Here is an 84,645-nt window from a genome sequence, read left to right as displayed (position 1 = left end):
TCGACGCCAGCCTCGCCGGCATGGGCGCCGGGGCCGGCAACGCGCCGCTGGAAGTGTTCATCGCCGCCGCCGAACGCCTGGGCTGGAACCACGGCACCGACCTCTACACCTTGATGGACGCAGCGGACGACATCGTGCGCCCGTTGCAGGATCGGCCGGTGCGGGTCGACCGCGAGTCCCTGGCGCTGGGGTATGCCGGGGTCTATTCGAGCTTCCTGCGCCATGCCGAAATCGCTGCGGCCAAGTACGGTTTGAAGACCGTGGACATCCTCGTCGAGCTGGGCAAACGCCGGATGGTCGGCGGCCAGGAAGACATGATCGTCGACGTCGCGCTGGACCTGCTCAAACGCTGAACCGTGCATCCCCCCGTCCGGTCGCCCACGCAGCGGCCGGACGGTTTTGCTGTGCCCATTACAACAATAAAACGGGTATTTCCCATGACATCGCTAAACGTGCTGACACCGTTGTACATGGCGCGGACCATCGGTCTGTGCTTCCTCGTCGCCCTGATGGAAGGCCTCGACCTGCAAGCCTCGGGCATCGCCGCCCAAGGCATGGCGGCAGCGTTCCAACTGGACAAACTACACATGGGCTGGGTCTTCAGCGCCGGCATTTTCGGCCTGCTGCCCGGAGCGTTTCTCGGCGGTTTGCTGGCTGATCGCATCGGCCGCAAACGGGTGTTGATGGCCTCGGTGGCCCTATTCGGATTGTTCTCGCTGGTCACGACCATGGCCTGGGACTTCAACAGCCTGCTGGTTGCGCGCTGCCTCACAGGCGTCGGCCTGGGCGCGGCATTGCCTAACCTGATCGCGCTGACCAGTGAAGTGGCTGGCCCACGCCTGCGTGGCAGCGCCGTGAGCCTGATGTATTGCGGCGTGCCCCTGGGCGCGGCGCTGGCGGCCAGCATTGGCATCGCGCAACTGGCCGGCGGCTGGCAAGTGGTGTTCTACGTCGGCGGTATCGTGCCGCTGCTGATCGTGCCGCTGCTGGGGGTTTATCTGCCGGAATCCGCGGCGTTTCGCAGCGTGCGCGACGCCGCGCCGATCAGTGTGGCCAGCGGGCTGTTCCGCGGGGGCGCGGCATGGCCGACCGTGATGATCTGGGTCAGCTACTTCTTTACGCTCATGGTGGTTTACATCCTGATCAACTGGCTGCCGAGCCTGTTGGTCGGCCAAGGCTTCAGCGGTTCTCAGGCCAGCTGGGTGATGCTCGCGCTGCAATTTGGCGCGGCGGCCGGCACGTTGTTGCTGGGCTGGGTCATGGATCGCCTGCCGGCCTGGGCGTTGTCGGCGCTGATTTACCTCGGCATCCTCGCGTCACTGACTGCGCTGGGCATGGCCACCCAATGGCACAGCATGCTGGCGGCCGGCTTCGTCGCCGGGTTCTTCGCCACGGGCGGGCAATGTGTGCTGTATGCCTTGGCCCCGCATTTCTATCGTCCGTCAATTCGCGCCACGGGCGTCGGCAGCGCCGTCGCCATTGGCCGGTTGGGTGCGATGAGCGGCCCGTTGGTGGCCGGCAAGATGCTCGCACTGGGCACGGGCACCACGGGCGTGATGATGGCCTCGGCACCCGGCATTGTCATCGCCGCGCTGGCGATGTTTTACCTGTCGCTGCGCCGCAACCGCTGCCCGGCTGACTGAGCGCCAATCCGTACTCGCCTTCCGCGCCACGATGGCGCGGGGCTTACCCCTACAACAATAAAAGTGAACACTGCCATGCTCAGGAACTTCTTTCGGGGCGTCAGCGCCTGCACCTGCGTTTTTTTCGTAGACCAGGCCTGCGCCGCCGGTTTTGTCGACGACAGCCAGGCCGATCTGGTGATACGCAACTATTACTTCGATCGCAATTACGTGAACGCCACGCCGCAGGCGGCTGCCCGCGAATGGGCGCAGGGCTTCATTCTCAACATGCGCTCGGGCTATACCGAAGGGCCTGTCGGCTTCGGCCTGGACGCCCAGGGTTTGCTGGGCGCACGTCTGGACTCCTCGCCCGCACGCACGGGCACCGGCCTGCTACCGTACAACCACCAGACCCGTGAACCGGCCAGCGAATATTCGGAGCTGGGCCTGACCGCCAAGGCCCGGGCCTCGAAGAGCGAGTTGCAACTGGGGACCATCAGCACGTTTCTGCCAATCGCCTTCGCCAGCCCTACCCGCCTGCTGCCGCAGACCTTCCGCGGCACGTACCTCAAGTCCCAGGAGATCGACAACCTGACCCTGCACGTCGGCTGGCTCGACCGCATCAACCTGCGCGACTCCACCCACTACCAGAAAATGTCGGTAGCCTCGCCCAACGGCCGCTTCAATGGCGCCGCCGAATCCGACCGTTTTACCTTCCTCGGCGGCGACTATGCCTGGTCGCCGCAACTGACGCTCAAGTACTACCACGCCGAACTGGCTGACCTTTATCGCAAGGATTTCTACGGTTTCGTCGACAATCGCCCGATGGGCCCCGGCCGCCTGAAAAGCGACGTGCGCCTGTTCGTCACCGGTGAAAACGGTGCCGCCAAGGCCGGCCCCGTGGACAATCGCAACGCCGCCCTGATGCTGACGTACAGCCTGGGCGCGCACAAATTCGGCGCCGGCTACATGCAACTGACCGGCAAGACCGCCATGCCTTACCTGTTCGGCACCGAGCCGTTGGTCATCACCGAAGGCACGCTGAGCTCGGAGTTCCTCAACCCCAAGGAGCGCAGTTGGCAGGTGCGCTATGACTACAACTTTGCCGCGCTGGGCTTGCCCGGGCTCAATGGCATGCTGCGTTACGTCAGCGGCGACAACATTGAGTTACCCAAACTGGGCGGCAGCAACCTGAAGGAAAGCGAAAAAGATATCGAACTGAACTATGTGCTTCAGAGCACACCCCTTAAAGGCCTGAATCTGCGCGTGCGCAACGCATGGTACCGTAATGATTTCGCCGCCCAGGCCAGCCATCGGGACGACAATGAGCTACGGGTGAATGTCGATTACACCTGGAAGCTATGGTGAATGACCGCCCAGTGATTCACCTGGGCTGGGCGGATCGTTCAAATGTGGCCGTCGCATAGGCCTTCTGGAGCAACACAAACCCGGCCTCGGGCCGGGTTACCCCGCGTCGCGGCCAGGTGCTCATCTGGGCGCCCCAACCTGTTCCTTTCTAATAGCCAAACACTGACTTTGTTTCCAGGTACTCCTCAAACCCGAACACCCCCCATTCCCGCCCGTTTCCGGACTGTTTGTAGCCGCCAAAAGGCGCGTCCTGGTCGGCCTTGCAACCATTGAGATGGACCATGCCGGTACGCAACTGTCGAGCGATAGCCCTGGCGCGTTCGCGGTCCGACGAGGTGACGTACCCCGACAGCCCGTACACGCTGTCGTTGGCGATCCGCACCGCCTGCTCCTCGCTGTCATACGGAATGATCGCCAGGACCGGGCCGAACACTTCTTCGCGAGCGATGCTCATGTGCGGCTCGACATCGGCAAAAATCGTCGGTTTGACGTAGAACCCTGTCGTCACGCCGTCTGGGCGCCCTGTTCCACCGGCCACCAGCAACGCGCCTTCGCACAGCGCCTGCTCGATCAACTGCTGGACCCGATTGAACTGCATGACGTTGGCCACCGGCCCGATGGCCGTGGCAGGCCGGCTATCATCGAAACACACCTGGGCCGCCACCTCGCAGGCGATTGCGACCGCCTGGGCATGCAACGCCCGCGGCACCAGCATGCGGGTCGGTGCATTGCACGACTGGCCGCTGTTGCGCATGCAACCCAACACCCCATGGCGCACCGCGCTGGGCAGATCGGCATCGTCGAGCAGGATATTGGCCGACTTGCCGCCCAGTTCCTGGGCGACTCGCTTGACCGTATCCGCCGCCGCCTTGGCCACTGCGATACCCGCCCGCGTCGAGCCGGTGAACGAGATCATGTCGATATCGGCATGCTGCGACAGCGCCGTGCCGACACCCGGACCGTCGCCATTGACCACGTTGAACACCCCCTGGGGCACGCCGGCCTCGTGCAGAATCTCGGCAAAAATCAGCGCCGACAGCGGCGCGCGCTCACTGGGCTTGAGCACCACCGTGCAGCCGACGGCCAGCGCCGGGGCGACTTTGCAGGTGAGCTGGTTGAGCGGCCAATTCCAGGGGGTGATCAGGCCACACACGCCAATCGGCTCACGCATCACCCGCGAGCTTCCCAGCATTGTTTCGAACGGGTAGCGCTTCAACACCTCCAGGGCCCGCACCAGATGGCCCAGCCCCGCCGGTACATGGGCCGTTCTGGCGAGTGACAGCGGCGCGCCCATTTCCTGATGCACCGCAAGAGCCAACGCCTCACTGCGCCGCTGATAGCCGTCGATGATCCTCTCGAGCAGTTCGATACGCTGCTCGGGCGTGGTCGCGGAGAAACTCGCGAATGCCGCTTTGGCCGCCGCCACCGCACGGTTCACGTCGCGTTCGTTGCCCAGGATGATCCGCGCAACCACCTGCTCGCTGGACGGATCGATCACGGCTTCGATCACCTGGCTATCGGGCCTGACCCAGGCCCCGTCGATGTAAAAATCCAATAGATCCGTCATAACCGCTCCTCGACTCAATCACGCAACCTGGCATAACGCTTCGCGCAAGGTTTCGAATACCTGCGCGATGTGTTCCGGGGAAATAATCAGCGGCGGCGAGATCACGATGGTGTCACCCGAGCCCCGTACCAGCACGCCGTGATCGAAACACCACTGCGCCACTTGCGCGCCCCTGACACCCGGCGCGGCTGGCAACGCTTGCAGCTCGACAGCACACAGCAAGCCAATCGCGCGGACATCCACCACCGGCCCGACGCCTTTGAGCGACAACGCGGCCGCTTGCCAGAGATCGCTGACCGCCAGCACGTGCTGGTTGATCCCCAATTCCTCATGCACCCGCAGCGTCGCCAGGCCGGCCGCGCAGGCCAGCGGATGGGCGGAATAGGTGTAGCCGTGCATCAATTCGATAGCGTTCTCCGGGCCGGCCATAAAGGCTTCATAGACCCGCCCGCTGACGAGCACGCCGCCCATCGGCACCGCGCCGTTGGTGAGGCCCTTGGCGGTGGTGATCAGGTCCGGAGTGACGCCGAACGCCTGCGCGGCGAAGCTTGCGCCGACACGACCGAACCCGGTGATCACTTCGTCGAAGATCAGCAGCACGCCGTGCCGAGTACAGATGTCGCGCAGCCGCTGCAAATACCCCTGTGGCGGCGGATAGACACCGCCGGAACCGGTGACCGGCTCGACGATCACCGCCGCCACCGTGCTCGGGTCTTGCACTTCCAACAGCTGCGTCAGCGCATCGGCGTATTCGACGCCAGTGGCCGGTTGGCCCGCGGTAAAGCGCATGCTCGCGTCATACGGCAAGGGCAGGTGCGAGACCTCCCCCAGCAATGGCCCGAAATCGCGCTTCTGACGCCCCAGCCCAGACACCGAAAGGCCGCCGAACCCCATGCCGTGGTAGCCCTTGGCACGCCCGATGAACTTGGTCCTGCGGCAATCGCCACGCGCCTGATGGTAGGCCCGGGCAATCTTCAGCGCGGTGTCGACCGCTTCGGAACCGGAGTTGGTGAAGAACACCTGCTCGATGCCGGCCGGGGCAATGGCGATCAAGCGCTCAGCCATTTCCAGCGCGTGGGGATGGCTCATTTTGAATGAGGATACGAAGTCCAGGCGCCCGGCCGATTCGCGAATCGCCTCGACAATTCGGGCCTGGCCGTGGCCGGCATTCACACACCACAGACCGGCCATGGCATCCAGAATGCGGCGGCCATCGGTGGTGGTGTAATGCATGCCCTCGGCGCTGGCGAACATCATCGGCTGCTTTTGAAACTGGCGCATCGGTGTGAACGGCGCCCAAAACGCCGAGGCGGCCTGGGACGTAGGGGTGTTGCCGGAAAGATCGCTCATGGGCGCTCCTTGATGATCGGTGATGAAAAAACCTCAATCCGCACAGCACAACGCAGATCGGTTGTAGGCACCGGCAAGCCGGCGCCTACGGCAGTGCATGGCATCGACGCCTACCAGAGCGCCAGGGTGTAGCCCAGGATCAGGCGGTTTTCGTTGGTGTCACGGGTGTAGTTGCTTTTCGCACTCGCGTTCTGCCAACGCAGCGAGACGTTTTTCAGGCGCCCGCTCTGCACCACATAGCCGAGGCTGAAGTCGCGTTCCCACTCGCGGCCCTCGCCCTGGAAGCCTTTGACTTTGGCGTTGTCACCATTGGCATAGCGCGTCGAAAACAGAAGCCCGGGCACCCCCAGCGCGGCGAAGTCGTAGTCATAGCGGGCATGCCAGGTGCGCTCCCCGGTCTGGGAGAAGTTACTCAATTGGTATTCGGTGAACAGGTAGGTGTTAGTGCCGTCGACGTAAGTGAACGGCGTCGTGCCGTATTGCGCCTGATAGCCGCCACTGAGGCTGTGGCCCTCCAGGCTGTAGCCGATGCGCGTGCTCAGCGCCTGGTTATCCACCTTGCCCGCCAACCCCGCGCCATCCTGGCTGGCATCAAAGTAACGGATGTCGGTTTTCACCGTCCCGGGCCCGAGGCCGAAGCTGTTTTTCAGGCCCAGGTATTGCTGTTTGTACAGGCCATCAAGTTGCGCCCACTGGTAGCTGGCCAAGGTGCTCGCGCCGAGCTTGTAATCCGCGCCGGCGTAACGAAACCGGTCACTTTTGGCCGAACTTTTGTAGGCCCCGGACTGGCTGGTCAGGCCCATGTCCTCGTAGTCGGTCGAGTCACGCTGCTTGACCTTGTCCAACTGGCCGAGACTGATCGTCAGCCCGCTGAGGTCTTTGGAGGTCAACGCGGTACCGCTGAAGCTTTGCGGGAACAAGCGACTGAGGTTGGGTTGCAATGTCGGCAGGTCCGGGACCATATAGCCGACCCGCAACTCGCTCTGGGCAAAGCGCGCCTTGCCGGTCACGCCAAACTTGGAATACTCGTCGTGCGCGCGCCGGGCGTAGCTGGGTTTGCCCGGTTCTGGCTCACTGTTGCGCGACAGCAGGCCTGAACCGGAACGGTCGGGGCTCGAGTCGAGTTTCAAGCCGAGCATGCCGACGGCGTCGAGGCCAAAACCGACGGTGCCTTCGGTGAAACCAGACTGCAGGTTAAGCAGAAAGCCCTGCGCCCATTCCGCGCGCTGGGACTGGCCCGTGCCTTCGCGGTAGTCGCGGTTGAAGTAGTAGTTTTTCAGTTCCAGTGACGCACGACTGTCCTTGATAAAATCCGCCTGAGCGAACGCAGGCAGTAAACCGGCGCCGATCAGACCTGCTCCGGTGACGACATGGGTGATGGTGTTTTTCATGGTGCTGGCTCCTGGCAGTACGGGGGTTGGGTGATGTTTTTGTTTTCTTCGGGCATGGCGTTGCCCGTCACGTCAATCGGCGATTGACGCGAGGCGGGACAGCGTTCAGGTCCTGGGTGAAGCAATGCCTAGCGCGTGCGGATGCGATAGCCTCCGCCAGCCAGTCGTTCCAGCGGGCTGGCGGCAGCCAACAACTGCTGGGTGTAAGGGTGTTGCGGCGTGTCGAAAATCGCGTCGCGGTCGCCGATCTCGACCACTTCGCCCTGGTTCATCACGGCAACGCGATGGGCGATACGCTCTACCGCCGCCAGGTCATGGGAAATGAACAGGCAGGCAAAGCCGTACTGTTTCTGCAAGCGTTCGAACAGCTCCAGAATCTGTTTCTGAATGGTCATGTCCAGCGCCGAAATCGGCTCGTCGGCAATCACCAACTGCGGACGTCGCACCAGTGCCCGCCCGATTGCCACGCGCTGACGCTGCCCACCGGATAATTGGTGGGCAAAGCGTTCGACGAAATGTTCGGCAAGCCCGACATCCACCAGCGTTTCGGCGACACGCTGCCGACGTTGCGCGGGGCTCATGCCCGGCTCGTGGCGCAGGGGTTCAGCCAGAATCTGGCCAATTTTCATGCGCGGATCGAGGGAGGAATACGGGTCCTGGAAAATCATCTGGCACTGCAACCGGTGTACGCGGTTCGCGGCCTTGAGGATGTCCACGCCCTTGAAGCGGATAGCCCCGGCGCAGGGGTTGACCAACCCCACCACCGCCCGCCCCAAGGTAGTCTTGCCAGACCCGCTGCCGCCAACCAGGGCCAGGGTTTCGCCAGGCGCGATGCTCAGGTCCACCCCATGCACCACGCGTTTTGGAAGGCTTTTGCCCCAGAACGAACGCGGCCCCGGGTGCTCGATGCACACACCTCGGACTTCGAGCAACGGCCCGTTGGCGGGCGGCAATGGCGCCAGCACGCCGCGGCTGGGCAAGGCCTCCAGCAACTGACGGGTGTAGTCGGCGCGCGGTGCCAGCAGAATGTCCTGGATGCCGCCCTGCTCGACCGCTTTGCCGTTGCGCATGACCACTACCTTGTGGGCATAACGCGCAACCAGCGACAAGTCATGGCTGATGAACAGAATCGCCGTGCCCTGCTCGCGGGTCAGCTCCAGCATCAGCTCGATGACGTCCAACTGCGCCAGACAGTCCAGGGCCGTGGTTGGCTCATCGGCGATCAACAACGCAGGACGCAGCAGCATCACCGAGGCCAGCATGATGCGCTGGCGCATACCGCCGGAAAACTGGTGCGGGTATGACGCCAGGCAACGCTCGGCGTCCTTGATGCCGATGCGTTGCAGCATCTGCAGGCAACGCCGACGGATTTCGGCCGCGTCCAGGTCGGTGTGCAGCTTGAGGGCCTCACTCATTTGCCGGCCGATGGTCAACGATGGGTTGAGCGAGACCATCGGCTCCTGGAAGACCATGCCGATCTGCGCGCCACGCACCCGCCGCATCGCGGGAGCGTCGCGGCTGTCGAGCGCTACGCCTTTGAACTCGATACGTCCGCCACACACCTGCATCGGCGCCGGCAGCAAGCCAATCGCTGCGCGTGCGGCCATGGTTTTGCCGCTGCCCGACTCGCCCACCAGGGCGACGATTTCGCCCGGGGCCATTGTGAAGCTCAGGTCGTCGACGGCCAGTTGGCCTTGCACGCCCGCACGGATTTTCAGGTGCTGCACAGACAGCAAGGCAGTAGGAACAGTCATGATCATTTCCTCATGCGCGGGTCGAGACGATCGCGCAGGGCATCGCCGAACAGGTTGATGGCAAGCAGTGCCAGGCTGATGAAGAGGCCGGGGAAGATCCCGAGCCAGGCAGCCGATGCGATATAAGGCCGGCTGGCCGCCAACATGCTGCCCCAAGTGGCCGCCGGTGGCGGTACACCCAGCCCGAGGAAGCTCAAGGCGCTTTCCGAGAGCAAGGCCCAACCGAACATGCTGGTGGCCAACACACACAACGGTGCCAGGCAATTGGGCGCAATGTGCCGCAGCATGGTGTAGAACTCGGAGTTGCCGATCACCCGCGAGGCTTCGACAAACTCCAGTTCGCGCAGCGACAACACACTGCCGCGCACCACCCGCACCACCGACGGCGTATAGGCGATCCCCAAGGCCAGAACGATGCCGTACTGGCTGGCGCCGATGATCGCCATGATCCCCAGGGCCATGAGGATCCCGGGGAATGCCAGCAAGGCGTCGTTGAGCATCATCAGCACCCGGTCGGTCCAGCCGCGCAGGTAACCGGCCAGCATGCCGATCAGCGTTCCGGCCACCACTGCGAAACTCACCGACAGCAGGCTGATCCACAGGCTGGTGCGCGCCCCCATCATCATCCGGCTCAAGGCATCGCGACCGAACTCATCGGTGCCCAGCCAGTGCGCCGCACTCGGCGCCTGGAACCGCGCGAGCAAGTCCAGGCGCAACGGCTCGTAGGGCGTCCAGACCAGGCCGAGCAAGGCCATGCCGATCAGGACCAGTAACAAGCCCCCGCCGATCAGGGCGTTGAGTGGCGGGTAACGCCAGGCGCGTCGGGCCGGCGCCGCGACACTCCGCGCCGGCTCAGCTGGCAGCGTTCGCTTGGCACTCATAACTTCACCCTCGGGTCGAAGAGCGGATACAGCAGGTCGACACACAGGTTGACGAGCACGTAGATACAGGTAATCAGCAGCAAGCAGCCCTGCAACACCGGATAGTCCCGGGCGAAGATCGAGTCCACCATCAGGCGCCCGACACCCGGCAATGTGAACACCGTTTCCAGCACCGCAATGCCGCCGAGCAGGTTGCCCAGGATCAAGCCCACCAACGTCCAGGTGGGCGCAAAGGCGTTGCGCAAGGCATGGCGCCACAGCACCGCACCTTCGGACAAGCCTTTGGCGCGGGCATGGGCGATATAGTCCAGGCGCAGCACTTCAATCGTGCTGGCCCTGGCCATGCGGGCGATGGCGCCAAACTCCACCAGGGTCAGGGTGACAATCGGCAGCACCAGATAGGTGATCGCCTTGAGCGGATCATCCGCAAACATCACGTAACCCACCACCGGCAGCCAGCCCAGCTTGATCCCGAAGGCGTACAGCAGCAGCAGGCCGAGCCAGAAGCTGGGAATCGACAACAACAACGTCGCGCCGGCCACCAGCCCCAGGTCCATCGCGCTGTTCTGCTTCCAGGCGGCAAATAGGCCCACCGGCACGGCAATCAGCGTGGCCAACGCAACCGCTACCAGTACAATCGTCGCGCTGACACTGAAGCGCTCGAGCAACAGCGGCAATACAGCTTGTCGCGTGCTGATGGAGAACCCCAAGTCACCGCTGAGCACTGACTTTATCCAGATCAGGTATTGGGTCACCACCGAGTGATCCAGCCCCAGCGAACTGCGCATTTGTGCCAGGCTCTGGGCATCCGCCATGTCGCCCAGCATCAACAATGCAGGGTCACCGGGGATGAAGCGGATCAGTGCAAACACCATCACCGATATCAGCAACAGGGTGGGCACAGCCATCCCCAGCCGATGCAATATGAATCGAAACATGGGAACGCCCTACTTTGATGTTGCCGCCAGCGACACGCCCCACAGGCGCGGTTTAGAGATCGGCCAGGAGCGATAGCCCTCGATGCCGGCTTTTACGACACCGATACTGGTGCCGTTGTAAATCATCACCATTGGCACATCGGCCAGCATCAGCGTGTGCAATTGATCGAACAGCGCTTGACGCTTTGGCGCGACGGACTCGCTCTGGGCTTCACGCAACAACACCAGCGCCTTGGGGTTGTCCCAGACTTTGCGCGGTTCCTTGTCTTTGTTCCCCGTCACCGACTCATAGCTCAGCGCCGCGTCAAAGCGTGGCGAATACGAGAACGCCATCATCTGGAAGTTGCCGCTCTGATAACGCTCCAGTTGGGCGCCCCACTCCAGGGTTTCGAGCACGATATTCACCCCGACAGCCTGGAGCATTGCCTGGCTCAAGACGCCCATGTCGAACATCTGCGGGTAGCGCTTGTTGACGATCAGCTTGATCGGCTGGCCGTGGTAACCCGCCGCTTTGAGCAGGCGCCGGGCCTCGTCGAGGTCGTAGGGGTAACCCGTATGCGCCGTCGCGTCGTAATACGCGCTGGTGGTCGGAATGATCGAGTTGTTGACGGTGGACAGGCCATTGGAAAGCGTTGCGACCATCTGCGAATAGTCCAGCGACAGCGCCACGGCGCGGCGAATACGCACGTCGCCGAGCAACGGGTCACGGGTCTGGAACAGCAGCCCGCCGAGCGTCATCACCGGGCTGGTGCGTACCTGCATGCCGGGGACATTTTTCAACTCCGCCTCATCCATTGCGGTCACGTCCGGCAGTACGTCGACACCGCCGGAAAGCAGTGCGGCCTTGGCCGAGGCGGCGTCCGGGATGACCACAAACCGCACGCGGTCAACGAACGCTTGCTTGTTCCCGGTAAAGCCGTCTGGCTTCGCTTCGGCGCGCGGGGTGTAGTCCTTGAAGCGGTTCAACTCGACGTACTGGCCTTGCTTCCACTGACCGAGGGTGAACGGACCGGTGCCAATCGGCGCGATCCAGGTGCCATCGGCCGCGACCGAATCGGGATGCACAATGCCGCTGCCGCCACAGTCGGGCCGGGACATGGTCGCCAGCAGCACGCCGTTGGGCTTATCGATGCGGAACACCACCTTGAGCGGTTCCGGAACCGAGATGTCGAGGATTTTCGAGACCCCGCGCCCATCAAACTCCGGCAGGCAGCGCCATTGGGTTTTCGGGTCGAGGTAGTGCTGCCAGGTCCACTTCACGTCCTCGGCGGTCAGGGGCTTGCCGTTCTGGAACTTGACGCCTTCACGCAGGGTGAAGGTATAGGTGAGCCCGTCGTCCGAGATCGTGACGTCTTTAGCCAGCATCGGCCCGACTGACGCATCTTCGCGGTAGGCCACCAAACCTTCGACGATGTGCATGATGAACGCATCGGAGTTTTCATCGCGATTGACCCCAGGTTCAGTGCTGCGGATATCACCGTTGAAGCCAACCTTGATCAGGCTCGGTTCGCCGGCTTGCAGAGTAAGGGCGGCAAGGCACAGGCTGAGGGTCGGCACGCCGAAATACAGGGCTTTTTTGACGTAGTGATGCATGGGAGAAAGACTCCTTGAACAAAATTTTCCGGTCGATGGACTAAGCCATGGGCAGGGCCGGGAGCGGAATGGGTAGGTCGTGATTATTTTTATAGCAACCGATCGCGCGTACTTTTGTCAGATACCAACGCAATCATCAGGGACGTCAATTACGCCCCTTGCACCTCTTTACAGCGGTATCGATCAACGCCGGCCGCGACGAACTCGCAGCACCTCGGCGAAAAAGTCCTGGGCGGCCGGCATCGCCTTGATCCCCTGATGAGCCACATTGGGCAGCACATCGAAACGCACCTTGACCCCCTGAGCCTCGAAACTCGCCTTGAGTGCCGCCAGCCGTTCAGGCCGCGTGCAACCGGCGCTATTGGCGCCGGGCATGTAATGTTTGCCGCCTTCGCGGTGAGTGATTTCCCAGGTTTCGAGGTCGGCCTCGCCCACCACCATATGAATCGGCACCTGGCGCAGGGCGTCGAGGTCCAGTGGCTTGGCAAACCGGGTCTCGAAGTCGCGCACACCGACCCACCAATTCTGCTTGGGGTCCAGCAAGGTCACCGAGCCTGGCGCACCGATCGAGGCGGCCCACAGCTTCTCGGGGTGCAGGTAACAAAACCGGTGGCTGAACTGTCCGCCACCGGAGTAACCAAACAGGGCGAACGTATCGAAGCGGCGGTTGTACTTCTGGCCGACGCTGGCGACCATGTCCAGCAGGACTTGGTCGTAACGGATATCGCCTTCCACCAATTGCTTGTAACCGTCGCCGTTGCCATCTCCCAGCACCCCCACCGGAAACAGTGGCGACAGAATCACACAATCGTTCCAACGACCAAATTCGGCGAAGCCATTGCGGTAGATTTCCATGGCCCGGGTTGAGCCGTGCAACGACACCACGAGGTCGACCGGGCGCTCAGGGTCCTCAATCGAGGCGGGTACATACAGCGTGTAGGCAAAACGGCTATCGGCAGTGTGCGAGTACACCGTCGTGGCGCCGAGGTGATAAACACTCTTGGCGGCTTGGCTCGCCACTGCATCGGCGGCGGGATTGATTGCTTCATTCGACTGGCTTTTCATAGGGTCATCGCTGCTTCCAGAACAGCGTCCAGTATTCTGCCGCGCCAGACGAAAGAAAATCTAAATTACCTTTATCCAACATAAACAAACCCTTTACCATCCCTGGCACTGAACCCGTCGGAAACACCCAATGAGTACCATCCGTTTTCTGAAAACCTTCATTGCCGTCGCGCAATACGGCAGTTTTGCTGCCGCAGCAGATCGAGTGTCCCTGACCAATGCCGCCGTCGGGCAACAAATGCGTGCGCTCGAGGATGAGATCCGGCGCCCTCTGTTCGATCGCAGCCAGCGTCAGGTCAAGCTCAACCGTGAAGGCCTGCTGTTGCTGCCCAAAGCCAAGAAGCTGGTCGACGATTACGCGGCCATGGTCGCCGGCGACGATACTGACCTCACGATGGAAGGCGATGTGACGATCGGCGGGATCACCTCGGCAATGGGCTTGCTCGCCAACTGCCTGGTCAGGCTCAAGGAGGTTTATCCCAAGGTGTCCGTCACCCTGGTGACCGCGCGCTCGGACGAACTGGCGCACCGGGTTCTCACCGGAGAACTGGATGCCGCGCTCTTGATCGAGGCCACACGCCAGGACTTCAAAGGCTTGAGCTGGACAAGGTTGTACGAAGAACCGTTGGTGTTGTTGGTCAGCGCAACCCACTCGCAGGGCACCGACGATGCCATTGAACTGCTCAGGACACAGCCGTTCATTCGCTATGACAGAACCACCGCCGTGGGCCGAAAAGTGGAGCGCTTTTTCCGACGGGAAGCGATCGAGCCCATGCAGATCCTTGAACTGAACTCAATCATCGGCATCGCGGAACTAGTCCGACAACGCGTCGGCATCGCGATTATTCCGCTGCTCAGAAACTTCGACTGGCAACACGACCCACAGCTGCGTGTCCTGGCGTTACCGGGTGCGGTGGAGCAGCGAACGGTCGGCATCCTCGAACAAGGCAGCAAAAGCCATATCACCGGTGAAGTGCGCAACTTTCTGATGGCGACAAACACCGAGTGAGCCTGCGCCCAGGGCCCTGCAAACGCTCCGCGCCGTCACGCCGGCGTTGTCCAGCGTGAGCGGCGAGGTGCTCGGGCCGCACGGCGTGGCAGCCAGGCAAGCGCGCATTATGGATCCAGTAAATAAAAACTGATCGATAATCGCCCAAATAAATCTCGGCATTGCCGAACCACAGGTTGACTCCAAGTGACGCACTTCATTTAATGGATCCATTAAATAAGAACAATCACTCGCCTGGAGAGTCACCATGTACCCCAAGAACACGTGGTATGTCGCCTGCACCCCCGATGAAATCGCGCAAAAGCCGCTGGGTCGGCAGATATGCGGGGAAAAAATGGTGTTTTATCGCGGGCTGGAAGGCGCCGTCGTGGCTGTCGAGGACTTCTGTCCGCACCGCGGCGCGCCGCTCTCGTTGGGCTATGTGGAGAACGGCAAGCTGGTCTGCGGCTACCATGGCCTGGTCATGGGGGACGATGGCAAGACCGTCGAAATGCCCGGGCAGCGGGTGCGCGGGTTTCCCTGTAACAAGACCTTCGCCGCGGTGGAACGCTACGGTTTCATCTGGGTGTGGCCCGGCGATCAGGCCCTGGCCGACCCGGCGTTGATCCACCACTTGGAATGGGCCGTGAGCGACCAGTGGGCCTATGGCGGCGGTCTGTTTGACATCCAGTGCGACTACCGCCTGATGATCGACAACCTGATGGACCTGACCCACGAAACCTACGTCCACGCCTCCAGCATCGGCCAGAAGGAAATCGACGAAGCGCCGCCTGTGACCACGGTCGAAGGCGATGAAGTCGTCACCGCCCGCCACATGGAAAACATCATGGCCCCGCCGTTCTGGCGCATGGCCCTGCGTGGCAATAACCTCGCCGATGACGTGCCGGTGGACCGCTGGCAGATCTGCCGCTTCACCCCGCCCAGCCATGTACTGATCGAAGTCGGCGTGGCCCACGCCGGCAAGGGCGGCTACCACGCCGCGCCCGAGCACAAGGCCGCGAGCATCGTGGTGGACTTCATCACCCCGCAAACCGAGACATCGATCTGGTACTTCTGGGGCATGGCGCGCAACTTCAACCCTCAGGACCAGGCACTGACCGCCAGCATTCGCGAAGGCCAGGGCAAGATTTTCAGCGAAGACCTGGAGATGCTTGAACGCCAGCAACAGAACCTGCTGGCCCACCCGACGCGCAATCTGCTCAAGCTCAATATCGATGCCGGTGGCGTGCAGTCACGCAAGGTCCTCGAACGGCTGATCGCCAAGGAGCGCGCCCCCGCGCCGCAACTGATCACCACGACCCGCGCCTGAACCGCGCGCTAACGCTACGAGGACTGAACATGATCGATGTGGTGGTGGTATCCCGCAACAACGAAGCCCAGGACATTTGCAGCTTTGAATTGGCCCGCGTCGATGGCCAGGCGCTGCCGGCCTTCAGCGCTGGCGCGCATATCGACGTGTACCTGCCCGACGGCGTGGTCCGTCAATATTCCCTGTGCAATCACCCGGAAGAACGGCATCGCTACCTGATCGGCGTGCTCAACGACCCGGCCTCCCGTGGCGGCTCCCGTTGCCTGCACGAACACATACAGAAGGGCGCCCGCCTGCAGATCAGCGAACCGCGCAACCTGTTCCCGCTGGCGCACGAAGCCCGACGCAGTCTGCTGTTCGCCGGCGGCATCGGCATCACCCCGATCCTGTGCATGGCCGAGCGCCTGGCCCATGTCGGAGCTGACTTCGAACTGCATTATTGCGCCCGCGCCAGTGAACGCGCCGCCTTTGTGCAACGCCTCAAGGACTCATCGTTCGCCGAACGCGTGTTCCTGCATTTCGACGAGCAGCCCCATACGGCAATGAACACCGCCCAGGTGCTGGCGGCGCCCGACGCCAACGTCCACCTGTATGTGTGCGGCCCCGGCGGTTTCATGCAGCATGTGCTCGACAGCGCTCGGGCCCAGGGCTGGCAGGAGGAATGCCTGCACCGCGAATACTTCGCTGCGGCGCCGCTGGACAGCAGCCTCGACGCAGGGTTTTCGGTGAAGCTCGCCAGCAGCGGCCAGGTCTTCGACGTACCCGCCGACCGGAGCGTGGTCCAGGTCCTGGAAAGCCACGGTATCGAGATTGCCGTGTCGTGCGAACAAGGGATTTGCGGAACCTGCCTGACCCGCGTGCTCGAAGGCATACCGGAGCACCGCGACCTGTTCCTCACCGAGCAGGAACAAGCGCTGAACGACCAGTTCACCCCCTGCTGCTCGCGCGCGAAAACCCCGCTGCTGGTGCTCGATCTCTGAAAGGCGTCACGCCGTGGGCAAAATGACCTTCATCCGCGCGTTGGCGGTCGCGGAACCGAAGATCTCGGCATAGCGCAAGGTCGCGTTGGCGTGTTCGCGCATGATCGCTTCGGCCCGCGCGCCCTGGCGATTGACCAGGGCATCGAAGACCGAGTGATGTTGCATGTGGGCATAGTTGAAACGCCGGTATTCGCGGACCATGTCGTCGCGATCCACCGCCAGCGCGGTGACCGATGCGAACGGCAGGTGATCATTGCGTGCCAGTGCGTCGGCGATCGCCGGGTTGTGGCTGCCTTCAACGATGACGCGGTGAAAGCGCATGTTCAGGTCGTGATAGACCTCAAGGTCGTCCTCGGTCACGTACCCTTTGTCGAACAGTTGATCGCCTTCCACCAGGCAGCGCTCGAGGGTGGCACGCGCCACGTCGGACAACCCGCGCTCGGCGGTTTGACGCGCAGCCAGGCCCTCGAGCACGCCACGCACTTCGACGGCGCCGGCAATGTCGTCCGGGCTGACCGAACGCACCTGATACCCACGCCCGCCAAACGGCACCAGCAGCCCTTCCTGCTCAAGGGTACGGAACGCCATACGCACGGGCATGCGTGACACACCGAACAGTTGCGCCGTGGGAATCTCCATCAGCCGCTCGCCCGCCGCCAACTCGCCGCTGGCGATCATCTTGCGCAGTGCAACCAGCACCAATTGACCGGGTTTACTCATCCAGGCAACTTCCAGAAAACGTGGGTCGCCATAGTACCGCTAGTAGTACCGCAAGTAGTACCGTAAGCATCCGCCCTCCGTCAGACGAACGCCAACGCCGCGCGTGCCGCGTCTATCGCGCCCAGGTGCTGCGCCAACCGGGACGGCAGGTAATCGAAAAAGAACCCGGCGCTTTGCAGCTTGGCGGCGCGCAACGGATCGTCCTCGGGCAATGCCCGGGAAACCCGAGCGGCCCGCGCCCATGCCAGGGCCAGCAGGGCCACGCCGCATAACTGGAGAAAGTCCGGCGCGGCCCGATAGGGGTACTCGCTGTCTTCCAGCGCCCGTTCACGTATGGCCTCGACCACACGGGCCAGCGCGTCACACAGGCTGCCCAGCGCGTCGGCGAAACCTGCACACGCGGCGCATTGGCCGCCCTGCCCGGCCTCGGTGCGCAGCACTGCCAGCAGCAAGTCGAAGGCTCGCCCCTCATCGCCCAGCACCTTGCGCAGCAGCAGGTCATTGGCCTGGATCTCGTTGCTGCCCTCATAGATCATCGCAATGCGACTGTCGCGCAGCGTTTGCTCGATGGCGAACTCGGCGACGTAGCCGTAACCGCCGAAGACCTGCAAGGCATTGCTCGCCTGACGGAAACCCTGCTCGGTGAAAAACGCCTTGATGATCGGCGTCAGCAACTGCGCCAGTTGACCGGCGCACGCTCGTGCTTGCGGGTCCGGGTCATGCTCGGCCTGATCGAGCAAATGCGCGGCCCAATAACCGATGGCCCGCATCCCCTCGCTGGCCGTGCGCAACTCCAGCAACACGCGGCGCATCGCCGGGTGATAACGGATAGGGTCAGCCGCTTGGGCCGATGCCCCTTGCGGCCTCGACGGCGCACGCATTTGCACGCGCTCGGCGGCGTATTGCGCAGCGTTCTGCCAAGCCGCCTCGACATGCCCCAGGCCTTGCAGGCCGACATGCAGGCGCGCCGAGTTCATCATCACGAACATCGCCGCCAGGCCGCGGTTGGCGTCGCCGATCAGCCAGCCTAGGGCGCCGTCGAACACCAGCGAGCACGTGGCGCTGCCCTTGATGCCCATCTTGTGTTCAATGCCGTCGCAATGCACAGCGTTGGCCTGGCCGTCGTCCAGTCGCTTGGGCACCAGGAACAGTGAAAGGCCGCGACTGCCCGGCGGCGCATCGGGTAGGCGCGCCAGTACCAGGTGCAGGATATTGGGCGTGAGGTCGTGCTCGCCGCCGGAGATAAACAACTTGTTGCCCTGCAGGCGATAACGGCCATCGCCCTCGGGGGTCGCGCGACAGCGCAGCAACCCGACATCGCTGCCGGCCTGGGGTTCGGTCAGGCACATGGTGGGCAAGGCATGCCCACTGATGATCTCGGGCAAGTAACGCGCCTGCAACCAGGGCGCGGCGTGGGTCTTGAGGCAGAGGTAGGCGCCGTGGGCGATCCCGGTGTACATGGCCCACGCGTGGTTGCAGGCGTAGAGCATCTCTTGCAGCGCCGCGTCGAGCAGTTGCGGCAACCCCTGGCCGCCCTGCCCTTCAGCGCACGCCAAGGCCGGCCAGCCACCGTCGACATAGGCGCGATAGGCCTCGGCGAAACCGTCCGGCGTGCTGACCTGGCCGGCGTTCCAGCGACAGCCTTGACGATCGCCGCTACTGTTCAGGGGCGCCAGCACCCCCTGGCTGAAGCGCGCCGCTTCCTCCAACACTTGAACGGCGAGAGACATGTCCAACGCTTCGAACGCCGGAACATGGCTCCACGCCTGGGGGGCTTGCAGCCAATGTTCAAGCACAAATTGCATATCGCGCAGCGGCGCCTGATAGCTCCACATGGCAAACCTCATCGAATAAAAAGGAGTTACACCGTTGAACGCTCAACCGCGATAGGCCGGGTTCTCGATCAACAACGCCATGCCCTGCCCACCGCCGACGCACGCAGCGGCAATCCCGTAGCGCAGGTTGTGCCGGCGTAATTGCCCGGCCAGCGTCATGACCAAACGCAGGCCGGTGGCAGCCAATGGATGCCCCACCGCCAGCGAACCGCCCTGGACGTTGAGCCGGGTGCTGTCCAGCTCCAGTTCCTGGGCCACCGCCAATACCTGGGCCGCCTGCGCTTCGTTGATCTCGAAACGGCCGATGTCATCCAGGCTCAACCCGCTCCGATGCAGCAGCAAGCGGATCGCCGGCGCCGGACCGATGCCCATGAACTCCGGCGCCACACCGACCACCGCGCTGGCCAGCAGCCGGGCCAGGGGCACACGCGGGCAGGCCGAGGCGCGCCCGACCAGGGCTGCCGCCGCACCATCGACCACCGCGCAGCTGTTGCCAGCGGTTTGCACGCCATTGGCATGCACGGCGCGCAAGCGTGCCAGGGCCGCAAGGTCGGTGGGCCGTGGGTGGCTGTCCTGGGTGACGGCAGCGGCGCGGCGCGCCAGGCTGATGCCACGCGGCTGATACCCCTCCAGCTCGAACACTTGGTTATCGACCGTCACGATCTCTTCAGCCCACGCGCCGTCACGCTGCGCCTGCAACGCACGCTGATGGCTCGCGCAGGCGTAACGGTCCACGGCCTCGCGGCTCAGGCCATGGCGGCGCGCCAGGTGGTCGGCGGTGGCAATCATGTCCAGCCCCGGGGCCGGGTCGTATAGGGCTTCCCAGAGAAAATCCTTGAATTGCACTTCGCCACCGAGACGAAACCCATCCCGGTGGGTGTAGGCCGCAATCGGGTTGCGGGACATCGACTCACTGGCCACGCACAAGGCCAGTTGCACCTCGTCGCGCAGTTGCTCAGCGGCCTGGCGCAACAGCTCGAAACCCGTGGCGCAGATGCGCTGCACCCCCAGCGCCGGGACCGATTGCGCCACGCCGCAGTACAACCCGACATGCCGCGGCAGCAAATAGGCATCGAAGCTGGCCTGGGCCATGGAGCCGGCCAGCACGCTGTCCACCGCCAGCGGGTCGATACCGGCACGGGCCAGGACTTCACGGCCGACCTTGATCCCCAGGTCGATGGGCGAGACCAGGGACAAGGCGCCACCGAGGTCGACCCACGGCGTGCGTAGCGCCTCGTAAATCGCCACGTCGGCAAACGCCGAATATTGCCCCACGCCGCTCAAGGCTTGGGCTCGGCACGCAGGATCGCAGCATCTTCACCGCGATACAGCGCCTCGACCTTGGCCGCGCGCCATTGCAGTACCGCACGCTGGTTGATCGACCCCTTGTCGGTAATTTCCCCACGGTCGATAGACGCCGGCTCGTCGAGCAAGGCAATCCATTCCAAACGGCTGGCATTGCCGGTGGCGTCGCGATTGAGGCGCTGCAACCAGTCGCCGAACCATTGGCGCACCGGCGCGCTGGCGAGTACGTCGGCGTCGCTCGCGTCGGCGTTCAAGCCCGCCAGCCGGCGGCATTCGTAGAGCCTGGGGAAGACCAGGGCGCCCAGGCATTCGCGGTCCGGCGCGGCAATCACCAGGTCCTGCACATACGGCGAGCCTTCCAGCACCGCGCGATTGCGCAACGGCCCGACGCTGACAAACACCCCGGAGGACAGTTTGAAATCCTCGGCGATGCGCCCGTCGAACATCAGCCCCAGTTGCGGCCGATTCGGGTCGGCGAGCTTGATCGCGTCCCCCGAACAATAGAAGCCGTGCGGGTCGAACACCTCGGCGGTTTGTTCCGGCGCCCGCCAGTACCCCGGCATGATGTGCGGCCCGCGAAAGCGCCCTTCGAACTTGCCGTCCACCGGCACCAGGCGCACCTCGCAGCCCGGCGCGGGCAAACCGATATAGCCGGCCATGGACAACGGCCCGGTGGTGAAGGTGCAGGATGGCGCGGCTTCGGTCATGCCCAGCCCGGCCATCATGCGGATGCGTTCTCCGCAGTGCTGTTCGGCCACCCGGTCGAGGCGGTCCCAGACACTTTGCGACAGGCCCGCGGCGGCGAAGAAAAACAATTTCATTCGCGCAAAAAAGCACTCGCGCAACTCGGCATCCTGCTCCAGGGCGCTGACCAACTCTTCCCAGCCCTTGGGCACCGTCAGATAGGCCGTGGGCGACACCTCCTTGAGGTTGCGCAGGGTCTCGGCAAACCCCTGGGCCGTGGGCTTGCCAGCGTCGAGGTAAAAGGTGCCGCCGTTGTAGAGCACGATGCCGACGTTGTGGCTGCCGCCGAAGGTGTGATTCCACGGCAACCAGTCCACCAGCACCGGCGGCTCTTCGCCGAACACCGGAAACGTCTGCAACAGCATCTGCTGGTTGGCGCAGAGCATGCGTTGCGTGGTGATCACCGCCTTGGGCAATTTGGTCGAGCCCGAGGTGAAAAGAAACTTGGCGATGCTGTCCGGGCCGGTGGCATTGAACGCCTGATCGGCCGCACTGCCGCCCGGGGTTTGCAGCAGGCTCGCGAAGCTGACCTGGGTGCGTCCCGGCACATGGCCGCGCACGCAGATCAGCGGCGTCTCGGCCGGCAATACCGCGTCGATCGCGCGCTGGTAGGCCGCCGCATCGCTGACGAACACCAGCCCCGGTTGCAGCAAGTCGCATACATGCCGCAGCTTGGCGAAGTCCTGGGACAACAACGAATACGCCGGCGACACCGGGCAGTAAGGGATACCGGCGTACATCGCACCGAGGGCCAGTTGCAGATGCTCGATGTCGTTGCCCGACAGCAACGCCAGCGGCTTGTCTGCCGACAGGCCGTAACTCAGCAAGGCCTGGGCAATCGCCCGCACGCTCTCAAGCATCTGCGCGTAGCTGACGCGACGCCAGTCACCATCGGCCTGGCGTGCGGCGATGAAGGTCTGTTCGGGACGCACCCGGGCCCAATGCACCAGACGATCGAGCAAGCGCGCCGGCAACTCGGCCAATGGCTCCAGGGAACGCATATGCAGCACGCCCTGCTCTTCAGTGACCGCCACCGGGGCGTGGCCGATGGAGACCTCGCGGTAGCGCGGTGCGGGCTGGGGTTGCGGTCTGAATTCGGAACTCACAAGGGTGTCCTCCAGCAAGGCGGATCACAGCCGCCTTGTTATTGTTATGTCGCGACGCCTGCTCAGATCGGGTAATGCCGCGGCCCGTTCTGCAAGGTCACCCAGCGCAATTGCGTGAAGTGTTCAATCGACGCCTTGCCGCCAAAGCTGCCGTAACCGCTGGACTTGACCCCGCCAAAGGGCATCTGCGCCTCGTCATGCACGGTCGGCCCGTTGATGTGGCAAATGCCCGACTCCACCCGCTGCGCCAGCGCCAGCGCACGCCCGGTGTCGCGGCTGAAGATCGCCGCCGACAGGCCGAACTCGGAGTCGTTGGCCAGGCGCAGCAGTGCTTCATCACCGTCACCGCGCAGCAACACCGCCACCGGGCCGAAGGATTCTTCGCGGTACAAGCGCATGTTCTCGGTGACGCCATCGATCAGGGTCGGCTGCAGGATGCTGCCCTCCAACTGGCCGCCCGCGACCAGCCGTGCGCCCTTGCCCAGCGCATCGTCGATCAGGGCCTTGATGCGCGTACCGGCGCTGGCATCCACCAGGGAACCCAAGACCGAATCCGCCGCCGCGGGGTCACCGGCGCGCAGGCTGGCGACCTTGGCGGTCAGCTTGGCGATAAACGCATCGGCGACCTTGGCATCGACAATCAGGCGCTCGGTGGACATGCAAATCTGCCCCTGGTTGAAGTAGGCACCAAACGCTGCCGCGGCAACCGCCGCATCCAGGTCGGCGTCGTCGAGCACCAGGAGCGGCGCCTTGCCGCCCAGTTCCAGCAAGGCCGGCTTGAGGTGACGCGCCGAGAGTTCGCCGACAATCCGCCCGACATGGGTCGAGCCGGTGAAGTTGACCCGGCGCACCGCCGGGTTGGCGATCAGCCGTTCGACAATCGCGGCGGCATCGGCCGGTGCGTTGCTGATGACGTTGACCACGCCATCGCCCAGCCCGGCATCCTGCAAGACCTGGCCAATCAGGCGATGCACTGCCGGGCTTAACTCCGAAGCCTTGAGCACCACGGTATTGCCGCAGGCCAGCGGCATGGCGATGGCGCGCGTGGCGAGGATGACCGGGGCATTCCACGGCGCAATCCCCAGCACCACGCCGCACGGCTGACGCAGGGCCATGGCGAAACTGCCGGGGACATCGGAGGGGATCACTTCACCGGTGATCTGGGTGGTCATCGACGCCGCTTCACGCAGCATGTTGGCGGCCAGGCGCACGTTGAAGCCATACCAGTTGGCCATGGCGCCGGTTTCGCCGGCGGCGGCAATGAATTCGGCGCTGCGCGCCTGCAAGTGCTCGGCCGCCTTGAGCAACCGGGTGCGGCGTTCATTCGGCGCCAGCGCGGCCCAGCCGGGGAACGCCGCCTGGGCTGCGGCCACGGCGGCGTCGGCATCGTCCAGGGTCGCGGCGGCAACCCGCGAAACCACTTCACCGGTCACCGGGTTGCGACGCTCGAAGGTTCGACCGTCACGGGCGGGGCACGACCGGCCGCCGATCAACAGGGGCACGTCCAGCATGGTGATTCCTCTTTATTGTCTTTATGGGGAATGCATTCAAGCGATGTCACAGTAGCGCCAGGGTGAGGCGGCGAACAGCGGGATGCGCCCGCCATTCGCCGACTAGCCTCAGCGTTTGTACGTCTGCAGGCCGGGCTTGATGCTCTTGTCGTCGAGGAACTGCTTCATGCCCTGCTCGCGGCCGCCTTCGGTGTCGAGCAGGCGCGACTGATCGAGCTTGGCGTAGAGGTAATCCTCGTTCTGCTCCCAGGTCAGTTCGCGGCAACGCTTGAAGCCATGCTTGGCCGCCCGCAGCACCACCGGGTTTTTCTCCAGCAGGTTGCGCGCCAGTTCGATGGTCACTTCGCGCAGTTGCGCCAGCGGTACGCTTTCGTTGACCAGGCCCATCTCGGCGGCCTTCTGCCCGCCGAAGGTCTTGCCGGTCATGATGTAGTACAGCGATTGACGATGGCCCACGGTGTCGGCCATGGCCTTGCTCACCAGGTTGCCCGGTGGGATGCCCCAGTTGATTTCCGAGAGGCCGAAGGTGGCTTCGTCGGCGCAGATCGCCAGGTCGCACGCCACCAATGGGCTGAAGCCGCCGCCGAAGCACCAGCCATTGACCATGGCGATGGTGGGCTTGGCGTACATGCGCAGCAGTTTCCATTGCCATTGCGAGGCTTCGCGGCGGATTTTCTCCTGGAGGATTTCCGGGCCGGCATCCACTTCGCGAAAGTATTCCTTGAGGTCCATGCCGGCGGTCCAGGCTTCACCGGCACCGGTCAGTACCAGTACGCCGGCGTCGGGGTCCTGCTCCAGGGTTTCCAGGACGTCGATCATTTCGCGGTTCAGGGTCGGGCTCATGGCGTTGCGTTTTTCCGGGCGATTGAGAATGACCCAGGCAATGCCTTCCTCGATTTCAACCTTGACGGTGGTCCAACGGCCTTCGTAATTGCTCATGACGGTACGCTCTTGTTCTTGGTTGGAAGATGATTCGAAATTAAACCGCAAATATAGTTATGTCAATTAACTATTAACCTTGATAACCAATATTTTCCCCTTGTAAAACCTAAGCCGCTCGGGCGTTATGAAAAGCCGGCATAGCCATGGCTCGCGAACCTCGGCAAACTAGATAGCTTTCTTAACCTCCACCTTCTGAGGATTGCACTGTCAATGGCCAAGCCTTCCAACATCGCCGACGCCAACCTGGCCCTGCCCGACACCACCGAGGGGCGTGCGCCGCTGGATTCGGCCCTGGACGACCTGATCGGCTACGCCATACGGCGTGCGCAGCTCAAGCTGTTCCAGAACCTGATCGGTCGGCTTGCCGAGCACGACCTGCGCCCCGCTCAGTTCTCGGCCCTGGCGATCATCGAGCAGAATCCCGGCCTGATGCAGACCGACCTGGCTCGCGCGCTGGCGATTGAGCCGCCCCAGGTGGTGCCGTTGCTGAACAAGCTGGAAAGCCGCGCCCTCGCCGTGCGTGTGCGCTGCAAACCAGACAAGCGCTCCTATGGGATCTTCCTCAGCAAGACCGGCGAAACCCTGCTCAAGGCGCTCAAAGAGATCGCCGTCCAGAGTGACCTGGACTCCACCGCAGCCCTGGACGGTGAGGAACGTGCAGAGCTGCTGCGCTTGCTGAAGAAGGTGTATCAGGACTGACGGCTTACCAGAGCGCCACGGTGTAGAGCACCAGGAAACGGGTCTGGTTTTCATCGCGAAATGCCGCGCCAGCCGGGAAGTCATTGCGATAGATCGACTTGCGCGCCAGCAGCCCGACGTTCTTCAGCGGGCCGCTCTGGATCACGTAGCCCAGCTCCATCTGGAACTCGCGCTCCTTGCGATCCTCGGCGTTGAATGCCGCCAGCTCGATGTTATCGCCGCGCACGTAACGCAGCCGGCCCTTCAGGCCCGGTAAACCGGAAGCCGCGAAGTCATAGTCGTAGATCGCCTGCCAGGTGCGCTCCTTGGCGTTGAGAAAGTCCGAACTCATGGTCAGTTCGCTCATGCCCATCAGCTCCGTCCCGGAGATATAGGGCGTGGCCGTCTCCCCACTGGAATGCATGTAGCCCAGGCTGAATTTGTGACCGCCCAGGCGGTAGCCAAACAACGCCGAGAGGTTGCGGTTATCCACGTTCCCCGCCTTGGCGCTGCCGTCCTCACGACTGAAGAAACTGCGCAAGTCGCTGGTGAGCACGCCATCGCCCACGGGCAGATTGTGCAGCAACGCCAGGGTGTCCTGCTGGTAGAGGTCGGCTATCTGCGAGTGATAGGCGCGCAGGCTGAGGTCTTTGTTGACCTGGTAGTCACCGCCGACGTAAGCCAGGTGCGAAGTGGTGGCGGTGGCGTTGAAACGCCGGTTGGGCGAGGCGATGGTCATGGCCTGGTAGCTGGTGGAGTCGCGTTTGTTGATGCGGTCGATATAGCCGGTATTGAAGGTCAGGCCGTCGATATCCTTGGAGCTCAAGGTGGTGCCGCGAAAGGTTTGCGGCAGCAGGCGCGACGGGCTGGCAAAGGCGAACGGCAGGAAGATCGACACGTCACCGGTCTTCACGGTGGTTTGGGCAAACCGCATCTTGGCGGTCGGCGCCAGGCGCGAGTACTCATCGGCGGCACGCTTGTCGCTGGCCGACACCGGCAACAACTCGGTGCCGCTGCGGTCCGGCGAAGAATCGAGCTTGACCCCCATCAACCCGCGCACATCCAGGCCAAAGCCCAGCGGGCCCGGGGTGTACCCCGATTCCAGGTTGAGGATGAACGCCTGGGCCCATTCTCGCGCAGCGGTCTTTGCACCGTCGTCCTTGTAGTCGCGATCCAGATAGTAATTGCGCAGGGTCAAGGTGCCGTGGCTGTCGTCGATAAAGCCGGCCGCCCACAGCTGGGAGGGCAACACGCTCAAGGCCAGCAACGCCATGACCAGGCCTGGCTTGCGGTTCGACACACAGGAGACGGACGCCACTGCAACGGCGTCCTCCATCGGGAGTTTTGGCATGTTCGTTGTCCATTTTTTGTTGTTGTTTTTGGGGGTGGCACACGCTCGGCCCGTTCGGCTTCGCCAACAGAGAATGGAAACAGCCGACGGCACTCGTCAACAGCAACTGACCGATAATCGAACATTAATAAAGCTATCTATTTTTATGATGAACACTGACACGCATCACAACACCATGAATTTAAAGCACTTATTTACTGTTTTTAGCATTTTTAATACGCCATTCATTTTTTAGTTATCTTTGTTATCTTAATCAGCAGCAGCCACTTGCGCTCGCCACCACAACAAAAACAACAACAATGAGGTTTGCCCATGGACAGTCCATCGCGTCGTTCGACGCTGACTATCGCGTTGTGCTTTATCGTTGCGCTGATCGAAGGGTTCGATCTGCAAGCCGCCGGAACCGCCGCCGCGGGGTTGCGCCAGAGTTTTGCCCTGGACCCGAAGATGCTCGGTTGGGTGTTCAGCGTCGGGATCATTGGCCTGCTGCCGGGGGCGTTCTTCGGTGGCTGGGTCGCCGACCGAATCGGGCGCAAGAAAATCCTGGTGATCGCCGTGCTGCTGTTCGGGCTGTTCTCGCTTTGCACCGCGTTTGTCGAAAGCTACTCGAGCCTGCTGTTGGTGCGCTTTCTGACCGGCCTCGGGCTGGGTGCCGCGCTGCCTAACCTGATCGCGCTGTGCGCCGAAGCGGTCAGCGAACGCAGCCGGGGCACCGCCATCAGTGTGATGTACTGCGGCGTGCCGTTGGGCGGCGCATTGGCGGCGGTGGTGGCGATGTTTTCCAGTGAACACTGGCAGACCACCTTTATCATCGGCGGCCTGGCGCCCTTGCTGGCCGTGCCGTTGATGATCCTGCTGCTGCCCGAGTCCAACGCCTTTCGCCAACAGCTCGACAATACCCTCAGTGCCCGCCCCTCCACTCGCCAGGCGCTGTTCGGCGAAGGGCGCGCAGGCACCACGCTGGCCTTGTGGCTCAGCTACTTCTTCACCCTGACTGTGATGTACATGCTGCTCAACTGGCTGCCGTCGTTGTTGCTCGAACAAGGCTTCAGCAAACCCCAGGCGGGCATGGTGCAGATGCTGTTCAACATCGGCGGCGCCCTTGGCTCGCTGCTCGGCGGTGTCCTGCTGGACCGCTGCAATGCCCTCAGAGTGGTGCTGTTCGTGTATGCCGGGCTGCTCGCGGCCCTGGCCGGGGTCGGGCTGTCGGTGGGCATCGTGCCCATGGCCATCGCCGGTTTCGCCGCGGGCTTGTTCGTCATGGCCGCGCAGTTGGTGCTCTATGCGTCGGCACCGCCCTCCTATCCAACGGCGGTACGCGCCACCGGTGTCGGTGCGGCCGTGGCCATCGGCCGGCTGGGCTCGGTGGCCGGACCGCTGGCGGCGGGACAACTGCTCGCCGCAGGTGCGGGCACCACAGGCGTCCTGCTGGCGACCTCTCCCGGGTTGGCGATCGCGGCGCTGGCTATCATCACCGTCATGGTGCGTAAGGCGCCACTGAACCTGTCCACCCCGGAAGCGGCCGGGCACACCAAAGCCTAGAACTTGTGCAGCCAATTGAGCACCAGTTTGTTGCCCTCGGTGCGGTTCTCAGCCTGCTGTTCAAAGTAGGCGTTCACCGATAGCACGTTCTCCTTGTTGAAGGCGTATAACAGGCCTGGGCCCATGGCCCAGACCTTCTCCCGGCGCCCGCTCACGGCGTGCCCGTCCACCTGGGTGTCGGTGATCTGCTTCAACCAGTAGCCGTTCACCCCCACGCTCAGTTGCTGGCTCAAGGCATATTGCACGGTCAGGTTGGCATGCAACGCCTGGCCGGCCTGGGTATCGGAAACATCCCCAAAGCCGGCCTGCGGCTCATCATTCTTGCCATTCCACAGGTACATGAAACGCCCGCTCGCCGACCACTTCGGGCTGAACCAGTACGTTGCCGCGTAATACGGGTTGAATGACCAGAAGTTGCTGCCTGGGTTGATCGAGCGCTTGCGGTCATAGGCCCCCACCGGCACCGAGATATCGGCTTCGACACGTTGGGTCAACAACGGGCTGCCATCGGCGCGGCTCAGGGTCGGCAGTTGCAGGAAGGGCCCCACAGTCACATCACCAAACCCGGCGCGAGAACTCAGCGCCGCATTGTTCAAACCGTCGTCGACATCTGCGTGGACCAGGGAGGTGTTGATCAGGGTGAGTCCCGGCATTGCACCATTGGCCAGGGGTTGCCCGAGGTAGATGATCTGCGTGGTGGGCGCCACCACGTCCAGGTCCTGCTTGGGCAACGCCAGCTTGTGACCGTTGGCGTCATTGAAGCGGCTGGCCCGGGAGTACGTCAGGTATTCCTCCAGGTACCAGCCAGGGCCGGCCGGGGCCGGTGAGCCGTCGTAGAAACTGGTGCTGCCGAGGTTGAGCCCGGGCAGGTCGTAAGCGTGTGCAATCGATGACAGTGCGACAAAAGGCATGGCCGCAACCGTCCGCAAGATAGGCTTGAGCATCTTGGATGTCCTGTATTTTTGTTGTTGTTCAAGACCCCCGGCGCGGAGGCGCCGCGCCGGGGTTTAGCGCCGTTGCAAGCGCTACACGTAGGTCGCGGCCAAGCCACCGTCCACCGGCAGATTGACCCCGTTGACCCAGCGCGCGGCGTCCGAGCAGAGGAAGGCAATCACCGCCGCCACCTCATCGGCCAGGGCTGGCCGGGTCATGCGCTGGCTGTCTGCGGCCACCCGTTCCGGCCCGAGCATGCTGACGAAATCACCGAGAATCGGGGTAAACACCGGCCCCGGCGCGACGCAGTTGATGCGTACCGAGTGATCGCGAAACCAGCCCTGGGATTGCTGGAAGCTCCACACGATCAGCGCTTCCTTGAAGTACTGATAACAGTTGTCCTGCTCCACCGGGTTGGCCGCCAGCCACTGCTGCCCTGCCTCGAAGCTTGGCGTCGCGGCCAGGGCCTTGTGCCGCTCCAGCCGTTGCGGCCATTGCGCGCCGAGGACCGAGGCGACATTGACGATGCTGCCGCCCGCCGGCATGCGTGGCAGCAGCGATTGAGTCAGGTGCCGCAGCCCCAGGTAATTGACCGTGGCCACCGCTTGCAAGGGCGCCGTACCGGGCACGCCGGCAATGTTGCACAGCCCATCGATGCGCGCCGGCAGGCGTGCAACCAGCGCATCGATGCTGGCAGGGTCGCCCAGGTCAGCCTGGACGAAGCTATCCAGGGTCAGTTGCGGTGCATGGCGATCAACGCCGATCACCGTGGCCCCCTGGAAGCGCGCAAGCCGCGCCAGCTCGGCGCCAATGCCGGAAGCGACGCCAGTGACGATCAAGGTTTTGTTCTGCAGGTTCATGTTCAAGCCCTCTTGTTTTTGTATAGGCATGGGTGGATCAAACCGATGAGCCAGGGCTCAGAACGGATAGGCAGGCGGTGTATTTTTCAGCGTGACCCACTGCCACTGGCTGTACTCGTCCCAGTCGGCCGGCCCGCCCACGCTGCCGCCATTACCGGAGGCGCCGCGCCCGCCGAACGGGTTGATGCATTCGTCGGCCACGGTCTGGTCGTTGATATGCAGCAGGCCGCAGTCAAGCCGCTCGCCGATGGCCATGGCGCGCCCGACCGACGGCGAGATGATGGCGGCCGACAGGCCGTACTCGGTGCGGTTGGCCAGTTCGATGGCCTCCTCGTCCGTGGCGAAGCTGACCACCGTGGCCACCGGGCCGAAGATTTCATCCTCAAACGCGCGCATACCCGGACGCACGCCACTGAGCACGGTGGGCTGGTAGAACAACCGGTCATATTCGCCGCCCGCCTCCAACCGCGCGCCCGCTTGCAGGCTGTCGCTGACGATTGCGTGTACGCGCTGCAATTGCCGTTGGTTGATCAATGGGCCGAGCGCGGCCTCACCCCGGGCGGCATTGCCCACCGTCAACGCCCGGGCCTTGTCCACCAACTTGCGCGTGAGGCGTTCGGCGATGGATTCGTGGGCGAGAATCAAGCCGGTCGCCATGCAGATCTGCCCCTGGTGCATCCAGGCGCCCCAGGCGGCATTGCTCGCGGCCAGGTCGAGGTCGGCGTCTTCGAGAATGATCAGCGGGTTTTTGCCGCCCAGTTCCAGCGCGACTTTTTTCAGGTGTCGCCCCGCCACTTCGGCGACTTTGCGCCCCGCCGCCGTGGATCCGGTGAACGCAATCATCCGCACATTCGGATCGCGGCACAGCGCCTCCCCCTCCGGCGCAGCGCCGGGCAACACCTGCAGCAGGCCCTTGGGCAAGCCCGCCTCCTCGAACAGCCGGGCGATGAGAAAACCACCGCTGACCGGCGTCTGCGGGTCGGGCTTGAGCACCACCGCATTGCCCGCCGCCAGCGCCGGCGCCACCGAGCGCAGCGACAGGATCAGCGGAAAATTGAACGGCGAAATCACCCCGACCACGCCATGGGGCTGACGCCGCGCATAGGACAGGCGCCCGGCTTCACTGGGCAGCACCACCCCGTGCGGTTGGGACAACAGCCCCGCCGCCTGATGCAGCAGCACTATCGCTTCGCGCACTTCGTGTTCACCCTTGAACAATGCGCCGCCGGTTTCCCGCGCGACATACAGCGCCAGTTCCGCGAAGGACTGCTGAGCCAGGTCCGCCGCCTTGCGAAACACCTCGGCACGCTCCCGAGGGCCGAATGCAGCCCATGCCGGCTGCGCCAGGGCCGCGTTGCGGCAGGCGATGGCGATGTCGGCCGGGGTGGCCATGGCGCAGCGCATCAGGGGTTCGCCGGTGGCGGGTTCGATCACTGGGATCACGGACCCCGAGGCGGGTATCCAATCGCCGTTGAACAGGCATTCGGACGCAATGGCCCGCTGTAGAAAGTGAGTGGTTTCAGACACTGACATGGCAACTCCGAGTTCTTGTAATTGTCATCGCCTGCACAGGGTGCAAACGCCGCATCAAGCCTTGAGCAAAGGCTGTGCCGCTTGCGCGCAAAGCTGCTGACGTAACGCGTCGAGGGCTCTGGGTCGCGGCCCGCCGCGCCGCGCTCACACCCCACCGAGCGGTTGCCTGCAAGAACCGGGGCCCTGCCACTTGTTCAATTGATAAGGTTATGTTTAATAACTATCTGAGCAGTTACTCATATCGTTCACTCGCTTTGCAGGGGCATAACAATGACTAATCCCCCCAGTGCGCTGCCCGACGACCGGGTGGCCAATGCGGCCTTCCATCCGCGCGGCGACAGCCGCCAACTCAGTGCCGGCAGCTCGCCCACGCCGGCGGAACTGACCGACTGCCTGTTTTTTTCTCCCGAAGACGGGCGTATCTGGCTCAACGATCAACGCATGTTGTTGCTGCACAGTTCGTCGTTCGGCGCCCTGCGCGGGGAGGTCATCGAACGCCTGGGCCTGGAGCAGGCGCGCGGCCTGTTCACCCGCACCGGTTATGCCTCCGGCGCGCGGGATGCGCGGTTGATACGCGAGCGCTGGCCACAGGCCGATGCCGCCGCGGTGTTTCGCGCCGGGACACACCTGCACACCCTGGAGGGCATGACCAAGGTCGAGCCGCTGCACTTCAAGTTCGATGCCGATTCGGGGTTCTATGAAGGTGAGTTCCTCTGGCACCACTCCTGCGAGGCCGATGAGCATGTGCGCGCCTACGGCATCGGCCAGGACCCGGTGTGCTGGACTGAAACCGGCTATGCCATCGGTTTCGTCAGTGGCCTGTTCGGGCAAATGGTGATTTTCCGCGAAGTGGAATGCCGTGGCATGGGCCACCGCAGCTGTCGGGTGATCGGCAAGACGGCCGAGCAATGGGGTGACGTCGAGCAGGACCTGCGCTACCTGAATGTGTCCCAGGCCGTCACCAGCACCACGCTCGCGCCCACGCCCGAGCACCCGGTGAGCCGCAGCGCCAGGGCCAACCCGCCGCAAACGCTGGTGGGCGCCAGCGCGGCGTTCAACGCCGCGACACAAGCCCTGCAACGCGTCGCGCTGACCCCGGCAACGGTGTTGATCAGCGGTGAGTCCGGAGTGGGCAAGGAGATGTTTGCGCGCCAGTTGCACCAGCTCAGTCACCGCCATGACGGCCCGTTCGTGGCGCTCAATTGCGCCGCCATTCCGGATAACCTGATCGAGGCCGAACTCTTCGGTGTCGAACGCGGTGCCTATACCGGCGCGACGCACTCGCGCCCCGGACGTTTCGAACGGGCCCAGGGCGGCACGCTGTTCCTGGATGAAATCACCAGCCTCAGCCTGGGCGGGCAGAGCAAGTTGCTGCGGGCCTTGCAGGAACGGGAAGTCGAACGGGTCGGCGGCGTGCGCGGTATCAAGGTGGACGTGCGCGTGGTCGCCGCCACCAATATCGACCTGCGTAAAGCCGTGGCTGACGGTACGTTTCGTGAAGACCTGTTCTACCGGCTGAATGTCTACCCCATCGCCCTGCCACCGCTACGCGAACGCAGGGACGACATCCCGCTGCTGATCAACGCATTCCTCACGCGCTTCTGCCAGGAATACGCGCGAACACCGGCGGGCCTGACCATGCGCGCCCTGAAGGTTTTGCTGCGCTATGACTTCGCGGGCAATGTGCGCGAGCTGCAAAACCTGATCGAACGCGGCCTGATCGCCAGTGACGAAGGCCAAGCGATTGACCTGGTGCACCTGTTTCGCAACGAGCCGATGCCCGCCGATCCCTATGGCCTGGACGACCACGGCAGCCTGTCAAATAGCGGGCCGCAGCTAACCACCACAGCGCCCCGCCCTGCACTGCTGGACACCCTTGGCCAGCTGGACCAGGGGTTTTCCATCGACGGCCTTGAATCGCGCCTGATCAATGAAGCGCTGCAACAAAACGCCGGCAACCTGGCCGCCGCCGCCAGGCTCGTGGGGCTCAGCCGCGCTCAATTTGCCTACCGACTGAAGAAGCATCAGCGGCAAACCCCTTGAATGGCAATTAGTGCTTTAAAAGCTTTACCCAATTAAGTATTTTGCAGGGATACCGGGGCGACAAGCGCCCCTCTTTTTACTCGTGACAAGGATCTCCTGTGAGCGGACTGCGTGAACGTCAGAAAGCCGAACGCCGGCAAGCTATCAGCAAGGCCGCGATCGAACTGTTTGAGCGCCAGGGTTTCCAGAACACCACCATCGAACAGATCGCCAGCCAGGCCGGGGTGTCGCCGCCGACGGTGTTCAAGTACTTCGGCAACAAGCAGGAAATCATCCTGGAAATCCTGCACCACGCCGATCAACGCGCGATCACCGACACCCGCAGCCGGATCCACGAAATAGACGACCCGGTCGAAGCGCTCTGCCACCTGGAACGCCTGCTTACCGGCTATGCGTTGGAAGTCATGCACCCCAGCCTGTGGCGTGAACTGCTGCCGCTGATTCTCTTCGGTGGCAACAATGAACTGCCGGCAGGCTATCGGGCCATGAACGATGCGCTCAGGGCCGAAATCAGCGAATTGCTGCGGGAATTGCAACGGGCCGGCAAGCTGCGCCCGCAGCTCGATGTGGAATTGGCCGCGTTCCTGTTGAACGACTATTCGCACCTGCAACTGTTCCGACTGGTGAACCAGGAACACCCGGATATCGACGCGCACTCTACCCAGGTCAGGCGTATCACCGAGTTGCTGTTTTACGGCATGCAGGCCTGACCCATTGCGGGGTCAGGCCATCCTGATCAGCGGTTGCTCTTGATGGCGGTCCAGGTGCGGGTACGGATGCGCTCCACGGCGGCCGGGATCGGCTCCAGGGCGAACAGGGTCTTGCGCGCTTCCTCCGGCACATACATGTTGGGGTCGTTGCGGATGCTGGCGTCCACCAGCGCAGTGGCGTCCTTGTTCGGGTTGGGGTAGCCGATCTTGTTGCTGATGCGCGCAATCACGTCCGGGCGCAGGATGTAATTGATGAACGCATGGGCCTCTGCAGTATCGGGCGCATTGGCCGGGATCATCATCACGTCCGCCCACATCGGCGCGCCTTCCTTGGGCAGTGCCATCTCGACCTTGACGCCCTTGCCGGCGGCATCTGCCAGTCGCGTAGCCAATGCGACACCGCCGGACCAGCCCACACCCACACAGATATCACCGTTGGCCAGGTCCATGCCGTAGCGCGAGGAGTTGAAGTAAGTGACGTAAGGGCGAATCTTCATCATCACGGCCTGGGCTTGCGCATAGTCCTCACGCTTCTGGCTATTGGGGTCGAGGCCCTTGTAGTGCAAGGCAATCGGCAGGATCTCGTTGCCGGCGTCGAGGAAACCCACGCCACAACTGGCGAGCTTGGCGAGGTTTTCTTCCTTGAAGATGATGTCCCAGCTGTTCATCTGCACGTCGGCGCCCAGGGCTTTGCGCACCTTGTCGACGTTGTAGCCGATCAATGTGGTGCCCCATAGGTAAGGTACGGCGTAGCGGTTGCCGGTGTCCCCCACCGCTTCCAGGGATTTCATGAACGCGGGGTCCAGGTGCTGCCAGTTCGGCAACTGCGCGCGGTCCAACGGTTGGACGGCACCGGCGGTGATCAGATGCCCCAGGTTGGCGGTGCCCGGGAATACCACGTCATACCCGGAGTTTCCCGTCAGCAGCTTGGACTCCATGGTTTCGGCGCTGTCGAATACATCGTAGATCGGGCGGATTCCGGTCTCTTCCTGGAAGCTCTTGAGCACTTCCGGCGGCAGGTATTCGATCCAGTTGTAGATCCTTACGGTTCGTTCTTCGGCCAGGCAAAAACCGCTGATCAACAACGAAGCGACAGTGCCCAACACGGTATTACGCAAAAAACTGTTCATGATAAAAACACTCCAGCGCGGCCGCAAAGGCTCGCGGCACTTAATAGCGATAGGTGAAATACAGTTCCAACGCACTGAAGGTCTGGTCGTCACCGAACACCTGCTTGGCGGCGGCCAGTGGTTTGACCCAGTTATAGGACAGCGACGTATAGAACGACGGCGTGGGCGTCCAGTCGAGGAATATCACGCTCTCATCGGCAAAGCGCCGATCGCGGACCGCCGCGCCCATGTAGTTTTTCTCATCGAGCCAGAACTGGTAGTGAATGGCGCCGAGGGTCAGGGTCTCGTTGAGGTGGGTCTTGAGCGAGAACTGTTGGACATTTTCGTTGCTGTTGAACAGCAGGTAGTTGCCGACCACGTCGCCGACGAGCCACGTACTCCAGTCGACGAAGCCCTTGCTCAACGGGTCCCAGGCTTTCTGGCGGTTATCGCTGAGGTTGTCATCACCGGAAAAGCTCGCGTAGCGATAACCGATGACGGGCGTCAACGGCAACGTGCTGAAGGCATAGTCGGCCTGGCCGTACCAGGCGTTGGCATCGTAATCGACCCCCTCGCCGCTACCGCGCTCCAACGCGTACTCCGCATTCAGAGTCAGCGCCGGTACGCCGGGCACCTTGGCATTGAGCGCCCGCAGGTTGTACACCTGCATGCCGTCGCGACGACGAGGCAGCGTGCTGCCTTTGGGCCCCAGGGCGTTGACCCGCATGGCCATGGCGCCCAGGGTCACTTGGTCGTCGAGGTTGTAATCGAGGTTGACGCCGGTCATGCGGAAATCACCCAGGTCATCGTCGGTGCGCAGGGTGAATGCCTGAGACTTCAAGGCGCCATGTTCCCAGGCCAGGATCGCCGAATCCTTGAAGGCGGTTCGAGGGCCCAGCCAGTAGGCGCCGTCCTTGAGCTGGTCAAGGTTGCCGTCCATGACGATGAACCCCGTACCGACCATGTAGTTCTGGCGGCCAGCCGTTAACTTCCACTCACCGGCGCGGAACCCGCCGTACAGTTCTTCAGCGGCAACCTTGCCGTCGGAACTGCGGGTAAAACCGCCCGCGTCGCCGTCGCCGAACGTGCTTGCCGCGACCAGGGAACCGCCGGCCAGCAAGCTGAAATCGGGTTGCAACGCATACTCGAGTTTGACCCCGGGTTTTACGTAGAACTCTTGCCAGTCGATCTTGGTGCCGCCATTTTTACCGTTGCGCGCATCGACCCGGCCGCTGCCGAAGTTGACGCCGCGGGTTGATAGCGTCGCGCCCCCCGCGGTGAGGTTGACTTCGCCCTTGAGATCGCCGTCCTCAAAGGTGTAGCCCGCCAACGCGACGTGGGTGGTCAAGGGTAAGCCGACCGCTATGAGCGCTCGAGAGAAACGCTTGATGAAAACCATAAGAAGCTCCTGTGTGATTATTGTTGTTACAGGGCAGTCAATGGCGACGCAAAGCGCCGCCAACACATGGCAAAGCCAGGTGAATAGAACGCAAGACTCTTATTTTTCGGGGTGTGTCAGTGACTCAGGTGAGCGCTGATAGCGCGCAGCATTCGCACGCTATCGGCATCGAACGGGCCGACCGCATCGGTCAGCGACGATTGCTTGACGATCACGACGCCGGAGGGCTTGTCGATGAACAGGTACTGGCCGTGGATGCCACCGGCCATCAGGGCCTGGCTGTGATCGTTGAACACGTACCACTGGCTTCGATAGGACGCACCCGGTGTCCAGCCGGAGAACTCGGCATTTTGCGCGTAGATCGCCGGATCCCCACCGGCGGCGATACGTGCCACGGTCTCGGGCGACAGCAGCTCAACCCCCTCGTGACAGCCATCGTTGGCCAGCAGACGACCGAAGCGCGCCATGTCTCTTAACGTCGCACTGAAACCCGCCCCGGCGACGTTACGTCCCCAGGGATCAGCCATGAAATAGCCGTCGCGATCACAGCCCAGCCGGCTCCAGATTTCTGCCAACAACTGACTGCAGGCCTTGCCCGAGGCGCGCTCCATGACCCAAGCCAAGGCTTCGGTGGTCGCGGTCACATAATGGAAAAAGCCACCGTGGCTGGCGCGCTTTTTGAGGGATGGCAGGTACTGGTACAACGACTCGAATTGAGCGTATTGCGCCGGTGCCGGTTGAAACCCGCAGGCGTAACCGTACTGCGAGCTCTCCGAGTTGGGATCGTCGTACACCTCGCTGTAGTCGATGCCCACCGCCATATCGAACAACTGGCGCACCGTCGCATCGCCAAACGCGCTGCCCACCAGTTCGGGCACGTAGTACGCGACGGGTAACCCGGGCTCGAGCACGCCACTGGAAACCAGCTGTTCACCAAGGGTGCCGATCAGCGACTTGGTCACCGAAAACATGATGTGCCGGTCGCAGGCCTGCTGACCGTTGAAGTAGCGCTCGAACAATACCGTGTCGCCCTGCATCACCAAAAAGGCGTCGGTCTGGCTGGCCTCGAGGTGGTCGATAACGCTGATGCTCAGCCCACACTCACTGTCGAAACACAGCTGGTCCAGCGCATTGGGAGCCTGCTTGAGCGTACCGACCGGCCCTGGGCCCGCCGGTACGTCAATAGTGGGGCGCAAGCGCGCCAGGTTGCGGAACCCCCACTGGCTGAAGGGCGGACGCATCCAGTTGTGCCACGTGACTCGGTGTTCCGGCTCGGCGGGAAAGCCATGCATCAGCAAAGGGGCCGCGCAAGTGGCCGACGACGATTCAGTGGCCTCGACGTAAAGCGTCGCAAGAAAAGACGGGTTTTTATGACTCATCGGGAGATGACCCTGGAGATGACTCTGCATGAGAGCAGATGCACAGAAATCATTACCCGATATTTATCTTTAGTCAATAAAACTTTTTACTCGATAACACTCACTCCGCTATCGCTGCATCGAGCCGGTCGCCGGCGGTGCGCGGCACATTCGCCGTCATGAAAAGCACACTCCACACCGACCTCAGAAATCAACCGTGGCCGACAACTGCAAGGTGCGCGGAGATCCCGGGGAAAAGGCGCCGTAGGAGGCGACGCCCGACCAGTACTCACGGTCGAATACGTTCTGCACGGTGGCGCGGAACGTCGTAGGTCGCCCTTCTATCTTCGTGGCATAACGCGCGCCCGCATCGATGCGAGTCCAGGCGTCCAGTTCCTGGGTGTTGGCCTGGTTGACGTATTGGCTGTCGGTGTAGATCGCGCCGCCGGTCAAGGTAAAGCCTTCCAGCCATGGGGTATCCCATTCGGCCCAGAGGTTGGCCTGGATGTCGGGTACGCCGACCGGTTTGTTGCCCCGGTTGGCCGCGGTGGCGGACTTCGTCAACTCGCCGTCGAGGAACGTCACGCCCCCCATCAAGCGCGTGCCCGGCGCGACTTCCCCGTACAGGCTCACCTCCACGCCACGGTTGCGTTGCTCCGATTGCACGGAATACACATTGTTGGCACCCAGCTCGCCGCTGGGTTTTTCGATCTGGAACAACGCCACGGTCGTGATGAACGTGTGGTGTTCATACTTCACGCCGAGCTCGTGCTGTTTGGACACATAAGGGGCGAATGTCTGGCCGCCGTTGTTCGCGGTGCCTGGGGCGGTATCGCCCTTGCTCAAGCCTTCGACATAGTTGTAATACAAAGACACGTCATCCCAGGGCTTGACCACGACGCCCAGCAACGGCGTCGTGGCAGTGTCTTTGTTGCGGGAGCTGACAGCCCCGGCGGCATTGTAGTTACGCGACTCGATCGCTTGCCGGCGCAGGCCGAGGGTCAGTTGGAGGCGGTCGTCCAGCATGCCCAGGGTGTCCGTCAGTGCGACACCGGACAGTTCCGTCTCCGAAATGCGCAGCACCTTGGGGGCGTCGAGGTATTGCTTGGGCGTATCCACCGGGTGATAGATGTTGGAGCGGATCTCCTTACCATTGGTGATGCCTCGGGACAGTTCGTCCCGGTAACGGGTCGCCATCAGCGTGGTCATGTGCGTCACCGGCCCGGTGGCGAACAGCCCGCGAAGGCCCACATCGGCGGTCGAACGGTCGACGTTGAACTTGTAATAACCCGGGATATTGCTGGTATCGCCGGCGTCGTTGAGGATCCTGGGCACCTGGTCGGACAGGCGCTTCACATCCGACTTGCCCCCGCCGGCATGGGCGAACACGGTCAGCGCATCGCTCAAATCATACTCGCCGCCGAGCAGTGCCGACTGTTCCTTGGTGTCCGACCAACCCCATTTTTGCGGCAGGCTGGTGCGGCCATTGGCGGCAGATGGCACGTCGACGCCCGTTGCGACGGTGAAGGGGCGCGAGGCGCCGTCAAAGTTTTCTTTCTGGCTGATGTAGTCAAGGTTCAGGCGCAACCGCTCGCCGCGATAATCCAAGGCAATGGCCCCGATATCCACCTCGCGCTTCTGATTATCGACGGCGGTGTCGCCGCCCTGGAGGCTGCCGTTGAAGCGCAGGCCAAACTGGTTTTCTTCACCAAAGCGCCGGCTGATGTCCAAGTGGCCGCCCACTTGGGAGTCCGATGCGTAACTGCCGGTAAAGCGCGTCAGGTCTTCATCCAGCGCCCGCTTCGGCACGATGTTGATGACGCCGCCAACGCCACTGTTCGGCGAGACACCGTACATCAGCGCACCGGGCCCCTTGAGCACCTCGATGCGTTCGGCGTAGTCGGTGAACGTCCGGTAGTTCGGCGCCACACCGTACACGCCGTCATAGGCCAACTCGCCAAGGTTGCCTTCGCCGATGGCAAACCCACGGATGAAAAACGAATCGACGATACCGCCCGTCTGCCCCGTGGACCGCACCGAAGGATCGCGCTCCAGGGCGTCGGCCGCCGTCACTGTCTGCAGGTCGGCCAGGGTTTTGGCGGTGTAGCTGGTCACACTGAACGGGGCGTCCATCACATCCTTGTTGCCCATCATCCCCAGGCGCGCGCCACGGGCGACCTGCCCGCCGGCCAGTACCGGCGGCAATGCCGTGGGGCCAGCCTCGCGGGCGTCGATGGTGGTGGTGTCGAGGATCAGGCTCTGCGCGCTGTCAGGCGTTGACGCGTCGCCCGCTGCGGGCTGTGGCGTAGCCGCCGAGGCATTGGCGCTGCATGCGACCAAGACGACATTCAGCATGGCGCTCCGAATCGCGAGGGTTAACACGCGTTCACCATAGGGACGACAGATAACGGGCATGACGAGAGGATCCTTTCAACGTAGGAAAATGGGAATCACTCCTAATGCCAGCCGACTTGCGAAAAAGTATCATCCCTCCCTGTTTTTTTACCGGGTTCATCCGCCGAGGCCGTCCCATGTCCCATGCAGGTGTCATTCAGGGTTCAAGTGTCAGGACCCTTGTTTATCTTTTGTTCGCGATCCAACTGGTCTCCATGGGCGCGATGGAAATGAGCGGGCCATTCTGGCCCGTACACCTGCGCGAGCTGGCCTCTTCGGAGGCGCTTTTCAGTTTCGCCAGCATCGCTGTGTACGTGGGACCGATGCTGGGCATCATGCTGACCAGTGCGTTCTGGGGCCGTATCGGCGATCGATACGGGCACAAGTTGATGATGATCCGCGCGCTCGCCGGGTTGTCCTTGACCCAGCTCGGCCTGGCGTTTTTCAGCGACATCTGGGCGATCCTGGCCCTGCGTTTCCTGCAGGGTGCCTTCGCGGGCTACATTGCCCCGGCGCAGGCCTACGGCGTGAGTATCGAAAGCCCGTCGCGCCGGGCCCGGCTGTTCGCGATTCTGCAGATATCGACCAACGTCGGCTCGTTGCTGGGCGCCGTGCTCGGCGGCCTGATTCTCGATTACGCGACGTTTTTCTGGATCAATATCGTGGCCTCGGTGTTATGCGCCGCCTGCACGGTGATCGCCGCCATGACACTGCCGGACGTCCCCCCCGTGAAAAAAACCGCGCCGGTAAACACCTGCGCCCCCGCCCAGGCCAGCGCTGCCGGCTGGCGCGGCTCGCCCCTGCTGTCGCTGTTGGGCATCATGGGGATTCTGCTGTTGGCGCGAATGCTGCCCCAGACTTCGTTCTCGCTTTACGTCAGTTCCACATTCGATGTCAGCCACTCAGTGGTCGGCCTGTGCTACGGGCTATTGGCCCTGGGCTTCATTCTTTCGGCGACGGCATGGTCGCGCTACTTCGAGCAGCGCTCTCTACGCCAGACGCTGCAGCGCATCACTTACGTGGTGATCGGTTGCATCGCGCTGACCGCCGTGGCGGGCATTACCCGCAACCCCGTGGTGTTTATCCTGGCCTACTTCGTCTGGGGAGTACTGCTGGGTGCCACGACGCCAGTGCTGATGGCCCTGATCTCGACCACCGCCGACAGCGCCCGACAGGGCTATGTACTGGGTATCGCGCAAAGCACCGCGCAGTTTGCCTCGATTGCCGGTATCTGCATCGGCGGCTTGCTCAGCCAAGCGTATGGCCTGCCCTACACGTATCTGTTCGTTTGCCTGGCGTATGCGCTGGCGCTGGTGCTGATCGTCGCTCTGCGTTACTGGCCCGCGGGCAAGCAACCCCACCAAGTCGCGGATCGGGATTGAACCAGGTGCCTGGCGATGAAGGACACGCCAGCACAGGGGATCGCACCGATCGCGGGGCACTGATCCCCCCTTGCTTTTCAAGCATCTTGTCAACTAGCATTGGGAATACTTCTCAATTAGATGCACGCCCGCGCCATGAGCCAAACCCACTCCGCGAACCACCCGAGTCACCTGCGCGCGATTGAGGCCCTGTACAGCGGGCATCACAGCTGGCTGTACGCGACGCTGAAAAGAAAACTGGGCAACGCCATGGATGCGGCGGATCTGGCGCAGGACACCTTCACCCGCATCCTGGCTTCACAGGTCACGGTAATCGAGCAGCCTCGCGCCTACTTGAGCTGCGTGGCCAAGGGCATCCTGATCAACTGGTACCAACGCAAGGCGCTGGAGCGTGCCTACCTGGAGGCACTCGCCAACGCGCCCGCACAGGATGTGCCGTCGCCTGAATCGCACTTCATGGTGCTGGAAACCCTGCACGAAATCGACGCCATGCTCGATGCCCTGCCGCCGCTGGTGAAGCGGGCGTTCCTGCTGTCGCAGATCAACGGGCTGAAATACGACGACATCGCCAAGCAACTGGACGTCTCGCTGATCACCGTCAAACGCTACATGAAGCAAGCGTTCCTGCACTGCATGATGATGGTCGAATAGATGCGCTCGCTGCGCAGAGAGCCACCGCTGAATCCCGACGTGCTTGAAGAGGCCGCCGAATGGCTGATGCGTTTGAGCGACAACGGGTTGAGCGACAACGAGCGTGCCGAGTGGGAGCGCTGGAAGGTCAGCAGCCCCGAGCGCGATCTCGCGTGGTCGCGGGCGCAATTGCTGCAAAGCAAGCTGGGCGGCTTGCCGTCTTCCCTGGCGATGTCGGCGCTGGATCGGCCAAGCAATCTGGAGCGGCGTGCGGCCCTGGGTAAATTGGCCCTGCTGCTGGCGGTGATACCGGCGGGTTGGGGCAGTTGGAAGCTGGTGGAGTCAGGCCGATGGTCGTCCGACTACCGCACGGCCGTGGGCCAACAACGCGAATTGACCCTGGCCGATGGCTCACGCATCACGTTGAATACCGACACCGCCATGGATGTGCTGTTTGATGGCCAACAGCGGCTGATCCATCTGCGCGAAGGCGAAATACTGGTGCAGACCGCACCGGATACCGCTTCCGTCCCCCGCCCCTTCCTCGTCATCACCCGACAGGGCCGCATGCAGGCCCTGGGCACGCGCTTTACCGTGCGTGAACTGGGCCCGCGTACCCAGCTCGCCGTACTGGAAGGCGCAGTGAAAGTGGAACTGGCCGAAAACCGCCAAACCGCGCCGCTGATCGTCAACGCCGGGCAGCGCACCGACTTTTCCTCACAGACCTTTGGAGCGCTGACTGCCGCCGGTCGCTACGTCGGTGCCTGGGCCCAGGGCATGCTGATGGCGGACAAGATGCGCCTGGCGGATTTCGTTGCCGAGCTGGCGCGTTATCGTCGTGGTTTTGTGCGCTGCGATCCGGCCATTGCCGACCTGCGCGTCTCGGGTGCCTTCCCGATCAGCGATACCCAACGCACCTTGAACATGCTGGTGCAAACCTACCCGGTGCTCGCCACCGGCCATTTGAACGGGTATTGGGTCACGCTGTCGCCCGCCTGACGCCGCGAAGGCAAACCTCGCAAAAAAAAGCATTGCCAGGCTGATACTTTTTTTGATCTCAACTGGCAATGAAGGAACAGCCACTTCCTCTCGCCACAGGGCCCCCCATTGATGCCGGTCATTCGCAGCGCGTTGCTCAGCCTGACCCTGATCGGTGCGGCCTGCCCTTTGGCCCGGGCGGACGCGCCGGTGCAGCTGGATTCAGTGACCGTGCGCGCGTACAACCTTGCCCCCGGACCGCTCGGCGCAACCTTGTCGAGCTTTGCCGTGGAAGCCGGCATTGCCTTGTCCTTCGAGCCGTCGATCACTGAAGGGTTGATCAGCCCAAGGCTTTCTGGAAATTACTCGACCCAGGCGGCAGTCGCGCATTTGCTGGCCGGCAGTGGCCTGGACATGCTGCTGCGCAACGACGGCAGCTACACCTTGGCGCTCCGCAGGGTCACCCTGGCGCAGACCACGATCAGTGGCCACGACCAGCCGGCCGAGACCTTGCCCCCGGTGTACCCGGGGGGCCAGGTGGCCGCGGGAGGACGCCTGGGCATGCTGGGTAATACCGATGTAATGGACGCGCCCTTCAGCGTCAGCACTTACACCTCGTCGCTGATCAAGGACCAACAGGCAACGACCGTGGGCGACGTGCTGGAGCGCGATTCGTCGGTCCGCGCCACCGGGCAGACCGGCGGGATTGTCGATTCTTTTTTTATCCGTGGGTTTCCGGTCGGCGAAGGCAACCTCGGTGAGCTGGCCTTCGACGGTGTCTATGGCGTGGCCTCCAACTATCGGGTGTTCACCGAATACGCCGAACGCATCGAGGTCGTCAAAGGCCCGAGCGCACTGCTCTACGGCATGTCGCCCAACAGTGCCGTCGGCGGGGTGATCAATGTGGTGCCCAAGCGCTCCCTGGATGAAGACTTGACGCGGTTCACCGCCAGTTACGCCCAGGATGCGCAACTGGGGAATCATATCGACATCAGCCGGCGCTTTGGCGAGGAACGCCGATGGGGGGTGCGGGTCAACGCCAGTGTCCAGCAAGGCAACACCGTGATCGACGACCAATCGCGCGCCGTCGGGCTCGGCGCCGTGTCCCTGGACTACCGGTCCGATCGCCTGCGAGGCAGCCTGGACCTGATCTCCCAGCAAGAAAAGTTCGACGCGGCATCTCGACCGTTCCTGATCGACACGGGCGTGGAGATACCTTCCGCCGCCAATGGGCGGACCAATGTGAGCCAAGACTGGGGCTGGTCCGAAACCCGTGATAAATCCGCGTTGCTCAGCGGTGAATACGACCTCACCGACGCCTTGACCGTCTTCGCCCATGCCGGTGGCGGCAGGTCGGCTGTCGCGCGCATGTCCGACCAGACCCCAACCCTCCTCAACGCCGCCGGCGACACCGCCTCGACACCCGGCTATTACAAGTTCAACGTGCAGCGCTACACCGTCGATGCGGGCACGCGCCTACGCTTCGACACCGGGCCGGTCGGCCACGTCACGGCCCTGCAAGTCTCGCGTTATCGCGACGAGTTGTCCCGTGGCATCACATCCGGCGCGGTCATCCTGTCGAACATCTACCACCCGATCGATCAGCCCAAGCCTTCGATTGCCGAGCCGGATACGCCAAAGGTCTCCGCGACGCAATTATCCGGCATCGCCATCGCCGACACCCTGTCGGTGCTCGAGCAACGCCTGCAGGTCACCTTCGGCCTGCGCAGACAGCATATTGAGTCGAGCAACTACAACGCCTCCGGTACGGTGAGCACGGCGTATGACGGAGGCAAGACCACGCCGCTGTTCGGGGTGGTGGTCAAACCCTGGGACCATGTGTCGCTCTACTACAACTACCTTGAGGGCCTGAGCAAGGGCGACGTCGCCCCGGCCAACGCCGCCAATGCAGGCCAGATCTTCGCCCCTTACGTTTCCCGGCAGCAGGAGATCGGGGTCAAGCTCGACTACGGCACGTTCATGGCGACCCTGGCGCTGTTCCAGATCAAGAAGCCCAGCGGCGAGTTGTCGGGCGGGACGTTTTCGGTGCAAGGCGAACAGCGCAATCGGGGCATCGAGCTGAACCTGTTTGGCGAGGTCGCCCCAGGCGCGCGCCTGCTCGGGGGAGTGACGCTGCTGGATGCACAGTTGACCAAAACCGGCATTGCCGCCAACCGGGGCAACACTCCGGTCGGCGTGCCGGATGTACAAGCCAACCTCTGGGCCGAATGGGACATCCCCTGGGTCGAGGGGCTGACGTTCACCAGTGGCGCGATCTATACCGCCCGCCAGTACGTCAACCAGGCCAACAGCCAACAACTGGATCCCTGGACCCGCATCGACCTCGGCGCACGTTACACCACGCGTATCGCACAGCGGCCGACAACGTTCCGCGCCACGGTGCAAAACCTGTTCGATCGCGAGTACTGGTCGGGTGTCGCCTCTTATGGAGCGTTTTCCCAGGGCTCGCCACGCACGCTTTTACTCTCGGCCACGGTCGACTTCTGACACCTGCAAAGGCTTTAACCATGGTTACCATCGTTCGACGCAGCCACGCCTTCGCGGCGCTGTTAGTGGCTGGCTTGCTCGGGGCTTCACTGCCCGCCCCCGCCGCCGAGGCGGATGCCGCGCGCAGTACCGTCACCGACCTGCTCGGCCGCGAGGTCAAGGTCCATCTGCCGGTCAGGCGGATGATTCTCGGGGAGGGTCGCCAGTTGTACCTGGTCGCCGCCCTGGATACGCAAAACCCCATCGAACGCATCGTCGGCTGGCGCAAGGATCTGATCCAGTCGGACCCGGACACCTACGGAGCCTACCTGCGCAAATTTCCCGCCATTGCCAGGATTCCCACCTTTGGCGGTTTTGAAGACGGGACCTTCGACATCGAACAAGCGATCGCCCAACACCCCGACGTGATCATCCTCAACATCGAGGCGCAGCATGCCACCGAGGATGCGCGCTATATCGAGAAGCTCGATGCCCTGGGCATACCGGTGGTGTACGTCGACTTTCGCAATCAACCGATGCAGAACACCGAGCTGACCATGCGCCTGTTCGGCCGACTGTTGGGCAAAGAAGCGCGTGCCGAGGCTTTCATTGATTTTCGCAACCGGCAGATCCGCCGGGTGACCGACGTGATCGCGGCGCAGCAGCCTGTGCGCCCCGCGGTGTTTATCGAACGCATCGGCGGTTACACGGACGATTGCTGCCTGAGCTTCGGCAACGAAAACTTCGGGCTTTTTGTCGACATGGCCGGTGGCGACAATATCGCCAGAGGCATTATCCCCAGCACCTTCGGCCAGTTGAATCCCGAACAGGTCATCGTCGCCAACCCGGCGCACGTGGTAGTCACCAGCGCCAACTGGGAGGCGTTCGCCCCTGGCGGCCATTGGGTCGGCGTCGGCCCGGGCGCCGACATGACGCAAGCCCGGCACAAACTGGCCTGGTACACCCAACGGCCAGCCTACGCAGGGATCAAGGCGCAGGACAACCAGGCCTTTCATGCGATCTGGCATCAGTTCTACAACAGCCCTTACCAGTTCGTGGCCATCCAGCAATTGGCCAAATGGTTTCATCCCACGCTGTTTGCCGACCTGGACCCCGAGGCCTCCTTTCGCGAGCTGCACGAGCGGTTTCTGCCGGTACCTTACGAGCCGGGCTATTTCGTCAGCTTGCGCACCCCCGAGGTCAAGCCATGAGCGCATCGAGCGACACCCTGGTGGTGCAGCGCGAGACCTACCGTCGCCTGGTGCTGCGCAAGCGGCTGATCCTCGCCGGGCTGATGACGCTGCTGCTCTGCAGTGTCCTGCTTGACCTGGCCCTGGGCCCGGCGAGTTACAGCCTGCGCGAAGTACTCGGCGCACTGTTTTCGCCGGACGACGCTTCGGCGCAGGTGCGCGTGGTGATGTGGGATATCCGCCTGCCTGTCGCCCTGATGGCGGTTGCCGTGGGCGCGGCATTATCACTGGCGGGCGCGCAGATGCAGACCATCCTCAACAACCCGCTGGCCAGCCCCTTCACCCTGGGCATTTCTGCCGCCGCCAGCTTCGGCGCGGCCATGGGCCTGGCGTTTGGCGTGGCCCTGTTCCCATTGGCGGCACAGTACATGGTGCCGGTGAACGCGTTCGTCATGGCCATGCTCTCTGCCTTGCTGATCCACTTCCTGAGCATGCGCCGCGGCGTCACCGCTGAAACCATCGTGCTGCTGGGCATTGCCCTGGTGTTCACGTTCAACGCGTTGTTGGCCCTGGTGCAGTTTTTTGCCACCGAGCAAGCCGTGGCGGCCGTGGTGTTCTGGACCATGGGCAGCCTGACCAAAGCCACCTGGCCCAAACTCGGTGTGATCTGCCTGGTGATCGTGGTCACCCTGCCGATTTTCGCCAGGCGCGCCTGGGCCCTCACAGCCCTGAGGCTGGGCGATGACAAGGCCGCCAGTTTTGGTATCAACGTGCGCAGCCTGCGCTTTCAGACGTTGATCATGGTCAGCCTGCTCGCCGCGTTTCCCGTGGCCTTCGTCGGCACCATCGGCTTTATCGGGCTGGTCGGCCCGCACATTGCGCGGATGTTGATTGGTGAAGACCAGCGGTTCTTCCTGCCGGCGTCGCTGCTGACCGGCGCACTGATTCTGTCCGTCAGTTCGGTGGTCAGTAAGACCCTGATTCCGGGCGCGATCTTTCCGATCGGCGTGGTCACATCGTTGATCGGCGTGCCGTTCTTCATATCTCTGATTCTCAGCGGGAAGAAAAACTCATGGTGACGATCCAGCTGGAGAACCTTGGTGCCCGCTATGGTCAGCGCACGATCATCAGCGGTGTCACGACCGGCGCATTTATGGGTGGCCAAGTGGTCGCGGTGGTCGGCCCCAATGCCGCCGGCAAGTCCACCCTGTTCAAGCGCATGGCAGGCTTGATCGACGGCCCCGGCCGGGTGATTCTGCAGGGCTCGAAAAAGGGCGTGCGGGGCATCAGCTACATGCCGCAGGGCTTGAACGGCAGCGCTCGATTGACGGTGTACGAATCGGTGCTTCTGGCACGTAAACAACTGTCGCCCGGCTGGGTCGTCCACGATGATGAGCTGACGCTGGTCGACGAGATATTGCAGGCGCTGGGGATCACCGGCCTGTCCTTTCGCAACCTCGGCGAACTCAGCGGCGGGCAGCAACAGCTCGTGTCCATCGCGCAGACCTTGGTGCGCGAGCCGGAGATCCTGTTGATGGACGAACCCACCAGCGCCCTCGACATGCACCGCCAGGTCCAGGTGTTGGACTTCATGCAGGCATTGGCCCGCCGGCGTCGGGTCATTGTGTTCATCGCCATCCATGACCTGAACCAGGCGTTACGTTTTGCCGATCAGGTGCTGGTCATTGCCGACGGTACCGCACAAGGCAGTGGCGCGAGCCGTGAGGTCATTACAGAACAGATGCTGCGCACTGTGTACAAGGTCCAGGCCCGCATTGAACAGTGCAGTCGCGGGCAGCCTCATATCCTGATCGACGATATTGTTTGAGGGCCGCGAGCACTCCAGCCTGTATTCCACGGCCGCGCCGGCCATCAGTGCCTGGGCTTCGATGGGCGGCGCATCCGGATAGTGTCAACGGGTAACTTGATCCCGAGGTCGAACCGCGCTGATCAAAAGTCGTCCTTTACGTTGCCATCGTTGATCTTGAACTCCCGGTGTTGCAGATAAACGCTTCGAATGAAGTTGTATTTATCCCCGGTGATGAGCTTTTCAGATTTTATATATTGAGCGCGTCCGTCGATCATGCCCAGGCCGTACAGGCTATTACGCGTCGGAACGTCGCCGATGTAACGAACCGGGTTGGCGTAGATATCGGGAAAGATGGCCGGCGCATCGCGAAGTGTGCTGGGCCCCAAGAGTGGCAGCACAAGATAAGGACCACTACCTACCCCCCAGTAACCGAGGGTTTGACCGAAATCTTCGTCATTGCGCTGCAGTCCCATGGGCGTCGCGACATCGACCAATCCTGCCAGGCCAATGGTGCTGTTGAGTAAGAAGCGGCTCGTATCAACCCCGGCGCTATAGAACTTGGCTTGAAGTAAGTTGTTCGCCAGGTTCTTGACCTCCCCCAGATTGTTGAAAAAATTATGCACGCCGTCTTGCGCAATGCGCGGGGTGACAAATTGATAACCCTGGGCAAGGGGTTTCAGTGCGTAGGTATCCAGCGTGTCATTGAATGAGAAAATGGGTCGGTTGATACGCTCCCACGGGTCCTTGTCGGAATCCGCCTGGCAAAGGGCTGAAAGCGTTATGAAACTGGCGCAGGTCAGTACCTGAGCGCAACGGCTTAAAGTGGAACGAGATTCACGCATGTTGATTTCCCATTGAATGAAGTCAGCCGATTTGACGCGCGCCAGCCGTTCCATCGCGGCGATTGTGTGTGCAAGAGACAGGGCCATTAATTCCAACCGCCTCCCAACACTTTGTACAACGTGATGCGGTTACTCTGCTCGGTCAGACGCAGGGTGATCAGGTCCTGCTGGGCGCTGTAGAGCGAGCGTTGTGCATCCAGGGCTTCCAGGTAGCTTTGCGACCCGCCCCGGTACAAGGCGTCCGAGAGTTCGAAGCTCTTGCGGCTGGCGTCGGTCAGCGCCTGTTGCGCGGCGATCCGGCGATCCAGGGTGCTGCGCACGGCCAGCGCGTCGGCCACTTCGCGGAACGCGGTCTGCAGGGTCTGCTGATAAGTCTGTATCTGGATGTCGCGCTCGACCTTGGCCGAATCCAGGGTCGCGCGGTTACTCCCGGCGTCGAAAATCGGCACGCTGATGCTCGGGGCAAAGGTCCAGGCACCGCTGCCGGATTTGAACAGGCCGGCCAATGCCGAGCTGGACGAGCCGGCGTTGGCGGTCAGGCTGATGCTGGGGTAAAACTTCGCACGGGCCGCGCCGATGTCGATATTCGCCGACTTGAGCGTGTGTTCCGCCGACAGCACATCCGGGCGTTGTTGCAAGAGGCTCGACGGCAGGCCCGCCGGTATGTCCACCAGCACCGCCGCCGACTCCAAGTGCGTGCCCGGCAAGAGTGCCTCGGGAAGGTCACTGCCGACCAACAGGCGCAAGGCATTGCGGTCCTGCAGAATCTGGCTCTCGTAGGACGCCACATCGCCGCGCGCCGACTCGACCGTGGTCTGGGCTTGCGCCACGGACAGCGCGGAGGAGCCGCCCAGGGCATAGCTGTTTTGGGTCAGGTCGTAGGTGGCCAACTGGCTGGTCAGGGTTTCCTGGGCCAGCAGCAGCCGTTCGTTGTCGGCGGCCAGGGTCAGCCAGGCGGTGGCCACTTCGGCCACCAGGCTGATCTGCGTACTGCGTCGGGTTTCCGTCAGCGCCAGGTAGTCTTCCAGCGCCTCATCCCGCAGGTTGCGTAGCCGGCCAAACACGTCCAGTTCATAACTGCTCAAGCCCAATTGCGCACTGTAATCGTGAGTGGTGGCCGCCGTGCCGGTGCTGGACAACGACCCTGGCGTGCGGCTGTGGGTGCCGCTGACGCTGGCATCGATGGTGGGAAACAGGTCCGCGCGCTTGATGCGGTACTGCGCCTGGGCCTTTTCGACATTCAGGCTGGCCAGGCGCAAGTCGCGGTTATTGGCCAGCGCCAACGCCTGCAACTGTGCCAGGCGGCTGTCGGTAAAGAACTGCTGCCATTTGACATCGGCCCCCGCCTGCCCTTTCGGCAGGCTGGCGGTCGGCAGCCATTGCGCGGAAACAGGCGCTTCCGGCCGCTCATACTGGGGTGCCAGGTTGACGCAGCCACCCAGGACCATGGCGGCCAGCAAAGGCCAATGTGACTTGATCATGCATCACCTGTCGGGGCAGATTGACGAGTACTGCGCTCGCTGCCGAAACGGCGGCGGATCAGCACAAAAAACAGCGGTACAAAGAAGATCCCCAGCACCGTGGCGCTGAACATACCGCCCAGCACGCCCGTACCGATGGCCTGACGCCCGGCGGAGCCTGCGCCGCTACTCAAGGCCAACGGCAACACGCCGAACATGAAGGCCAGGGACGTCATCAGGATCGGCCGCAAGCGTTGGCGCACCGCGATCAGCGTCGCATCGATCAGGCTGTTGCCCTGCTCTTGCAGGTGCTTGGCGAACTCCACGATCAGGATCGCGTTTTTCGCGGCCAGGCCCACGGTGGTCAACAGCCCCACCTGGAAATACACGTCGTTGCTCAACCCGGCGACACGGGTCGCCAGCACTGCACCGATCACCCCCAGGGGGACCACCAGAATCACCGAAAACGGCACCGACCAACTCTCGTAGAGCGCGGCCAGGCACAGGAACACAAACAATACGGAGAGTGCATAGAGCAACGGAGCCTGGGAGCCGGATAGCCGCAACTGATAGGACTGCCCGGTCCATTCGTAGCCGATGCCCTGGGGCAATTGCCGGACGATGGCTTCCACCGCGTCCATCGCGTCGCCGGAGCTCACGCCTGGCGCGGGGTCACCGACGATTTCCAGGGAGGCGTTCCCGTTATAGCGTTCCAGCAAGGGCGAGCCGTAACTCCAGGTGCTGCTGGCAAACGATGAGAACGGCACCATTTCATTGCTGCTGTTGCGCACGAACCAATGATCAAGGTCCGCGGCCTGCATACGCGCGGATGCCTGGCCCTGCACGTAGACTTTTTTCACCCGGCCCTGGTTGAGAAAGTCATTCACATACGTACCGCCCAACGCCGTCGACAAGGTGGTGTTGATGTCGCTGGTACTCAGGCTCAGCGCTCCGGCCTTGCGGTCGTCGATGCTGACCTTGAGCTGCGGCGCATCGTCCAGGCCGTTGCTGCGAACGCCCAACAAACGCGGGTCTTTTCTGGCCAGCTCAAGAAACTGTTCGCGGGCCGCCACCAGCGCATCATGGCCCAGGCCGGCGAGGTCCTTGAGTTGCAGGTCGAACCCCGAGCTCTGGCCCAGGCCGCGCACCGTCGGTGGTTGCATGACGAAAGCGTCGGCATCGCCGATGCTGGAGAGCGCCATGGTCGCCCGTTGGGCAATGGCCGCCGCCCCCTGACCGGGCCCACCGCGTTCGTCCCAGTCCTTGAGACGGATAAACGCGCGCGCGGTGTTCTGGCTGTTACCCCCCATGCCCAGCCCGCTGATGCTGATCATCGCTTCGACTTCGGGCTGTTTCAGGATGTAGTCCTCGAACTGCTTGATCACAGCTTGCGTGCGGCTGTCCGTCGCCCCGACTGGCAACTGGATCTGTGCCATGAGGATCCCCTGATCTTCGTCCGGCAGAAACGACGTGGGCAGGCTCATGTACCCCACCGCCATGACCACCAGCACCGCGCCATAGAGCAACAGGCTGCGCCCCCAACGCCTCAGCACCACACCCACCCAGCGCTCGTAACCGGCGCTGGCACGTTCAAAGGTGCGGTTGAACCAGCCGAAGAACCCGTGCTGAGCACCATGCCCGCGGCCATCACGCGTTTTGAGCAACGAAGCACAGAGCGCCGGGGTCAGGGTCATCGCCACCAGCACCGACAGGACCATCGCCGAAACAATGGTCACCGAGAACTGCCGATAGATAATCCCGGTGGAACCGCCGAAAAACGCCATGGGGATAAACACCGCGCTCAGCACCAGTGTGATGCCGACCAGTGCGCTGCTGATTTCACGCATCGATTGACGCGTGGCCGCCACGGGCGATAGCCCCTCGCCCATCAGCCGCTCAACGTTTTCCACCACCACGATGGCATCGTCCACCAGCAAGCCGATCGCCAGGACCATGGCAAACATCGTCAAGGTGTTGATCGAATAGCCAAACATCGCCAACACGCCGAACGTGCCCAGCAGCACCACCGGTACGGTAATCGCCGGGATCAGCGTCGCCCGCAGGTTTTGCAGGAACAGGAACATGATCAACACCACCAGCACGATGGCCTCGCCCAAGGCCTTGACCACTTCCTCGATGGACAGGCTGACAAACGGCGTGGTGTCGTAGGCAATCACGTTTTTAAGCTGCATTTCAGTCGGGTAGAACGGCTCCATCTCTTTGAGCTTGGCCTTGACCGCCTTGCCGACGCTCAGCGCATTCGCACCTGCCGCCAGTTGCACGCCCATGGCCGCGGCGGGCTTGCCGTTGAGGGCGCTGCTGATGTCGTAGCTTTCGCTGCCCAGCTCCAAGGTCGCGATGTCGCCCAGCAACACCACGGCACCGTCGCTGCTGGACTTGACCACCACGTTGCGAAACTCTTCGACGGTCTGCAGTTTGCTGCGGGCGCTGATCGTGGCGTTCAACTGCTGCCCCTTGATCGCCGGCAAAGCCCCCAGCTGCCCGGCGGAGACTTCGGTGTTCTGCGCCTCCAGGGCACTGCTGACGTCCGAAGGCATCAGCGCGTATTTTTCCAACAGGGCCGGGTCCAGCCAGATACGCATGGCATAGCCTGATCCCAGAGTCTGCACATCGCCGACGCCGTCTATGCGGCTGATGGAGTCGAGCAAGGTGGTGGAAATGTAGTCGCCGATCTGAGTCCCGGTAACGCTGGGGTCATCCGATGCCAGGGCGACAATCATCAGGAAGTCCGAGCCGCCCTTGGTCACGGTCAGGCCTTCGCTTTGTACCGATTGCGGCAGTCTCGACTCGGCTTGTTGCAGCTTGTTCTGCACCTGCATCTGGGCCACATCCGGGTCGGTGCCGGCGGTAAAGGTCAAGCTGATGCTGGCGCTGCCCGCCGAACTGCTGTTGGCCGACATGTAGGTCAGGTTATCCAGGCCTTTCATCTGCTGTTCGATGACCTGGGTCACCGAGTCTTCCACGGTCTTGGCCGAGGCCCCGGTGTAGGTCGCGGAAATCTTCACCGTGGGCGGCGCGATGTCGGGGTATTGCTCCAACGGCAACTGGCTGATGGACAGGCTGCCGCCGAGCATGATCACGATGGCGATGACCCAGGCGAAAATCGGTCGATCAATAAAAAACTGCGCCACGCTTAACCCTCCTTCACAGGGGTGGACGGCGTGGCCGCCTGAGCATTGGCGTCCTGCACCTGGACGGCGGCGCCGGCACGGACTTTTTGTCCGCCTTCGACGACCAACTGATCACCCGCCTTCAGGCCCGCGGTGATCCACCACTGATTGCCCACCGCGCGATCGATGGTCAGCTCACGCTGTTCAACCTTGCCGTCGACCACCAGCAACGCAGTGGTCACCCCGCTGGCGCTGCGGTTCACCGCTTTTTGCGGGATCAGAATGGCCTGGTCATCGCGCGCCTGTTCCAGCACCGCGCGGACATACATGCCCGGCAGCAGCAGGTGGTCCGGGTTGGCGAATTCGGCACGCAGGGTGACGGTGCCCGTGCCCTCGTTGACACTCACCCCGCTGACCTTGAGCCGCCCTTGCTGGTTGTAGGTGGTGCCGTCGTCCAGCTTCAGGCTGATGCGCGCCTCGCCGTTGCCATTGGACTGCAACACGCCGCTGGCCAGGTCACGCTTGAGGCGCAGCAGTTCGGTGGTCGATTGGGTAACGTCCACGTAGATCGGATCGAGTTGCTGCACGGTGGTCAATGCGCTGTCCTGATTGGCCACCACCAGCGCGCCCGGGGTCACCGTGGATGTTTCAATGCGCCCGCTGACCGGCGAGGTGATGCGCGTGTAAGCCAGGTTGATGCGGGCGGTTTGGACTTCAGCCTCGGCGACTTGCACGTCGGCGGCGGCCGTCAGCAAGGTGGCCTGAGCGTCTTCGTTAGTTTGCTGACTGATGGCATTGATCTTCACCAGTTCGGCGTCGCGCCTGGCGGTGGCCTGCGCCGATTTAAGGGTGGCGCGGTACTTGGCCAGGCTCGCCTCGGACTGCGCCAGGGCGGCGGTATAGGACGCCGCATCCAATTGGTAGAGCGCTTGGCCGGCCTTGACATCCGCCCCCTCGACAAACAGCCGCCGCTGGACGATACCGCCGACTTGCGGGCGAATCTGCGCCACCATGAAGGCTTGGGTACGCCCCGCCAACTCGGTGGTCAGCACTTGGCTCTGGGGTTTTATGCTGATCACCGAGACTTTCGGAGTGATCGCTTGAGGTGCCGGCTCGCCGCCGGAGCAACCGCCCAGCAGGACCAGAATGAACAAGGACAGGCAAACCGCGGCGGTTACCAGGTATTTGGCGAAGATTTTCGTCGACATAGCGGCCTCTACAAGACGGGATGGCTTGAGTCAGCGCCATCGTGCAAGGCAAATGTGCAGGAAAATTGAAGATTGCCCGGCCGGGTTGAATCTTTTCTTCGCCAGGGCCTAAATGGCCCAATCCATTCTTAACGGCCCACCTCCATGAAGTTGAGTATCTCCACCAAACTGTTTATTGCGGTACTGGCCGGCGTGCTGCTGGTCATCCTGAGCATGGGGGTGGCGACGAGCTGGAGTTTCGGGCGGGGCTTTCTCGGCTATCTCAATGAGCAGGCGCTGGAGCGCATGGCCCCCGTGCTGCCGCGCCTGGCCAGCGCCTATGCGCGCGAAGGCAATTGGGAGTTCCTGCGCAACCGGTCGGATCGCTGGTTCGACATCATGCGGCCCGAGGTCGGCGAAGATCCGGCGAAGAACGATTTGCGCACGCCCATGGCATCGGACCTGACAGGCGCGCTGTTTCGCATCGCCTTGCTGGATGAACACAAAAAACGCGTGAACGGCTACCCGGATATCGGCAACGATGCGTTGTTGCGCGCGATTGTGGTGGCCGATAAAACCGTTGGCTGGCTGGCCGTGACCCCGTTCCAGAGCGTGACCGAAGCCGGCGGCGAACGGTTCCAGCAATACCAGTTACGCACCAGCCTGGTGATGGGCGCCTTTTCGCTGTTGCTGGCGATGCTGATTGCCTGGTGGATCGCCCGCACGCTGTTGGAGCCAGTGAAAAAGGTGGCGGCGGCGACCCACCGCCTGGCAAGCGGCGACTACGGCAGCCGGGTGGCCGTGGCCTCCAATGACGAAGTGGGCCAATTGGCGCGGGACTTCAACCAACTTGCCTATACCCTGGAGCGCAATGAACAGATGCGGCGCGAGTTCATGGCCGATGTCTCCCACGAGTTGCGCACCCCGCTGTCGGTGTTGCGCGGTGAGCTGGAGGCCATCGAGGATGGCGTTCGCACCCTGAACCAAGGGTCGATGAAGTCCTTGCAAGGTGAGGTCAGCATGCTCAGCAAACTGGTGGATGACCTGTATGAACTGTCCCTGGCGGATGTGGGCGCGCTGACCTACCGCAAGAGCGCGTGCAGACTCGATCAACTGCTGCAAGCCAGCGTGTCGATGTTCCAGGAGCGTTTGAACGACCGGCATCTGCGCGTCGAACTGGAGCTGCCGTCGCAGCCCCTGGAATTGTTGGCCGACGCCAGCCGCCTGCAGCAATTGTTTTCCAACCTGCTGGAAAATGCCGTGCGCTACACCGACCCGAACGGGCTCATCCGCATCCGCGCCGTCGTCGATCGCGCGAATGTGTGCATCGACTTCATCGACTCCGGCCCAGGGGTTTCGGCCGAGCAACTGCCGCGCCTGTTCGAGCGCTTCTATCGCGGCGAATCATCGCGCAACCGTGCCAGTGGCGGTGCCGGTCTGGGCTTGGCGATTTGTCACAACATCGCCCTCGCCCACGGCGGCAGCCTCAGCGCCGCTCACTCGCCCCTCGGCGGCCTTTGGCTGACCCTGCGCTTGCCACGGGATATCTGAACCATGACCGACAAAAGCCCGATCCTGATTGTCGAAGATGAACCGAAGCTGGCCGCCTTGATGCAGGATTATCTGGTCGCGGCAGGCTACTCGACCGTGTGCCTGGACAACGGCTTGCAGGTGGTGCCGACCGTGCGTGCGCAAACACCGCGCCTGATCCTGCTCGACCTGATGCTGCCCGGGCGTGACGGCATGCAAATCTGCCAGGACCTGCGCGGTTTCAGCGCCGTGCCGATCATCATGATCACCGCCCGCGTCGAAGAGGTGGACCGCCTGCTGGGCCTGGACCTGGGGGCCGACGACTACATCTGCAAGCCTTTCAGCCCCCGGGAGGTGGTGGCCCGGGTCAAGGCCATCCTGCGCCGCGGGCCCCAACTGCTGGTCAGCTCGGCGCAGCGCCTGCTGATCGACGAAGCGCAGTATCGCGCCTCGATAGACGGCATCGCCCTGGACCTCACCCCCCTGGAGCTACGGCTGCTCAGCACCTTCGCCCGCTCTGCCGGCCGCGTGTTTTCCCGTGACCAACTGCTCGACAAGATCTACTCCGACCACCGCGTGGTCACCGACCGCACGGTGGACAGCCATATCCGCAACCTGCGGCGCAAGCTGGAGCAGGCGTGCCCAGGGGAAACGCCCATCGAATCGTTGTATGGGGTCGGTTATCGGTTTCAGCTTTCCGAGGCCTGATACCTCGAAATAACACACATCGGCACCGTCAACGAGGCGCAAGCGGAACGCCTGCAACCATCTCCAGATACCGGAGCACGCTAAACCTAGGTCAGATTCAACCCGCCGTCTGAGAGGAGTATCTCGCCGGTCAAGTAGTCCGACTCGACCAGCATTACAACAGCGTTTGCGATGTCATCTGGGCTAGCGGCCCTGCGCATAGGGGCACGAGTTCGCCACAACTCTTGGGCCTCTGTCCACTCTGCGGTCAGCGGCGTGTCGACCAAGCCAGGCGCCACAGCGTTTACGCGAATTTCTGGCCCCAGCGATACCGCGAGCAAGCGGGTCATGTGATTAAGCGCAGCTTTGCTTACCGCATAGGGAATAGATGCGCCCTTAGGACGGATACCGGCATGCGAACTGATGTTTACGACGCAACCTGCTCGACGGTAACAGGCGGCATCGCGCAATGCCGACTCGGCCAATGCGACTAGGTGGAACGGCGCCACGACATTAACCTCGTTAAGTTCGTGCCACACCGTCGAGTTGGCCGAGGCAAGGTCGCCGTGCGGAATGACTCTGCTAATACCGGCGTTATTGACCAATACGTCGAGCTGCCCCCACGCGGCGATCGCCTCATTAACAAGCCTGACCCTGTCAGCTTCAAAAGCAAGATCAGCTTGCACGTAAATAGCCTGCTTCATTTCGGCAACCATAGCGCGTCCCGTATCCGCAGAGTTTCGCGAATGGAGCACCACTGCATAGCCTGCCCGGCTTAGTGCACGTGCAATGGCTGCGCCGATACCGGAAGTGGACCCTGTAACCAACGCGACGCGTAATACGTTATCGATTGTCGGATTGGGTTTCATAGGGACATCTCGAATGGGTTGCTAAAAAGCCATCACCGTAGCACCCAGCGGGCAACGTCGGCATCACTGCCAGGGTAAACCAACGGCTCGTATTCAGCGCATGGCGACCAGCTTGACGCCGAACCCCAGCAGGCAAACGCCGGCCAAGCGCTCCAGCAGATTGGCGATGCGCGGGTTGGCCCGCATGCGCTGAGCGAGCTTGTGGGTCAATAGGACGGCTATCAAACCATAGAGGAACGTCACCACCGCTACGGTCGCGGCCATGAACGCGAATGTCACTATGCCCTGATGCTTCACCGGATCGACAAACAACGGGAAAAAGGCCATGTAGAAGATGATCGCCTTGGGGTTGAGCAACGTGATCATCATGGTCTGACGCAGGAAATGGCCGTTATCCATCCGGCTCTTGCGCGGCGCGGCCCCAGCCTGACTAAACAACATTCGCAGGCCCAGCCACGCCAAGTACGACGCACCCAACCATTGAATGAGATGGAACGCTGCCGGATACGCGGCCAGCAGGGTTGCGACGCCAGCAACCGCCAGCCATAAGAGCACCTGGTCACCGAGTATCACTCCGCACGTCGCAGCCAAACCCGCTTTTATCCCGCCTTTGCCGGTCGCCGTGATGAGGGCAAAATTGCCGGGGCCAGGAATGGCCAGGACGATGATGAAGGCGATGATGAAAGCGCCATAGTCGGTCACGCCAAACATCGGTTATCTCCCGCGCAGGATGGTTTTGGACGCAAAACCTATCATCAACCTCGCCTCAATATCTAGCGATGCAGGTGAGAAAACCATCCAGAAACTATCGGCAAAAGCGATCGGCTGCGCTTCTCGTCGCGAGGAGCCAACGGTATTGGCAGCCGCCCGAGCGACTGCCAATGGCCCGTCAATGACTCAAATCAATCACCATGCGGCCTTTGATTTTCCCTTGCTGCATTTCATCGAAGATCTCATTGATATCTTCGATCGGACGCAATGTTACCTTCGGCACCACCTTGCCTTGCGCGGCAAACTCGAAGGCTTCTACGAGGTCTTGTCGAGTACCGACCAGTGAGCCGACCACCTCGATCCCGTCAAGCACCAACCGAGGAATATCGAGGCTCATGGCTTCAGGCGGAAGCCCAACTGCGACCAGGCGTCCACCGGCACGCAGGGCATCCACCGCAGAGTTGAACGCGACCTTGGCGACGGCCGTCACGACAGCCGCGTGAGCTCCGCCGACCTTCTCCTGGATAACTTTTGCGGCATCCTCGTTGCGGGAGTTGATGACCAGGTCAGCGCCCATTTCCCTGGCGAACTGCAGTTGATCATCGTTGATGTCCACGGCGATCACTCGGGCGTTGAATACATTTTTTGCGTACTGCAACGCCAGATTCCCCAGGCCGCCCAGCCCGTAGATCGCAATCCATTGCCCAGGGCGGATATTGGAAACCTTCACGGCTTTATAGGTCGTTACGCCAGCACAGGTCACGCTGCTCGCCGCCGCAGAATCAAGCCCATCAGGCACTTTCACCGAGTAGTCGGCGACGACAATGCACTCTTCGGCCATTGCGCCATCCACGGTGTAACCGGAGTTTTTTACGTTGCGGCAGAGTGTCTCGTTGCCGCTGTTGCAGTATTCACAGTGCCCACAGCCCTGGAAGAACCAGGCTACGCTAGCACGGTCACCGGGCTTCAGAGAGGTGACGCCTGGTCCTACCTGCTGCACGATACCGATGCCTTCATGGCCTAGGATCACCCCGGTTTTATCACCGAAATCGCCGTTCTTGACGTGCAGGTCGGTATGGCAGACCCCGCAGCACTGCATTTTAAGGAGAGCCTCACCATGTTTCAGAGGCCGTAATGTTTTTTCGATCACGTTCACGCGTTGCCCTTGGGCAACAACAGCAGCTTTCATGCTTATCTCCTTGTATCCGTGAGTGAGCTTGCGTTACAGCGGGCCCAACAAATGCCAAAGCAGTACAGCACCACCCTTCCAGCGCTCCGAAGTCTGGCGCAATGCCCGCCACCCGGCCCCAGGGTCGGGGAGTCAATGGATGCTATTGCTGCGCCATCGGGTCGCCAACGCTACCGGTCTTATGGCACAAGTCGCGCAAAAGGGGGATGCCTATTAGTCAGGCAACCCGCGCAAGGACGCCTCTTCTTTGCCTTTCTATGACAAAGATCAACAGGAGACGCTGATCGGCAGATCATCGTGGCCGCTTTCAGTGACCGTCGCCGCCGCCCTGAACGTCAAGTGAGCTCCCCGATCTCTCGGGTCTGGGTGGGCCTGCGACCTTTGGCTCCATGTTTGAAACCTGTTCCTCGTGTACCTTCGGCAGGCCCGGCATATGCACTCAGCGGCGGGTTGGCCATTTAGTCGAAACGGTTCTGGAGTAGCTTTTACATGGCATACGCAACAATCAATCCCTATACGGGCGAGACACTGCAAACCTTTCCCGATGCGACCGATGCAGAAGTCACCGCGGCCATCGGCAAGGCCCATGAGGCTTTCCTGGCGTGGAAGGACACATCTTTCGCCGAACGTGCGCGCATCCTGCAGAATGCGGCCGATATCCTGCGCAAGGACAGCGACGCCTTTGCCAGGGTACTGACGCTGGAGATGGGCAAGCTGTTTGCCGAGGCGAAAGCCGAGGTCGAGCTGTCGGCAAAAATCTTCGAATACTATGTGCGCAATGCCGAAACCTTGCTCAAGCCGGAGAAACTCCCGGTCCTCGACCCTGCCGAGGGCGAGGCGGTTCTCGTCTGCGAACCGCTCGGCGTGCTGCTGGCGATCGAGCCGTGGAACTTCCCTTATTACCAGATCGCCCGCATTCTGGCGCCGCAGCTTTCTGCCGGTAATACCGTGCTTCTCAAACACGCAGCGAATGTGCCGCAAAGCGCCGCTGGCTTTCAAAAGTTGATGAAGGATGCCGGCCTGCCTGACGGCGCCTTCCGTAATCTGTACGCCACGCGTTCGCAGATCGAGCTGATCATCAACGATGCCCGCGTGCAGGGCGTTGCCTTGACCGGCTCGGAAGGCGCCGGTGCGGTGGTTGCGTCGCAAGCGGGTAAAGCGCTGAAAAAATCCACCCTGGAACTCGGCGGCGCCGACGCCTTCGTCGTGCTGGCCGACGCGGACCTGGCGAAAACGAGCAAATGGGCGGTGTTCGGCCGGCATTGGAATGCCGGGCAGGTCTGCGTGTCCTCCAAGCGCATGATCGTGGTCGATGCGGTCTATGACGACTTCCTCGCGCTCTATCGCAAGGGCGTCGCGGAGTTGGTGGCCGGCGATCCCTTCGATGCGAAAACGACCCTGGCACCGCTCTCCTCGCAAAGCGCGGCCAATGAGGTCAAACAAAAGATCCTCGAAGCCGTGAAGCTTGGCGCCAAGGCCGAAGAAGTCGGGCCGCCCGTGCCTGTCGATGGGGCATTCGTGCAGCCGACGATCCTGACCGATGTCGCCGAAGACAACCCCGCTCGCTACTGGGAGTTCTTTGGCCCGGTGTCCATGGTGTTCCGCGCCAAGGATGAAGACGATGCAGTGCGTATCGCCAACGACTCGCCGTTCGGCCTCGGCGGTTCGGTATTCACCTCGGACACGGCGCATGGCGCAGAAGTCGCGAAGAAAATCTCCACCGGCATGGTGTTCGTCAACCATCCGACCAAGGTCGAAGCCGATCTGCCTTTCGGTGGCGTGCGCCGCTCGGGGTACGGCCGCGAGCTGATCGGTCTCGGGCTCAAGGAGTTCGTCAACCACAAGCTCATTGTCGTGGTCGATATCGACGCCCCGTTCTGAGTTCAACAGCGCTCTTTGTCCCAAGAAACCGAGGAGACCTGACAGGATGAACGTCATCGGGATAGACCACTTGGCTATTCGTGTCAGTGATCTGGACCGCTCCAGGGCGTTCTACGATCAGGTACTCGGTTTCTTGGGATTCACCATAGAGTGGGAGTTCGACCGGGTTATTGGTTGGACCAATGGCGAAACCCTGTTCTGGATCACCGAAGCCGATGCCCAGGGGCGCAAACACAAGCACCGGACCGGCGATGTGGGCTATCACCACTATGCGTTCGAGGTTGCCGCGCGCGAGGACGTCGATGCGCTCTACGCGTTCCTGCTGGATCAGGCGGTTACGATTGTCGACGCACCCGCTGACTATCCGGATTATGGCGAGGGCTACTATGCGGTTTATTTCCTCGACCCCGATAATCTGAAGCTCGAGGTGATGTTCTTCCTGGAAAAACAAAAGCGGCGCTTGCTTGGAAAATCGCGAGGAAGTGATCGCCGGGAATAAAATTTCTTCATCGGCATACACGCTTGAAGAGATTGATAAAACGAGCGTGCGTCAGAATCCTGATACGCCTCAAGTTATCCAGGCGCTGCTCCGTTTCCCTGAGCAGGTCAAACAACAGCGAGCCCAAGCCCCGATGGGCCAGTACATCGGCCACGTATTGATTACGCGGGCTCAAACGGCCACTACCGCTGCCGTGTACGAAAACGACCAAGGCGCGGGTGTTGGTCGGCAAACGCAAATCGGCGTTCCGTTCAACGCCCCGGGGCAACGCGAGATTGATGACGTCAGACCTGTTGGCGTATTTGAGCAAGGGTTCCACCAGTCGTCGACCGGCCTCGACGCGGTTTGGCAAGAGGGTTTGCAATGAGGGACTAAGGATCACGAGGACCTCCTCCGACGATAACGCCTGTGATTTCGGAATAGGCGGCCCTCGCCGCGCTAGATAGCCAGAATGCTGCAGGACACCTGATACAGGAGATGTTCGGTGGTGCTGCCCAGCAGCTTGTCCAGTCCGTGGGACTGGACCTTGCCCATCACAATCACATCCATATGCTGCTCATCGGTGAACGCATGGAGCACCGCGACAGGCTGTCCTTCAATGAAATGCCGCCGGTCGGCAGGCACGCCATAACGGTCGGCCAGTTCGAGGAATGACTTTTCATGACCTTTGCGCAACTGCCTGCCAAGGTCCGAAATTGTCAGGCCACCGCCGCCCATATCGCCCAGGTACACCATGGAAATGTCGCAGGCATACAGCAAGTGCAACTCGGCCTGACACTGGATGGCGAGACTGGAAGCCTGCTGGATGATCCGTTCATTGAGCTCGTTGTCCTGGGCAAGGGTATTGGAGGCATCGACCGCCGCCACGATCTTGCGCGGCAAGGGCAGGTCGTCTTCGCTGAGCAGATAGACCGGTATCGGACAGTGACGCAGTAAACGCCAATCCAGCGGGGTGATGAATGCACGCTTGAGTGCCGGTTCGCGCTGCACCTGCTTGATCAGCAGGTCTGGCTGCATTTCTGCGACGTAATCGAGAATTTCTTGCTGAAGGTCGTCGGCCCACTTCGCTTCAGCCGTCACTTCGATACCTTTATTACTATCACGCAGATGAGCTGCCTGGTATTTGAGCCAATCGCGATGATCTTGCAGATAATTTTCGCGAGCTTTTCCCCGGTCACCCTCTTCGAGCAGCGACAACAGGTTCCAGGTAGGGATCAAGGCAGCAATGTGCAGGCTCGCACCGCTGACCTTGGCCAGAGCGGCAGCATGGTTCATGGCTTGAGACCCGCGCAACGCCGGGTTGATGATCAGCAATAACCGTTGATACTGGCTCATGATCGGACTCCATGGGCTTGCACGTTTGTCATTGCCCGCAATGGCGGACAACTGTCGTGTTCACCGCCGAACCGAGCACCTTATTTATGAACTCAGAATCCTCCGTCGATGCGGCCTTGGAGTTGATTTATATCAAGTGCCCGGGCAAGCAATACATTCACTCGCGGCAGCTTGTGCCCACACCTCTGGCGCTACCGACGCATGCGGCACTGATAGGCATCGAGCGCAGGGGCCTGCCCCTGGCTCAAAGGTTGCGCGAGTACATTGCGCGTCAGACCGGCCGGCCGGAACTCCCTGTTTACCCGCTGCAGGTCAAGCGCTACGCCGACGACCTGCAAGTGCTGCATACCTACACGCAATTGACCGAAAACCCGGCCCTGGGCAGGTTGGATCTGGCCAATACCACGTTTCTGGTGGTCGATGATGTGCTCTTCGAAGGCCATTCCCTCCTGCGCACTTGTGCATATCTGGCACAACTGGGGGCTCGTCGGGTCCATACGGCGGTACTGGTCGACCGGCATGTCCGTCAGCAGCCGATCCGGGCCGACATTGTCGGTATACACCTGCAAGTCGCCGCCACTGATATTGTCGAATGCAACGTACCGCCCTACGAACAGACCTTTTGTATAGAAGTGGTACGACACGGCGCAGCCCGCTGACGGTGGAAGCGTTCAGGGCTTCGCCGAGTCACCGGGCTTGAGCGGTGGCGAACGCTCGGCGCCACGGACCGGCCGACCAGCTCCGCTTTGGTAGCTTTCACAGACCTAGGCCTGGGATGAGATCGCCATCAGTTCATCCAAGTTTTCGTCCGTACCTCCGGTGAGTCAACTTTGTATCGGTACTAACCCCTTGGGGGGATGTACCCGATCCCAGGCAACCTGATCAGCTTGATTGGCTCGGTAGCATCGTTGCTGTCGGCTTTCGAAACAGCTGCGAAATTAATTCGACTGACTTAACCCACAATCCGCAGCCCCTAACTTGCAAGTATTAATGCCGGTTGAGCCTCTCGGTGACGTGCCCGCGCATCGATTGCACCGTTCATTGCCTGACTCCTCTACTGATAGTGATGCTGGCGTTGAAGACGCAGGGCTACGTCCATGCCATCGCACCAAAACTCTTTGCCAGGTTCGACAGCGTTGATCGATTTGACCACCTGCGTCTACCCAGCATCATGCAGGTAACGTCGCTGATCGGTCCGAGAACAAACCTCTAGAAACATCACAAGCTGAAACGTATCAGCTTCAACAAAAAACTCAATTATGCATAAATGCATTTTTTCCCTTGACCCGAAGGGAGGAGTCTTTTACAGTTAAATGACTGTATATAAATACAGTATTTATTTGAATCCATTCATGGACGAGGTTTTTCCCTATGAAAAGCAACACTGAGAAATTTGGCAAAACACCCCATCAACCCAGCCTGTGGACCCGAGCCGATGCGCTGAAAGTCCGCGCGGACGACCCCACTACCACCCAGCCACTGGTCAGTGCGAACTTCCCGGTACTGAGCGACGAGGTATTTATCTGGGACACCATGCCGCTGCGTGATATCGACGGCAACATCACCTCTGTCGATGGCTGGTCGGTGATCTTCACCCTGACTGCGGATCGTCACCCGAACGACCCGCAATACCTCGACCAGAACGGTAACTACGACATCACCCGCGACTGGAACGATCGCCATGGCCGGGCAAAGATGTACTACTGGTTCTCCCGCACCGGCAAGAACTGGGAACTCGGCGGCCGAGTGATGGCTGAAGGGGTTTCGCCGACCGTTCGCGAATGGGCCGGCACGCCGATTCTGTTGAACGAGCAAGGCGAAGTGGACCTGTACTACACCGCGGTCACGCCGGGCGCGACCATCGTCAAGGTGCGTGGCCGTGTGGTGACCACCGAGCATGGCGTCAGCCTGGTCGGCTTCGAGAAGGTCAAGCCGCTGTTCGAGGCCGACGGCAAGATGTACCAGACCGAAGCGCAAAACGCCTTCTGGGGTTTCCGTGATCCATGGCCGTTCCGCGACCCGAAGGATGGCAAGCTGTACATGCTGTTCGAGGGCAACGTGGCCGGCGAGCGCGGCTCGCACAAGGTCGGTGAAGCAGAAGTCGGTGATGTGCCGCCGGGTTATGAAGACGTCGGCAACTCGCGCTTCCAGACGGCCTGTGTCGGTATCGCCGTAGCCCGTGACGAAGACGGCGACGACTGGGAAATGCTGCCGCCGCTGCTGACCGCGGTAGGCGTCAACGATCAGACCGAACGCCCGCACTTCGTGTTCCAGGACGGCAAGTACTACCTGTTCACCATCAGCCACACCTTTACCTATGCCGATGGGGTGACCGGGCCAGACGGTGTGTACGGCTTTGTCGCAGATTCGCTGTTCGGTCCTTACGTACCCTTGAACGGTTCCGGCCTGGTACTGGGAAATCCGTCTTCCCAGCCGTTCCAGACCTACTCGCACTGCGTGATGCCCAACGGCCTGGTGACCTCATTTATCGACAGCGTACCGACCGACGAAACCGGCACGCAGATTCGTATCGGCGGCACCGAAGCACCGACGGTGGGGATCAAGATCAAAGGGCAGCAGACGTTCGTGGTTGCCGAGTACGACTACGGTTACATCCCGCCGATGCTCGACGTTACGCTCAAGTAATCGCTACCCAGGGCTTTGAGGCAGCGAGTTTGAGCTCGATGAAAAACTCGTTGCGGATAGGATCGATATATCCCACCTAACTTACTGCGACTTTGCTCGGGAACCCTCTTGAACAATACGTAGTAACAACCCTTTGTTACTGGCTGCAAGGAGGCAGCCAGTAACGGGTATACACCCAATTGGTTCTGCTGGCCCGGCCCGCCGCCCTCTACCGCCGGCCGGAACATCCACTACTCCAGCAGACTCCCCCCGTTCACCGACGCAGGTGCCGGGCTATGCCTGGTCCTTCGTGATGCTCGACAAGTCTCTCGCCCCGCGCCTGCGCGCGATGTTCATCATGAAACAGAATCAGGCGATACTGGTGGGAACTGACCTTTGACAACCCGTCGTTGCTACGCGACCTGACGTTGTGTGGTGACAACCTCCTGTTCACCTGAAACTCTTGGCTGGAGCATGACGCCCGTAATGGCGGCCTAGTAAACTTGCGCACCGTGTTACATCCCGAACTTTCGCCATCGGACATGTGTATCGAGTGCGCCATCGTGCAACTGGCGGGACGTACCCTATCGCCACCCGAGCAGCGGCTGGTGAATCGGACCCTTGCTCCGATCTGATTCGCCAAGAAGACCTCACAATGTCGCTAGCCTGCCCTTTCGTAACACTGCGATATCTCGTTTAGGCGCAACACCAAAGAATCGACTGTATTCGCGGCTGAACTGGGAGGGGCTTTCATATCCAACCTTGAAAGCCGCACTGGATACGTCTTGGTGTTCATTGAGCATCAATCGCCTTGCCTCGTTCAGCCTCAGCCATTTTTGATACTGCAAGGGGCTCATTGCGGTGAGTTGGCGGAAGTGGTGGTGGAAGGTTGGCGTGCTCATCTGTACACGGGCCGCTAGCTCATCGACTCTAAGCGCCGAAGTGTAGTTCAACTTCAACCAATCGATGGCTTTCGCGATCCGATAACCTTGGCCATCGACAGAAGTTATCTGTCGAAGCCGGCCAGCCTGATCACTTTTCAAGAGGCGGTAGTGAATTTCACGCTGGATCAAGGGGGCGAGAACAGGAATGGCTTCCGGTTCATCAAGCAACGCCAATAAGCGTTCGAACGACGCCAGCATGTCTGCGGTTACCGAACCGATACCTACGCCTTTCGCGATTGAGCGTTCACGGGTGCGCGGCAAGTCAGTCTGCGCTATCAGTTCGGCCAGCATGCGCAAATCGAGTTTAAACGTCAGCCCCAGGCACGGATGTTCCGGGCTCGCCGCGAGGACTTCCGAGTTGGCAGGTAAATTCAGTGATGTAACCAGAAAGCGCGATGTGTCATACGGATAACCCTCACCGCCTAGCCACAACTGTTTTTTGCCCTGAGCGACAAGAATGATGCTTGGCTCGACCATGCAGACGATGGGAGCGGAGGGATGCTCACGCCGAAAGAAACCGAGGCCCTCAATGAGGGTTCCATAGTCACCGGGCTTCGAGACCTGCGAGCCAATGACCTGAGCAAGCGCTTGCTGCCGCGATGTGGCGATGTCGTATTGAGCTGTCATGTTCATCTCGTACCTCTTCGTTGAACTCTAACCCACTCGCACGTAACCGTTTTGCAAAAGAACGCAGACTCATAGGATCAGGCAAGTAATTCAGTGAAATGCACTGTAGAGAGTCTGCTCAAAGGGGGGAAAATGCTTACTCGACACACCATCGAGGAGGATTCTCCCATGCTTATACATGCCTATGGTGCTTACGCGGGCGACAAACCCCTTGAGCCTTTGCAGATCAGTCGCCGTTCCCCCGCCACCCATGACGTTCAGATCGACATCGCCTTCTGCGGTATCTGCCATTCGGACTTGCATCAGGTGCGTGCCGAATGGGCAGGCACGCAGTTCCCCTGCGTACCGGGACACGAAATTGTCGGCCGCGTATCGGCGGTCGGCGCCCATGTAGCGGAATTCAAAGTCGGCGATCTGGTCGGTGTCGGTTGCATCGTCGACAGCTGTAAACACTGTGACGACTGTGAATCCGGCCTGGAAAACTACTGCGATGGCATGATCGGCACCTACAACTTTCCGACGTCAGACGCGCCCGGCTGGACGCTGGGCGGCTACTCGCAAAACATTGTGGTGCATGAGCGTTATGTCCTGCGCATCAGTCACCCGGAGGAGCAATTGGCCGCCGTCGCGCCGCTGCTGTGCGCGGGCATCACCACGTATTCTCCGCTGCGTCACTGGAACGCCGGGCCGGGTAAGAAAATAGGTGTGGTCGGCATCGGTGGGCTGGGCCACATGGGCATCAAACTGGCCCATGCGATGGGCGCCCACGTTGTGGCGTTCACCACGTCCGAATCCAAGCGCGAAGCGGCGAAGGAGTTGGGCGCTGACGAAGTTGTGGTATCGCGCAACGCTGAGGAGATGGCCGCGCATACCAAGACCTTCGACTTCATCCTCAACACCGTCGCAGCGCCCCACGATCTGGATGCTTTCCTGGTGTTGCTCAAGCGCGATGGTGCGTTGACCCTCGTCGGCGCACCGGCATCGCCGCATCCATCACCCAATGTGTTCAACCTGATCATGAAGCGCCGAACGATCGCCGGCTCGATGATCGGCGGCATCCCTGAAACGCAGGAGATGCTGGATTTCTGCGCCGAACACGGCATCGTCGCCGACATCGAACTGGTCCGAGCCAATCAGATCAATGACGCCTACGAACGGATGCTCAAGGGTGACGTGAAGTATCGCTTCGTGATCGACAACGCCACATTGGTTGGCTAGTCGAAAGACTCCAGCCGGTAACGACTCAACCGAAAGGATGATCCAGTGAAAGGTATTTTTCTCGCCCTCGGGCTACTTGTTACCTCTTTTTCTTCGATGGGAGCCGATATGTCAAACGGTGCAGACAACTTCTACAAAAGTGACAAAGTGACGGTGGAAAAGGTCACCTTCAAAAATCAATACGGAATGAAAGTCGCGGGCAACCTGTTCACGCCGACAGACCTCGATCCGAAAACGAAAAACGCAGCCATTGTCGTTGGACACCCCATGGGCGCCGTAAAGGAGCAGAGTGCAAACCTCTACGCCACCAAAATGGCTGAACAAGGATTTGTCACGTTGTCGCTGGACTTGTCCTTCTGGGGCGAAAGTGCGGGCACACCTCGCCAAGCGGTCTCGCCTGATATCTATGCCGAAGACTTCAGTGCCGCCGTGGACTTTCTCGGCACTCAACCCATTGTTGATCACGAGCGTATTGGTGTCATTGGCATCTGTGGCAGCGGCAGCTTCGCCATCAGCGCGGCCAAGATTGATCCGCGCCTCAAGGCGATCGCCACCGTCAGCATGTACGACATGGGCGCAGCCAATCGTAACGGCCTCAAGCATGGCGTAACGGCGGAACAACGTCAGCAGATCATTCGCGAGGCGGCGCAGCAGCGTGATATAGAGTTTCAGGGTGGTCAAATCCGTTATACCAGCGGCACGCCGCTGAAGCTGACCGGTAACGTCGTGGGTGACGAGTTCTACGATTTCTACCGCACCCCGCGTGGCGAGGTTACGCCTGCCGGCGCATCGGCGCAGACCACCACCATGCCTACACTGACCAGCAACGTGAAGTTCATGAACTTCTATCCGTTTAACGACATAGATTCGATCTCCCCTCGCCCACTGCTGTTCATTGCTGGTGCCAAGGCACACTCGCTCGAGTTCAGTGAAGACGCCTACAAACGCGCTGCCGAACCCAAAGAACTGCTGATCATTCCAGATGCCGGACATGTGGATCTTTACGACCGGGTCAACCTCATTCCATTCGCTAAGTTGACTTCGTTCTTCAAAAGCAACCTGAAGTAAATGGCCGGTGCCCCTGGCCGGGCACCGGTTCTCTCTCGCGGCCTCATTTACGGGGCCGCAACGCTTCGCGCATGACAGGATTCAATCAATGAGCAACCACTCCCTCCACGCCCCCCGGAAAGCTGAACAATCGTGGGGCGCCGTATTCGCCATGTCGCTTGCAGCCTTCGTGCTGGTGGCATCGGAATTCATGCCCGTCAGCCTGCTGACGCCGATTGCCGCCGACTTGCATATCACCGAGGGGCAAGCAGGTCAGGGTATTTCTGTCTCTGGACTGTTTGCACTGTTCGCCAGCCTTCTGATCGCTTCGGTGGCGGCGCGGGTCGACCGCAAACCTCTGCTGTTGTCACTGACTGTGCTGATGATCATTTCGGGAACAGTGGTCGCTTTCGCGCCGAATTACTGGGTGTTCATGATCGGTCGCGCGTTGATCGGGGTAGCGATAGGCGGCTTCTGGTCGCTGTCGGCCGCAACCGCCATGCGCCTGGTGCCTGAAGACCAGATCACTCGCGCCATGGCAATCGTCAACGGCGGCAACGCTCTGGCAACAGTGATTGCAGCGCCGCTGGGCAGTTTCCTTGGCGCGTTGATCGGCTGGCGCGGTGCATTTTTGTGCGTTATTCCGGTCGCGGTGATCGCCTCTGCCTGGCTTCTATTTAGCCTTCCGGCGATGAAGTCACAAAGTGGTTCGGGCACTGGGAATGTCTTCAAGTTGATGAAAAGCCTACCGGTCGCGTTAGGCATGGTGGCGGTCAGTGTCTTTTTCATGGGGCAGTTTATGCTGTTTACCTACCTGCGCCCGTTCCTAGAAACGGTCACGCACGTCAGTGTTTCCACGCTATCGCTGATGTTGCTCGTCTTGGGTCTGGCTGGGCTCGCGGGAACCTTCCTGATTGAAGCCTTCTTGAAAAATGGCCTGCATCGCACCCTCATCGTCATTCCGATATTGATGGCGGTGATCGCACTGGCGCTCGTTTCATTCGGCAGTTCGGCGGCCACCACCACTGTCTTGTTGGGTCTCTGGGGACTGGTTGCAACGGCAGCTCCAGTGGGATGGTGGACATGGCTGGCCAGAACATTGCCAGAGGCTGCTGAAGCGGGAGGCGGCTTAATGGTGGCGATCATTCAACTGGCCATTGCCTCGGGTGCAACCGTTGGCGGGCTGGTGTTTGACTTGAGCGGCTATCGCGCAACCTTCGAGTTGAGCGCCGCATTGCTGGGCGTGGCGGCTGTGCTTGCCTTCCTGGCTGCACGCTCTGCCACGCGGGAGCCGGTTGCATCGGTGAACATCGCATAAAAAACACAAGACACGCCAAGGCGTTTCTTGTGGTTCCGGTGGAGCAATCGTTCACAGGCTGGACGGTAAAATCAGCGTGCGCTGTCGATGATTTGGCCGCCGTCCGGTGTCAGGCTGTATCCCGTCAAGAACTGCGCATCCTTGCTGGCGAGAAACAACACCACCGGCGCAATATCCTCTTCCGGTGATCCATAACGACCAAGCACGTTAGTGGGGGCAGGTACATCGACCGCGGTTCCCCACGTGTCAGCGACCGGCATGACATTGTTGACCGTGATCTTGTCAGCGCCCCATTCCCTGGCCGCAGAGCGAGTCAAGGCACGTACGGCTTCCTTTGCCATGTTGTAAGGCGCATAGCCCTGCATGCCAATGACACCGGCCAGGGACGCGAAATTAATAACCCGGCCCTCACCGCTGGCTTTGAGATGGGGATAGCACGCCTGCATCGTTCGCAGATAAGCAATCGGGCCCATTTCGAAATTACGCTGCAACTGCTCGGCTGATAGCTCAATCACCGATGAAAAAACCACAGAAGGATCGAAAGCATTGTTAACCAGAATGTCGATTCGTCCATAGGCAGCCATCACCTTGTCGACAGTGGCAGTAATTTGAACGGGATCAGCGATATCGCAAACGATTCCGAGGGCGATGCCGCCAGCGGCCTGGATCTCGGCAACCACCTGATCAACATTTTCAGCCGTGCGCGAAACGACCGCGACTTTCGCGCCCTGCACCGCGAAAATCTTTGCGGTGGCTCGGCCGATACCCCGACCGGCGCCGGTGACAATGGCCACTTTTCCACTGAGTCGAGTCATAGCATTCCCCATTATTCAAGAGTCGTTTGGATGATCGCCGCCGGTGCGTAAGGCGACGGAAATTCGCGAACGGCGTTTTGTGTCACGAAGGAGGCGGCCAGGAGAATGAGCCCCACGGCTGCCGGGATAGCACCTTTGGGCTTGTGAACACCCAGGTGCGCTGAAGCTGAAAGCAGCAGGTGATAAAACATACCGGCATAAGCGAGTTCACTGAGCGCCACATTGTAGCGCCACAAAATCGCAGCAGGACCCAGTACCTTGACCACGATCATCAAAGGCACCAGGTGGGAGGCTGAATAGCCCAACTCCGCTTGTGCGTTTCGAACATAGTCTCCTTTGGCGATGTACATCGCGGCAGAGGCGAAATAGAGCAACGAAAGCAGCGCCGTGCTAATCCAGTAAATATAATTTACGATCATGTGGTTTTCCTAAGCAGGTATTGTTACGTCGACTTAGGGCAAAGATGTCGCCTAACATGAAAATCCACAAGCAGGATGAAAAAGTGGTGCTTAGTATGGAAAACCAGACTAATGATGACGCTCAGATCAACATGCACGAGGAAATGCGCCGCGCATTTTCGCTGCTTTCAGGCAAGTGGAAGCTGGAAATCATGTGGCTGCTGAATCAGCGCATCTATCGTTTTGGGGAACTGCGCAAGGCGATTAGCGGTATCACGCAACACATGCTGACGGCGCAACTCCGAGAGCTTGAAAACGATGGCCTGATCTCGCGAACAGTCTTCGCGGAAGTACCACCGCGCGTCGAATATGAGATGACCGCAAAAGCACGCGCACTCGGGCCGACGATGGCGGCACTCGCCACCTGGTGGAGCGAGTACGGGAAAAGCGTCCCCGTGAAACCAAATCCACGTGGCCGAAAAGCTAACAGCACCCGCAAAGGTGATGGTGCGGTTTAAACCTGAGCGATTCACTGCAGCCGAGGTGATGTGCGACGTGCCTCCTGCGCCTTGAAAGCCAGCTGATTCAGAACCTCCGACACTTACTCCAAGGTCAGTTAGCTATCTAGTCTATTTGCGTAATCGAATTCCAAGCAGCCTTCGCGAGAAAGTCCTGATACTGCTTCGGGCTTTTTTTGACCCTCCCGGAAAGCCAAGCACGCGAATAGCTTTCTGTCGCTCCGATGATAAGTGACGGTAAGAGTTCTACAGGAAGATGACTGAACTGCTCCTTGCGGCCCTCGACACTCATCCAGTCCAACAACTGCCTGTTGCGTTGTTTATTGCGTTCAAGCAATTCACCGTTGAAAGGCCCATTTGAGACGGCGTAGCGACTTTGGAAAACAAAGCGAGCCCAATCCGGTTGCTCATCTACCCATTCAGCGTAGCTATAGATCAGAGCCGCTACACCCGCTTGAGCCGTCTGTGCTTTCTGCAAATAGCTATCTCGGAGCGCTGCCTGATCTTCTAGCGCAGCGAAAAAAAGAGCGGCCACCAGTCCCTCTTTACTCCCGAAGTGATGATAGATAGCGCCTACGCTCGTTTCGCATTGAGCCCGAATGGTTTCGATGTTTGTGGCTTCGATACCTACCTCGTTAAAGCAGGCAAGTGCTCGGCGCAGGATAGTGCGCTTGAGCTCGCTACGCCTTCCCGGATAGATACGCTCGATCAGATCAGTTGAATGCATGAGGGGAAACGCCAAATGAAGCGGAGTCTATAGGTTGAACGCACCGTAAAGAAAGCTTGGCTTGACAGCCTCCAGATATACAGAATATTGTTCTGTTACAGAATATTGTTCTGTATTCAACCAAGAGGGTATCTCATGAGTCAAGCTCTAAGCATGTTCAATAGCGTAGGCCCCGCCGCGTTCAGCAATATGGCCTGCCAAATGGCACCTTACTTCAGCACAATCGCCCCTGAGATTTCAGAGCTCAGCCCAGGCCATGCAGTCGTTAACGTGCCGTTTCGCAAGGAAATCACCAACCATCTGGCATCTGTGCACGCGATAGCCCTGTGCAACGCAGCCGAGCTCGCGGGCGGAATGATGACTGACGCTTCGATTCCTTCAGGCGCCAAATGGATTCCGAAAGGCATGACCGTTGAATATCTCGCGAAAGCAAAATCGAGCATTCGAGCTGTAGCTGATGGCAGCGGTATTGACTGGAAAACCGGCGGCGACAAGTTCGTTCCGGTTGATATCTTCGACGAGGGTGGCGTGAAAGTTTTCACTGCCAGAATCACGATGAATGTGAAAATCGCTTAGGCCTTTTCTATAGGCTCGGCGTTATGCCGAGCCAAATCGCTCCTGCTGCGAGCATGAAAAATGCGTCATAGTTTCAACAATTAACTGTCACCGGTAGAGTTTGAAAAGCGCCGCACAGCGAGCTTGGGGAGTGTCTAGAAAACCCGGAGCGATTCAGGGCGTTACACGCCCCCTAATAATGGGGATGAAGGCAGACTCTGGATCTGCATCACAGAGGCACCTCCCGCCTTCGTCAGAAAATGTCGGCGCGTCATGCACAGATTCGACAGGGCAAAGACTTTCACCAACTGCGCTGTTTTCTTGGGCAGCCATGGAAGCGCACCTTCACTTCATCCAACTCGCTATTGCGTCTGGCGCACCGTTGGCGGGCTAGTCTTCGACTCGAGCGGATATCAAGCGACCTTCGAATTGAGCGCCATGTCTTGCGGTTTCGGTGGGGATACCTTGGGAAATTGGACGTGACCGTCAGCGTGCGCGGTCATTACGGAGACAACGGAATCAAGGCGGATTTCACAGAGGGCATATGCATGCCCCTCCGTGCAGATACAAAACGTGCTTTGCTGAAACATCGGGAGCATGAGGGGGCAACCGATACACCTCAACTCCATCCACGATTCGATGTTCTACCTGGACGTTCCCCATCATTCGATGTGTAAGCCTGGCCGGGCCCATCTTGCGCACTTTTAAATACCTTCGAACAACGCTTCGAGAGAACCGCAAATTCGTTTTCGCCGGGTCATGCGTAGGAGCGCAACAATCACCCGAATTTGAAAGCCTGGCATTTAGGGATCACCTATGGCGCTCAGCGCCTCGCTCACTCTTGCACACTACAAAAGGAGGAGCCTGCAATGCGAGGTGCATTTCACTTCCTGGCTCGCATACCGAGCAACTGCAATGCCCTTAAGGTCTGCCGACTAAAACATAGTCGATGAATGCACGAAGTTTGGGCAGCACATTTCGCCGACTGGGATAATAAAGCGCCAATCCGGGAAAGGTCACCGAGAAGCTTTCGAGTAAGACTTCAAGTGTTCCAGCGTGGATATGGCGCGCAACGAGAGATCGCGGAAGCATGAACAATCCGACCCCTCGCTCCGCGGCGTGAATACAAGCGGCCACATCATCCAGTATCAACGGACCACGGACGCGCACTACGTGTCTTTCGCCCGAGACGCTGAATGTCCAGCTGTCCAGCACAATACCCGCCTGCCGATAGGTGATGCACGGCAGGCCCAAGATATCATCAGGTAGCAGAGGCCGCGCATAGCGCGCGATCAGGGACGGTGAGCCGACCACAATGCTGGGTTCCTCAGCGGTCAGAGGTACCGCAACCATATCAGCGTGTACATATGAACGCGGTCGTACTCCGGCATCGCAACCTTCATCAATGATGTCCACCAGGTGATCATCACCGACAAATTCAAGCTGTATTCCCGGGTTCGCGCTAAGGAACCCAGGCACGAAGCGTTCTGTCAGCATAGGAACACTTGGCCTGGGAACACTGATTCGAAGCAGCCCGGTTACAGACTCACCGAAGTTACGCGCGGACTCAATTCCCAGAAGTACCTGCTGAGCAGCAGGCCGCACTTGAAGCAGCAGTCTTGCTCCAGCCTCAGTCAGTCCGACGCTTCTGGTAGTTCGTGCCAGCAGTGGCACTCCCACTCGCTGTTCGAATGTGCGTATCGCCTGACTAACAGCTGATGGCGTAATGCCAAGGCGGCGCGCAGCCGCCCGGAAGCCGCGCGCCTCGGCGACCGCCAAGAACACGAGAACCCCATCTAACTCACCGCGTCCGATTGTGTAGTTCATCTAAACAGTATGAGTAGGTGGCAGTGGATTATCAACCACGGCATTCAAGGGGAAAATAATGTATCAACCCCCTAGAAAGGACTGCTTCATGAATGCTGAAACCAAACAAAACCGCGCCTATCACCTCGAAAAATTTGGCGGGCTCGATGGCCTTGTCAACGGTGCCATAGCGATTCCGACTCCGGCCTCAGGCGAAGTCGTCGTCCGCGTACGCGCCTCCTCGTTGAATTTCCGAGACATCCTCATTCTGCAAGGACACTACACAGCGCCCGTACCATCGGGCACCATCCCTCTTTCCGATGGTGCAGGTGAGGTGATCGCCGTTGGCGAGGGAGTGACTCGCTTCGTCACTGGGGATCGAGTCGTGAACTCATTCTTCCCTGAATGGATTGACGGGCCGTTCACCGGAAAGTATTCCCAGTATTCATATGATGTCGACGGCTGGCTGGCAGATTACCGCGTCACATCAGAAAACGCTCTGGCACACATTCCTGGCAGTCTGAGCTTTGAAGAGGCCGCTACCCTACCTTGTGCTGCGGTCACTGCGTGGTCTGCGGTCAAAGGAGTAAGCGCAGGCGACACGGTACTGACACAGGGAACGGGAGGCGTCTCGTTGTTCGCCATCCAGTTTGCAAAAGCGCTGGGCGCGCGCGTCATTGCCACGACATCCAGCGATGAGAAGTCCGAACAGCTCAAGCTGTTGGGCGTAGCCGACATCATCAACTACAAAACCCATCCCGCATGGTCGCAGCAGGTCCGGGCGCTTACCAACGGCAATGGCGTCAATCGCATCGTTGAGGTGGGTGGCTCAGGCACTTTCCAGGAGTCGGTCAAAGCCATTGCGGTGGGTGGCCAGGTTTCGATGGTTGGGGTACTCGCGGGCTTGGAAGGCAGCGTCGACTTCATGTCCATGTTCATGAGCCAGGCGCGATACCAGCCTATCGCCCTGGGCAGTCGACAAGATCTGGAAGATTTGATCGCAGGCATCGCCGCACATGGAATCAGCCCTGTAATCGACAGTCGTTTTGAGTTTGGGGACGCCAAGCGGGCGTATGAAAAACTCATGACACGTGACGTCTTTGGCAAGGTCGTTATCAGCCACTGATGTGATGACCCAGTCAACGATAGCTAACGGGACAGATCATGACTGCTTATGTAATCTTCATCCGAGAGAAAACGCTCGATCAGCATGAGCTTGATATCTATGCACAAAAAGCCACCATTGCTCTTGCCGGCCTGCAGTCCACGATGCTTTCAGCCTATCAACGGATTGAGGCGTTTGAAGGGGAATTACCAGAAGGCGTTGTACTTTTCTCCTTCCCGACATTCGACGAAGCCAAGGCCTGGTATCACGGCGATGCGTATCAGTCCATCGTTGGACACAGGCTCAAGGGTGCAGTCTATCGAGGGTTTGTCGTAGACGGAGTAAGTTAGAACGCCTACCGAGGATATCCAGAACCCTGTGTCGGCCGTCGAAGGACACTTACCTAGGCTTACTAATCAGGAAATGAAGCGCGCAGGGGAACCTGCGAGCTTTTTCGCTAGGTCACGTGGCAGTCCCGGTCACCTGATCGCCCATCACCACACGTCGGGACACTCGGAAAAATGGTGATGGGTTATGCGTCAGACAGACTCAGACGACGACGCAATTGGGGAGCAGTAAGGTGCGCTCGCCAACACGGCCCACCCTGCTGAAAAGGCAGGACCGAGGCCAAATTGCCCGTCTCGACCGGATCGCAACCCGCGTCGCTGACCAGTCCAACAGCGATCGGCATGCCGATCCGAGTACCCGACGTCTCCAGCACATTCGCATCGACACAGTAGCGCCATTCAGAGTGTTCTCACTGATGCGCTTGCTCAGGTCGCTTCGATGCGCAAATAAGTAGCGCTGCGCGGGGACAACCTGGTCCAACAAATGGCGCACTATCTCCAGCGCCTGCACCGACAGTGGCACGATATAAGGCGGTACGTTTTGGATCTGCTTACCTGGCTTGCACATCGCTAGCTGGAGTTGTTTCACCACTTCCGCCGGTATGATCCACAAGCGCTTCTCCAAATCGAACTGGTCGGGTGTCGCCAGCCGCAACTCGCCCGTGCGGACACCGGTCAGCAGCAACAACCGAAGGCCAAGCCGAGTTTGGTTGGCGCCACCGTAGTTTCGAAGAGCAGCCATCAAGGCCGGGAACTCCTCCATACGGAGAAATGGATTGTGAGTAACAGGAGGTTTGCGAAGTGCAACCACATCCAGGCCTGAAGCCGGATTGTGTTCTAACCCCTCGATTTTTACCAACGCATAGCGGAACAATTGATTAAACCAGGTCCGACACTTTTCAGCTGTCGATAAGGCCTTGCGCTGTTCGATCCTGCTCAGCAAATCCAGCAGATCGCGACGATTGATGTCGTAGATAGACCATCCACCCAGTATGGGCAGGACGTTTTTATTGAAGATTCTCAAGATTTGCGAGAGCGTGCTCTGGCGCCCTTCCTTCAGGCTTAGCCTGCGGAACTCCACCCATTGATTGAACACGGCCTCGAAGGCCTGCTCTGCCGCAAAACGAACAGCACGACGCTGCTGCTTACGGTGCTCATAGGGATTGATGCCTTGGGCGACCAAGGCGCGCCTCATCACGTCGCGCACGGGCTTCTTTGAGGCTGATTTGCGGATAACTACCGAGAGACATACGCTTCTGCACGCCCGCCCAGCAGTATTGAAACGCCAGATTTTCCCGCCGCGGGCCGTCACGTTGAGCGCAAGCCCATCCGTGTCGCCTAGCGTGTAGTCATTGCCGGTGATTCAGGCTTGCCGAACGGTCGTAATTTCGCGTAATTAGAAAACACAAGGAATCCCCTATGAGCAGTAAAACTATCTTCGTCCAACCCGGTGGCGGCTATGAAAAGGTTGTGGTTGGCAGTAGCGAAGTACGGGCCGCAGCGCGCGGCGAAATCACGGTGCGCCTTCACGCCAACTCGCTCAACTACCACGACTTCGCGGTGGTCAGCGGTATGTGGGGGCCTAGTGAAAAACGCATCCCCATGGCCGACGGCGCAGGTGAAGTCATTGCTGTCGGCGAAGATGTCACTGAATTCAAGGTGGGTGACTCGGTCGTTAGTACATTCTTCCCTGAGTGGATCAATGGTGCGCCACTGGTTGAGGGTTTTGTTAGCGTGCCAGGTGATGGCATTGACGGCTACGCTCGTGAGCAAGTGACGGCCAAAGCCACATCGTTCACTCTCGCGCCTATCGGATACAGCCATGCTGAAGCGTCCACGCTCACCACTGCCGGCCTTACTGCATGGCGCGCCCTGATGGCCGATGACTCACTCAAGCCGGGCGACACCGTGCTCGTCCAAGGCACTGGCGGCGTTTCAATTTTCGCTCTGCAGTTCGCTAAATTGGCCGGCGCTACCGTCATTGCTACCTCTTCAAGCGACGAAAAACTTGAACGTCTGAAAGGACTAGGCGCTGATCATGTGATCAATTACCGCAAAGACCTTAACTGGGGTGAAACTGCACGCGCTCTAACGGGTGGCCGTGGTGTTGATCACATCATAGAAGTCGGCGGCCCCGCGACTCTCGAGCAATCGATGGTTGCAACTCGGGTTGCTGGTCACATCTCCATCATCGGGATACTGAGTGGCGTAAGCGGTGCAATGAATTTTGTACCCGCACTGATCAAGCAAGTACGTCTGCAGGGTGTATTGGTGGGCAGCCGCAGCCAGCAGCAAGACATGATCCGAGCCATCAATGCTAATGGTATGCGTCCGATTATTGATCGTCATTTCCCTTTGAACGAGATTGTCGAAGCGTTCAAGTATCAGGAAACCAACAAGCATTTCGGCAAAATTTGTCTGGATATCTAAGCGCGCATAACTGTGCATGAGAAGACCTTAAGGTTCGCCATGTGATTAGCTCTTCACTGCTTGCAAGGTTCGTCATTCAGACCTCAATGTTGGAAAAACCCACCCACAATAGTTGCCTCTCACTGTTCATGACGGCGTATGCGACCTCTGCAACTATCCTGTCTTGAAAGCAATGCGCTAACCGGACTTTCTCCTGAGTGCGGCAGATGTCAAAACCACCTAGAGAGGCTTCAGGGTGGAGCGTAGTGATTGATCGGTAGGATTGCATGCCGACTTGCATAGGCCGGCCACCACCCTTTTACGAAATCGAGCGCCTTGTATAACTTTTTGCAAGGTGTCTAGAGAATCCTGGGCGATTCATTTTTCTAGCTGTCGCCATTCTGACACGTATCGTCGAAATCATTAAAAGCTCGTGATGGCACTGCGCCATCACTGTGCTATATTCATCCAATCATCCATATCAATATTGATTATACCTACCCCCCCTTCTCAGATGACCGCGCCAGTTTTCATCGGTCACGGCTGATTACCAAAGGAACGCTATGAACTCTTGGCTCGCGAATATCAGCGTCATGCTCAAGCTGGCCTTGGGCTTTGCTGTTGTACTCCTTCTAACCGCCATCCTTGCCGCGACCAGCTGGTTCAGCTTGGGAAAAATGATTGACCGTAGTAATCGAATGGCCGGCATCACCGAACTCGGCAACCGTCTTGATCATCTACGGAGGGCCCGTTTTCAGTATCAGGTGGACAAGGGTGACGAGCAACAAGGTGCATTGATCCAGGATGCGCTGGAACTGTTTGTCGCCAAGCAAAAAAGCCTCGCAAAAGAACTGCAGCTACCTGAAAACTTGCAAAGTCTTGCGCTGATCAACCAAGCCACCACTCAGTATCAAATGGCAATTAATACGATGCGCGAGGCCTATCGCAATAGTGCGGCCACCCGTAAGGAAATGGCCACCAATGCGGTCAAAGGCGCCGCGCTGATTGCCAAGCTCATCAATGACGTAGAAGCAATGCCAGTCTCTGATCAGCGCCGTTATGAGTTATACAAAGTCATCCTCAAGGCCAAAGAGGATGTCGCGCTGGTGCGTTATGAAGTTCGTGGCTACACCGGCAATCCCAACAGCACTACGGAACAAGCCGCCGCCCGCCAGCTTGATAGTGCGCTCAAGGGCATTGAAACCCTCAACAACACCTTTGGTGCCGCCTATGCCGATCCTATCAGGCAACTGGAAACCGCTCTGATGGCTTACCGCCGCTCAGTGCAGGATTTTACAGCCAGTAATGGGGCTATCGACCACTCCGTGCAGGACACTGTCAATTTCGGAGAGGCCATCACCCGTCTGACTGATGAAATGTATGCCAGACAGCTGGCCGCCCTTGAAACAGATAGTGCTCAGGCCCGCACGCTGCAGTTGAGTTGCACTGCTTTGGCAATGTTATTGGGGCTTCTTGCAGCTCTGATAATCACCCGCCAGATTACCCGCCCATTGCAGGAGACTCTGGCTGTGGTCGATTGCATTGCAGCGGGCGATCTCACGCAAAACATGGTCGTGACCCGTAGAGACGAACTGGGTGTGCTGCAACAAGGTATTCAGCGCATGGGTCGTACCTTGCGCGATCTGATCGGTGGTATCCGCGATGGAGTCACCCAGATCGCCAGTGCAGCGGAAGAGCTTTCAGCTGTCACTGAGCAGACCAGCGCTGGGGTCAATAGCCAGAAAACCGAGACCGACCAAGTGGCTACTGCGATGCACGAAATGTCGGCCACTGTGCATGAAGTTGCGCGGAATGCGGAACAAGCTTCCGTTGCCGCATCAGAGGCCGATGCTCAGGCGCGCGCTGGTGACAAAGTAGTCGCGGAAGCCATCGCCCAGATTGAGCGTTTGTCCAGCGAAGTCGGGCGTTCAGCGGAAGCTATGAATAAGCTTGAACAAGAAAGTGGGCGCATCGTCAAGATCATGGACGTGATCAAGGCGGTGGCTGAGCAAACTAATTTATTGGCCCTTAACGCGGCCATTGAGGCTGCTCGCGCAGGTGAGGCAGGGCGCGGTTTTGCAGTGGTCGCTGACGAAGTACGAGGACTGGCTCAGCGTACTCAGCAGTCCACTGAGGAAATAGAAAGCTTGGTGGCAGGCTTGCAAGGTGGAACACGTCAGGTGTCCAGTATTATGCAGAGCAGCCGCGAACTAACCGATAGCACTGTGGCGTTGGCAGGTAAAGCAGGCGCATCTTTAGCTAGCATCACTCAGACGGTTTCTGGGATTCAAGCCATGAACCAACAGATTGCTGCCGCCGCAGTACAACAAAGTTCGGTGGCGGAGGAAATAAGCCGCAGCATTTTGAGTGTACGCGACGTGTCTGAGCAGACCGCCTCAGCTAGTGAGGAGACAGCGGCCTCCAGTATCGAACTCGCGCGCCTGGGGGTACAGTTACAGCAACTTGTCAGTCACTTCAAGGTTTGACCGATGTGAATCGCCACGGACTCTCTAGACACTTTGCAAGCTCATTGGACTGCCCCCAGCAACGTAGACATCTCCAGCCTATGCTCGATTTTTACCAACGCATAGCGGAACAATTGGTTGAACCAGGTCCGGCATTTTTCGGCTGTCGTTAAGGCCTTGCGCTGTTCGATCCTGCTCAGCAAATCCAGCAGATCGTGACGATTGATATCGTAGATAGACCGCCCGCCCAGTGTGGGCAGCACGTCTTTGTTGAAGATTCTCAAGATTTGCGAGAGCGTGCTCTGGCGCCCTTCCTTCAGGCTTAGCCTGCGGAACTCCACCCATTGATTGAACACGGCCTCGAAGGCCTGCTCTGCCGCAAAACGAACAGCACGACGCTGCTGTTTACGGTGCTCATAGGGATTGATGCCTTGGGCGACCAAGGCGCGCGCCTCATCACGTCGCGCACGGGCTTCTTTGAGGCTGATTTGCGGATAACTACCGAGAGACATACGCTTCTGCACGCCCGCCCAGCAGTATTGAAACGCCAGATTTTCCCGCCGCGGGCCGTCACGTTGAGCGCAAGCCCATCCGTGTCGCCTAGCGTGTAGTCATTGCCGGTGATTCGGGCTTGCCGAACGGTCGTATCCGAGAGTGCCATAGCGAGCTCCTGAACAGAGTCAGGAGCGGATGCTCGTCTCGCTATCCAAGCTGCTCCAGCAAAAAACCGATTCAGTGCATATCCAAATCCAAGCCCCTCATTCGGGACTTAAATCGGGATTTAAAAGCACTGGACGGTGCTGGATGTCAGCGGTTCCCGCCGGAACGAAAAAAGGACCCGAAGGTCCTTGTTTCGATCGCTGACAGAATTCAGTGGAACTCTGTAGCGCTATGTTTGGAGCGGGAAACGGGACTAGAATCTAGCCTCTAACCTTTTGATTAGAAAAGGTTTTCCTTGCTTCCTATCTCAGGAATGGACGCTATCTTGGACTTGTTCTGGCTCATTGGCAAGTCCAATACCAA

The 84,645-nt window shown here is 60.7% G+C and carries 66 protein-coding genes and 4 pseudogenes; 32 read left to right on the top strand and 38 right to left on the bottom strand.

Annotated elements, in window-relative coordinates:
* The 3 genes and pseudogenes from mhpE to TU80_RS24605 all read left to right on the top strand — a co-directional run.
* Positions 1–353: pseudogene (gene mhpE / locus TU80_RS24615) on the top strand (4-hydroxy-2-oxovalerate aldolase); the annotation flags it as partial.
* 84 nt (positions 354–437) lie between these two features.
* Positions 438–1,643, top strand: a complete 1,206-nt coding sequence (gene mhpT / locus TU80_RS24610; protein WP_057005589.1) for a 3-(3-hydroxy-phenyl)propionate transporter MhpT — start codon at positions 438–440, stop codon at positions 1,641–1,643.
* A 75-nt stretch (positions 1,644–1,718) separates the two neighbouring features.
* On the top strand, positions 1,719–2,990 hold the full coding sequence (locus TU80_RS24605; protein ID WP_046383946.1) for an OprD family porin: 1,272 nt from the start codon (positions 1,719–1,721) through the stop codon (positions 2,988–2,990).
* Between the two features lie 148 nt (positions 2,991–3,138).
* Here the strand turns inward: TU80_RS24605 and TU80_RS24600 are convergent, their stop codons facing one another.
* The 8 genes from TU80_RS24600 to TU80_RS24565 all read right to left on the bottom strand — a co-directional run bounded on the left by TU80_RS24600 (position 3,139) and on the right by TU80_RS24565 (position 13,529).
* The gene (locus TU80_RS24600) at positions 3,139–4,557 is read right to left on the bottom strand and encodes an aldehyde dehydrogenase family protein (protein ID WP_057005588.1); all 1,419 of its coding nucleotides are present in this window, start codon (positions 4,555–4,557) and stop codon (positions 3,139–3,141) included.
* An 18-nt stretch (positions 4,558–4,575) separates the two neighbouring features.
* The gene (gene aptA, locus TU80_RS24595) at positions 4,576–5,907 is read right to left on the bottom strand and encodes an omega-aminotransferase AptA (protein WP_057005587.1); all 1,332 of its coding nucleotides are present in this window, start codon (positions 5,905–5,907) and stop codon (positions 4,576–4,578) included.
* Positions 5,908–6,017: 110 nt separating this feature from the next.
* A complete protein-coding gene (locus tag TU80_RS24590; RefSeq protein ID WP_046383949.1) occupies positions 6,018–7,298 on the bottom strand; it encodes an OprD family porin in 1,281 nt (426 codons plus the stop codon).
* Positions 7,299–7,426: 128 nt separating this feature from the next.
* Positions 7,427–9,052 (bottom strand): ABC transporter ATP-binding protein, encoded by a 1,626-nt coding sequence (locus TU80_RS24585; RefSeq protein WP_046383950.1) that lies wholly within the window; start codon positions 9,050–9,052, stop codon positions 7,427–7,429.
* Positions 9,053–9,054: 2 nt separating this feature from the next.
* Complete coding sequence (locus tag TU80_RS24580; RefSeq protein ID WP_046383951.1) at positions 9,055–9,933, bottom strand: ABC transporter permease; 879 nt, start codon at positions 9,931–9,933, stop codon at positions 9,055–9,057.
* Positions 9,930–10,871: an ABC transporter permease gene (locus TU80_RS24575; RefSeq protein WP_057005586.1), complete on the bottom strand. Its 942-nt coding sequence runs from the start codon at positions 10,869–10,871 to the stop codon at positions 9,930–9,932. The genes TU80_RS24580 and TU80_RS24575 overlap by 4 nt, the downstream gene beginning before the upstream one ends.
* Before the next feature lie 9 nt (positions 10,872–10,880).
* Positions 10,881–12,464: an ABC transporter substrate-binding protein gene (locus TU80_RS24570; protein WP_046383953.1), complete on the bottom strand. Its 1,584-nt coding sequence runs from the start codon at positions 12,462–12,464 to the stop codon at positions 10,881–10,883.
* Between the two features lie 183 nt (positions 12,465–12,647).
* Positions 12,648–13,529 (bottom strand): alpha/beta hydrolase family protein, encoded by an 882-nt coding sequence (locus tag TU80_RS24565; RefSeq protein ID WP_046383954.1) that lies wholly within the window; start codon positions 13,527–13,529, stop codon positions 12,648–12,650.
* A gap of 130 nt (positions 13,530–13,659) precedes the next feature.
* On the opposite strand from TU80_RS24565, the gene TU80_RS24560 reads away from it, so the two are divergent.
* The 3 genes from TU80_RS24560 to TU80_RS24550 all read left to right on the top strand — a co-directional run bounded on the left by TU80_RS24560 (position 13,660) and on the right by TU80_RS24550 (position 16,827).
* A complete protein-coding gene (locus tag TU80_RS24560) occupies positions 13,660–14,538 on the top strand; it encodes a LysR family transcriptional regulator (RefSeq protein ID WP_046383955.1) in 879 nt (292 codons plus the stop codon).
* Between the two features lie 247 nt (positions 14,539–14,785).
* The gene (locus tag TU80_RS24555) at positions 14,786–15,847 is read left to right on the top strand and encodes an aromatic ring-hydroxylating oxygenase subunit alpha (protein ID WP_057005585.1); all 1,062 of its coding nucleotides are present in this window, start codon (positions 14,786–14,788) and stop codon (positions 15,845–15,847) included.
* 29 nt (positions 15,848–15,876) lie between these two features.
* A complete protein-coding gene (locus TU80_RS24550) occupies positions 15,877–16,827 on the top strand; it encodes a PDR/VanB family oxidoreductase (protein ID WP_017847927.1) in 951 nt (316 codons plus the stop codon).
* 6 nt (positions 16,828–16,833) lie between these two features.
* On the opposite strand, the gene TU80_RS24545 is transcribed toward TU80_RS24550, so the two are convergent.
* From TU80_RS24545 to TU80_RS24520, 6 genes are all read right to left on the bottom strand, one after another.
* Positions 16,834–17,547 carry a GntR family transcriptional regulator gene (locus TU80_RS24545; protein WP_057005584.1) on the bottom strand — a complete coding sequence of 238 codons (714 nt, stop codon included), beginning with the start codon at positions 17,545–17,547 and terminating at the stop codon, positions 16,834–16,836.
* A gap of 80 nt (positions 17,548–17,627) precedes the next feature.
* Positions 17,628–19,382 carry an acyl-CoA dehydrogenase family protein gene (locus tag TU80_RS24540; protein ID WP_057005583.1) on the bottom strand — a complete coding sequence of 585 codons (1,755 nt, stop codon included), beginning with the start codon at positions 19,380–19,382 and terminating at the stop codon, positions 17,628–17,630.
* A gap of 42 nt (positions 19,383–19,424) precedes the next feature.
* A complete protein-coding gene (locus TU80_RS24535) occupies positions 19,425–20,666 on the bottom strand; it encodes a thiolase family protein (protein WP_057005582.1) in 1,242 nt (413 codons plus the stop codon).
* Positions 20,663–22,537, bottom strand: coding sequence for a feruloyl-CoA synthase (locus tag TU80_RS24530; RefSeq protein ID WP_046383961.1), 1,875 nt, complete (start codon positions 22,535–22,537; stop codon positions 20,663–20,665). Before TU80_RS24530 ends, TU80_RS24535 begins: the two co-directional genes overlap by 4 nt.
* Before the next feature lie 62 nt (positions 22,538–22,599).
* Positions 22,600–24,048: an aldehyde dehydrogenase gene (locus TU80_RS24525; protein WP_017847932.1), complete on the bottom strand. Its 1,449-nt coding sequence runs from the start codon at positions 24,046–24,048 to the stop codon at positions 22,600–22,602.
* Between the two features lie 108 nt (positions 24,049–24,156).
* Positions 24,157–24,987, bottom strand: a complete 831-nt coding sequence (locus tag TU80_RS24520) for a p-hydroxycinnamoyl CoA hydratase/lyase (protein WP_017847933.1) — start codon at positions 24,985–24,987, stop codon at positions 24,157–24,159.
* A 213-nt stretch (positions 24,988–25,200) separates the two neighbouring features.
* Here TU80_RS24520 and TU80_RS24515 point away from each other — a divergent pair, with 213 nt between their 5' ends.
* Positions 25,201–25,689 (top strand): MarR family winged helix-turn-helix transcriptional regulator, encoded by a 489-nt coding sequence (locus TU80_RS24515; protein WP_046483785.1) that lies wholly within the window; start codon positions 25,201–25,203, stop codon positions 25,687–25,689.
* Between the two features lie 4 nt (positions 25,690–25,693).
* Here the strand turns inward: TU80_RS24515 and TU80_RS24510 are convergent, their stop codons facing one another.
* Entirely contained in the window at positions 25,694–27,019 is a 1,326-nt protein-coding gene (locus TU80_RS24510) for an OprD family porin (RefSeq protein WP_057005581.1), read from the bottom strand.
* A 312-nt stretch (positions 27,020–27,331) separates the two neighbouring features.
* On the opposite strand from TU80_RS24510, the gene mhpT (TU80_RS24500) reads away from it, so the two are divergent.
* Positions 27,332–28,561, top strand: a complete 1,230-nt coding sequence (gene mhpT / locus TU80_RS24500; RefSeq protein ID WP_017847936.1) for a 3-(3-hydroxy-phenyl)propionate transporter MhpT — start codon at positions 27,332–27,334, stop codon at positions 28,559–28,561.
* Here mhpT (TU80_RS24500) and TU80_RS24495 read toward each other — a convergent pair.
* From TU80_RS24495 to TU80_RS24485, 3 genes are all read right to left on the bottom strand, one after another.
* Complete coding sequence (locus TU80_RS24495; protein WP_057005579.1) at positions 28,558–29,505, bottom strand: SphA family protein; 948 nt, start codon at positions 29,503–29,505, stop codon at positions 28,558–28,560. The genes mhpT (TU80_RS24500) and TU80_RS24495 overlap by 4 nt on opposite strands.
* A gap of 81 nt (positions 29,506–29,586) precedes the next feature.
* The gene (locus TU80_RS24490) at positions 29,587–30,354 is read right to left on the bottom strand and encodes a coniferyl-alcohol dehydrogenase (RefSeq protein WP_057005578.1); all 768 of its coding nucleotides are present in this window, start codon (positions 30,352–30,354) and stop codon (positions 29,587–29,589) included.
* Between the two features lie 57 nt (positions 30,355–30,411).
* The gene (locus TU80_RS24485; protein WP_046483790.1) at positions 30,412–31,887 is read right to left on the bottom strand and encodes a benzaldehyde dehydrogenase; all 1,476 of its coding nucleotides are present in this window, start codon (positions 31,885–31,887) and stop codon (positions 30,412–30,414) included.
* A 270-nt stretch (positions 31,888–32,157) separates the two neighbouring features.
* Between TU80_RS24485 and TU80_RS24480 the strand changes: the two genes are divergently transcribed.
* The gene (locus tag TU80_RS24480; protein WP_057005577.1) at positions 32,158–33,930 is read left to right on the top strand and encodes a sigma-54-dependent Fis family transcriptional regulator; all 1,773 of its coding nucleotides are present in this window, start codon (positions 32,158–32,160) and stop codon (positions 33,928–33,930) included.
* Positions 33,931–34,028: 98 nt separating this feature from the next.
* Positions 34,029–34,640, top strand: coding sequence for a TetR/AcrR family transcriptional regulator (locus TU80_RS24475; RefSeq protein ID WP_046383969.1), 612 nt, complete (start codon positions 34,029–34,031; stop codon positions 34,638–34,640).
* Positions 34,641–34,666: 26 nt separating this feature from the next.
* On the opposite strand, the gene TU80_RS24470 is transcribed toward TU80_RS24475, so the two are convergent.
* From TU80_RS24470 to TU80_RS24455, 4 genes are all read right to left on the bottom strand, one after another.
* Positions 34,667–35,770, bottom strand: coding sequence for a polyamine ABC transporter substrate-binding protein (locus TU80_RS24470; RefSeq protein ID WP_057005576.1), 1,104 nt, complete (start codon positions 35,768–35,770; stop codon positions 34,667–34,669).
* A gap of 40 nt (positions 35,771–35,810) precedes the next feature.
* Positions 35,811–37,148: an alginate export family protein gene (locus TU80_RS24465; protein ID WP_057005575.1), complete on the bottom strand. Its 1,338-nt coding sequence runs from the start codon at positions 37,146–37,148 to the stop codon at positions 35,811–35,813.
* 116 nt (positions 37,149–37,264) lie between these two features.
* Entirely contained in the window at positions 37,265–38,527 is a 1,263-nt protein-coding gene (locus TU80_RS24460) for a serine hydrolase domain-containing protein (protein WP_026140145.1), read from the bottom strand.
* A 183-nt stretch (positions 38,528–38,710) separates the two neighbouring features.
* The gene (locus TU80_RS24455) at positions 38,711–40,921 is read right to left on the bottom strand and encodes a TonB-dependent receptor (RefSeq protein WP_057005574.1); all 2,211 of its coding nucleotides are present in this window, start codon (positions 40,919–40,921) and stop codon (positions 38,711–38,713) included.
* 116 nt (positions 40,922–41,037) lie between these two features.
* Here TU80_RS24455 and TU80_RS24450 point away from each other — a divergent pair, with 116 nt between their 5' ends.
* The 7 genes from TU80_RS24450 to TU80_RS24420 all read left to right on the top strand — a co-directional run bounded on the left by TU80_RS24450 (position 41,038) and on the right by TU80_RS24420 (position 49,395).
* Positions 41,038–42,282, top strand: coding sequence for an MFS transporter (locus tag TU80_RS24450; RefSeq protein WP_057005573.1), 1,245 nt, complete (start codon positions 41,038–41,040; stop codon positions 42,280–42,282).
* A gap of 135 nt (positions 42,283–42,417) precedes the next feature.
* The gene (locus TU80_RS24445; protein WP_026140148.1) at positions 42,418–42,933 is read left to right on the top strand and encodes a sigma-70 family RNA polymerase sigma factor; all 516 of its coding nucleotides are present in this window, start codon (positions 42,418–42,420) and stop codon (positions 42,931–42,933) included.
* Positions 42,934–43,911, top strand: coding sequence for a FecR domain-containing protein (locus tag TU80_RS24440; protein ID WP_057005572.1), 978 nt, complete (start codon positions 42,934–42,936; stop codon positions 43,909–43,911).
* A 111-nt stretch (positions 43,912–44,022) separates the two neighbouring features.
* Positions 44,023–46,398: a TonB-dependent receptor gene (locus tag TU80_RS24435; RefSeq protein WP_057005571.1), complete on the top strand. Its 2,376-nt coding sequence runs from the start codon at positions 44,023–44,025 to the stop codon at positions 46,396–46,398.
* 20 nt (positions 46,399–46,418) lie between these two features.
* Positions 46,419–47,588 (top strand): ABC transporter substrate-binding protein, encoded by a 1,170-nt coding sequence (locus tag TU80_RS24430; protein ID WP_057005570.1) that lies wholly within the window; start codon positions 46,419–46,421, stop codon positions 47,586–47,588.
* Complete coding sequence (locus tag TU80_RS24425; protein ID WP_057005569.1) at positions 47,585–48,646, top strand: FecCD family ABC transporter permease; 1,062 nt, start codon at positions 47,585–47,587, stop codon at positions 48,644–48,646. Before TU80_RS24430 ends, TU80_RS24425 begins: the two co-directional genes overlap by 4 nt.
* Positions 48,640–49,395, top strand: coding sequence for an ABC transporter ATP-binding protein (locus TU80_RS24420; RefSeq protein WP_017847952.1), 756 nt, complete (start codon positions 48,640–48,642; stop codon positions 49,393–49,395). Before TU80_RS24425 ends, TU80_RS24420 begins: the two co-directional genes overlap by 7 nt.
* 122 nt (positions 49,396–49,517) lie before the next feature.
* On the opposite strand, the gene TU80_RS24415 is transcribed toward TU80_RS24420, so the two are convergent.
* The 4 genes from TU80_RS24415 to TU80_RS24400 form a co-directional block, all read right to left on the bottom strand.
* Complete coding sequence (locus TU80_RS24415; protein WP_057005594.1) at positions 49,518–50,219, bottom strand: MlaA family lipoprotein; 702 nt, start codon at positions 50,217–50,219, stop codon at positions 49,518–49,520.
* A gap of 86 nt (positions 50,220–50,305) precedes the next feature.
* On the bottom strand, positions 50,306–51,700 hold the full coding sequence (locus tag TU80_RS24410) for an efflux transporter outer membrane subunit (protein WP_057005568.1): 1,395 nt from the start codon (positions 51,698–51,700) through the stop codon (positions 50,306–50,308).
* Positions 51,697–54,831: an efflux RND transporter permease subunit gene (locus TU80_RS24405; protein WP_057005567.1), complete on the bottom strand. Its 3,135-nt coding sequence runs from the start codon at positions 54,829–54,831 to the stop codon at positions 51,697–51,699. Before TU80_RS24405 ends, TU80_RS24410 begins: the two co-directional genes overlap by 4 nt.
* A gap of 2 nt (positions 54,832–54,833) precedes the next feature.
* Positions 54,834–56,018, bottom strand: a complete 1,185-nt coding sequence (locus tag TU80_RS24400) for an efflux RND transporter periplasmic adaptor subunit (RefSeq protein ID WP_046383981.1) — start codon at positions 56,016–56,018, stop codon at positions 54,834–54,836.
* Between the two features lie 144 nt (positions 56,019–56,162).
* Between TU80_RS24400 and baeS the strand changes: the two genes are divergently transcribed.
* Both baeS and TU80_RS24390 read left to right on the top strand, forming a co-directional pair.
* Positions 56,163–57,548, top strand: a complete 1,386-nt coding sequence (baeS, locus tag TU80_RS24395; protein ID WP_046383982.1) for a sensor histidine kinase efflux regulator BaeS — start codon at positions 56,163–56,165, stop codon at positions 57,546–57,548.
* Between the two features lie 3 nt (positions 57,549–57,551).
* Complete coding sequence (locus tag TU80_RS24390; RefSeq protein WP_057005566.1) at positions 57,552–58,235, top strand: response regulator; 684 nt, start codon at positions 57,552–57,554, stop codon at positions 58,233–58,235.
* A gap of 86 nt (positions 58,236–58,321) precedes the next feature.
* Here TU80_RS24390 and TU80_RS24385 read toward each other — a convergent pair whose 3' ends face one another.
* The 3 genes from TU80_RS24385 to adhP form a co-directional block, all read right to left on the bottom strand.
* Positions 58,322–59,083 carry an SDR family NAD(P)-dependent oxidoreductase gene (locus tag TU80_RS24385; RefSeq protein ID WP_079443487.1) on the bottom strand — a complete coding sequence of 254 codons (762 nt, stop codon included), beginning with the start codon at positions 59,081–59,083 and terminating at the stop codon, positions 58,322–58,324.
* Between the two features lie 93 nt (positions 59,084–59,176).
* Positions 59,177–59,794 carry a LysE family transporter gene (locus TU80_RS24380; protein WP_046383985.1) on the bottom strand — a complete coding sequence of 206 codons (618 nt, stop codon included), beginning with the start codon at positions 59,792–59,794 and terminating at the stop codon, positions 59,177–59,179.
* 178 nt (positions 59,795–59,972) lie between these two features.
* A complete protein-coding gene (gene adhP / locus TU80_RS24375) occupies positions 59,973–60,983 on the bottom strand; it encodes an alcohol dehydrogenase AdhP (protein WP_017847956.1) in 1,011 nt (336 codons plus the stop codon).
* A 489-nt stretch (positions 60,984–61,472) separates the two neighbouring features.
* On the opposite strand from adhP, the gene TU80_RS24370 reads away from it, so the two are divergent.
* Together TU80_RS24370 and TU80_RS24365 are read left to right on the top strand one after the other, a co-directional pair.
* Positions 61,473–62,864 (top strand): NAD-dependent succinate-semialdehyde dehydrogenase, encoded by a 1,392-nt coding sequence (locus TU80_RS24370; RefSeq protein WP_046383987.1) that lies wholly within the window; start codon positions 61,473–61,475, stop codon positions 62,862–62,864.
* A gap of 46 nt (positions 62,865–62,910) precedes the next feature.
* Positions 62,911–63,363: a VOC family protein gene (locus TU80_RS24365; protein WP_017847958.1), complete on the top strand. Its 453-nt coding sequence runs from the start codon at positions 62,911–62,913 to the stop codon at positions 63,361–63,363.
* Between the two features lie 70 nt (positions 63,364–63,433).
* On the opposite strand, the pseudogene TU80_RS33525 reads toward TU80_RS24365, so the two are convergent.
* Together TU80_RS33525 and TU80_RS24355 are read right to left on the bottom strand one after the other, a co-directional pair.
* Positions 63,434–63,745 (bottom strand): annotated as a pseudogene (locus tag TU80_RS33525) (hypothetical protein); the annotation flags it as partial.
* Between the two features lie 56 nt (positions 63,746–63,801).
* Positions 63,802–64,698: a universal stress protein gene (locus TU80_RS24355; protein WP_057005563.1), complete on the bottom strand. Its 897-nt coding sequence runs from the start codon at positions 64,696–64,698 to the stop codon at positions 63,802–63,804.
* 86 nt (positions 64,699–64,784) lie between these two features.
* Here TU80_RS24355 and TU80_RS24350 point away from each other — a divergent pair, with 86 nt between their 5' ends.
* The gene (locus TU80_RS24350) at positions 64,785–65,357 is read left to right on the top strand and encodes a phosphoribosyltransferase family protein (RefSeq protein WP_234427210.1); all 573 of its coding nucleotides are present in this window, start codon (positions 64,785–64,787) and stop codon (positions 65,355–65,357) included.
* A 712-nt stretch (positions 65,358–66,069) separates the two neighbouring features.
* Positions 66,070–67,344, top strand: coding sequence for a glycoside hydrolase family 68 protein (locus tag TU80_RS24345; RefSeq protein ID WP_046383990.1), 1,275 nt, complete (start codon positions 66,070–66,072; stop codon positions 67,342–67,344).
* Between the two features lie 629 nt (positions 67,345–67,973).
* Here the strand turns inward: TU80_RS24345 and TU80_RS24340 are convergent.
* Positions 67,974–68,900, bottom strand: a complete 927-nt coding sequence (locus tag TU80_RS24340; protein ID WP_390896595.1) for an AraC family transcriptional regulator — start codon at positions 68,898–68,900, stop codon at positions 67,974–67,976.
* Positions 68,901–69,062: 162 nt separating this feature from the next.
* Between TU80_RS24340 and TU80_RS24335 the strand changes: the two genes are divergently transcribed.
* From TU80_RS24335 to TU80_RS24325, 3 genes are all read left to right on the top strand, one after another.
* A complete protein-coding gene (locus tag TU80_RS24335; RefSeq protein WP_057005562.1) occupies positions 69,063–70,112 on the top strand; it encodes an NAD(P)-dependent alcohol dehydrogenase in 1,050 nt (349 codons plus the stop codon).
* A gap of 96 nt (positions 70,113–70,208) precedes the next feature.
* Positions 70,209–71,180, top strand: a complete 972-nt coding sequence (locus TU80_RS24330; protein WP_186355076.1) for an alpha/beta hydrolase — start codon at positions 70,209–70,211, stop codon at positions 71,178–71,180.
* An 88-nt stretch (positions 71,181–71,268) separates the two neighbouring features.
* A complete protein-coding gene (locus TU80_RS24325; RefSeq protein ID WP_057005560.1) occupies positions 71,269–72,477 on the top strand; it encodes an MFS transporter in 1,209 nt (402 codons plus the stop codon).
* 71 nt (positions 72,478–72,548) lie between these two features.
* Here TU80_RS24325 and TU80_RS24320 read toward each other — a convergent pair whose 3' ends face one another.
* Both TU80_RS24320 and TU80_RS24315 read right to left on the bottom strand, forming a co-directional pair.
* Positions 72,549–73,292 (bottom strand): SDR family NAD(P)-dependent oxidoreductase, encoded by a 744-nt coding sequence (locus TU80_RS24320; RefSeq protein ID WP_057005592.1) that lies wholly within the window; start codon positions 73,290–73,292, stop codon positions 72,549–72,551.
* 11 nt (positions 73,293–73,303) lie between these two features.
* Positions 73,304–73,711 (bottom strand): DoxX family protein, encoded by a 408-nt coding sequence (locus TU80_RS24315; RefSeq protein ID WP_057005559.1) that lies wholly within the window; start codon positions 73,709–73,711, stop codon positions 73,304–73,306.
* A gap of 56 nt (positions 73,712–73,767) precedes the next feature.
* Here TU80_RS24315 and TU80_RS24310 point away from each other — a divergent pair, with 56 nt between their 5' ends.
* Positions 73,768–74,208, top strand: coding sequence for a winged helix-turn-helix transcriptional regulator (locus TU80_RS24310; RefSeq protein WP_275942170.1), 441 nt, complete (start codon positions 73,768–73,770; stop codon positions 74,206–74,208).
* 106 nt (positions 74,209–74,314) lie between these two features.
* On the opposite strand, the gene TU80_RS24305 is transcribed toward TU80_RS24310, so the two are convergent.
* Positions 74,315–74,935 (bottom strand): TetR/AcrR family transcriptional regulator, encoded by a 621-nt coding sequence (locus TU80_RS24305; protein ID WP_057005558.1) that lies wholly within the window; start codon positions 74,933–74,935, stop codon positions 74,315–74,317.
* A 135-nt stretch (positions 74,936–75,070) separates the two neighbouring features.
* On the opposite strand from TU80_RS24305, the gene TU80_RS24300 reads away from it, so the two are divergent.
* Positions 75,071–75,511 carry a hotdog fold domain-containing protein gene (locus TU80_RS24300; protein WP_057005557.1) on the top strand — a complete coding sequence of 147 codons (441 nt, stop codon included), beginning with the start codon at positions 75,071–75,073 and terminating at the stop codon, positions 75,509–75,511.
* A 900-nt stretch (positions 75,512–76,411) separates the two neighbouring features.
* Here the strand turns inward: TU80_RS24300 and TU80_RS33740 are convergent.
* A complete protein-coding gene (locus TU80_RS33740) occupies positions 76,412–77,317 on the bottom strand; it encodes a LysR family transcriptional regulator (protein WP_082643889.1) in 906 nt (301 codons plus the stop codon).
* Positions 77,318–77,405: 88 nt separating this feature from the next.
* Here TU80_RS33740 and TU80_RS24285 point away from each other — a divergent pair, with 88 nt between their 5' ends.
* Together TU80_RS24285 and TU80_RS24280 are read left to right on the top strand one after the other, a co-directional pair.
* Positions 77,406–78,422 carry a zinc-dependent alcohol dehydrogenase family protein gene (locus tag TU80_RS24285; protein WP_057005554.1) on the top strand — a complete coding sequence of 339 codons (1,017 nt, stop codon included), beginning with the start codon at positions 77,406–77,408 and terminating at the stop codon, positions 78,420–78,422.
* Positions 78,423–78,460: 38 nt separating this feature from the next.
* The gene (locus TU80_RS24280) at positions 78,461–78,751 is read left to right on the top strand and encodes a DUF1330 domain-containing protein (RefSeq protein ID WP_046383998.1); all 291 of its coding nucleotides are present in this window, start codon (positions 78,461–78,463) and stop codon (positions 78,749–78,751) included.
* Positions 78,752–79,129: 378 nt separating this feature from the next.
* On the opposite strand, the pseudogene TU80_RS24275 reads toward TU80_RS24280, so the two are convergent.
* Positions 79,130–80,111 (bottom strand): annotated as a pseudogene (locus TU80_RS24275) (tyrosine-type recombinase/integrase); the annotation flags it as partial.
* Between the two features lie 56 nt (positions 80,112–80,167).
* Here TU80_RS24275 and TU80_RS24270 point away from each other — a divergent pair.
* Entirely contained in the window at positions 80,168–81,178 is a 1,011-nt protein-coding gene (locus tag TU80_RS24270) for a zinc-dependent alcohol dehydrogenase family protein (protein WP_046383999.1), read from the top strand.
* Between the two features lie 542 nt (positions 81,179–81,720).
* Positions 81,721–83,643: a methyl-accepting chemotaxis protein gene (locus tag TU80_RS24260; RefSeq protein ID WP_057005552.1), complete on the top strand. Its 1,923-nt coding sequence runs from the start codon at positions 81,721–81,723 to the stop codon at positions 83,641–83,643.
* 86 nt (positions 83,644–83,729) lie between these two features.
* Here TU80_RS24260 and TU80_RS24255 read toward each other — a convergent pair.
* Positions 83,730–84,283 (bottom strand): annotated as a pseudogene (locus TU80_RS24255) (tyrosine-type recombinase/integrase); the annotation flags it as partial.
* Positions 84,284–84,645 lie beyond the last annotated feature (362 nt).

The sequence above is a fragment of the Pseudomonas veronii genome (genome assembly GCF_001439695.1).
Classification (GTDB): Bacteria; Pseudomonadota; Gammaproteobacteria; order Pseudomonadales; family Pseudomonadaceae; genus Aquipseudomonas; species Aquipseudomonas veronii.
The sequence above is the reverse complement of the archived record's forward strand: the minus strand, read 5'-3'. Positions and strand labels throughout refer to the sequence as shown.

Bases quoted from the DNA above. Each gene is read 5' to 3' on its own strand.
- mhpT (WP_057005589.1), top strand. From the start codon at position 438: ATGACATCGCTAAACGTGCTGACACCGTTGTACATGGCGCGGACCATC.
- TU80_RS24605 (WP_046383946.1), top strand. From the start codon at position 1,719: ATGCTCAGGAACTTCTTTCGGGGCGTCAGCGCCTGCACCTGCGTTTTT.
- TU80_RS24600 (WP_057005588.1), bottom strand. From the start codon at position 4,557: ATGACGGATCTATTGGATTTTTACATCGACGGGGCCTGGGTCAGGCCC.
- aptA (WP_057005587.1), bottom strand. From the start codon at position 5,907: ATGAGCGATCTTTCCGGCAACACCCCTACGTCCCAGGCCGCCTCGGCG.
- TU80_RS24590 (WP_046383949.1), bottom strand. From the start codon at position 7,298: ATGAAAAACACCATCACCCATGTCGTCACCGGAGCAGGTCTGATCGGC.
- TU80_RS24585 (WP_046383950.1), bottom strand. From the start codon at position 9,052: ATGACTGTTCCTACTGCCTTGCTGTCTGTGCAGCACCTGAAAATCCGT.
- TU80_RS24580 (WP_046383951.1), bottom strand. From the start codon at position 9,933: ATGAGTGCCAAGCGAACGCTGCCAGCTGAGCCGGCGCGGAGTGTCGCG.
- TU80_RS24575 (WP_057005586.1), bottom strand. From the start codon at position 10,871: ATGTTTCGATTCATATTGCATCGGCTGGGGATGGCTGTGCCCACCCTG.
- TU80_RS24570 (WP_046383953.1), bottom strand. From the start codon at position 12,464: ATGCATCACTACGTCAAAAAAGCCCTGTATTTCGGCGTGCCGACCCTC.
- TU80_RS24565 (WP_046383954.1), bottom strand. From the start codon at position 13,529: ATGAAAAGCCAGTCGAATGAAGCAATCAATCCCGCCGCCGATGCAGTG.
- TU80_RS24560 (WP_046383955.1), top strand. From the start codon at position 13,660: ATGAGTACCATCCGTTTTCTGAAAACCTTCATTGCCGTCGCGCAATAC.
- TU80_RS24555 (WP_057005585.1), top strand. From the start codon at position 14,786: ATGTACCCCAAGAACACGTGGTATGTCGCCTGCACCCCCGATGAAATC.
- TU80_RS24550 (WP_017847927.1), top strand. From the start codon at position 15,877: ATGATCGATGTGGTGGTGGTATCCCGCAACAACGAAGCCCAGGACATT.
- TU80_RS24545 (WP_057005584.1), bottom strand. From the start codon at position 17,547: ATGAGTAAACCCGGTCAATTGGTGCTGGTTGCACTGCGCAAGATGATC.
- TU80_RS24540 (WP_057005583.1), bottom strand. From the start codon at position 19,382: ATGTGGAGCTATCAGGCGCCGCTGCGCGATATGCAATTTGTGCTTGAA.
- TU80_RS24525 (WP_017847932.1), bottom strand. From the start codon at position 24,048: ATGCTGGACGTGCCCCTGTTGATCGGCGGCCGGTCGTGCCCCGCCCGT.
- TU80_RS24520 (WP_017847933.1), bottom strand. From the start codon at position 24,987: ATGAGCAATTACGAAGGCCGTTGGACCACCGTCAAGGTTGAAATCGAG.
- TU80_RS24515 (WP_046483785.1), top strand. From the start codon at position 25,201: ATGGCCAAGCCTTCCAACATCGCCGACGCCAACCTGGCCCTGCCCGAC.
- TU80_RS24510 (WP_057005581.1), bottom strand. From the start codon at position 27,019: ATGCCAAAACTCCCGATGGAGGACGCCGTTGCAGTGGCGTCCGTCTCC.
- mhpT (WP_017847936.1), top strand. From the start codon at position 27,332: ATGGACAGTCCATCGCGTCGTTCGACGCTGACTATCGCGTTGTGCTTT.
- TU80_RS24495 (WP_057005579.1), bottom strand. From the start codon at position 29,505: ATGCTCAAGCCTATCTTGCGGACGGTTGCGGCCATGCCTTTTGTCGCA.
- TU80_RS24490 (WP_057005578.1), bottom strand. From the start codon at position 30,354: ATGAACCTGCAGAACAAAACCTTGATCGTCACTGGCGTCGCTTCCGGC.
- TU80_RS24485 (WP_046483790.1), bottom strand. From the start codon at position 31,887: ATGTCAGTGTCTGAAACCACTCACTTTCTACAGCGGGCCATTGCGTCC.
- TU80_RS24480 (WP_057005577.1), top strand. From the start codon at position 32,158: ATGACTAATCCCCCCAGTGCGCTGCCCGACGACCGGGTGGCCAATGCG.
- TU80_RS24470 (WP_057005576.1), bottom strand. From the start codon at position 35,770: ATGAACAGTTTTTTGCGTAATACCGTGTTGGGCACTGTCGCTTCGTTG.
- TU80_RS24465 (WP_057005575.1), bottom strand. From the start codon at position 37,148: ATGGTTTTCATCAAGCGTTTCTCTCGAGCGCTCATAGCGGTCGGCTTA.
- TU80_RS24460 (WP_026140145.1), bottom strand. From the start codon at position 38,527: ATGAGTCATAAAAACCCGTCTTTTCTTGCGACGCTTTACGTCGAGGCC.
- TU80_RS24455 (WP_057005574.1), bottom strand. From the start codon at position 40,921: ATGCCCGTTATCTGTCGTCCCTATGGTGAACGCGTGTTAACCCTCGCG.
- TU80_RS24450 (WP_057005573.1), top strand. From the start codon at position 41,038: ATGTCCCATGCAGGTGTCATTCAGGGTTCAAGTGTCAGGACCCTTGTT.
- TU80_RS24445 (WP_026140148.1), top strand. From the start codon at position 42,418: ATGAGCCAAACCCACTCCGCGAACCACCCGAGTCACCTGCGCGCGATT.
- TU80_RS24440 (WP_057005572.1), top strand. From the start codon at position 42,934: ATGCGCTCGCTGCGCAGAGAGCCACCGCTGAATCCCGACGTGCTTGAA.
- TU80_RS24435 (WP_057005571.1), top strand. From the start codon at position 44,023: ATGCCGGTCATTCGCAGCGCGTTGCTCAGCCTGACCCTGATCGGTGCG.
- TU80_RS24430 (WP_057005570.1), top strand. From the start codon at position 46,419: ATGGTTACCATCGTTCGACGCAGCCACGCCTTCGCGGCGCTGTTAGTG.
- TU80_RS24425 (WP_057005569.1), top strand. From the start codon at position 47,585: ATGAGCGCATCGAGCGACACCCTGGTGGTGCAGCGCGAGACCTACCGT.
- TU80_RS24420 (WP_017847952.1), top strand. From the start codon at position 48,640: ATGGTGACGATCCAGCTGGAGAACCTTGGTGCCCGCTATGGTCAGCGC.
- TU80_RS24415 (WP_057005594.1), bottom strand. From the start codon at position 50,219: ATGCGTGAATCTCGTTCCACTTTAAGCCGTTGCGCTCAGGTACTGACC.
- TU80_RS24410 (WP_057005568.1), bottom strand. From the start codon at position 51,700: ATGATCAAGTCACATTGGCCTTTGCTGGCCGCCATGGTCCTGGGTGGC.
- TU80_RS24400 (WP_046383981.1), bottom strand. From the start codon at position 56,018: ATGTCGACGAAAATCTTCGCCAAATACCTGGTAACCGCCGCGGTTTGC.
- baeS (WP_046383982.1), top strand. From the start codon at position 56,163: ATGAAGTTGAGTATCTCCACCAAACTGTTTATTGCGGTACTGGCCGGC.
- TU80_RS24390 (WP_057005566.1), top strand. From the start codon at position 57,552: ATGACCGACAAAAGCCCGATCCTGATTGTCGAAGATGAACCGAAGCTG.
- TU80_RS24385 (WP_079443487.1), bottom strand. From the start codon at position 59,083: ATGAAACCCAATCCGACAATCGATAACGTATTACGCGTCGCGTTGGTT.
- TU80_RS24380 (WP_046383985.1), bottom strand. From the start codon at position 59,794: ATGTTTGGCGTGACCGACTATGGCGCTTTCATCATCGCCTTCATCATC.
- adhP (WP_017847956.1), bottom strand. From the start codon at position 60,983: ATGAAAGCTGCTGTTGTTGCCCAAGGGCAACGCGTGAACGTGATCGAA.
- TU80_RS24370 (WP_046383987.1), top strand. From the start codon at position 61,473: ATGGCATACGCAACAATCAATCCCTATACGGGCGAGACACTGCAAACC.
- TU80_RS24365 (WP_017847958.1), top strand. From the start codon at position 62,911: ATGAACGTCATCGGGATAGACCACTTGGCTATTCGTGTCAGTGATCTG.
- TU80_RS24355 (WP_057005563.1), bottom strand. From the start codon at position 64,698: ATGAGCCAGTATCAACGGTTATTGCTGATCATCAACCCGGCGTTGCGC.
- TU80_RS24350 (WP_234427210.1), top strand. From the start codon at position 64,785: ATGAACTCAGAATCCTCCGTCGATGCGGCCTTGGAGTTGATTTATATC.
- TU80_RS24345 (WP_046383990.1), top strand. From the start codon at position 66,070: ATGAAAAGCAACACTGAGAAATTTGGCAAAACACCCCATCAACCCAGC.
- TU80_RS24340 (WP_390896595.1), bottom strand. From the start codon at position 68,900: ATGAACATGACAGCTCAATACGACATCGCCACATCGCGGCAGCAAGCG.
- TU80_RS24335 (WP_057005562.1), top strand. From the start codon at position 69,063: ATGCTTATACATGCCTATGGTGCTTACGCGGGCGACAAACCCCTTGAG.
- TU80_RS24330 (WP_186355076.1), top strand. From the start codon at position 70,209: ATGGGAGCCGATATGTCAAACGGTGCAGACAACTTCTACAAAAGTGAC.
- TU80_RS24325 (WP_057005560.1), top strand. From the start codon at position 71,269: ATGAGCAACCACTCCCTCCACGCCCCCCGGAAAGCTGAACAATCGTGG.
- TU80_RS24320 (WP_057005592.1), bottom strand. From the start codon at position 73,292: ATGACTCGACTCAGTGGAAAAGTGGCCATTGTCACCGGCGCCGGTCGG.
- TU80_RS24315 (WP_057005559.1), bottom strand. From the start codon at position 73,711: ATGATCGTAAATTATATTTACTGGATTAGCACGGCGCTGCTTTCGTTG.
- TU80_RS24310 (WP_275942170.1), top strand. From the start codon at position 73,768: ATGAAAATCCACAAGCAGGATGAAAAAGTGGTGCTTAGTATGGAAAAC.
- TU80_RS24305 (WP_057005558.1), bottom strand. From the start codon at position 74,935: ATGCATTCAACTGATCTGATCGAGCGTATCTATCCGGGAAGGCGTAGC.
- TU80_RS24300 (WP_057005557.1), top strand. From the start codon at position 75,071: ATGAGTCAAGCTCTAAGCATGTTCAATAGCGTAGGCCCCGCCGCGTTC.
- TU80_RS33740 (WP_082643889.1), bottom strand. From the start codon at position 77,317: ATGAACTACACAATCGGACGCGGTGAGTTAGATGGGGTTCTCGTGTTC.
- TU80_RS24285 (WP_057005554.1), top strand. From the start codon at position 77,406: ATGAATGCTGAAACCAAACAAAACCGCGCCTATCACCTCGAAAAATTT.
- TU80_RS24280 (WP_046383998.1), top strand. From the start codon at position 78,461: ATGACTGCTTATGTAATCTTCATCCGAGAGAAAACGCTCGATCAGCAT.
- TU80_RS24270 (WP_046383999.1), top strand. From the start codon at position 80,168: ATGAGCAGTAAAACTATCTTCGTCCAACCCGGTGGCGGCTATGAAAAG.
- TU80_RS24260 (WP_057005552.1), top strand. From the start codon at position 81,721: ATGAACTCTTGGCTCGCGAATATCAGCGTCATGCTCAAGCTGGCCTTG.